Below are 111,378 nucleotides of genomic sequence, written 5' to 3'. Positions count from 1 at the left end.
GCAGGTCAGCCGATGCCGCAACGCCCCAGTCCGGCCCATCGGCTGTCCACCCAGCAGGGCCGGCTTCAACACGCGTCACCGTCGACCCACACACGGGTGCGATCAGCTCCTGCCAGGCCGCGACCGCGGGCACCTGCACGGCGCCGGCCACAGCTGGGCGCACCTGAAATGCAGCCCCCAGGCCGGCCACCCGGCGACGCGCTTCGAGCAGAACACGCACTCCGTGGACGTCCACCGACCGGCAGCCGGCGAGATCCACGACCAGCTCCCGCGGGCGAAGGTCCAGCGCCTCGCCCAGCACGCGGCCGACCTCTGCCGCAGAACTCGCGTCCAGATCACCTTGAACGACCACCTCGACGACCGGCACCTGCCACCTCGCCAGGAACGCCACCACGCCGCCTCCACTCACCGGGTCGCCCTCCGGGCCTCGGCCTCGCCGACCGACGCCCGAGTCCGGCGGCGCAAACGAGCAGGCGAGAACCCGCACCAGGCGCGCATCGCCTTGCCGGGCAACCGCCGCCCGCAACATCTCAAGCTCACCACGCCGACGACCGAAATCGGCTGCTCGACAACGCTCGCGGCCTCTTGTCACACAACTGTCATCCGAGCACCCGGAGCCTTGCGGCCAGCCCGGCCGGGCGCGCGCCAGCAGGCTCGCATCACCGACGCGAACACCGCCGCTCACCTCTCGTGCAAGGCCGACCCAACCCCGGGCGGGTACGGCCGGCGTGACGTCCGGAGCCGACCTGCTCCATGACGATCCAGTGACAATCCACCACACGAACCGCGCCGAGCAGGGCATTCACCGTCAACCGCGCTTGCTTGGCCGGCAGGTGCCCGGCACGCTCACGCGATGAGCATTCGCAGTGAGCAGTGGGTCACGCGATGGCAGGAGCGCACCGCGCCGGCACTGACGGTGCTGGCGGTCGTGTTCCTCGTCGCCTATGCCGTGCCGATCCTGTGGCCTGCGCTGCCGGTTGCGGCGGACCGGTTGTGCCGCATCACCGATTTCGGGATCTGGGCCGTTTTCGGCATCGACTACGCCGCCCGGCTGCTGCTGTCTCCGACCCGGCTGCGGTTCGTCCGCCAGAACCTGTTCGACCTGGTCGTGCTGATCCTGCCGATGATCCGGCCGTTACGGGTGCTGCGGCTGCTGGCAGCGCTGATCAACTTGAACCGGCGGGCCGAGCAGTGGACCCGCGGCAGGCTCGCCGTCTACGTCGCGGGAGCCACCACGACGGTCGTCGGCGTCGCCGCGCTGGCGATCCTCGACGCCGAACGCGCCGACCCGGCCACCAACATCGACACCTACACCGACGCGCTGTGGTGGGCGGTGGTCACCATCACCACGGTCGGCTACGGCGACCACTTCCCCGTCACCCCGACCGGGCAACTCGTCGCGCTCATCCTCATGATCAGCGGCATCGGGTTGATCGGTTTCGTCACCGGGTCGTTGGCCAGCTGGATAGTCGAACGGATCGCCGTCGCCGAGAACACCACCCGCGACGCGACCAAGGACGACATCGCGCAGGTCCTCACCGAACTCGGCCAGCTCAGACGTGAAGTGGCCCAGCTTGCCGGCCAGCTGGGCGCCAGGGTCCCGGCGCAGCCACGCCCGGACGACGGCGCTTCGGCCGCAGCGGCACCAGGCGGTGAGCCGGCGGCCTGACCGGCACTGCGCGTGGACTCTCGCCGCAGCGCTTGCGCGCAGATCGCGCCGCGAAGGCCTCGACCTCGCCGGGACGGGCCCGGGCGGATCTACCCACCTGTCTGGTCGCCGGCCTCAGGGTCGGGTTCCCAGCGCCCGCCCAGCGCGGCATGGACCTGTCCGGACAGGCGCCGTAGCCGTGCTTGTTCGGCGACGGTGTAGTGCTGCTGCCTGGCGACCGTGTCGTGGATCTGGTCGAGTTGTGCGCGTACGGCGGTATGGGTGGGCAGGTCTGTGGCGCACCAGGCGACTTCGCGGAGCAGGGCGAGCAGCCGTGCCTGGATGGCGGGCTCGGCGGCGCCGTAACGGCCAGGTTGGGCGACGACCAGCTCCAGCAGGTCGGGCAGATCAGGCTGAGCGATGATCACACGCACCCGCTCGTCCTGGTCATGGAGCAGCCGCGGGCTGGGGCGGTGGGTTGCGAGGTCGCACAGTATGGCGCTGGCGTGGGCCAGGGCGTGCACGGCAGTGGTGGGGTCGTTGATGCCAGGGGAGAGCGCCCTTACCGCGACGTCGGTGAGTTGCCGCAGGCCGAAGGAGACGTCCTGGTCGGTGGTTCGCTCGGGGCCGATGGTCAGGGCGGCGTCGAGGTTTGTCGCCAGTCGTTGGTCTGCGGCCTGGTCGGCTGCGGCGGCCGGGGCCAGCGGCCAGGCGTGCGCGAACGGGGTGGCTTGAACGAGCCAGTCGCCGACGTGACAGTCGAACCTGATGACCATCGCGGCGTCGACAGCCGCAGCCAGCAGTGCCCTGTCGTCGACGGCGGTGAGAAATCCGGTGCGCTGGGCGGTCACGGGTTTCGCGTCCGGCGACACCGCGGACGGCGGGCAGTCGCGTTGCTGGTGCTGGAGCATCCGGCGGGCGGTCGCGGCGGTGTCGTCGGCGACACGTTGCAGCAGGCGTTCGATCCGGATCTGGCCGACCACATGGGCCAGGAAACCGATCAGCGCCACGACCGAGGTGAGCCCGAGCAGGAACGCCAGCGTGACCGATAGCTGCGGGACGAAGCCCGACTGGGTCGCGGTGTCGGAACGGATCGTGCGCAGCACCATGACGGCATAGGTGAACGTGCCCAGCAGCAGGGCGAGGGTGGCCTGAACGGCCGGGTCGCGGGTGAAGGTGCGCAGCAGCCGCGGCGAGAACTGGCTGGAGGCCAGCTGCAGTGTCACGACGGTCAGGGAGAAGGTCAGCGCGGTGACGGTGATCAGCGAGCCCGCGATGACCGACAGGACGGTCCTGGCTGCCTCGGGCCCGCCCGTGAACAGGTGACCGATCAGCGCCTCAGGCAGGTACGCGGTCAGGGTGGCGTCGGCGCGCGGCAGCGCTATGCCCAGCACGACTGCTGCGATGACACCGAGAGCGGGCAGCGGCCACAGCCGTGCCCGCCATTCCTCCCAGGCTGTCTGCCACCTGCGCCGAGACGGGTTCACCCGGACCAGGCCCGCTCGGTCGGAGCACCGGTGCTGCTACCCGACGTCTTATCCTCCCTGTCGATGTTGAAGAAGATCGTCAACCAGGTGACCGTCGGGAACGGGCAGTGAATGCCCAGACCGTGGCAGACAGCGTTGCCGCCCAGGCTGAGCACATGCAATGCCGCCGTGAGCCGCAGCCGCCGGGCCGGCACACCCGCGCGGAGCAACGCGATGTTCACTCTCGACTCGTCTTCCAGGTCAAAGCGCATCTTCCCAGCCACGATGAGCGCCGACAATATAGGATAATCTACGCCAGTATCGCGACACGCGGATCTGCTGCCGTACGGCACGCCTGGCCGGTTCGCCCGGGCAGCGGACCTGACGGTTCAGCAGCAGGCCCGATGTCGCAGAGTGTGAGTACCAGCGGGATGCGCGGTGTCTCGATGATCGCGGGTTCCGGCGCCACCCCGCACGCTGGTCTCCGCCGGCCGCCGCCCGGCGATCCACTCACCTGCGGTGACGTGTCGCGCGGCGGCCAAACCCTCGCGAATTGCGCCGATGAGCCTGCCTCGCTGGGTGGCCTTCATCGACGTGGGCGTCGTGCCGCTGGCGAGGTGGAGCGGGTCGTGGCGGATTGGCAGCGGCTTGGTGCCATCGACGGTCGTGACTGGACACGTACTGCCATCATACGGTCATGCAGGACGGAGCGCGCGTTGTGCCCGAAGCGCCGGTGGGGCGACCGTGGCGGTGGTGGGGCGTGTTGCGGCTCGCAATGGTCCTGCTGTGGCTGCTCGCGGCAGCCGCCGGCTGGTGGACGGCTCCACGCAAGCAGAGCTACGAGCAGGCGAGGGCGGACGTGGCCGCTGGCCACGTGACGGCATACCAGTGGGGCGACAGTTGGGCCGCCGGCAGTCCGCGGCCGTGGTTCGGCGTCTCCGGTCTGCGGGCGTCCGGCACACTCGGTCCAGTGTTCGTGTGGCGAACTCCCGATGGCCGGGTGCACTGGACCAACACGGACTTTTTCGACCAGGTCACCACCACCGGCGCTGTCGACCCGGCGAGCTACTCCGGGCCCGGTGCCGAAGGTATTGCGCAGGATCTGCGGGCTGGCGGCCTGGAGCACCGAGCTGGCGAGATCCAGCCCCTGGGGGTCGCCGTCACCGGGATCGGCCTGGCCCTGGCAGCCGTCTTCCTGGGCGTGGTTGTCGCCGGTCCGGCTCCGGTTCTCGGCACTCGATGGTTCTGGTTCTGGCTTGTCTACACCGCACCGTACGGCCTCGGGATGCTTTTCTGGTTGTCGCGGGACCGCCCGTGGTCGCGTCCACTGGCACCGGCGGCCATGCCAGGCGATCGGGAGCGGCGCGACCGTGGGATCCTCGGCCTGTGTCTCGGCATCCTCGCGACGATCCTGATCAGCCTTCTGCTGCTGACGCTCCACGAAGCCCTCGGTGGTCGGTGGGTGCCCCTGCCTGACGCCTAGAACCAGAGGCACCGGCGCGACCGAACACTCCAGCCTCGACCGCAGGCTCCGCAAGGTGGCGCGGCGCAGCCAGCCACCGCGAATCGCTGTGGCATCCCGGACACCGAGTCAATGACGATCATGTAACTCGAGGCGTCAGCCGTGGCCGACTCGCGAACCTAGCCACACGCCCGTACCAGCCGCCCGCAGACCCAGCCGTGGATTGCACCGCGGGCTCAGGCTCAGGCAGTGACGACTGAGCGCGCCTGTTCGATCTCAGCGTGAAGGCGTATGGTCGCCTGCCTGGCTGCTTCGGCGAAGGCCGGGCCGGGCGCCGCCTCGATCACCGCGCGTGACGAGCTGATGATCATGCCGCCGAATGCTGTCGCTCCGGCGCGCACGGCGTCACCGACGCTGCCGCCCTGGCGGCCGACGCCCGCCACAAGCAACGGCAGCGTGGGCGTGATGGTGCGCACCTCGGCGATCTCTTGCGGGTAGGTGCCGCCGACCAGCAGGCCGACGTTGCCTTGGGTGTTCCAGTCGTGCTGGGCAAGCCGCGCGACCCGCTGGTAGAGCGTCTCGCCGGAGGTCTGCAGGTTCTGCAGCTCGCCGGAGCCGGGGTTGGAGGTGCGGCATAGCACGATGACGCCCTTGTCTCGGGTGTCCAGGAACGGGCGCAGCGCTTCGACGCCGAGGTAGGGCTGGACGGTCACCGCGTCGGCGCCGAAGTAGCCGAACAGCGCGTCGCGGTAGGCCTCGTTCGTCGAGGCGATGTCACCGCGCTTGGCGTCGACGATCACCGCTGTCTGCGGCGCGACGGTGTTGATGTGCGTGATGATGTTCTTGAGCGCGGCCAGACCGGGCACGCCCCAGCGTTCGTAGAACGCTATGTTCGGCTTGTACGCGCAGACCAGATCCGCGGTGGCATCGACGATCGCACAGGCGTAGGCGGTGATCGCCTGCTCGGTGTCGGGCTCGGTGACCGATGCACGGACCACGGCCATATCGGGGTCCAGGCCGACGCATGCCATGCGGCCCTGCGCCCACTGTCGGCTCAGCAGGTCGGTGAAGACCTCCTCACGCATGCCTGCTGCTCCCTTGCTCGACGTCGATTCACGCTATCAGCGCACCTCGCTGGCTCGTGCACGGCCTTACTCCAATAGGGCCGCCGCCCATGTGGCAGCGCTGGCGTCGGCCCGTGCCCGGCCGCAGCAGCCGTAAGCCCTCGTCGGGAGAACGCGGACTGTGGGGTTGTCATGGAACTGTCATGGTTTCGCCGTGTGATCGCCGACATCAGACAGCATGCTCGCCAGGGCGAGATCACACACGGTCAGACGACCGCTGCCGAGAGTTGCTAAGCGGTATCCGGTAGGTACCGTGCCCAGGGGTTCTCGGCGTCAGCCGCAGCAGAGCTGGAGGAAGGTTGACTGACCCGCTGACGGTGAGCACCGTGACCCGTCGCATCGGCACGGTCATCGCAGTCGCGGGACGCCTCGACGCCGGCACGTCCGCTCACCTCGCCCGCACCCTCGGCGACCTTCTACGCTGCCGACCTTGCCTTGCCGTCACCGTCGATCTGAGCAGGCTCGACTTCATCGGCGGCACGGGCATAGGCGTCCTTGCGCTCTACCGCGCGGCAGCAACCCGTCTGGGCGTGGTGCTGCGGATCGTCGATCCGCCGCCGCACATCCGGATCATCATCGAGGCCAGCGGCTGTGAGCTGCTGACCGCTGCGGGCAATCGGGCAGCGGGCGGGGTCGGCTCATGGCCGATGCGCTGCCGTAATCGTCGCTTAGTGGTGTCGGCCGACACGACACTGTCGAGGCAGCGCGCGGTCAGGCGCTGCTGGCGGCCGCAGCCATGACGTTGCTGTGCCTGACGCCTCCGGGCCGGACACCGGTCACGACGCACACCGACGTCGATCATGCCGTCAGCGACCTGGCCTGTCGGCGAACCGATGCGTCGCAGCGCCGCCGATCCGTGACGAGAACAGCCGTGTCGGAAGGTCGCCACAGGCCGCCTCATCGAGCAGTTGTCCCGACGTCGTGCGGGATCCTCTGTTGAGGACCGACGCGTTGCCGCCTGCGGGTGGCTCCGCAGAGTTCGACGAGCCGGGCGAGCCGTCAGCCGCATTGCTCTGGAGGAATCGTGAACGTTCGGCACACCGATGCCTTCCGGTTTCCAGTAGGTCGGCGCCGTCACCAAGATCACCGGGAAACTCACCGGTTGGTTATCCTTTTGTAAATCTGAGGGCTGCCCGACGCAGGTTCTCCAGCTCCAGCTCAGCGACTTGCTTAGGCCGTCTGCGCAGCTCGTCACGCTCCGACGGACGCAGCTCGTCCGGCTTGCCGCGACCAGCGGCTTCCTCGGCCGCGGCCGCCCACGCCCGCAGCGTTCATGATTGACGCCCAGCTCATGGGCGCAGAGGCCGGACCGGGCGGTCCGACGAGCGCACCCGGTCCACCGCCCTTCGGAACCGCTCTGGATAACCTCGACTTGCCTGCCACCAGGACGCCCTCCCCCAAGCCGCAACTGCCTGGGCCCAGGGTGTCCGACGAGGGTGGAAGGTCAGTCGTGCCCGCACTCGGGTCGGTTTGGCGACTCGCGTCAGGCTGGGGTGTCCACGCGAACGGCTTCAGCTGGTCGTCGCGTGTCAGCCGAGAAGATAGACGGTGACCAGGACGGCTGCGAGGGTGACGACGCCTGCGGTCATCAGGGCGGGGCCGTGGCCGGGTGTGGGCAGTTGGCCGGAGCGGATCGCGTGGCCGGTGGCGCGGAATCGGACGTAGCCGATCAGGCCGCCGATGCTGCCGAGGATCAGCAGCCCGACGCCGATGGCCTGCAGGGGCGGCCGGTCGTGGGCGAGTTGGGCGAGGGCGACCCCGCCCGCCATCAGCGTCAGGGCGGTGCGCAGCCAGGCCAGCAGGGTGCGTTCGTTGGCGAGCAGGAACCGCACGTCGATGTCGAGCCGCCCGGGTTCGTCATCGCGGGTTGTCATCCGGTCACCGGACGTTCATGGTCGCTGGCGGTGGTTTCGCCGCCGTTCGTGCTCGGTTCACCTTCGCCGTCGGTTGGGTCATCGCCGGTGGGTTGCACGCTGGTGACTGAGTCGGGTTGGCCGCGTCGTGCCAGCAGGAGGTATGCGACCGCGGCGGCGAAGATGAGGATGGAGGTCCAGATGTTCAGGCGCAGGCCCAGGATGCGGTTGGCGTGGTCGACGCGTAGGGCCTCGACCCAGACCCGGCCGAGGGTGTAGGCGGCGACGTACAGGGCGAACAGCCGCCCGTAGCCGAGCCGGAAGCGTTTCTCGGCCCAGATGAGCAGGAGGAACACGCCGACGCACCACAGCGACTCGTAGAGGAATGTCGGGTGGTAGGTGGCGATGTCGGGGGTGTCGGCCGGGCGGTGCGCGGGGTCGATGCGCAGCGCCCATGGCAGCGTCGTCGGTGCGCCGTAAAGTTCCTGGTTGAAGTAGTTGCCGAACCGGCCGATCGCCTGCGCGAGTACCAGGCCAGGGGCGACTGCGTCGGCGAATGCCGACAGTTTTACTCCGGCCCGTCTGCAGCCGATCCACGCGCCGAGCGCGCCGAGGGCGACCGCGCCCCAGATGCCGAGGCCGCCGTCCCAGATGTAGAGGGCCTTGATCGGTTGTTTCTCGGCGGTGAAGTACAGCTCTGGGTCGGTGATCACGTGGTAGAGACGGCCGCCGACGATTCCAAATGGCACCGCCCACAGGCTGATGTCCAGTACGTCGTCAGTCCGGCCGCCTCGGGCGGCCCAGCGTTTCTGGGTGACGAGGACCGCGACGATGATCCCGGCGATGATGCACAGGGCGTAGGCGCGGATCGGAATCGGCCCCAGGTGCCACACACCACGGGCGGGACTGGGAATGCTAGCCAAGATCATGGTTCCTCCGGGCGGGTCGGGTGCCGGTGCCACGATCTCAGCCGGGCGGCGCGCCCGCGCACCCGACCCTGGCTTCATCCGCCGCGGGGCGACGCGGTGACGGTCGAAGGACCCTGGGTAGGCGCCGGCAGCGACTGCTGCAGCCTGCTGACGAAGGTCAGCAGGACCGCGACTTCGGCGGATACGCACAAGGCCCGAAGAGCCGGTCGGCGTGGCAGCCAGGATCCTTCCGGGTCAGGCTGGCGGAGTTGTCACGACTGTCGCCTCTTCGCCGAGAGGTGGCCGTGGCCGATGGGAGCGGGCTGCGCGAAGCCCGCTCCCATCGGGTCAAGCTCGGATCAGCTTCAGCTTGACCTCGCCGGCCAGGTCCTTGCCGTCAGTCAGGATGTACTTGACGAACGCCTTAACGAACTCGGCCTTCTTCGGGTCGTCGTACTTAGGCTTGACCAGGATGAAGGTCGGCGCGGTGATCGGGTACGACGTCGCACCGGCGGCGTTCAGCGGGTTGTACGACAGGTCGTCCTTGACCTCCGCACCGGCGAGCGCGGCGGTGGCGCCCTCCAGAGTCGGCAGCGCGAACTGGCCGTCCTTGTTCTTGATAGCCGCGAAGGTCAGGCCCGAGTCCTTGGCGTCGGACAGATCGACGTAGCCGATGGCACCGTCGGCGGCCTTGATCAGCTGCGCGACACCGGTGTTCTTGGCACCAGCCTGGGTGTCGGCCGCCCAGGCCACGGAGTCGCCGCTGCCCAGCTTCCACAGGGTGGAGGCGGACGCGAGGTACTTGGTGAAGTTGCTGGTGGTGCCCGAGCCGTCCGAACGGTGCGCCACGGTGATCGGGGTGGCGGGCAGGGTCACGCCCGGGTTGTCGGTAGCGATCTCCGGCGCGCTCCACACCTTGATCTGCCGCTGGAAGATCTTGGCCAGGGTGTCGGCCGACAACTGCAGCTTGTCGACGCCCTTGAGGTTGTACGACACGGTGATCGGCGGCGCGCCCGTCGGGATGTACAGGAACGAGCCGGCAGCCAGGCCATCGGTGTCCTTGACCAGGCTGTCCAAGCCGGCGAAGTCGGTCAGGCCCTGCCCGAACTCCTTCTTGCCGGCGCCCGAGCCGATGCCGTTGTAGGTAGCCGTCAGGCCCTTGGCCTCGTCCTTGAGCTGGGTGACGACCTCCTGGTAGAAGGTGTTCGGGAAGGTGGCACCCGAACCCTTCAGCTCACCAGTGAGGGAGGCGATGCTGCCGGGGCGGCGCTGACGCCTGGGTCGGTCGTGGCGTCGTTCTTCGACGAACAACCGGCAAGAGCTAGCGCAGCGATAGCGACACCAGCAAAGACGCGCCGGGAGAGCACGTTACGGTTCACTTCAGGGGTGCCTTCCTAGTCAGGGTTGAGGCCGTCGCCGGCCGACCCCCGACACTGCATCCCCAGGTGGACGGGTGGTCGGTCCCAGGTGAAGCGGGGGTGAACAGGCAAAACGCAACCGTTGACGGCCAAATCAGCACGGTGTAGCTGGGAAGTGAACGGGCTCACACCGCGGGTCAAGGTGTCCCCGAGCGGTGTGCTCGACCTCGGCTGGCCTTCGGCGTCAAGCCATCCGGTCCGGTCGGTGAACCGGATAGCCGTAACGCTGCATCAGCGGCAGGGTCAGTGCCGTGGTGGCCAGCCGGGTCGTGGCCGGCAGCCCGTCGCGCCAGGCGTCGTCGGCGCGTACCTCAACCGTGCCAGTGCGGAAGCGGCCGGGATTGCCGGACACGGTGTGGTTGGCTGCCAGCTCGACGGTCCGATCGTCGAGAAACGGGCTCGACGCCGGCGTCACGTCGACGAACCGCAGCAGTTCGTCGACCGCGCCGCGGGGGTCGGCGGTGAAGTCCTCGTAGCGCTGCAGGCGGTAGCGCCCCGGGAACGCCAGCGAGGTCCACTCCGTCAGCCCGTTCCACGACATCCACTTCATCGCGCTGTCGTATGGGCTGTGTTCGAGCATCACGTCGGGTGCCGAGCTGTCCAGCTGCTTCTTACGGCGCCGCCACGAGTGCGCGACAGCCCTGGGGTCGCGCACCACCTGCAGCAGGTACGGCGTGATGTCGGCGGGCTGGCGCGCCACCACCGCAGCGCCCGATGGCAGTTTCGACGAGTCGATGATGAGCTCGGCACCGGTGACCTCGGCGATCGCCCGGTACAACCGGGTGAAGACGCCCACGAGATGGTGGCCCCTCCGCAGCAGGCGCGGCGCGTGCCGGGCACGAGCCGCGTCACGCTGCCATTTCTTGACGTGGCGTGGGTCGGGAATGTCATCGCCGAACGCGCACCGCAGCACGTCGCGCCACAGCGGGCAAGCTCGCACCGGCTGCCCGCATCCACAGCTACGCCCGCCGAGCAGGCCCCGCTCGAACAGGAACCACAGCTCGCCTGCGGTGAACACGCCGGGATGGGAACCGAGCACATTGTCGATGATCGTGGTGCCGCTACGTCCCCATCCGGCCAGGTAGAGCACTTTCGCCATCCGCCGAGGATGCCTCGCGAACGTCAGAATACGGCCAAGATCCCGTTTGACAATTCAGTGACAATCTCGCCTCTTCCACCCAACGTGCATGCCGCGCTACCGAGGGTCGGCTTCAGCACGGGCCAGATGCGCTGCCACCGGATCATCGCTTACGCGGCAGCGGCCCAGACTATCGACATGGTGCTGCCAGGGCGGCTGCCGTACGGCCGCGACCTGATTGGGCGTTTCGATTACTTATCGGGTAGATCGCGCCGGTTCATCCTGCGGCATTCCGCTCCAGGAGCGCGAGCCAGACAGCGGCTTTTGGACGGACTCGACCTGGTTGGAGCACCGGATATCTCCTGCGGATCGTGTCTCATTCACAAAGGCGAGGTCTGCCGGACGACACGATGCGGTCGCCGAACTCGACTGGGTGTGCGCCACCGCCGCCTTTGCCGCGTTCCTTGACGCAGGCCGGCCCGGCGTGCCCCTGTTCGTCAACATGGACCCGGGTACGCTCGGCACCTCCTGCCCACCCGACTTGTCGCCCGTAAATGAGCGCGCATTGCGGGAGTTGAACGTCGTCCTGGAGATCACCGAGCGGGTCATCGACAACCCTGCGGCCCTGCTGCGCTCGGTGGTCGCCGCCCGGCAGGCCCGTAGCCGCGTCGCGCTCGACGACGTCGGCGTCAACCCGGCCAGTATCAGCATGATGTCCGTGGTCTGCCCGGATGTGATCAAGCTCGATCGGGGTATCACCCAGTCCCGTACGCCGTCGTGGGCGCGGAACTATGTGATCAACGCGGTGCTGTCCGAAGCCCAGCTCACCGGCGCCGCTGTGCTGTGCGAGGGCATCGAGACTCCCGAGCACCTGGAAACGGCCCGCGCCATGGGTGCGACCCTCGGCCAGGGCTGGCTGTTCGGACGGCCCGGGCCGCTCCCACAGGTCGTCGACGTGTCGGCCAGGTTACTGCCCCGGGTGAAGCCCTACCCTGAAGCCGCCCGGACCCCGTTCGAGGCGGTGCGCGCCGAGGCTCGGGTATCGCGGATGACCCTGCCGATGCTCGCGTCGATGACCGGCATGCTGGAGGACGTGGCCCTGCACACCGACGCCGCTCACCTGTTGTTCGCGACGCTACCCGCGACCGCCCAGCTCGATGACGAGACCAGACTGACCTACACCCACATCGCCCAGCGCGGCGTCATCATGGCCGTGTTCGGTTCGCAGCCACTCTCGTTCTTCGGGGCCGGCGTCCAAGCCGTGCCGCTGAGCCAGGACGACCCGGTGGCGGCCGAGCGCACCGTCATCACCGTTGGCAGCTACTTCGCCGCGGCGCTCATTGCAAGCCCGGTCGAGCCAGATTGTCCGGGGGCAGTCGAGCCGCCGCTGTACTACGTTGTGCTGACGTACGACCGCAAGCTCGTCATCGAGGCGCTGCACACCCTCTTCGACCCGATGCCGCCGATGATTGCTCAATGAACTTCGCGGGGGTCGGCTGACGCGGGGACACCGATTGTCCCGAGTGGACCCCTGGCGTGAAGGCGTCCGTGGCTGCCAGTGATCATTTTGCTGCCGAAGCGGCAGTATCACAAGCGAATAGCCACGCTGCGCCACGTAGCACCCTGTCGCGCCGCGAACGGGCCGGCGCCGTGCCACCGGAGCCCACACAGCATGGCTCGACCAGGTATTATGCGATCTGGAGCCGCTGGCTGAGCAGACCCACGACCTGGATGTCTTTCGGGCGATCTGGGCGGTATCCAGGCGGCACGGACCCGGGCCGTACCTCGCCGACGAACTCGCCACCATGGCCAACGGGAAACTCGACGACGTGCAGCGTGTCTTCGATCATGACCGCCGAAGGACTCGCCACACCACCAGATTCGCCCGAGCGAGTGGCACCAGCATGCCGCCGCCAGGACAGATTGCCCCTCGTGACAGGCACACAAGCGCCAGGCCTACCTGGTTCCACAGCTGCATGGTCGTGTGCGCGGCGGCCTCGTCGATGAGGTGGACATGGCCAGCGTCGGCGTACCTGCGCAGCCCGCCGCGTCACGCTCGGGGATAGTGTGCGCGATACCACGCTCGCGCAGCGACCGTCGATTGGCCTTCGAACCGTACGCCTTGTCCGTAGTCAGGTGATCCAGCCGCTTGCGATGCCGCCCGACCCCGACAGGACGCGGAACGGCAACCGCGTCCAGTAACGCCACCAGCTCTTTCGTATCAGCGGCCTGCCCACCGGTCAACCGCCGGGCCAGCGCACGTCCCCGGCCCTCGGCCAACAGGTGCAGCTTGGTCGTCAACCCGCCACGCGAACGGCCCATCGCCTGCGCCGCACGTGATTCATCCGGGCTCAGCCCCCTTTGCGGGCACCCGCGGCATGCTGATGGGCCCGCGCCACCGTCGAGTCGACCTGAGCACGCCAGTCCAGATCCCCACGAGCCTCGGCGTCGGCCCGCAACTGCTTCTCCACCCGCGCCCACGTACCGTCGGCGTCCCAGCGCGAGAACCGGTAGTAGCAGGTCTTCCACGGCCCGTACCGGTCCGGGATCTGATGCCACTTCGCCCCGTTCTCGACACGCCACAAGATCCCGTCGATCACCTGCCGGTGATCACGCCACCGGCCACCGCGCTGCGGGGCCATCGACGGCAGCAGAGACTCCAGCCGCGCCCACTCGGCATCAGACAGGTCACCAGCCACACCCATACAACGAACCAACGACAAGATCTGCCAGATGCGCTCTAAACCGGTATCGCGGAGTGGCGGCGCCGTGCATCCTCGACGACGATGGCACGATGGTGCAGTTCGTCGGTGACGCTCTGTCGGCCTGGTTCAACGCGCCGACGCGGCAGCCCGACCACGCGGTGCGGGCGGTGCACGAGGCCACCCACATGCAGCCCGCCGTGGACGAGATCGCTGCCAGCCGCCCCGACTGGCTCAGCATCCGCATCGGGGTGAACACCGGGCCGGTGCTGGTCGGCAAGATCGGCGGCGAGCAACTGCCCGGTTCAACGCGATGGGCGACGCGGCCGACGTGGCAGCCCGATTACCAACCACGGCCGATCCCTGCCAGATCGTCACCGGCGCGGCGACCTGGCGCGCGACCCGATCATCGGTCCCGGTCCAGCCGCTCGGCGACCTCACGGTCAAGGCCGAGGGCAGTCGGTCCGGACCTACTTGGCACAGGAGGACCGGTGAAAGAGTTCTGGACCACGCACAGCGAGGCCAAGCGGGAAGGCTTCCGGCAGCAGGCCATCACCCGCAGCTGGCGACGCGGCGAGGCACTGTTCCGCGAAGCCGAAGTCGCCGTCCTCGTCAATGGCCGGGTCAAAACGTCCTGTCACAGCGTGTCCGGCGCCGAGAAACGGCTCGCGGTACGCGGACGTGGGCGCTGCTCGGCGAGTTATCAGCGGTGGATCGACAGCTGCGCTCGGCGACCGTGCAGGCGTTGGACCACGTAACCGCGCCGGTGATGCCACTGGCCGCGTTCGAGGAATATCTGCAACAACACGGTCGGGTGGCGTTCCAGCTCATGCGGCTGCTCGTGGAGCGGTTGCGGGACGCCGCCCGCAAACGGATCGAGTTCGGTGCCCAAGACAGCACCGGCCGGGTGGCTACCCGCCTGATGGAGTTGGCCGGACGGTTCGGTACGCCGATCGATGGAAGCATCCACGTCGCGATCCTGCTGTCCCAGGACGAGTTGGCCGGCTGGATCGGTCCGTCGCGGAAGGCCGTCACCAAGTCCGTGCGCGTGCTGCGTGACGGCCGGCTGGATTCGCACCAGCCGCCTGCCGGTCGTGGTGCTCAACCTGGACGCACTGCGGCGGCGGGCGGACAGCCGCGAGGCGGACTGAGCATTCGACAGGGCCGCCGAAGATCCGGGCGGCACGGCGCCGCAAAGACCGCATCCTGTGGCACGAAGCCTTCTCCGGCAGGAACCCCGCAGCTCCCGGCCGGAAGGGAAGGAAGGAATCGCGTCAGCCCACGCCCAGGCCCCCTGGGTCACGGGTGCGATCGACCGCGGAGCCCATCCTGGTGCGGGGTCAGTAGACCGGGACGTGTCTGAGGAGTGTGTGCAGTGCCGCGACGACGGTGCGGCGGTCGTAGGTGAGCACTGCGTTGTAGACGGGTTCGGAACTGTCCGGATCGGACATCTGGTCGCGATGCGCGATCAGTGCTGCGGCGAAGTAGTTGCCCAGCAGGATCACCGCACGCTCGTCGAGCAGGGGATCGTCGTGGGGTAGGGGCACTGTGGTGACGGCGGCTCCGGGAAATGTGGGCGGGTTATGGCAGAGTACGGTCACGTCTACGCCGTGCTGTTCGATGAGGGTGTAGAGCAGCCGCGCGTGGTCGTCGAGCTTCATCTCCGCGGGGATCAGCACGTACAGCAGATTGGCGGCCGAGGTGTGCTGCGCCATGTCTTCCAGCAGGTCGCTCATCGACGACATGGTCGCGCCGTTCATTGCGTAGGTCCGCAGCCGGTCGCGCACCACCTCGTACGGAGAGGCGGCGAACTTCGGATAGGGAGTCACCCTCGGCAGCGGGGTGGACGACCGCTCAACCGTGGACGGCAGGGGGCCTGGCCTACCGAACAGCCAGCCCTGGCCGAGGGTCGCGCCCATTGCCAGGGCGGTCTGCAGGTGGTCGATGGTTTCGATGCCTTCGCAGAGCACGGCGGCGCCCGTCGCCTGCGCCTCGGCCTGCACGGCGTTGATCAGGCTGGTGCGAGCCCAGGACGAGGTTCGCAGTTGGGTGACACTGCGGTCGAGTTTGATGACGTCCGGTGCCAGCACCGACACCACGTTCAGGCTCATCGGGTCGACGCCGACATCGTCGATGGCGATGCGCCCTCCCGCCTGGCGGAAGCTGGCGAGCTGCCGCAGCATCGACTCGGGCCGCCCGCCCCGGCGCTCGGTGATCTCCACCACGAGGTCCAGCTCCTGGCGACCTCGGTGGTATAGCGGGAGCAGGTCGATCGGGCACGGCGTGCCGAACGTGGCGGGATCGACGTTTACGAACAGGGGCACGTCGCGAAGTGGAGAGTCCAGGGCCGCAGCGGTCGATGTCGTCATGCATATCCAGTCCAGCGTGGCGGTGACGCCGCGTCTTTCGGCTTCTGCGAAAAGCGCGGCTGGGGACTGGTACCGGCTCTTGTCCGGGCCTCGCGCCAACGCCTCGAACCCGACGACGCGGCAGTCCACCAGCGAGACGATGGGCTGATAAACCGGGTGAATGACACGCCTAGCCAAAATGTCGTCGAATTCACCCGTCAGGTTCCGTTCCATGACACCTGCCGATGGCTTAGACGGACGCCGCCGATCAATCACACTCTAGCGCCCCAAACTCGTCGGCCGGCCCGAACGTGGCCGCCCCAATTCGGTTACCGATGGACATCGCGTAGCCGATAGCTTGGGCGGCAGTAACGCTCAGCATCGGCGACCTGCGACGGTGATCAGCGTCGACATCGGGTTCTGCTCATAGCACGCACTACATCGCTGCGTCTTGAGCTTCCCGACACTCTGAAGTGACCCCTATCGACCGGACACCTCGCGGTCTGTCAACGACTCGCAGTAGATCTTCTCCTAGGGCCGTCGCGAGTGTAGAAGCCCTCGATGTAGGAGAACACCTCCATTTCCAGTTCGTCGCGGCTGGGCCCGGCCTTCGTGTAGACCAGTTCGGTCTTCAGAGTGGCGAAGAACGTTTCGGCCAGGGCGCAGGCGCTCCTATGACTGTCAAGTAGCGACCCCGGCGGTCCTGTTGCTGCTGCGTAGCGGACGTAGCAGTGCCCAAATTTCGGGTCTACTGCCGTTCTCGTGGGTGGGACTTCATGATCGTCCGGGGAGTGGTGGGCGGAGTCCGCCGCGGCGGAGGTTGGCCATGGTGATCAGCGCCTGAGCGCTGTGGTAGCCGTAGGCTTGGCGAAAGTACGCGCAGGTGGCCGTTGTTGGCCTCGATCCGCGCGTTGGACAGGCCGGACTCGAGCATGTTGTGGATCGCGGGCAGGTGACGGCGTATGGAGCGGGCGAGTTTGACGAACGGGGCGAGTTTGGACCGGCTCGCCCAGCGCAGCCAGCCCTGCAGCAGCAGCCGGCCGGGCTCGCCCTTGACCGCAATGACCTGCCGGAATTGTTCTTGGCGAACATCGGCGTCCTCCCCGCCTAGATGAAGATGATCTGGGCACCGTCGGACTTCTCGATGAAGTCGGCGGCGCTGATGATGGCCTCGACGGGCTCGAACAGGTCGCTTTCGGCGATGTGCATCATGTCGGCTGACATCCGGCACGCCCACAGGTGACCGCCGGAGTCGACGATCTGCTGCAGGAGTTCGGGCACGCCCGGCACGCCGATCTGCGCGATCTGCTTCTTCATCTGATGGGTCGCCATCGCGGTCATGCCGGGCAGCCCGCCCAGGCCCTGCGGCAGGTGGGTGGCGGTGTTGCCGAGCATGGTGAACTTCAGCTCGTCCATCCGCGACTTCGTGATCATGTCGAAGCCCCAGAAGGTGAAGAACAGGTGGGTCTCCACGCCCTCGCCGAGCGCGGCGTTGGCGAGGATGAGCCCGGGGTAGGCCATGTCGAGGTTGCCTTTGGAGCAGATGATCGCCAGCTTGCGGCCGGCCGGGGCGGTGGAGCCGAAGTCAGGCACGGTCGCCGCGTGCGGGATGTGCTCGCCGGCGTGGATGGTGGTCATGGCTTGCCTTCCTTTACACGCAGCCGTGCGGTTTGGGCAGCCCGGCGATGTAGGCCATCTTCTTGGCCGGCTTGCCGGGGAACAGGGTGAACAGGTCCTTGATGGGGATGCCGGCGAGGGTGGAGATCCGGCGCAGGGTCGCGGTCTGGCCGAACTCGGGGTAGTCCGCGCGCAGGAACCGGATCGGTGTCCAGTGCGCGTCGGTCATGTCGATGCCGATCGCGGCGGCAAGCTGGCGGCCGAGTTGCTCGTCCCACTCGTCGTAGTCGGTGAGGAAGCCTTCGGCGTCGACGTGGACCTGGGCGGTCCCTATGGTCGTGACGGGCATGGGTTACTCCTTGCTGATGCCGGGCTGGTGTTTGCCGGCCATGGACAGGTGGGCCGGCAGCGGAAGTCGGCGGCCGGGCAGCAGCGCGTTCCAGTACAGCCAGCGGAACGCGAGCTTGCCCCAGTGGTTGGGTCTGGTCTCCTCGAGCAGCCGGAAGGGTCCGGCTGCCGGTATGGGGTAGGTGCCGGGCAGGGGTTCGGTGTCGTAGTTGAAGTCGATGAGCAGCGCCTTGCCGTCGCCGGACTCGACGAAGCAGTTGGCGTGTCCGTCAAACGCGCCGGTCATCGGCCGTCCGTCGATCAGCTGCAGGAAGTTGGCGATGAAGACCTCGGCGGAGAAGTGGGCCACCGATCCGGCTTTGGAGGTGGGGATGTCGTTGGCATCGCCGAGTACGAAGATGTCGGCGTGGCCCTTGGCCTGCAGCGTGTGTTTGTCGACTGGCACGTGGTTGAGCTCGTCGCCCAGGCCCGAGCGGGCGACGAAGTCGGCGCCCATGTTCAGCGGCACGGTCACGAGCAGGTCGAACCCGATCTCACGCTCGTCGTAGGAGACCAGCGTCTTGCGGTAGGGGTCGATCCGCTCGACCAGGAAGTCCGCCTCGACGGCGATCCTGCGGTCGTCGAGCATCGACCCGAGCAGCGCCGACGCGATCGGCTTGGTGAACGCGCCGGGCAGCGGGGTGGCGTACACCATCTCGACCCGGTCGCGAATGCCCCGGTGGCGGAAGTAGGCCTCGGCCAGGAACGCGAACTCCAGCGGCGCCACCGGGCACTTGATCGGCATGTCGACGATGTGCACCACGAACCGGCCGCCGTCGAAGTCCGCCAGAGCCTCGGCCAGGGCGGTGGCACCATCGAGGGTGTAGAAGTCGAAGATGCTCTTTCGCCACTGCGGGCCGAGCATGCCCGGGGTCTGGTCCGGGCGCGGCCGCGTACCGGTCGCGATCACCAGGTAGTCGTAGGGCCGCGCCGTGCCGTCGGCCAGGTGGACGGTATTCGCGGCGGCGTCGATCCGGTCGATCCCTTCGAGGACCAGGTCAACGCCCCTGGACAGTTGGCGGCCGCGGGGCTTGACGAGATCGTCGGGCCGGTAGGTGCCGAACGGGACGAACAGGAACCCCGGCTGGTAGGCGTGCACGTCGTCCCAGTCGACCACCGTGATCTGCCACTGCGCGGCATCCAGACGGCGGCGCAGCTTGTTGGCCACGATCGTCCCGGCCGTACCCCCACCCAGGATCACTAGTCGGCGCATCCCGGAACACCTCTCAGCTAGTCAAGGAGTGGCTCCTTCACCTTCGACGGTATGGAAGCCGGCGTTCGGTGCTCAGGGCCGTAAGTCCTGCTCGGGATGGGAAAGGTCCCGTTCGCGCACGCCCGAAGCGACTATCGACTCGCAAGCAGGCTCCGTCGGCCCAGGCGCTGTTTGCGGCCCAGGTCCTGACCGCCGACCGAAGCCTGCGTAGTCTCCGGGTTATCGGGGGAACCTCAGGATGCCAGGTGTCCTGCCTGCTGAGCAGGCTTGCTGACGGCCCGCGGCAATGAGGGCGGCGATCACTTTACGTTCAAGAGAGCCACACCACCAGGCCGCTGTCCAAATCATCACACCATCGTGGAATGCACGCTCGACGGCCGGACCTGCTGCGGGATCCACCACAGCCTGTCGCTTTCCCAAGGAGTTGCGGTCACCAGCACGGCGGCGTCCTCGGCGGCCTGCGCGCGGCGTGCGGCATTGACCCGTGTGTAGTACCGCATCAGCGTGGCCGCATCGTGCCCGAGCCGTTCGGCCACTTCATGGACCCCGTAGCCGGAGTCTAGCAAGCTCGAGGCGAGCATGTGCCGGACCTGGTGCGGCCCGATCGCGCGGACGCCCGCCGCCGTGGCGAGCTTGTTGAACCGGTCGGTGACGTTGTCGGGCCGTAGCGGCCGGTTGGTGCGGCCGGTGAACATGTACGCGCTGCGGGCGCTGTTCTGCGCGTGGGTCAGCGTCTTGAGTGTGATGGTGTCCAGCATGACGGTGCGGATGCCGTTGTCGTTTTTGGGACGCTTCTCCCGCACCACACTGCCTGGGCCTTCGACCACCCGCTGCCGTCGCACCTTCAACGTTGCCAGGTCGGTGTTGAGGTCAGTCCACTTCAGACCGCACAGCTCGCCGCGGCGTAGCCCTGACACCAGCAGCAGACGCCACAGCGGGTAGAGCCGGTCACACTGGACATGCCGCAGGAACGTCCGGGCCTCATCGAGGGTCCAGACCGGCCGCAGCTTGTCGGATAGGCGCGGCTTGCGCGTGCCCAAGCTGAGCCCGGTCTCCTCGTAGAACGCCTTCGACAAGACCAGGTCCAGGGTGCGCAGGGTCGTGCGCGAGTAGCCTTCGGCTTCCAGCGTCCGATACATCCGTTCGACTGCCCGCGCGCTCAGCCTCGATGCCCGCGACCGGCCCACGTGCGGGTAGATCAACCCGAGCAGCCATCGGTAGTTGTGAAGCGTGTTCGGTTCCAGTTCCTGTTCCCGGGCCTGCAACCAGGCGTCGCACAGCGCCCGAACTGTACCGGTCATGCGCGTCTTCGGCTGGCTGGCGTCGCGCTGGGCGCACAGCCGCCGGTACTCGGCCAGCGCGGCCTGGAAGGTCGCGAACCCCGACCGCCGTGCCTGCACCCGCGATCCGTCCCGGCCACGGCCCATCTCCAGCCGGAAGCCGAACATTCCCGTCTTCGGATCCCGCACGATCGCGTCAACTTCGTTGCCCCTCAGAACACCTGCACCTCGGCTGTTTTCGCGCTCGGCCAGGGCGGTTCCAGAGCCCTGGACAGCACAGGCCATGACGCGTCGGTCACCGAGCAGTGATCTGCCGTGCCCGCCGGTAGCGTCCGCCCTCTTCCAGCGTGATCTGGCCATCCCGCGCATCCACGTCCTTGGCGCACTGGCCTGAACCGCGTTCAAGCTGGCCTTGTCCTACTGAGGCGCGGCTGTCATCACCCCCCTCATGCGCACTGCCGGTGACCCACTACCGCTGGGTAACCGGCCTTCGGTTCCTGGCGCGGTCCCCGGCCAGACCATTACGGGCCGATCGTGCAGATCGTCACCGCGGTCGGCTATGCCGCCGTCTGAGTGGTGCGCGGCGTCTTCGCCGGCCTGGGGCCCATGGGTCAAGTTGTCCATGAGTGGTGTGCTCGACCGCGGCCGGCGGTCCTGCGCACAGCAGGGGTTCCCGAGGCGTGACTGCCACGGAGACCGAGCTGTCTCACCAGAGGCCCGGACCACACCGCCTACGCATCCTAGGAACCTCGGTCCAGGCCGGCGACACGTCTCCTCCGAGCCTGTGCGGCACCGAAGTCCTGCGGTTACGGCGTGAGCATGTGTCCCGAGCGTGTCGCCAGTGTCTACAAACGACCAACATCCTGATCACCGCCGGACCGGGCCGACGACACGTCCCGCAGGCATGATCATGAAGACTTCCGTCGCCACTCTCGATGCCCACCAGGGCATCTGAGAGTGTCGCCCAAGATGCGTCACGCCACAACCAAGATCAAAGTAGCCGCGGCCAGCTCAGACGCACCAATTTCCGTGGGCGCGGTTCGTCAAAACCGTACGCTCGTACGTGTAAAAAACCGTGTCTCGAAGAACATCAAAGCCCGTCTCCGGAACCCCGGAAACGGGCTTTACCAGGCATTACGCGACGTCGGGCTGGCCGGATTCGAACCGACGACCCCTTGACCCCCAGGGTATATATAGGGTCAGCGGTGTACTAGGCAACGTTTGCCGAGGTCACCAGAAGTATAAAGTACCCCAGTCAAGGGGTCTGTGATTGCACCATTCCAGCACCACGTTCACCCAGCTCAGAGCCCTCAGGTATTCAGCATAGCTAATTGGTACATGACAAAATAGACAATTAGAACGACGTGGGTTGACTAACTGTCGAGTCGTCAATACTCCGACACCTATGTCCCCGACTTCGCAGCTGCCCGAGTCTGCAGCGCTGTCCTAACGCGCGTTCCTCCAGGTTCAGGCCCGGCAGCCCACTACGGTGATGTCCCAGTCAAGCAGTCTGTGTTCGCAAATGCTGCGCCGCGTTTGTCGGGCGATCACTGTGCTCCAGGAGCCTCCTCGGCACGCCGCCGGAACTGGAAGCTACTTGACTCTTGGTGCCATCGGAGGTCTACCCAAGCGCCGGGCCGATGAGGACCGGCGCGGCCTGACCGCCCTGTTCTGGTCCAACGTCAACCCGTAGCGCACCTTCCGCCTGGATATGGACGCCCGGCGCGACCTGGGACCGGTTGCCGCCGTGCCCGCCCCCGCACATCTGCTGGCGCCGCCGACCGATCACGCAGACACGATGAGGGGCTTCCGGGCTTCATCGACCGGGCACCCGACCCCGAGCTAGCCTCGCAATGGTCTGATGCGGATACAGAGAAACCGTCGCCGCGTCGCAGATCTCGGTAGCCCGTGGCCATCACACGCTCGTGGAGTCCGCGGTCTCCCAGCGCAGCAGGTCGCCGCGCTGGCAGTCGAGGGCTTCGCAGAGTGCGGCGAGGGTGGTGAAGCGGACGGCCTTGGCGCGGCCGTTCTTCAGCACGGCCAGGTTGGCGAGTGTGATGCCGACGCGATCGGCGGTTCTCCACAGACATGTTCCGCTTGGCGAGCAGGACGTCGAAGTCGACGGTGATCGGCATCAGATCGCCTCGTTCAGCTCGGCCCGCAGCTGCGCCGCCTCGGCGTCGCGAGCATCGTTGGGCGGCGCTCCTGCCGCTCTGTGACCCATGGCACATGCAGTTCCTGTCAGCAATCGGGGCGCTGTCCCGCTCAACCCACGAGGAGCAAGCGAACCGATAGGAGCAAGACATGAAGCACCGCATCGTCGTCCTCGGCGCCGGCTATGCCGGGGCCTACGTGGCCGGGAACCTGGCCCGCCGGCTGTCCGGGGCGGACACCGAGATCACCGTGGTCAACGCTGAGCCGGACTTCGTCCAGCGGCTGCGGCTGCACCAGCTCGCGGCAGGCCAGGACATCGAGGCTCCGAAGCTCGCCGACGTCTTCGCGGGCACGGGGATACGGCTGCGCCTGGCCCATGTCACCGCCGTCGACCCCGAGCGCCAGGTCGTCGCCATGGCCGACGCCGACGGCGGCGGCGAACTCGGCTACGACACCCTCCTCTACACGCTCGGCAGCGCCGTCGCCGACCACGGCGTTCCCGGCGTCGCCGAGCACGCCTTCCACGTCACCAGTCGTCCGGCGGCGCTGCGCCTGCGGGAGCGCCTCGACAGCCTGGGCAGGCGGGGCGAAGGCGGGAGTGTGCTGGTCGTCGGCGACGGGTTGACCGGCATCGAGACCGCCACCGAGTTCGCCGAATCCCGGCCGGGCCTGTCGGTGACGCTGGTCGCCCGCGGCGAGCTGGGCGCCCGGCTCTCCGCCGGAGCCCGCAGCCACCTGCGCCAAGCCTGCGACCGGCTGGGCATCACCGTCCTGGAGCACGCCAGCGTCGAATCCGTCGAAGCGACGCGGGTGCTGTGCGCCGACGGCACCGTCCTGGCGTCCGACGCAACCGTGTGGACAGCCGGGTTCGCGGTCAACCCCATCGCCGCCGCCAGCGGGCTGGAGGTCACCGACAACGGCCAGATCCTCGTCGACCGCACCATGCGGTCGGTCTCGCACCCGAACGTCTACGCCGCCGGCGACAGCGTCTACACCGTCGGCGACAACGGCCGGCCGCTGCCGATGTCCTGCGCTTCGGCCGGCTACACCGGCCAGCAGGCCATGAAAGCGATCGTGGGACGCCTGACCGGCCGCAAGATCGCGAACATCAAGTTGGACTACGTGGGCAACCACATCAGCCTCGGGCGGCGCGACGGGATCCTGCAGCTGGTCGACGACGAAGGGCAGGCAAAGCCGAAGTATGTGGGCGGCCGCAAGGCCGCGCGGATCAAGGCGGGCATCCTCAATATGTCGCTGTGGACCACCTCGCATCCGACCTTCGGCCTGCCCAAGCGCAATCGCCACGTGGCCGCTGGGCAGGATGCGTTCGGCGGAGACCGTCGCGTAGCCGCGTAGGGTGGTTCGCGTGGACGGCACCGCCACTGATCGTTTCGACACCAATCGGTTCGAGGCCAGCCGGAACCGGCTGGCCTCGCTGGCGTACCGGCTGCTGGGCTCCGCCGCCGACGCAGAAGACGCCGTGCAGGATGCGTTCCTGCACTGGCAGGCCGCCGACCGGCAGCAGATCAAGGTGCCCGAAGCATGGCTGACCAAAGTCGTCACCAACCTGTGCCTGGACCGCCTCCGCTCGGCACAAACCCGCCGCGAACGCACCGTCGGCGCCTGGCTACCCGAACCGCTGCTCGACGGCGACCCGATGCTCGGCCCGGCCGACACTTTCGAACAGCGCGAATCGGTCTCCCTGGCCATGCTGACCCTCATGGAGCGCCTGTCACCCCTCGAGCGGGCCGTCTACCTCCTGCGCGAAGCGTTCTCCTACAGCCACACCGAGACCGCCGAGATCCTCGACATCACCGAGTCCGCGAGCCAGCAGCACCTTCACCGCGCCCGGCACCGCATCTCCACCGCGCGCCGCCGCGGCGGCGAAGTCGACCCGGCATCGGCCCGCAGGATCGTCGAGGAATTCCTCGCCGCTGCATCCTCGGGCCGCACCGAACGGCTGGTGGCGCTGCTCACCGACGACGCGACCGCGATCTCCGACGGCGCCGGCCTGACCGAGACGCTGCTGCAGTACAACACTGCGCAGCGCATCGCGGCCGTCGTGCGCGCCGGCTTCAAACCCACCCCCGCCAAACGGCGACTTGCCGGCGGCACGCCCGCCGTCCACTACGCGCTCGTCAACGGCGCCTCCGCCATCCTCTTCGTGGTCGGCGACCGAGTCGTCGGCGCCGTGGCGTTCGACATCACGCACGGCAAGATCGCAACCGTGCGCGGTATCGCCGCCCCCACCCGCCTCGCCCGCCTCACCGAAGCCTGGCGGCAGCACGAACCGGACACGCCGCTCATCCCCCGGTGGTGACCGACGCCGACCGCGGCCAGGCGCAGCGTCCGCGCTGCGATGAACCGCACCCGGGCTTCGGACGCCACCAGCCGCTTTGAGACCCCGCGGTCGCTGCGGACATCGAGCGCAAGACACTCACCTCGCGGATCGAAGACGACCTGGCATCCGCTTCCGGAGATCCACTGGCGATGAACAGGTCGCCGCAGCTGCCCATGTGCCGTCGCAGGACGAGGTCATCATCCACACGCCGCGGCGAGGTCTGGGAACTGGCTGGTCAAGACCGAGAATGGCCCACCCCGCAGTGTCCGCGTCCTCGACCTTGACCCGACCGGCCTGCCGAGCAACGACAGCCGGCTGCCGGCGTAGTCCCGTCAGCAGGGGCGGGTCAGCGCGCCTTCGCTGTCGGCTCGACGTGCGTCGCGTGCTCTGCCGTGTCGGCGTACAAGACGCGCGTCTCGGGATCGAGGGTGGTCTCCAGGACCCTTGGCGATTTGCGGCGGCGCTTGCGAACCGCGTACGCGCCCGCGGTCGCGGCGCCGATGGCACCCGCGACCAGCAGCATCTTTCCCATGGCCATCTCGTCGACCCCGTCCATGCGTTCCAAGGCCCCGGCCGCGGCCGGCAGCCGTTACCAGACCATGTCCGCCGAGGGGACGGCCCTGGCAGGGCCGTCCCCTCGATATGTGGCGGACCAGCGCCCCCCGGAACCGCCTAGCCCGGTGCCCTCGACGCCAAGTTATCGCAGCTACACGCCCTTCGTCCGCGGTTTCCGGCTAGCCATGTGGCCGGCGATCCGCCGCCCCTGCCCTGGGTCAGTTGCCTGTGATGACTCCGAACGTGGCGCCCTGGGGATCGGTCAGGATCGCCAGGCGGCCGCCGGGGTAGTCGGTGCGCACCAGTTCGGTGGCGCCGAGTTCGACGGCCTTGGCGGCGCTGGCGTCGCAGTCCTCGACGGCGAAGTACGGCATCCAGTACGAGGGCATGTCGGCGGCGCCCGGTGGGGTGAACATGCCGCCGACCTGGTTGCCGCCGATGGACAGCAGCGTATAGGTCTCGCCGCCGCCCATGTCGCTGTCCTGTGCGGTCAGGCCGAACACCGCGCCGTAGAACTCCTTCGCGGCCGCCACGTCCGGGGTGTACAGCTCCACCCAGCTGACGCTGCCGGGCTGCCGCATCAACTCCGCTCCTGTGTGCGCGCCGGGCTGCCAGACCGAGAAGAACGCACCGGCCGGGTCGGTGAACACGGCCATGATGCCCTGGTCCATGACCTGCATCGGGGCGATGACAGTCTTGCCGCCTCGTGCCTCGACCTCGGCGGCTGTTCCCGCAGCGTCCTGTGTGGCGAAGTAGACGGCCCAGCTGGTGCCCCGGACCGGGTCGGCCGGTCCGATCCCGGCGACCTGCTTTCCATCCTTCAACAACAGGCCGTAGCCGCCGGCCTGCGGACCGAGCTCGTCGACGCCCCACCCGAACAGCGCACTGTAGAACGCGGTCGCCGCGGCGAGATCGGTAGTGCCGAGATCAACCCAGCTCGGGGCGCCCGGCGCATGTGCCAAAGTCATAGGCCCATCCTGACCCGCCGCGCCGCCATCAGCGGACAAGCGCAGCGCGACCGGCCGCGCTGTGGCGACAAGCGGCGGGTTCAGGCACGCGATCATCAGCGACGGTCTGGTAACGGCGGCCCGACCGTCTCCGACGTGACGGCCCGCGATGACCAACTGCTCTGGCTACTGCCGGTCTGGCGCAGCATCGCCTGCATAGCGGCTGGGGTGCCGTGGGCCGCATCCGGGGATCTGCGAAACGGCAGCCGCTTGCGTCACAGCGATCAGCGCCGGCTTCCAGCACATCGTCCTCGGACTGGAGGCGCCCTACCCCGCCGACGTCGCCCAATGGGTCACCGACAAGCTCGGCACCACCTCGGCCTGCGAGGCATGGACGAATCCACCAGCCGCCGGGCACACTGGCGCGATGCCGACCGCGTACAAGAACCCTCGTAGTCAGCGTGCGGTGCGGCAGTGGTGTTCGGAAGCCTTGGCACGAGCGGACTTCGCACTCACCACCGCGACCGTGGACACGAGTGCCGGCCCGGTCCACCTCACCTCAGCCGGAACCGGTCCGCCACGGGTCGTCATGGTGCCCGGCACCGGCTCCAACGCCGCGATGGCCCTGCCCTGGCTGCAGGCGCTGTCAGCTCGGTGGGCGACCACCGTGGTGGATCTGCCCGGTCAGCCCGGGCTCAGCGACCCGCGCCGGCCCCGGCGGGCGAGGCTGGCCTGGTGCGGCCGAGTGCTGGACGAGGTCCTGGCGGCCATGGAGGTGGACGGCGTGGTAGTGGTGGGCAATTCGCTGGGCGCCGCGGTGGCCCTGGCCGCCGGTTCGCCCCGGATCGCGGCACGGGCGCTGGTCTCACCTGCCGGTTTCATCCGTCTGACGGTGGACCCGGCACTGGCGCTGGCTTCGGCGGGGTGGCTGCTGCGTCCCACCTGCGACAGCACTCGCCGCATGCTGCGGTTGTTCGTCGCCCCCCGTGAGGAACCGCCCGCCACCGAGGTGGAATGGATGGCTCTCATGGCCTCCTGCTGCCGCACCACCTTGGCGCCGCCGCCCCTGCCCGCTGAACTACTGGCCCGCCGCGCCGACCGGCCCTGCGTGGTCGGCGTCGGCGAACATGACCGGTTCCTGCCACCGCAGCGACTGGCTCCGGCGGTGCGTCGCACCATGGACCTCGACCTTCGGGTCTTGTCCGGCATGGGCCACCTGACCACCCCAGGCCACCTCGACGTTGTCGTGTCACTGGTGGCCGAAGTCGCCGGTCCGCTCGCCGGCTGAGGCGTCTGGCACGGCGAATGGCCGCTGATCAGGAGTTTGGGCAGCTCTTCGGGTGCCGATCCCGGGCATGAAGGGAGCCGCTTAGCTGTCCGGATGGGTTGTTCAAAGGTGGCCGGATCCCCGGTGGCGCCACCCTGATCGTCGGTTAGGGTGTGTACCGGCGCGCCGGGAAGTCTGGTCGGCATCGTGTTCACCGACGACCAGAACAGGATGTCCACCGATGCGCGCTGCGGACCTTCTCGTGCCCTACCCGACGGTCACTTTGTCCACCCCCGCGATCGAGGCGGCGCGGATCCTCGCCGACGCCGACTTACCCGGCCTGATCGTCGTCGACGACCGGGGCGCGCCGTTCGCGGTGCTGCCGGGCACGCAGGTGCTGCGCCTGGCGGTCCCGATCTACTGCCAGGATGATCCGGCCCTGACGTACATGGTCGACGAGGCCGCTGCCGACGTGTTCGTGCGCGAGCTCGGCGACCGCACGGTACGCGATCTGCTGCCCCCGCAGCCGCATGAGCTGCCGGTGGTGTCGCCGCAGGCGACCGCGCTGGAGATCGCCGCGTTGATGGCCCGCACCCGCAGCCCGCTGGTCGCCGTCGTCGACGGCGGCTTGCAGGGCGCCGTGACGCTGCACGGACTGCTCGACCGGGTGCTGGCGGCATGAGCCTGCAGGCCTGGCTCGCGGTCGCCGTGTTCGCGATCGCGTACGTGTTCATCGCCACCGAGTGGGTGCACCGGGTCGCCGCGGCGCTGGGCGGTGCGGTGGCGATGCTGCTGATCGGCGCGACCGACGCCGAGCACGCGTTCTTCTCCGAGCAGGCGGGCATCGACTGGAACGTCATCATGCTGCTCATCGGCATGATGCTGATCGTGGCGGTGCTGCGGCGCACCGGGCTGTTCGAGTACCTGGCGATCTGGGCGGTCAAACGCGCCCGCGGCCGCCCGTACCCGGTGATGGTCATCCTCGTGCTCATCACGGGTATCGCATCAGCGGGCCTGGACAACGTCACCACGGTCCTGCTGGTCGCGCCGGTGACCCTGTTCGTGTGCGACAAGCTCGGGCTGCCCGCGGCGCCGTTCCTGATCGCCGAAGTGATGGCGTCCAACATCGGCGGCGCGGCGACCCTGATCGGCGACCCGCCGAACATCATCATCGCGAGCCGGTCCGGGCTGACGTTCAACGACTTCCTCAACGTCATGACCCCGATCGTGGTCGTGCTGCTCGTGGTGTTCCTGGGGCTGTGCCGGTGGCTGTTCCGGTATGCGTTCCGCTACGACGGCTCCCGAATCGCGTCGGTGATGGCGATGCGCGAACGCGAGGCGATCCGCAACCCGCGCCTGCTCGCGGTCAGCCTCGCGTTCCTGGCTGTCGTGCTGGCGGCGTTCATGCTCCACTCGGTCCTGCACCTGGAACCGTCCGTGGTCGCGACCGTCGGCGGGCTCATGCTGCTGGCCGCGTCACGGCTGGACCCGGACGAGATCGCCAGGGACGTCGAGTGGCATACCCTGATCTTCTTCGCCGGGCTGTTCATCATGGTTGGCGCGCTGGTCAACACCGGCGTGATCGCGCAGCTGTCGCAGGCGGCCACGGAGGCGGTCGAGGGCAAGCTGTGGGGCGCGACCATGCTGCTGCTGTGGGCCTCGGCGGTCCTGTCGGCGATCGTCGACAACATCCCGTACGTCGCCACGATGAGCCCGATCGTCGCCGACCTGGTCAAAGCCGACGGCACCCCGCAGGGCAACGTGCTGTGGTGGGCCCTGGCCCTGGGCGCGGACCTGGGCGGCAACGCCACCGCCATCGGCGCGTCCGCGAACGTCGTCGTGCTCGGCATCGCCGAACGCGCCGGCAAGAAGATCTCGTTCTGGGAGTTCACCAAGTACGGACTGATCGTCACCGTGATCACGGTCGCGATCTGTGTGCCGTACCTGTACCTGCGGTTCTTCTGACTTCAGGAGGTGGCGCCATGGACGGCGCCGTCACCACCACCGGGCTGACCAAACGCTACGGCCAGGTCGTCGCCGTCGACGACCTGGCACTGCGGGTACGGCCCGGGGAGATCTACGCCCTGCTCGGCCTCAACGGCGCGGGCAAGACCACGACCATCCGGATGCTGCTGGGCATGGTCAAACCCACCGCCGGTGCCGTCACCGTGCTCGGCCGTCCAGTGGCCACGACCGGCCACGACCTGTGGGCCGAGGTCGGCCACCTGGTCGAAACCCCGTCGGCGTACCCCGACCTCACCGTCCGCGACAACCTGCGACTGGTCGCCCGGCTCCGGCGACTACCCGCAACCGGCCCGGTCGACGACGTCATCGACCGCCTCGGCCTGGCCCCGTACGCCGACCGGCGGGCGGGCAAGCTGTCGCTGGGCAACGCCCAACGCCTCGGCCTGGCCAAGGCGCTGCTGCACCGGCCTCGGCTGCTGATCCTCGACGAACCCGCCAACGGCCTCGACCCCGCCGGGGTCGTCGAGATCCGCGGCCTGCTGCGCGAACTCGCCGCCACCGGTACGACGATCGTGCTGTCCAGCCACCTGCTGGCCGAGGTCTCCCGGCTCGCCGACCGGATCCCGCAGTCGGCGCTGCAGTGCCACGGCCGGGAGTCTTCGCTGCGACATTCGTCGGGCTGGTCGGAGCGATGACGGTCCTCGCTTTCGCAACGTACGGATGCCCGGGCCAGTCCCGACCGACGTGGTGACGCTCGCTGTGGCACCGTCACCGCGCACTTCCTGCTCCGTCGGGGCGGTGCTCCTCGCCGCGACGCTGGCCGGCTGCCTGCGGATCGCCGTGACAGCGCCGCGGGGCCTGGCCGCTGGCCGCGTCGCGGTACACGTCGGCGCTGCCCGTGTTCCTGGCCGGGCATCGAGGGCTGCAGTGACCCGTTCTCACGGATCGTGCTCGCGCCGGAATGGCTGTTCTTCCTCCCCGGCCTCGTGGCAGGCGCGGTCGGTAGGTCGTTTCGTTCGGGAGCACAGGCCGTCGTTGGACCGCTGTCGTCGTCGTGCTGCTGACCTACGCCGCATGTTTGCCTGCGGCGCTACACAGGCACGCGAGCGGCGGCCGGCTGCTCCTCGACGGCAGTGGCGCCACCGTGGGCGTCAACCTCAGCGACGCCCTGTGGCAGTGCATCGGGCTCGTCCCCGGTCTCGGCCTGCCACTCGGGTGGTCGGCACCGGGCTCGGCGCTCGGATCACCCGCCGCGCTGTCAGCCAGTCTCAGGTGCCCGAGGCACCGTCATCTTCTAGCCGCCACATGCATGAGCTGTGGCCGGCTGTGGGCGAGGCCGAGTGTGTTGCCGGTCCGAACCTCACCGGTGAGGACCCTTTGTGGGCTCCTTTCATAGGTCGTTGCCGGCGCAGGAGAGGTTGAAGCTCTTGTTGGTCAGGGGGAAGTCGGGGACGATCGTGTCGGCGAGCGCGACGGGCAGGGCGGGCCAGTTGAAGAACGACGGGTCGACGATCTTGGCCCGGGTGATGCGGCCGTTGGGGCCGGTCTCGACGCGATGGGTGATCGCGCCGCGCCAACCTTCCACGATTCCGGTGCCGGATCGGTGACCGCCGGGCCCAGGGGTGATCGGGACCGAGTAGGTGCCGGGGCTCATGCTGGGCAGCAGGTCGGTCAGGATCGCAGTACTGATCTCGATCTCTTGGGCGCGTTGCCGGAACCGGGCCAGTACGTCGCCGCCGTACTGGACCGGTACGGTGAGGGCGGTGCCGAGGTCGCAGAACGGGTGGGCGGTGCGGGCGTCGAGGGTGAGGCCGCTGGCGCGGGCGACGTAGCCGAGGGTGCCGATGTCGGTGGCTTGCTGGCGGGTGAGTACGGCGGTGCCGGTGAAGCGTTCGCGGACCACGGCGTGGCCGAGCGCGATGTCGATGATCTCGGCGACGTCGGCGGCGATGGCTTTGATGTGCGCTGGGTCGGGCACCGACTGCAGTCGTGCCCCGCCGGGGTAGACGCCGCCGCGGAGCAGCCGGTGGCCGGTGGTGTGGGCGTTGAGGCGTAGCAGGCATTCGCGGATGCGCTGGGTGTGGGCGTGTGCGATGCCGTAGGCGACGTCGTTGCATAGGGCGCCGATGTCGGCGATGTGGTTGTGCAGGCGCTCCAGTTCGAGGAGCACGGCGCGCACCCGCTGCGCCGATGTGGGTACGCGCAGCCGCAAGGCGTCCTCCACGGCCAGGCTGTAGGCCAGCGCGTGTCCGACCGCGGTGTCGCCGCTGACACGTTCGGCCAGGCCGACGCCGCCTTCGACCGGGCGGCCTTCGAACAGCTTTTCGATGCCTTTGTGGACGTACCAGAGGCGGGCTTTCATCTTGAGGATGGTTTCGCCGACGACGGAGAACCGGAAGTGTCCTGGTTCGATGAGGCCGGCGTGGACGGGCCCGACGGGGATCTCGTAGACACCGTCGCCCTCGACGGTGAGGAACGGGAACGGCTCGGCGCCCGTGAGTGGTGGCCGGGTGGGGGCGTCGTGGCGCATCGGGTGCCAGCCGGCGGGCCAGTGCGGGTGGTGGATCAGGGGCCGGGGCATGGGGTGGTTGTCGGGTTCGATCCCGAACAGGTCGCGCATCTCGCGTTCGAACCGGCTGGCGGGAAACGACAGCGCGGCGAGGCTGGGGATGTGCGGCTCGGTGAGATCGGTCCGCAGGTGCAGTTCGACGCGCCGGTCGGGTGGTCCGGCGGTGAACAGGTAGACGACGCGGATCGCATGACCGCCGGGGTGGGTGGCGGTGTCGTGGTGTGCGGCAATCAGCGCGAGGCGGTAGTCGCCGGCGAGCAGGTGGGTGGTGTGGGCCGCGAGGTCGGACGCGCCGTTGACCTCGATCGTCGTGGTGCGTTCGTGCATGTCAACGGCCTCCGGCGATGGTGGCGGCGGTGTCCAGCAGCGGCTGTAGCGGGCCGAGGGTCAGTCCGAGCAGTGTGGCCGCGGCCAGCCCCAGGGCGAGGGGTGCCAGTTCGCGCCACCTGCCCGCCACGGCGGGTCGCGGGGAGGGCGGTGGAGGGCTGCCGAGCAGCATCGCGGTGCTGTGGCGGGCGATAGCGGCGAAGGCGATCAGGACGAGGGTGAACGCGGCCGCCACCGCCCAGCCGTGGCCGGTGGTGAACCCGGCGCGGGCGATGGCGATCTCGGAGGCGAACAGGCTGAACGGTGGCAGGCCCAGCAGCGCGATCAGGCTGATCCCGAATGTGGTGGCCGTGGCGGGGTGCCGGGCGGCAAGTCCGCGAACCGCGTCGATGTCGGAGCTCGCGGACAGGTGCATGATGTGCCCGGCGGTGCAGAACGCGACGGCTTTGGCCAGGCCGTGGCCGAGGATGTGCAGCAGCGCTGCGGCCATGGCGAGTTTCGCGCCGAACGCGGCGGCCAGGGCGATCAGGCCCATGTGTTCGATGGAGGAGTAGGCGAGCAGGCGTTTGTAGTCGCGTTGGGCGATGAGCAGTGTCGCGGCGACGGCGAGTGAGGCCAGTGCGGCGATGAGTAGCAGGGTGCGGGTGTAGGCGGGGCCGAGTACGGCGTCGGTGATGGTGCGGTAGCGCAGGATCGCGTAGAACGCCGCCGACAGCAGTACCCCTGACATGAGTGCGGACACCGGTGCGGGGGCTTGGCTGTGGGCGTCGGGCAGCCACGAGTGCATTGGTGCGAGTCCGGCTTTGGTGCCGAAGCCGAGCAGGATCAGGCCGGCGGCCAGGCGGATCAGGTCGGGGTTGAGTCCGGCGGTGTGGGTGTTCAGGTGGGTCCAGTTCAGGGCGGTGGTGCCGTGGGCTCCGGCGGTGACGGACGCGGCGTAGACGCAGACGGTGCCCAGGAACGCGATCGCGATGCCGACCGAGCACAGCACGACGTATTTCCAGGCTGCTTCCACGGAGGCTCGGGTGCGGCGGTGTCCGACGAGGAACGCGGTGACGATGGTGGTGGCTTCGACGGCGACCCACAGCAGGCCGAGGTTGTCGGCCAGCACGGCCAGGCTCATGCAGGACAGGAACAGCTGGGTGAGCACCAGGTATCGGCGTGTCGGGGCGGCACCGTCGGAGCCGGCGGTGTTCTGGTGGTCGAGGTAGGCCACGGTGGCCCAGCAGGCGATGACGGCGACGGACCCGATGACGATGAGCATCCACGCGGTCAGCGCGTCGGCGCGCATCAGGCCGAAGGCGTGGCCGGTGGCGGTGGTGTGGGCGGCGAGGGTGATGCCGCTGGCCAGGATAGCGGCAGCCGCAGCAACACCGGCCCAGGCAGCGACGCGCCAGGGCAGGATCAGAGCGAGCAGGCCTGCGAGGAGGGGTACGGCTGCTGGCAGGTGCAGGGCGAGGTCGGGGCTCATCAGTCGTGCAGCTCTCGTAGTTCGTCCAGGTCGGTGGGTCCGAAGGTGTCGTGCAGCCGGTTGGTGAGGATCTGCAGCACCAGTACGGCCAGCGCGAGGTCGGCGGACACGCCGAGTTCGACGACCAGCGGGACGCCGCCGGTGGCCAGGAACGCGACCGCGGCGATGCCGTTGTCGACCAGCAGCAAACCGATGATCTGGGAGATGGCGCGCTGGCGGGTGGCGGCGAGTAAGAACCCGATCAGCACGACCGCGAACCCGACCGGCGTCGCCCCGGCTGACGCGGACGGCGCCAGGGCGACCAGGGGTCGGGCGGCGGCGTAGGCGAGCAGGGTGAGGCCGGCGGCGGCCAGCAGCGACGCGGACACGTTGACCAGTGGCCGGGTTTCGCGGGCGTCTGGTACCCGGGCCAATACCCGGCGCAGCATCCACGGGATGATCCCGGCTTTGAGCACCCCGACGCCGACCGCAACAGCGATAGTCTCAGGGCTGCGGTGCTGCGCCGCGAGCAGGACCGCGATGGCGGTCAGCGCCAGACCCTGCACGGCCAGCAGCGTGATCAGCGCGGACACCTGGCGCAGCCACAGCACGCCCACGGCCGTGAGCAGGAACAGGCCGCAGGCCAGGTTGAGCAGCTGGCTGGACAGGTCGGCGGGCATCGTCATCCTCCTCAGGCCAGTACGTAGGAGGCGAGTACGGCCAGCAGGGCCAGGGCGAACGACCCGGCGAGCAGTTCGGGTACACGGAACAGGCGCAGTTTCGCGGCGTACACCTCACCAGCGGCGAGCAGCGCTGCCAGGGCGAGCACCTTGGCCATGAAGATTGCGGCGCTGACGGCGAGCCAGACCCATTGCGGGCTGGTGGCCACGCCCCAGGGCGCGAACAGGTTGGCCAGTAGCCCGAGCAGGATGGTCAGCCGCATGGCCGAGGCCCATTCGACCAGGGCCAGGTCACGGCCGGAGTATTCGAGGGTCATGGCCTCGTGGACCATGGTCAGTTCGAGGTGGGTGGCTGGGTTGTCGACCGGGATCCGGGCGGTCTCGGCGAGCGTGGCGATTGCCAGGGCTGCGGCGGCGAGCAGGCTGGCGGGGGTGAAAACCCGGGCCGGGTCGCTCGCTCCGGCGGCGACGATGGCACCGAGGTTGGTGGACCCGACCCGGGTGGACAGGGCGAACACGGCCAGCAGCAGGGTCGGTTCGACGAGTGCGGCGATGGTCATCTCGCGGCTGGCGCCCATGCCGCCGAACGCGGTGCCGGTGTCGAGGCCGGCCAGGGCCAGGGCAGCGGTGCCGAGTAGCAGGAGCCCGACGACGACGATCACGTCGGCTCCGGCCGCGACGCCGACGGTGGTGACGAACGGCGCGGTGGCGGCGATCAGCAGGCTGGTCGACATCAGCACGACCGGCGCCGCGATGAAGAACATTCCCGCGTCCGTCGGGCTGGTCGGTGGTTTGCGCAGCAGCTTGCGCAGGTCCCGCCAGGGCTGGGCGGCTCGACCGCCGGAGCGGCCCTCCAGGCGGGCGCGTACCGCGCGTGTCGTCCCGACAACAAGAGGGGCCAGCCACGCCAGCAGTGCAGCCTGCCCGGCGGCGACGAGCCACATGCTCACGGCAGCACCCCCGCGATCAGGACCACGACCAGGGCGGTGAGCATGTAGGCCAGGTAGCGGTGCATCACCCCGGGAGCGAGGCGGCGTGCCGCCAGCCCGAGCCGGTCGAGCGCGTGGATGACGGGACGGTAGAGGCGGTTTTCGATCCGGTCGGGGATGCGCTGGCGGTAGCGGATCGCCTCGACGTGGTAGGCCGACTCCTCGTGATGCGTGACGTCGACATCGCGTTCGGGGGCGAGGGTGTCGTCGAAGACCCGCTGTAGCGGCTCGGCGAATGACGTGGCGGTGTACTCCATGCGGGCGGTCAGCGGCCCATCGCCGCAGTCCCACGCGATCGCCCGCCGGCGGGGCCGCCCGAACCGCCGCGACAGCAGCGCGACCGCCGCGCTCACCACGACGACGCCAACAGCCAGCGACAGCGGCCACAGCACGGCGGAAGTGTCCGACAGCCGCAGCGCCACAAGGTCAGCGGCGACCGGTGGCGCCTGCAGTCCCAGGTTCGCGGCGACCCGCGACATCGCCGGGATCGTCATTGCCGGCACGACGGCGAGCAGGAAGCAGACGGCGGCGGCCAGGCCCATCGCGATGATCATGCTCGGCGGGGATTCTTTCGCATCGGCGGCGCCGGCGCTGCGCGGCCGGGCCAGCAACCCGGTCCCGACGGCCTTGACGTAGGCGGCTACGCCAACGCCGGCGGTCAGCGCGACCACGGCGACGCCGACCGGTGCGGCGACGGCCAGCTCGGTCCCCGAGGTCGGGCTCTGGTGCAGCAGAGCCTGCAGCAACAGCCACTCGGACACGAACCCGTTGCCGGGCGGCAACGCCGTCGCGGCCAGCGCCCCGGCCGCGACCAGCGCGGTCGTGGCGGGCATCGGTCGCGACAGGCCCCCGAGAGAGTCCAGATCACGGGTGCCGGTCGCCTTGACGACCGAGCCGGCGCCCAGGAACAGCAGCGTCTTGAACCCGGCATGGTTGAGGGTGTGCAGCAGCGCGGCGGCCAGCGCTAGCGCGGCGACCGCGGGCTGGCCGGAGGCGGCCAGGGTGCCGGCCAGCCCGGTGCCGAGCAGGATCAGGCCGATGTTCTCGCTCGTGGAGAACGCCAGCAGGCGTTTGAGGTCGCTGGCGACGACGGCCTGCATGATGCCGTACAGCGCCGACACCGCGCCGAGCGCGGCGACGATCAGCCACCACCAGCGCTCTCCCCCGCCCAGCAGGTCGAACCCGACCCGCAGCAGCCCGTACACGCCGAGTTTGACCATGGCGGCGCTCATCAGCGCCGACACGTGGCTGGGCGCCTCGGCGTGCGCGCGGGGCAGCCACGGATGCAGCGGCACCGCACCCGCCTTCGACGCGAACCCCGCCAGGCACAACAGGAACACACCGGCCTGCACCGTGCCCGGCAGTGAGGGTGCCAGCTGCCGGATCGTCGCGAAGTCCTGACCGGATACCCCGGCCAGCCACAGCAGGCCGATCAGGATGCTCACAAACCCGGCCTGGGTCATCGCCGCGTACCAGACACTCGCGGCGCGTACCGCAGCGTGTTGGCGGTGCTCGCTCATCACCAGGATCAGCGACGTGACCGCCATCAGCTCCCACACCAGCAGGAACGTCGACACGCTCGCCGCGACCGGCACCAGCAGCATCGCGGCCGTGAACAGCGGCAGGACGAACATCGCGCCCCGCGAGCTCGGCCCGTGCCCGCCCGATCCGGCGTAGCCGATGGTGTACACCCCGACAGCCGCGCTCACCCCACCGACGAGGAGCATGAACCAGCCTGACAGCGCATCCGCGTCCAGGCGGACCCCGGCCAGAGGCAGCAGCCACGGCAGGTCAAGGCGCCAGGCGGTGCCGCAGGCGGCGGCGACGCCCGCCACCGCACCAGCAGCTCCGCCGATCGACAGCAGCGTTCCGACGATCCGCGCCCGCCATCGTGCCGGCGTGAGCAGTCCGGCGGTCGCCGCACAACTGCCCGCGGCCAACGCGATCCCGAGCGCAGCGCCGACGGGGTTCACCGGCCGGTCAACCCGCGTAGCGCCGCCACGATCGCGGCCGGTTCCGGTGGGCAGCCCGGCACGTGCACGTCGACCGGCACGACATCGGCGACCGGCCCGGCCACGCCGTGCCCGCCGGCGAACATGCCGCAGTCGCGGGCGCAGTCCCCGACCGCGACGACCAGCCGCGGTTCGGGCATCGCCTCGTATGTCTTGCGCAGCGGCCCCGCCATGTTGACCGTCACCGGCCCGGTCACCGTCAGCACATCGGCGTGGCGGGGAGAGGCGACCAGGCGTGCCCCGTGCCGTTCAGCGTCGTACACCGGCGAGAAGGCCTGCCCGATCTCGATCTCACAGCCATTGCACGACCCGGCGTCGACATGCCGCACCTGCACCGACCCGCCCAGACCAGCCGCGGCCGGCAACTGCTCGTCGGCCGCGACAGCGGGCTCAGCCACCCGACCGGTCTTGAGGATCTTCCTCGACAGACCCACTACCGCCACCTCGGATCGCAGCCGGTATGAACCGTTTGGATAAGGGCGGGGCGTGCCGGCCGGGCACGAGAGATAGGAAGCCCGGCAGGCAACCCCGCCCCGACTTGGGCGCGCGGCGGCTGATGCGCTGCGGCGGCTAGCGCCGTGCGGGCTGAGTGGCGCGCAGATCGTCGAGCAGCTCGACCTGGCTGGCCAGAACCTCGGTAAGGATCTTGCGGGCGACGGTGAGCAGCTCGGCCACATGCGGGCTGACCAGTGAGTAATAGACCGTCGAGCCCTCCTTGCGGGTCACGACCAGGTTCATCTTGCGCAGTACCGCCAGCTGCTGCGACAGGTGCGCCGCTTCCAGTCCGACCTCGGGCAGCATCTCCCCGACCGAGTGCTCCCGCTCGGACAGCAGTTCCAGGACCCGGATACGGGCGGGGTGCGCCAGGGCTTTGAAGAATTCCGCCTTGGCCTGATACAGCGGCTTGCTCACCGGTCCACCCCCTTGGTTGCTCGAAACCGTACCCGGCGCCCTCCATGATCCGCTTTCGGGCCGCGTGGACAGCGCGCACTGTGATGTTGTCGCACCACCTGCCAACTGTACATGACCTCACAAGTTGCTAAAGTTAGCAAACGGTTGAGGGTCGGCGGAAGAGACACACGACCCTCGCGCAGAAAGGCACGTGATCGATGACTGTGGCAACGACGCCCGGCCTGTCCCCCGCCCCGACGACCCATCGGCGGCTACTGGCGTGGGTGGCCGAGGTGGCCGCGCTGACTACCCCGGCGCAGGTGGTGTGGTGCGACGGCTCCGACGAGGAATGGCAGCGCCTGACCGGCCAGCTCGTCGACGCCGGCACCCTGGTACGGCTCAACGAGGACAAGAAGCCGAACTCGTTCTGGGCCCGCACCGATCCCTCAGACGTGGCCCGGGTCGAGGAGCGGACCTTCATCTGCTCGGTCGACCCCGACGACGCCGGCCCGACCAACAACTGGATGGCCCCGGCCGAGATGAGGCAGCTCCTGAGCGGCCTGTACCGCGGCTGCATGGCCGGGCGCGCCATGTACGTCATCCCGTTCTGCATGGGACCCCTGGACTCCGAGGACCCGAAGTTCGGTGTGGAGATCACCGACTCGGCGTATGTCGCCGCGAGCATGAAGATCATGACCCGAATGGGCACCCCCGTGCTGGACGTCATGGGCGAGGACGCCGACTTCGTGCCCGCGCTGCATTCGGTCGGCGCCCCCCTCGCCGCGGGCCAGGCCGATGTGATGTGGCCGTGTAACGACACCAAGTACATCGCACACTTCCCCGACACCCGTGAGATCTGGTCGTACGGCTCCGGTTACGGCGGCAACTCGCTGCTGGGCAAGAAGTGTTACAGCCTGCGCATCGCCTCGGTGATGGCACGCGATGAGGGCTGGCTGGCCGAGCACATGCTCATCCTGAAGCTGACCTCGCCGCAGCAGAAGGTGCACTACGTCGCGGCGGCGTTCCCGTCGGCGTGCGGCAAGACGAACCTGGCCATGCTGGAGCCGACGATCCCGGGTTGGAAGGTCGAGACCCTCGGCGACGACATCGCCTGGATGCGTTTCGGTGAAGACGGGCGGCTGTACGCGGTCAACCCGGAGTACGGGTTCTTCGGTGTCGCGCCGGGCACCGACTACACCACCAACCCCAACGCCATGCGGACCCTGGCCCGGGGCAACTCGCTGTTCACCAACGTCGCGCTGACCGACAACGGCGACGTGTGGTGGGAAGGCATGGGCACCCCGCCGCAGCATCTGACCGACTGGCACGGCAACGACTGGACCCCCGACTCGGACAAGCCCTCCAGCCACCCGAACTCGCGGTTCTGCACCCCGATCAGCCAGTGCCCGATCCTGGCACCGGAATATGACGACCCGCGTGGCGTGCCGATCTCGGCGATCCTGTTCGGCGGCCGCCGCAAGACCACCATCCCCCTGGTCGCGCAGTCCCGCGACTGGAACCACGGCGTGTTCATGGGCGCGACCCTGTCCTCGGAGACCACCGCCGCCGCGGTCGGCCAGGTCGGCGTCGTGCGCCGCGACCCGATGGCGATGCTGCCGTTCATCGGCTACCACGCCGGCGACTACCTCAACCACTGGACCAACATCGGCAAGAACGCCACCGACGCGGACAAGCTGCCGAAGATCTTCCAGGTGAACTGGTTCCGCCGTGGCGACGACGGCCGGTTCCTGTGGCCCGGATACGGCGAGAACTCCCGCGTCCTCAAGTGGGTCGTCGAGCGCCTCGAAGGCACCGCCGACGCCGTCGACACCCCTGTCGGCCTCGTCCCGTACCCGGCCGCGATCGACACCGACGGCCTGGACGTCACCGACGGCGACCTGACCGCGGCATTGCACGTCGACCCGGCCGAGTGGGCAGCGGAGATCCCGCAGATCGACGAATGGTTCACGAAATTCGGCGACAAGCTGCCCGCGCAGCTGCGCACCGAACTGGACACGCTGCAGACCCGGCTCCACGCCGCATAGCAGCACCCCTGGGCCGGCGTGGCCCGCCGTACTCGCCTTCCCTCGAGCGGCGGGCCACGCCACCCCACCACCACAGCCGCGTCCAGGAGCACCAGTGACCGTCACCCGCACCGAGCTGGCCAACCACATCGAGGCCGCCTTCGCCGCCGGCCCCGCCACCCGCGACCGCCTCCTGGCGTACGCGGCCGGCAGCCACGCGCGGCCCGAGGTCATCGAGGTCCTCAAGACCCTGCCCGAAGGCGTCTACCCGACCGTGCGCGACCTGTGGCATGAACTGGGGCACCTCCCGGTCGGAGACTGACCAGCCGCAGCTGGACCGGCTCGGGCACCCGGCCGGACTCGGTCCGCCCACGACTGCAGAACGGCAACATGGCAAGGAGGGATCTTGGCAGCGACACCGCCACCGTCCGCCCACCAGGGCCTACGCTTCGACCTGCGTACCCATGGTGTGGTCGAACCCGCGCACGCCGAGCAAGCCCGTCACGCGATCACCGCCGTCGTCACCGCCCACCACGAGGCCACCGGACCGGTTCGGCTGCGGATCTCCGGCGGCCACGTCGCGGGAGGGACCACACTGGTACAGGTCAACCTGCGCGTGCGCGACGAACCCGCCCGTATACAGATCACCGGACCCATCCCCCAAGCTGCCATCGACGCAGCCGCCGACCGCCTCGAACACCAGATCCGCCGCCTCAACCTGGGCATGGACCTGACAGCAGCGCCCGACCCGGTCCGCAGACTGCTCGACATACCCGGTCACGCCCCCATCGCCCGCCTGAAAACCGTCCGGCTCCACGCCACCACCCCCGCCCACGCCGCCGCGCACCTCACCGCCATGGACTACGAGGCGCACCTGTTCACCGACACCGACACCGACGAGGACGCCGTCGTCTACCGCGCCGGACCCGCCGGGCTGCGCCTGGCCCGCCAGCACAGCAAGCGCCCGCCGTCGACACCCATCACGCATCCCCTGACGGTCAACTCGCGGCAGACTCCGACGCTTAACACGACCGACGCAGCCCATCGGCTCGCCGACGCGTGGCTGCCGTTCATCTTCTACACCGACCGCGACACCGGCCGCGGCAACCTGCTCTACCGCCGCTACGACAGCAACCTCGGCCTGATCAGCCCACTGCTTCCCAACCCCCAGGACCCGCCGAACCCCAAACAGTAGCCCGACAGTCCGGGCGACACTGCAGGTCCACGGCACCACCATCTACGAGAAGACCCCGGCCGATTCGGCCGGGGTCTTCTCGTTTCAGTGCTGGTTCGACATGTGCGTGGAGGCGAGGACAACATTACTTCGCCTCGTCACTGGGCGTGCTGACCGATGACGGCGTGTCACGCGGAGATTGCTCGCCGGGTAGCATGTCGCCGCGCGATGTCCTGACGAATGCCCAGACGAGCAACGGTAGCCCGATGGCCGGAATCAGGCACATGAAGCCGACGTACCACAGGTACCACTTGCCGAGCACGAAATACAATGACAAGGCTCCACCCTCCATGGGGGCGGTTGCCGCGCGAGGCGGATCGAGACGTCAGCGAACGTGTTCTCTCGCCGTCATCAGTGGGTTCGGCGGTTAACCAACCATCCGGCAGGCACGCCAGCACTAACGCAAGAGAACCCCCGTCGATGGTCGGCGATGGTCCTCTGCGCGTCGGGAGTGGGCACTCCTGACAGACGCGTTCTCATACTAATCGGCCCCGTCGTCGAAGATGTCGAATCGCGTGATGCGTCGTGAGTAAAGTTCGACTGTCGGCGGCTCGCTCGGCCCCGGCGACCATTCAGACCCCCACCGAGAGTCCAACGACCGACCCATATCGGGCCGCCGGCTGCACCGGCGGACTTCATGTATCAGGTTCTGAACGGGTGGCCTGCCAAGAAGGGACGGCCCCACCGAGAGCCGCCCCCTCAACTATGTGGTGAGCCGGTCGCGGCGCTCGCAACTCCGGGCCCGGTACCCGCCGCAACGTTAGTGCAAAGAGGAAGGCGCGCCGCTCGCGAGTCGCGGGGTGTCGGCCGACGGGCGAAGGGGCGTCGGTTCCGAGGTGGCAGTCCTCGTTCGTACGCGAGATGTCCCGGGCCGTCCGCGACATGCCGAGCCCAGACACGACACACGTCTACTTGCCGGTCGGATACTTGGTCATCATGGCAGCAACACCGTATCCGACACCGATGGCCTCAGCAGGTGGAAACCCCACCGTTCGAGCGGCAGGCACTGGTGGGACTCCGCTCGCGGCCGCTGATGCGCACGCCAGCCCCGGTCACCTACTTGGGCGTCCCGTGGCCCGCCGCAGCCTGCTTGCGGCGGCACTGCCGCTTGCCGTTGCCACCACAACCGATGTCGCGACGCCGCAAGGACTCGTTGACGGCTCCACACAAGAGATTCACCGGACGCTGCAACGTCTGCTGGACGGCAACCGCCGGTTCGTCGCCGGGAAGTCCGTCCACCCCCATCAGCGATCGGCCCGCCAACAGATGCTCGCCGACGGCCAGCACCCGTTCGTGATCACCGTCGCGTGCGCGGACTCGCGAGCCACGCCGGAGATCGTGTTCGACCAGGGACTGGGCGACGTGTTCGACAACCGGGTCGCGGGCAACATCGTCGACGACGTCGTCCTCGCCGGCATCGAGTACGCGCTGGCTCACATGGCCCCGCCGCTGCTGATGATGCTCGGCCACGAACGGTGCGGTGCCGTCACCGCGGCCATCGACGCCGTGCGCACCGCTGCCATGCCCGCGGGGCACATGGTCTCGATCGTGGCCCGGCTAAGGCCGGTCGCCGAGGCGGCGCTACACCGGCCAGGCGACCCGGTCGCCAACGCCGTACGCGCCAACATTCGCGCCCAACTCGACCACGTGCTGCGCCGCAGCAGCCTCGTCGCCGAGCTGGCGAACTCGGGCCAGGTCCAGCTCGTCGGCGCCCTCTACGACCTGGATACCGGACGAGTCACTGTGCTGTGACTACGGGCACGGCCGGGCTCACACAGCTTGGAGTGATCCTGCCGTCCGTGCGTAGCTGTGACACCGCGCCAGGCAGTGTCCTCGGCGAGAACCGCACAGCCAACAGAACATCCTGTAAAGGCGGATTCGCGCCCGATCCACAAGCGGCTCGTAAACGTATTGGCGGTGATGGCAGACACCGGGCATGATCACCGACGTGCCTGCCGAGATCTCCTTCGCCGAGAAGCCGACGCTCACTGGCGACCTCGTGACCCTGCGTCCGCTTCGCGCGACCGACGCGCCGGCGCTGGCTGCGTCGACGCTCGATCCGGACGTGGATCGACTGACCGGCACCCACACGACGTTCAGTCTCGATGTGCTGGAACGCTGGTATGCCTCCCGGGCCGAACACGACGATCGGCTGGATCTGGCGATCGTCGAACAGGCCACCGGCGAGACCACCGGCGAGGTGGTGCTGTCGGATCTTGACGCGCGTAACCGGTCCTGCTCGTTTCGTATCGCCTTGTTCGGCGGCCGGTTCTTCGGCCGAGGGTTGGGCACGGAGGCCAGCAGGATGGTGTTGGACTATGCCTTCGGCACTGTCGGCGTGCACAGGATCGGGTTGGAGGTCTTCGCGTTCAATCCGCGAGCGCGCCGCGTCTACGAGAAGGTCGGCTTCGTGCTCGAGGGGACCAAGCGGGATGCGTTGTGCTGGGACGGCGATTGGGTCGACGCACACATCATGTCCGTGTTGGCCGAGGGGTGGGCGGCGCATCGGGGTCGGCCGCGATCGGTGACGACGCGCGCCCTGCCGGTGTAGGCGGGCCATCGTTCTGGCTGTCCCGCGGCACAGGCGGCGGGTTCCATAGGGGCACCGGCGCGCCTTTCGTGCAGGCGTCCAGGGTTGATGTCCGCGTCCTCCCTGCTCGGCCGAGCAGGCAGGACGTGGTGATGTCGGGCTTGCGGGCTCAGCCGCCGATGGGCATGTCGGCGAGGTGGCGCCACAGGTCGCGCACGGTGGCGAAGGTCTGGTCAGGTAGTTGCTGCACAGCGACCACGACCTGCGGGCGGGCGTTGCTGGCCGCTGCGGCGGCCAGCAGGTCTGCCTTCGTGACGGCGCCGGTGGCGAAGGCGAACTCGATGTGGTCGACGAGTTCGGAACGGGTGACGGTGTCCATGTGCTGTCCTGTCTTACGGCAGTGGCTGTGGGTAGCACCCGGTGTCGCACCGCCGCGGAGATGTGGGGCAGCGGCGCGACACCGGGTCGATCACACCGCGTAGAGCGCGGTTCTCAGTAGGTCCAGCTCCGTCACAGGGTGGTGGGTAGCTCGTCGCCGAACTTCGTGAACCATCCGGCGACCTGCGGGATCTCCCCCAGCCCAATCGGCAGGATCGAGGCGCAGCGCGGTAGCTTGGTCGCCGTCGGTCAGGTCGATGCGCGGGCGCTTCCCGCACACCCCATTCGTTTGCTAATTTTAGCAACTTGTGAGGTCCGAAGATGACGGCGTGGGGCGTGGCAGTGACATGGTTCACACGCGCTGCACGGACAAGGGCGGTCAACGCCGTGGGTGAGACCGAATTGCGCGGCGCCGACGAGGACTCCGTCCAGGCGAACCGGGTCGCGGTCGTGACCGGCACCGCGTTGAGCCCCGAGCGCGCCGATTTGCCGACGGCACGACGGCGGGCCGACACGCAAGCCGGCGCACTCGCTCGCCTCGCGGGCATCGACGCAGAGCCCGTGAGCGTGGACACCGACAACGTGGAGGCGTTTGTCACGGCGGTGACCTCGCTGGCGCCCGGGTTCGCAGCGCTCAGCCTGGAAGGTCATAACGCCGCCGAGTGCTTCGAGGCTCAGCGACTACTGCAGCAGCGCCTGGGCATGCCTGTGGTGCAGGGCGACGCCCTCGGCCTTGCGGTTGCCGTGCTGGCGGGGCTCAACAACGCAGTTCGGGTCGCGGGAAAGGACCTGCCCACTGCTCGAGTGGTGATCGCCGGCGTGAGTCCCGGCGCAGCGGCGACAGCACGGCTACTGGTCGCGGCCGGGGTCGACGATGTCGTGATCTGCGGCCGCGGCGGCGCCCTGCACCCCGACGATGCCGCCGTGCTGCCGCCGTATCTGACGCGGCTGATCGGATGGACCAACCCACGCCGCGTGCGCGGGCGGCTGCCCGACCTGCTCGTCGGCGCTGACGCGCTCATCGACCTGGCGCCCACCACGGCGCTGACAGCACCCATGGTCACCGCGATGCGACCATCGCCGGTGGTGTTCGCCCTGACCGACGGGCAACCCGTCCTCAGCGAGGTCGCCGAGGCCGCGGCAGTGGTCGTCACCAGGCAGGGTCCCGGCGCTGTCGATGCCGCCCTGGCGCTGCCCGGCCTGCTACGCGGTGCGTTGAACGCCTGCTCCAGCGAGGTGAGCCTGCCGATGCAACTGGCCGCCGCCGACGCCTTGTCCGGTCTTGCCGTCCATGTTTCGACCTCACGGCTGTTACCCGAGGTGGGCGACGAGCGTGTGGTCGCGAGCGTGGCAGCGGCGGTGACCGCGACCGCCACATACGAACGGCGCGCCGCCGCACCCGCACGGCACGCGTTTCCGCAGGAAGGCACCCGGAGATGAGTGGACCCCGGTATCCGGCCAAGCGGCGGCCTCCATCGCAGAGCGCCACAGTGCGGCCCCCACGGTTATGCGGCCCGCGGATGGTGTTCTTGACCGGGGGTCGCCGCGCTGCTTTCGGGCTACGTAGCGTTTTGAGGCAACATCGCAACACCGGAGGTGATCAGGTGGGCGTCGGCGCTGCATTGCGGCAAGCGGCATGGACCGCCTACGTGGACCTGGTCTACGGCCTGCTGCGCACCATCCAGGAGGGCGAGTGGTACGAGGGCGAACTCGGCTGGGAATGGTCGGTGCTGATCGAGCACCTGCACGACGACGCCCTCGGCGACAGACGCGCAGGGATGCTCGCGCTGCTCGACCAGGCCCTGGCCGTGCGGCGCGACACGCCCGTCGACAGGCATGTGCTGATCGGATACCTCTACGAGATAGCTGACGAACTGCGGCAACTCGCCGCGCAGCGCGCCGTCGACGGCTTTTAGCCCCAATGCCGGGAAGATAAGCGTTGCGGCAGGTCACGCGTGGGCTTGGCGGACGACGGCAATGACGTATTCGACGGCCATGGATATGGGCTGGACGGCGTGCTTCTTCGATGGGTAGGGGCTCTGCGATCGTTTGACCACACGCGGACTGACGCGGTCGCGGCGTTCGTGTTGGTCTTCGAGGATGTCGGCGACGGCGCGAACCCAGTACCGGGCGGGCTGGGGCCTGCTCGGACACCGCGCCAAAGACCGCGTCGATGACGGCGTGGGTGCCGCACTCGATCAGCGTCAGCAGTCGGACCTTCGGGAATGCGCCCCGCCCTAGGGAGTTGATCGAACCGATGAACGCCTGCGCGTTGGCCGGGCAGTCGGGCACGTCCAGGATGGTGGCGACCCAGGACACCAGCCGCAGCCCGCCGAGGAACGCCACGGCGCATCGGGTGCGGCCTGCGGGCCGCGCAGCCGGGCGAACAGACCCTGCAGAGGGTCGACCGGCTGCTTCAAAGCGAACGGGTGTGCCCCAGGGATCAGCATGGGCCCGCGCGATAGGGGCAGCGGTGGCTTACGTCTCGGTTCAGCACGACTCGTTGCGCCGGACCCCCTATTCTTGGCACGACCTCTCGTCGAAGGACCCCCATGAGCCAGAAGGCCCCGAGATCCCTTGTCCGCGCGCTGACCGTCCTCCTCATCCTGTCGTTCGCGACGTCGATGTACCTCGAGCAGCGCCACCTTCAATGGCTTCAGGCCCATCCGATCTCGGTCAACCTGATGTCCGGAGTTGTCGGGTTCTCAGCGACGATTCTCGTGGTGGCGCTGGTATTCAACTGGTTCGCCGAGCGTGAAAGGGTTGCCTCCCTGGTGAAGGAGGCTGTCGATGGGCTGAGACGGGAGATTGAACCTCACAGTACAACCATCGATCATGGAGCTATGTCTCTGGATGGCCAGCCTCATACGGCGACGCCTATCGACAGTTCAGCCGCCGACCGCCCAGGCCCGTATGGGCCTCCTCCCGACATATCGGGTGCACAAGCAGCAGGCCAGACGGCTGCAAACATCGTCCGGCACTTTGCGAGTGTTCACGGAATCAATTCGAGGCGAATCGATTCCGCAATCGAGGAATTCGAGAGCTCGCTGTACGGCCTTATAGCGGCGTATCCGGCGAGGCCCGCCCTGGTCGGCATCATCCGCGAACTCGACCAGCTCATGCGACTTCTGGCAACCGAGTACCGCTCGGTCGTCGCATCACGACCTCAGGATCCGCTGCGAGATCACAATTCTTGAGAGTGTCGCTTAGGACCAATGCGTCGCCGCTGGACGAGTCAGTTTTCGAACTCCCAGCCGGGCAGAAACTGCAGGTGCCGGTCTGACGAGGACTGTACGGCCGGGGGGTGCTGCGGCGTGTCGCGGCTGCGGGCGGAGTCGGGCGGATTCACCCCGCTGCGCCGGACGGTCGCGGCCGGTCTTCGCCACCTTGCGACCGCGTTGGTGTCGAGCGGGACAGGATGAACAGCCGTCGGGCCAGCGCCCGCGTCAGCACCATCGACCCGGTGCGGTCGCCTGCGACGAACATCGCGTCGGCCCGTGCCGCGACCGCGACCAGCCGCAGTCCGTCCTCTCCCCACAACCCGGCGTGCACGTGGAGATGGGCACCCAGTGCGGCGAACTCGGCAGTCACCTGCTCGTCGGGGGTCGACACGTCGCGCAGGGCCGGTGCCAGCCCGGCGATGACCGCCAGGTAGCCGTGCCACGCCGCCCGCCGCAGTGCAGTCACCGGCTGCTCACACTGCTTCCAGCGCAGGCCTCGCAACGTCGGTCATCACTCCGGTGCGGTGCAGGTGCGTACGAGCGGCGGCGATCGCCTCGGCGGTGTGCTCGAAAAGCCTGTGCTGCCGACGCATCCGGTCCAGGACGCCGATGGACTGCAGTGTCTTGTCATGGCCTGGCCGTATGCCGGACAGATAGACAGTGATGCCGCGGTGCTCGAGCCGTTCGATCGCGTCGCGTAGCACGGTGGCGCCGGTGCCGTCGATGGCCGACACCCGCGACATGCGCAGGATGATCACCCGGACGTCGGCGACCTCGGTCAGTTCCAGCAGGAAGCGGTGCGCGGCGGCGAAGAACAGCGGCCCGTCGAATCGGTAGGCGACGATGTGCTCGGCCAGCAGCGCCGCCTCCTCGGCATGGTGGTCGGACACGTCCAACGGGACCTGTTCGAGGGTCGCCGCGCGGGCGATCTTGCGTACGGCGAGGAATGCGGCCAGGACCAGGCCGATGCCGACCGCGGCGATCAGGTCCAGGGCGAGTGTCGCGGCGGCGGTCAGGACCATGAGGACGGCGTCGGAGCGGGTGGAGCGGGCCAGGGCGAGCAGCGAGCCGACCTCGACCATGCGGATCGCGGTAGCCAGGAGCACCCCGGCCAGAGCGGCGAGCGGGATGTGGGCGACCAGCGGCGCGGCCGCGAGCATGACGACGGCCAGAACGAGTGCGTGGGTCAGCGCGGCGAGTCGGGATCCGGCGCCAGTGCGGACGTTGACGGCGGTGCGGGCGATCGCCGCGGTCGCGGGCACGCCGCCGAACAGTGGTGTGACGAGGTTGGCCACGCCCTGGCCGAACAGTTCCCGGTCGGGGTCGTGGCGCTGCCCGACGGTCATGCCGTCGGCGACGGTGGCCGACAGCAGGCTCTCCAGCGCCGCCAGGGCGGCCACGGCCAGGGCGGAGGTGACCAGCATCGGCACGGCGGCCGGGTCGAGGAAGCCCAGTGACGGTGCGGGCAGGGTGGCGGGCAGAGCGCCGATGCGGGCCACGTCCAGGTCCGCGGTCGCGGTCACGATGGTGGCGGCGGCGACGGCCAGCAGTGAGAACGGGATGCCAGGCTTCCAGCGGGCCCCCGCCAGCATCACGACGGCGACGCCGGCAGCCAGCGCGAGTGCGGTCCATTGCGGGTGGTGGACGAAGTCGACGACGGCTTGCCAGGCGACGGCGGTGACCTTTTCCCCGTGTGGGGTCGGCACGCCGAGTGCGGCTGGGACCTGCTGAAGGAAGATGACTGCGGCGATGCCGACGGTGAAGCCCTCGACCACGGGGGCGGGTACGTAGCGCACGAACCGGCCCGCGCGGGCCAGCGCCAGCGCGATGAGGACGATGCCTGCCATCAGGCCGACGGTGAGCACTCCGCCGGGGCCGAACTGGTGCACGATCGGCACGAGCACCACGGTCATCGCGCCGGTCGGGCCGGACACCTGCAGGTTCGATCCGCCGAACACGGCCGCCAAGGCCCCGGCGACGATCGCGGTGGCCAGCCCTGCCGCGGCGCCGAGGCCGGAGGCGACACCGAAGCCCAGCGCGAGCGGCAACGCCACGACCGCCACCGTGAGCCCGGCAACGAGGTCGCGGCGCGGTTGGCGGCGCATCGACGCCCAGTCCTGCCTCGACGGCAGAAAGCCGACCAGACCGGACAGGCGCGCCCGCAAGGATGCCTTGATCACGGCCATGCTCATCGCGCCATCGCTGCGGTTTCGTCGGCGTCGCGCAGTTCGTCGAGCAGTTGGGCCTGGCCGGCGAGCATGTCGGTCAGGAACCGGCGGGCCGCGCGCATCAGGTCGGCCACGTCCGGGCCGGCGAGGGCGTACAACACTGCCGCGCCGTCGCGGTAGGAGACGACGATCCCGGCCCGGCGCAGCACTGCCAGCTGCTGCGACAGGCTCGACGCCTCGATCTCCACCGCTTCGAGGAGGTCGCGTACCGCCATCGGCCCGTCGCCGAGCAGTTCGAGGACCCTGATGCGTACCGGATGTCCGAGGGTACGGAAGAACTCCGCCTTGCTCTGGTACAGCGGAACCACCACGACACCCATCCACATCACTACTGAACCGACTCAGCAATTGAACACCTCTTCAATTACTTCATGCAGCGAACCGGCGGGGAATGTGACTGACCTCACCGGATGCAATGGCCAGCGAGACGCGGCGTCACCGCCGTGCGCCGTCGGGTGGAAGGTCAGCGGCGAAGCGCCTCGACGGCTGCTGCCGGCATCTCGAGGACGACGGTGTGCGACGACTCGATACGCGACACGATCGCCTCCCGCGGTCCGCGCCGCCACTGCGGGCTGGCGTAGAACGTCGTCTCCTGCTCGTCGCGGATCTCGCGCGCGGGAAACGCCCGGATCAGGTACGCCGTCTCGGCACCGTCCTCATCGACCAGCGACGGCCCGCAGTCCAGCACCGCGATGCCGAACTTCTGCAGCAGCGGAACCGACTGTGTGCGCATGACCCGCACGAACTCGTCGCGCTCGCCGGGCTTGATCTGGTAGGTGCGAATCTCGACTATCACGCCGGGCATCATCGCCCCGGCCACCGACAACGGTGCGCCCGACCCGCCGGCGGCAGATCCCACGTCCCGGTCGCCGTCGACGAACCACATTCCGGGTGGAGTGCGGCCGCCAGGTCCAGGCAGCGCGACGGAATGCGATGCCCGCCGCCGCGTATGCCTGCCCACAAACCCAGTCCGCAGGCGCGAGGCGCGATCGCCACTTGCTAAAGTTGTAAAGTACTAATCCGTGCAGTCGTGGGGGTTCAGGTGCCGGTACGCGAGCAACGCAGCCCAACGCCCCGCAGACACATCCACCGGGTTGCGGCCCGCGCGCATCGGGACATGCCGGTGGTCACCGCGACCGGCGACCTCGACGAACACGCTGCGCGGGTGCTGCTCGATTCGGCCGCCCGCCTCACCAGCGGCGGGCCGGTCCTCATCCGAGCCGATGCCCTCACCGGCTGGACCGAGGCCGGCGTCACCGCCCTGGCGGATCCCGGACAACTGGGCCAGCTGCGCCCCGCGCTCATCGCCCCGCCTGCCCACCTGCTCGCGTCGTCGCCCGCCGCCGCCCAGCTCGACATGTACCCCTCGGCGGACACCGCCGCGGCCGTGCTGTCACGCCCACCGGGCGCACTTCCACTGCCTCCCGCCGGCGCGGACGCACCGGCACGTTGGGCCCACCGGATGTTCACCGCCGAACCCTCATCGGTGTTCACGGCCCGGCATTGGATCCGCGACCTACTCAGCGACTGGGGCTGCCGCCCCGCCGCCGACTCCACGCTGGTCGCATTCAGCGAACTCGCCTCCGGCGTCCTCGCCCACGATGGTGCCGACCTTCCCACCAGCGCCTACCTGTGGCGCGACCACGACGCCCAGCGCATGCTGACGGTCAGCGTGTTAGACGCCAACCCCGACCTCGGCACCCACCGCAGCGGTCTACGCCTGGTGGCCACACTCGCCGACCACCTCGGGTGCTACCGGCAGACCACCACACCCGCCGGCAAGATCCTCTGGTTCACGATGCGGCTTCCGACACCGCCCAGCTGCGTATCCACGGAGCCGACACAGGTGACCGGCGGCCGCTCATGCTGAAGCGGCGCACCGCCCGACCCGTACTGATCACCGATGCCGCAGAGAGCCCGGAACAGGAACTTCGCCGCCGGGAGCGGCGCTACGTGGCGATGATGCTGATCCGCGCCGGATGCCTCGTGCTGGCCAGCGTGCTCGCCATGGCACAAGTGCCACTGCTGTCGCTATGGCTGCCACTGTGCGGCCTGGGCATGGTGCTGCTGCCCTGGCTCGCGGTCACTATGGCCAACGACGGCCCGCCCAAGGCCGAACACCGCTGGCGCCGCCGTGCCGCAGTGGTCATTCCGAGCAACGCCCTCGCCGACCGGCCCGGCGGCGCCACCATCGACGCTGACATGACCGCCTGATCGAACGCTGCGATCAGGGCAGCCGGCTGGCAGCCCGGCAGAACCACGCACACCGACGCCGTTGTCAATGTGCGTGGCGTCTTGGGGCCGCCGATGTGACCGCGGCTGCTTGACAAGATCGCCCAGCACCAGTGCCGCTGTCGGCACGAGCTCCGCCCGGCCGGTCTCGCCCGGACCAAGCTCCGCTGCCAGTGGTCGCTGGTGTTGTTACTTGCTAATCTTAACAAATGGTGAGGTCATATCGGGTCGATGGATGGCTGGCGTACGAGCCAGCCCCCCACCCACACCGCGGGAGCGGCACCGAGACGGCAGGCGCTCCGCTCGACGCGCCCGCGCAGCCCGGCACACTCCCGGCCAGCCCCTGCCGGCCCACCACCCCTGACAAGGGCGGGCACACTGCGGAAGTCCAATCTCTCGTATCCGCAGAGTGCCCGCCCTCATCCCCAACGCAGTAGACGGCCCACAGCCGACATCCAGGCTGGCCGACGGAAAACCCTTAGCCTTCAAGATCGCCGTAGAGCATCGCCTGCTGGACTGCACGCACGCCACCGCGCTCCGGCCGGTAATACGCTGAAGGCATGCCGATCGCCGATAGGGCACGGCAATGGCATGCAGCCCGCGAACACGGCGATCATGAAACCGCCGAGCGCCTAGCGAAATGGATCGACCTACGCCTCGATGAACGCCGCGCGATCCGTTGACCCGCGCCTCCGGCGGCCTCGTGGCGCTGTTAAGCCACCGGCCGGAACTGGTGATCACGGTCCCAGGACGAGGTTACGGGCTCTCGCCACGCCAAGGAGATGCGCAGACGGCCTCAGTCCCACCAGACCGTGAGCAGAAGATTCCGAACGACGCCAAGCGCCCGCTGGACAAGCCACGGTCGGCGGAGTGCCTGACCGGATCGCGGCAGTCGCTTCACGCACAGCTTCGACGGACGGCTATCCCAGGCGCTGTCAGGCCTTTCGGACCACGCTGGACTTGAGCTGCATGGCACCGATGCCGTCGACCTTGCACTCGATGTCGTGATCGCCCACGCCAGGCACGAGGCGGATGTTGCGCACCTTGGTTCCGGCCTTGATACCCGTGGCGCTGCCCTTGACCTTCAGACTCTTGATCACCGTAACCGTGTCGCCGTCGGCGAGCACGTTGCCGACCGCGTCGCGGATCACGCCATCGCCTGCATCATCTGCGGACGCCGCGGGCGCGGGTGCCCACTCGTGAGCACACTCCGGACAGACCAGCAGCGTACCCACCTCATAGGTGTATTCACTGGAGCACTTGGGGCACGGCGGCAACGTCTCTTCCACCAGCCGATTCTAATCGGGCCTGCGGTGACCAGGAACTACACCCCGATTGGGGGCCAGATCCGCACGCGCCATCCAAGATCGACTATTCGGGCGGTCGGCCGGCGGATCACCGCTCGGCGAGGGTTGTTTTACACGCCAGGAGACACGGACAGCCCATGACAGCGGCCGCACCGACTCGGTTGACCCCCCGTGGCCCGATAAGCGGGCAGCGCGCTCCGCCGAACCGGACGCTCGCCTGCCGGCCGGCCGGAGCCCTGTGATGATCTAGTGATCGCCACAGGCCCCCCCACATCGACCGGTGGCGGTGCGACCTGACTCTGGCCGGCTCAGCCCAACGCCGGCATGAGGGCGGCCAGCGTCCGCTGTGATACGCCCTCCACGGTTCCGGCAGCGTCGATCTCGGTCAGGATGCCGCGGGCACGGTAGTGGCCGGCAAGGGGCGCGGTCTGGGTCCTGTACACCTGCAGCCGGTGGGCGATCGTGGCCGGTTCGTCGTCGGGCCGCTGGTACAGCTCGCCGCCGCACGTGCCGCAGCGGCCGCGCGGCGGTGGGCGGTGGTCGAGGTGCCACACCGCCGCGCACGCGTGGCAGGTGCGCCGCCCGGACATCCGCTGGGTGACCTCGGCGCTGTCGACCTGGAACTCCAGCACGGCGTCCAGCGACCGGCCGCTTGCGGTGAGCATCTCGTCCAGGAGGTGGGCCTGCGTGATCGTGCGCGGGAAACCGTCGAGGATGAACCCGGGCCGGGTGTCGGCGTCGGCGAGCCTGGCGGTCACCATGCCGACGGTCACCTCATCCGGGACGAGGGTCCCGGCGTCGAGGTGGGACTTCGCCAGCAACCCCAGCGGCGTGCCGGTGGTGACATGCTTGCGGAAGAGGTCCCCGGTCGAGATCTTCGGTACGCCGAGACCGGCCGCCAGCAGGTCGGCCTGGGTTCCTTTGCCCGCACCGGGCGGGCCGAGTAGTACGAGCTTCACACACTCACCTCGACTGCGTTCGCGGCTCCGATCCCAGCGATTTTTGACGCTGTCAGGCTCAGCGGCAATGAGCAGGATCACGCGATCGACATAGTCACTTGCTAAGCAGCCTACATTGCGACTTGCTAAGGTCGGCAAGTTGCTCGGGACAGAATGCCTGCGGCCCGAGCAGCACCGACCCAAGCCGCGGTCGGCCGTGACCACCTCATGGTTGGGCACGGCAGCCAGGTCGTCACACGCACCGCCAACGGCGCCGGCGTGTGTGGCCCCGCCCTACCTGGACCAGTCGGCTGGCATCGTCAGGCACAACACCGATCCCTTGCATGGAGATCATGGCCAAGCCCGTCCGCCGACCCGCCCCGATCATCGAACAGGTCGAGTCGGGCACCGCCGAACTCGTCCCCGACCCGCACCGCCCCGGTGCCTGGACGCTGTTCGTCGACGACGCGGCTCAGTCCTACGTCCACCTGCCGAATCCGACCCATCTGGAGTTCGGCTACGTACGCCGCATCGCCTCGATCATCGACACAGCCGCCCCCGCCGCAACCCCACTACGAGTCCTGCACCTGGGAGCCGGCGCGCTCACCCTGCCCCGCTACGTCGCCGCCACCCGGCCAGACTCGTCGCAGCTGGTGATCGAATACGACCGCAAACTACTCGCGCTGGTGCGCCGGGCCCTACCGCTTCCCGACGGCGACCTGAAAGTACGCGTCGCCGACGCCACCACCGCGACGGCAGCCCTCGGCACCGGCGAATTCGACCTGGTGATCGCCGACGTCTACCAGGGCGACCAGACGCCGGCCGCCGTCACCACTGCCGGCTTCGCCGCCGATGTGGCCCGTGTCCTACAGCCGGGCGGGCTCTACGCAGCCAACATCCTCGACACGCCCCCGTTCACGACCACCCGGCTCCAGGCCGCCATCGCCCGCACCGCGTTCGCCGACGTCTGCCTGATCGGCGACGCCGACATGGACCGCCACGGCGGGCAGCGCAACGTCATCCTCGCCGCGGCAACCACCCCAGGCAGGCTGCCCCTGGCAGGCCTAGCCCGCGGCCTGAACCGCCCTCCCCGAGGCCGCCTCCTGCACGGTCCCGACCTGGACCGATCCATCGGCGCCGTCCAGGCTCGCGCCACTCACCCGTGACCGCATCCCCCAATGTCGCGCGTCGCGCGAGTACCGGCTGCAGTGGGCCTGCCGACTTTTCGTCCCGTATGGACCGATGGCGGGTTCGAGGCGGTCAGCGCAATGACGTCGGCCATGACCATGGGATTCGCGACCCCAAGGGCTCGTCAAGCCGCAGATGCTTCGCCATCTCCGACACCGGACGTATCGATCCGATCGCGGGCAGCCGACGGGTGTTGGGGATCCGGCCCACTCCAGCTCGCAAGAACGTCGCCGAGGAACTCTGCTCCCGCAGCCGTCAGCCGCACCGTCAACGCCCGCTGCCCTGCCACGGGCTCGACGAGCCCATCGGCCAGGAGCAGGTACACGACGCTACGCACGGCCTCCAGACGCACGCCCTTGTCCTGCGGCAGGGCCTGCTGCAGCGTCCGAACCGTCCACGACTGCTGTACATCACTCGTCAGCACCGTGTACACCACGGCCCTGGCCGCGCTGCGTACGGTCAGCACGGGTGAGGACACGTACCTGACCACACAACACTCCCGACACTCAGCCCGCTGCGCACCGCCAGTCGTACCGGCTGCTGGTGCGCGAGTCACACCGTAGCCGTCCACTCGGTCGCGGGCCAAGGTCCTTTCAGGCGGGTACCCGGTTTCGGCCTGCACGTTTCGCGCTGTACAGCGCGTCGTCCACCAGCTTCGTCAGCTCCCTGGGCGATTGGCCGTGCTCGGGATACGAAACGACGGCCGCCGTCGCCATATGGGCCGCGCTGGCAGTTCCTGCCGTCGCGCCGCGGCCGCGCGCCCGCCAGACCCTCGCCGACCTCGTCCGGAGGCTGACCGATGCGTCGTTCCTTCGCCCGACCTCCGCGCTGGCCGCTGCCACCGCTGCGCTGTCGGTCTGCGGCGGGTTCCTGCCCGCGTCGGTTGCCGCGGCCGGGCTGGGTCCCGTGGCGACCGGCGCGGCCGTTTCCGTCCTGGCCCTGTGCGCCGCGCTGACGCAGCCGCGAGCCGGCCGGGCACTGGACAACGGAAAGATCACCACTGCTACCGGAATCCTTGCCGGAATGGCGATCACCCTCGGCGGACTCGCCGCAGCGATGATCCCCGGCCTGGTCGGGATGCTGGCCGCGGTGGTCGGGATCGGTGTCGGAACCGGCATCATCACGCCCGTCGCGTTCACCGCGCTCGCCGCCGCGACACCCGCCGAGCGTCTCGGCCAGACCATGGGCGCCGCCGAGCTCGGCCGAGAACTCGGTGACGCCGGCGGGCCCCTGCTCGTCGGCGCCGTCGCCACCGCCGCAACCCTGACTACCGGATACGGCGCGCTCGCCGCCGTCGTGCTCGGCGCGGCTCTGATCGGCTGGGCAGGGCACGGACGCAGTACCCGATGATCTCCGACGTGCCGTGGGTGGGCGGACCGGTTGACCTTCGCCGGGCTGTGCTGCACTGCGAATGCAGCGCAAAGGCGATTGGCCCGAGGCCTGCGTGCTACCGGTGGTGACGGGACTTGATGTCCTTGGCCAGATCTGCCAGCTGGCCCGATAGCCGCCCGAGTTCGGTGCCGAGGTCCCTGCCCCTCTGGTTCAGGCGCGCAAGGTCGTCATCGAGGCTGTTCTCCCACGCCGTGCTGTCATCGTGCTGTTGGTGTGTCTCGTCCTGCGTGCTCTGTACTGCAGCGGCCCCGTCCATGGTGCTACTCCTTCCGCTGGCGCGCCGCCTACCCCGGGTTGCCGGACGTAAACCTCTCTCGCGATTTTCTGCGAGCCTGGGTGGCGGCGTTCGTCGTAGGTACGGTGGCCTCACCGCCGGAATGGACGGCAAAGTGGCGGACGGGTCCGCACTCGTTACGCCACAGAGCCCGACCGCCGGCTCCTTCGACCGTCGCTGGTGGCACCCTCACCAGTGTTGGAACATCGGTCCGACCACCAGCGACGCGCAGCCCCCTGAGACGCACGGGTCGAGCCGATCACATGCGTAGTTGTCGAGCAGCCCAGGCGAAGAAGCCGCACCCGTCGACCCGTCACCGATGGCGTCGGCTGCAGCGCGCAGGTAACCGTCGTAGTAGGCAATGCGCCGCGGGTCGCGTACGGCGCCGTCGGGGTCGACGGTGGCGCGGCAGGAGGCCCCGTTCTCGGTGATGTAGCTGGGATGTCGCCGCAGTCGTTACGGACCACCGGAGGTATGTACATCTATCCGGGGGCACCGGCCGCGCATGAACGCCGCGCCGGTTCGTGGAACCGACCGGGCCGGCCGCGGGTACCAGTGGCGATGCCGCGCCACGTAGTACCTCCGGTCGTGGCTTTGGCCGTGGTCGGCCGGGCAGCACCGTTTCCCTCCGGGTCGATGAACTGTCGCTTGGTGGGGATGTCGCCGTCGCGCAAGCGCCGGGTCGTCGGGTTCAGGGCGCGGGCGGCATCGTGATGGTGGCTGTCGCCCCGGCGCTGGGCCGGCCGTCGAGGGTGAAGGTGCCGCCGTGGGCGTGGACGATCTCACGTACCAGGGCCAGGCCGAGGCCGAACCGGCGTCCCCGGCCGGCGTGCGTCTGCGGACCGCGGGCGAAGCGTTCGGTGAGCGCGGCGGTGGCCGCGGGGTCCAGGCCATCGCCGTCGTCGACGACGGCGAGGTTGACGCGGCCGTCGGCGGTGCGAACTCGCAGTGTCACTGATCCGCCGGTGTGCGTGTGGTTCAGGGCGTTGTCGACCAGTGCGTTGAGGGCTCTGCGCAGCGCGACGGGTATCCCGGCGACAAGGACCGGGTCGGGCGGCGCTTCGATGGTCAGGTCGACGCCTGCCTGGCCGGCCGTCGGGGCGAACGACTCGGCGACCGAGCGCGCCAGTGCGGTGATGTCGACGCGCTCGCGGTCGCCGGGGCGGTGCTGCAGTTCGGCGGACAGGAGCAGGTCGTCGATGATGTCGGACAGCATCCGGGAGTCGTCGACCAGCCGGCGCAGGTCCTCGCGGGTTCGCGGGTCGAGGTCGGTGCGGCGGGCCAGCATCTGGGCCCGGGTGTGCAGGATCGTCAGCGGTGTGCGCAGTTCGTGGCTGGCGTCGGCCACGAACCGGCGTTGCAGCGCCAATGCCGATCCCAGCGGGCGCACGGCTTGGGTGCCGATGAGCCAGCCGACCCCTGCCGCGGCGGCTACGCCGAGGAGTCCGGCAATGCTGAGCGAGGTGATCAGTCGTCGCGTCTCGTAGGCCCGGTAGCGGCTGTCCAGTGCGGCGACGACCCGCCGGCCGTCATGGTCGGCTACGAACAGCTGGTAGTGCGGCCGGTAGTCGGAGTCGGTTCGGGCGTCGACCGGCGGTGTCGCCTCGCTGAGGCCGGCCGGCAGCGCGGCCAGGTCCAGGGAGCGCAGGCCCTCGGGCACGCCGGCGCTCGTCGCGACAGTCCCGTCAGGCTGCCTGATGAGCAGGGCGACACCCGGTGGCGGGCTGGTGGCGTCCTGGGCGGTCTGCGCCGCCGCCCGGACGATGCGTTCGCCGTCGACACGCTGCTCCCGTACGGTCAGGAACAGCACGAGGGCCGCCACGGCGATCACGACGATCGCGACCGCTGCGGCGGTCTGCGCGGCGATGACCAGCGCGGCGCGGCGTACCAGCCGCTGGTCGTCGGGGCGGGCGGCGCTCATGCGCTGCCCATCCGGTACCCGAGGCCGTGCACGGTCCGCACGATCCCGGGGCCGAGCTTGCGACGCAGGTAGTAGACGTAGGTGTCGACGGCGCCGGGACTGTCGGCGTCTTCGAAGACCCGGGCGAGCAGCTCCTCACGGGTGAACACCCGGGCAGGGTGGGCCGCGAGGACCTGCAGCAGGCCGGCCTCCCGGCCCGACAGCTCGACCGCCGTCTGCGCGTCGCCGCGCACGGTCCTGGTGGGGAGGTCCAGGTGGCGGCGGCCCAGGCTGAGCGTGGTGGCGGCGCCGGCATGCCGGCGTACCAGGGCCCTGACCCGGGCCAGGAGCTCGTCGACCTCGAACGGTTTCACCAGGTAGTCCTCTGCACCGGCGTCGAGTCCCTCGACCCGGTCGGCGACCGTGCCCAGCGCGGTCAGGATCATTATCGGAGTGCTGATCCCCCGGACGCGCAGGCGGCCGACCAGGTCCAGGCCCTCGATCGCGGGCAGCCCACGATCGATGATCATCACCGCGTAGCTGCGCGTCAGCGCCGCGTGCAGGCCGCTGTGACCGTCCCGGGCGACGTCCACGGCATAGCCCGCATCGTCGAAAAGTTCGGCCAGCAGCGCCGACAGCTGGCCGTCGTCCTCGACCAGCAGCAGCGCCGGCCGCTGCCGGTCGCCGTCGGCGCGTTGCTCGCTCACCTGCCGATAGTGGCACGCACGTTCTCAGAAGGCTCTGAGAAAGGCGGCTCATGCTGGCCGGGAACAGGTCTCACCCAGGAGGTCGATGTGACGGTCACCGTGACGGCACCCCAGCGGAGCCGGCGCCCGGTGCGCGGTTCCCGGCGGGCGAGCCGCTGGTGGGCGGATGCCGCCGGCTCCGCCGCGGCGGGCAGCGTGATCATCGTGCTCGCGCTGTGGGTGGCCGGTCAGGGTGTGCAGAACCTTGAGGGCGCCGACGGCGGGCTGGCCTCGCTGGGCCGCCTGACGGGCCTGCTCGCCGCGGATCTGATGCTGCTGCAGGTGCTGCTGATGGCGCGGATCCCGTGGGTGGAGCGCGCCTACGGGCAGGACGCGCTGGCGCGGCGGCACCGCTGGTTCGGGTTCGCGTCCTTCTGGCTGATGGCAGCGCACATCGTCCTGGTCACGCTCGGGTACGAGGCGACCGCGCCCATGGGGCTGCTGCGGCAAGTGTGGAGCCTGGTGTGGACCTACCCGGGCATGCTGCTGGCCACGGCCGCGACCGCGCTGCTGTTCGCCGTGGTGCTCACCTCGATCCGGGCCGCCCGCCGCCGGCTGCGCTACGAGTCCTGGCACCTCATCCACCTGTATGCCTACCTCGGCGTGGGCCTGGCCCTGCCGCATCAGCTCTGGACCGGCGCGGACTTCATCGCCACCCCGTGGGCCCGCACCTACTGGTGGACGCTCTACCTCACCGCGCTGGGCAGCGTGCTGATGTTCCGGCTCGGCCTGCCGGCCTGGCGCTCGGCCCGCCACCGCCTGGTCGTCGAGCAGGTGCTCCCCGAGGCCCCCGGCGTCGTGTCGGTCCACCTAAGCGGCCGGCGCCTGCATCAACTGCCGGTCCGGGCCGGGCAGTTCTTCCTGTGGCGGTTCCTCGACGGGCCGGGCTGGTCGCGCGCGCACCCGTACTCGCTGTCCGCCCCACCGGCCGGCGACCGGTTGCGCATCACGGTGAAGGACCTCGGCGACGGCAGCGCCCGGCTTGCCGCGCTGCGCCCGGGGATCCGGGTCGTCATCGAAGGCCCCTACGGCGCCATGACCGCACCGGCCGCGCAGCCCAGGCCGGTGGTGATGTTCGCGGCGGGCATCGGCATCACCGCGATCCGCGCCCTGATCGAAGACCCTGACATCGCCTGCCGTCCGGTCACGCTGCTGTACCGCACCCGCGGCGGGCACGAGCCGGTGTTCGCCCGGGAGTTGGCCGCGATCGCCGCCCGCCAGCCGCTGCGCGTGGTCTACCTGCACGGGCCGCGCCCACCCCGGGCCTCCTTCCTGCCTGCGCATCTGGCCGGGCGCTCCGATGCCGCAGCGCTGCGGCGCCTGGTCCCCGATGTGCGGGACTGCGACGCGTTCATCTGCGGGCCCGTGCCCTGGATGCGCGCCGCCCGCGCCGCCCTGCTCGGTGCCGGCACCCCTCGCGACCGTATCCACGCCGAGGAGTTCGCCTGGTGAACCATCCGTCCGCAACCGACCTGAGGATCTGACCATGCGCCGCATCACCATGGCGATCATGACCACGATCGCCGCACTCGTCCTGCTGTTCAGCTACCGGACCAGCACCTCAGGGCCGGCGACCGGCTCGGCGACAGTGGCCGGCGCCGCACCCGCTGGTGTCGTCGACGACCCGCAGGCAGACCCGACGCCGACACCGGCGGCCACCGGCGCACCGAAGAACGCCACCGTCAACGGCCCGGCGGTGCAGACCCGCTGGGGACCCGTCCAGGTACAGGTGAAGATCACCGGCGGCCGGATCGCCGACGTGGTGACCCTGATCCAGCCCGATGCGAACAACCGCGACGTCGAGATCAACTCACGTGCCCTGCCGATCCTGCGCACGCAGGTCATCGACGCCCAGAGCGCGCACATCGACGGTGTCAGCGGCGCCACCGTCACCTCCGACGGATACGTCGAGTCCCTGCAGGCCGCCCTCGACACCGCCGGATTCCCGTCATGAGCGCCGCCGCCCCCCGCCGCGGCCTGCGCAGAGTCGAGCAGGTAATGGGAACCGCGGTGAGCCTGCAGCTCGCCGACGACCGGCCCGAAACGCACCTGCGCGAACTCGCCGACGACGTCTTCACCTGGCTGCGCACGGTCGACGAGCGGTTCAGCACCTACAAACCCGCCAGCGAAGTCAACCGCCTGCAACGCGGCGACCTCTCCCCCACGGACGCCTCCACGGACATGCGACACGTGCTCGCCACATGCGAACGGCTACGCGAGGCCACCAGCGGATACTTCGACGCCTACGCCACCGGCCGCCTGGACCCGTCCGGCTACGTCAAGGGCTGGTCGGTCCAGGTCGCCGCAGACCTGCTCGCCGCCGCCGGCACAGCCAACTTCTGCCTCAACGCCGGCGGCGACATCTGCGTGCGCGGCCACGCCGCACCCGGCCGGCCGTGGCGCATCGGCATCCGCCACCCCGAACACGCAGACAAGCTCTGCGAGATCCTGTCCGTCACCGACACCGCGATCGCGACCTCGGGCACCTACGAACGCGGCGGCCACGTCATCGACCCGTACACCGGCCGCGCCGCCGCGGATCTGGTGTCGGTGACAGTGCTCGGACCGGACCTCGCCACCGCCGACGCCTACGCCACCGCCGCCCTGGCGATGGGATCACGCGGAATCAGCTGGCTCGCCGAGGACACCGGGTACGCCTACAACATCGTCACCGCTACCGGGCACGTCCACCGGTCACACGACCTTCCGGCTGCACAGCGGTTCGAGCCGGATACCCGGTGAGCCGTACCCGGCCGGCGCACGACGCCCCCGCTCGCGCCGCAACCGGGAGCGACGAAAGCCGACCGCGTACTGCGCCCGAAACTCCTCACGTAGGCGAAAGCCGCTGCTGGCAGGGTCGCCGATCGCAGCGAGGCTTGGCCCGATCCGCTAGGAATCCGGGGTGTACGTGGCACCTTCGACAGGTACTCCACGCACGGAAATGATCATCTCAGAGTCCGACAAGAAGTGCGATGACACCATCGCGTCGAGTAACTGACGACGAGCGATCACGGTTCAGGCAGGAGTCCGTGCTCCGGGTTCTCGGTCGGGGCACCGTGGTCTTTCTCCTGATCACGGGGTTCGCGCTCGATCAGCACGCCCTGTTCGAACTGAGCCGCCGCACGGCGCTGGCCGCCTGCGGGACGCGCAGACCACCTACGCCGCCGCCCTCGACGGGCAGAGAGCGCAGGTGCGCCAAAGCGATCCAACCGAGGCGGCCAACCTCACCGTTGTAGCGGCGAAGATCCGCGCTCCAACCCTCAGGGAGAGGTAGGCCACTTCGTAATCTCCTGCAGCGAGACGAGCGCTAGCTAGTCACGGATTCCGTAGCCCAACGTGCCCTTCCTGATCTGGCGCGTCAGTAGTACTCGTGCAGGGTTGGCCGCAGACCCGGTCCCGGCCGGTGCGCTTGGCTTGGTACAGCGCGCGATCGGCGCGTTCCAGCAGGTGGTCGCGGGTCTGCGCGTGCTGCGGGTAGGAGACGACGCCGATGCTCGCGGTCACCAGCAGGGTGGTGCCGGCATGCACGACCGGGCACCGCGCGATCACCATCCGGAGCCGTTCGGCGACAGCCGTCGCGTCAAGCTGGTCGCTGCCCGGCAGCAGCACCCCGAACTCCTCACCGCCGAGCCGGGCCACCACGTCCACCGCCCTCAGCTCCCCCACCAGCAGGTCCGCGACGGTACGCAGGGCCTGGTCGCCGGCCGGATGGCCGTGCTGGTCGTTGACCGCCTTGAAGTGGTTCGAAGTCCAGCCTCAGCAGCGCCATCGGCGCCCCGGCCCGGCCTGCGTGCGCCAGCGCCTCGCCCATCCGGCTCTCGAAGGCGCGCCGGTTGAGCAGGCCGGTCAATGGGTCACGTGCCGCCAGTTCGGTCAGCGCCGCCTTCTGCGCGGCGATCTGGGCGGCCATGTCGTTGAAGGCGGTGGCCAGCTCCCCCAGCTCGCCACGCGAGCCGATCACGGCCCGCGCGCTGGCGTCCCCGGATGCCAGCAGGTCCGCGGCGACGGTGAGCCGCCGCAGGTCCCGGACCAGTCCGCGGGCCAGCACGTAACCCAGAGCAAGCGCGGCCGCCATACCGGTCACGCTCGCGGTCACGATGATCTGCCGCGTCTTGTCACCCGCCGCGAACAGTTGCCGGTAGAGCGGGGTGTACTCCAGCAGCACCGCGCCGACGATCTTGTCTTGCGCGGCCCGCATGGGCACCACCACCAGCTCGATGCCCTGCGGCGAGTCGGCACTGGACTCGCGGAAGGCGCGCGGATGCCCGTCGCGCATGGTCGCGGCGACCTCGCCCCCGTCGTCCCCGGTGAACAGCCGCCCCTGGTTAGGGTGGTGTGCGGGGTGATCGCGGCCCGCAGGTCACGCGGATCCACCAGTCCGTCACGGGCGACCGGTAGGACGGTCACGTCGACGCCGTGCAGGCGGTGCAGGGCGTGGCAGGTGGCCAGCACGGCGGGATGCTCGGTGGCCTGGGTGATGACATGTCGCCGGTGGCCGGGGTGGGCCAGGACGGTGCCGCGGATGGCGAGGTTGTCGGACTCCGACCCGGAGCCGGTGAACACGATCCCGGCCGGGTCGGCGCCGATCAGCGCGGCCACCTGGCCTCGGGCGGTGGCCAGTGCATCGGCGGGTGCGGTGGCGTAGTGGTGGTCGCTGGCCGGGTTTCCGAACCGGGTGTCCAGGTAGGGCTGCATCGACGCCACCACGGCCGGGTCGACCGGTGTGGTGGCGTTGTAGTCCAGGTAGATCGGCTCGCCGATCAGCGCAGGATGGCTGTTCACTCTCATCACCCTTGCACCGGTGCCGGTCGTGGCATGCGTTGGCCGCGCGGGTGTGTCTCGTACATGCGCACGGCGACGACGAGACCGGAGGCGGCGGTGATGGCCGCGATGATCCAGATCGCGGGCTGTAGGCCGAACAGGTCGGCGGTGATCCCGGCCAGGATCGCGCCGACGGCGTAGCCGAGGTCTCGCCACAGCCGGTAGACGCCGACGGCGCGGGCCCGCCAGGCGGGGTGGGCGACATCGCCGATCACGGCGAGCAGCGTCGGGTAGACCAGGGCGGTTCCGGCGCCCATGAGGACGGCGGCGACGGCCCACGGGGTGAAGCCGGTGGCGGCTGCGACGACGGCGATACCGGCGGCCTGTAGCAGCATGCCGGCGGCGATGAGCCATTTGCGGCCCCAGTGGTCCGACAGCCAGCCGGTGAGCGTCTGCCCGAGGCCCCACACGGCCGGGTACAGTGCGACGAGGACACCGATGCGGGCGACACCGATGCCTGAGGTGGCGAACAGGATCGGGTAGAGGCCCCAGGCGAGTCCGTCGTTGAGGTTGTTGACCAGCCCGGCCTGGCTGGCGGCCGACAGGGCCTTCTCTTTGAAGCTGGTGAGGGTGAAGATCTGCCGCCCGGTCAGCTCATCGTGGTCGCCGGTGTTGCGCGGGGTGTGGTTGGCGGCTTCGTGTCTGGCGTGGCCGCGGGTTTCGCGTACGAAGACGGTGGACAGGCCCAGGCCGAGGGCGGCGAAGGCGATGCCGAGGTAGAACGGGACCGGCCGCAGGCCGTGTTCGGCGGCGAGCCAGCCGGTCGCCAGGGCGGTGGCGGCCAGGGCGAGGTATCCGGCGGCTTCGTTGAGGCCCATCGCCAGGCCGCGGCGGGCCGGGCCGACGAGGTCGATTTTCATGACGATGGTGGTGGACCAGGTGAGGCCCTGGTTGATGCCGAGCAGGATGTTGGCGGCGATGACCCAGCCCCAGGACGGCGCCCAGATCAGCAGCAGCGGGACCGGCAGGCCGATGAGCCATCCTGCGACCAGCACGGGTTTGCGTCCGTAGCGGTCGGACAGGGTTCCGGCGGCGAGGTTGGTCAGGGCTTTGGTGACGCCGAACGCGACGATGAAGGTCAGCGACGCGGTGAACGCGCCGATCGCGAACACCTGGTCGGCGAGCAGCGGCAGGACGGTGCGTTCCTGGCCGATCATGGCGCCGACCAGTGCGTTGACCGCGACCAGGAGGCTGAACTGGGCGAGGTTGGCGCGCAGCCCGAGTTTGATCGCGGGCGGGTGTGCGGCGGTGGTGGTCATGCGCCCTCTTCCAGGGGGTGGCCGGTGGCTTGGGCCCAGTCGTGGGCGCCACCGTCGAGGACGGAGACGTCGGTGTGGCCTTGTCGTTGCAGCAGGGTCGCGGCGGTCATGGCGCGTTCGCCGTGTCCGCACATGACGGTCACTGGTCCCGCGCCTACCGTGCGAGCCTGCGCAGTCAGCAGGCCTAGTTCGATGTGGCGTGCGTGCGGCAGGTGCCCGGCGGCGTACTCGCTGTCTTGCCGGATGTCCAGGACGCTGCCGCGTACCTGGGCGGGCGCGGTCAGGGCGGTGGTCGCGGTCGCCTGCCCTGCGGCGGTCCAGGCGGTCATGGCGCCGGCGAGTTCGCCGACGATGCGGGTGTAGCCGATGTTGAGGGCGGGCCACAGGATGTCGGCGGCCGGCTGGTCGGGGTTGCGGACGATGACGATCGGGGTCTGCGGGTCGATGACCCAGCCGAGCCAGGTCGCGAACACCGGCCGCAGCGCGATCGAGACCGCGCCTGGGATGTGTCCGGCGGCGACATCGGCCACCGGGCGTACGTCGACAACCGCTGCACCGTCGGCGACGAGTCGGCGTACCTGGTCGACGGTCAGGCTCGCCAGCACCGGTTCGCCGGACACGACGGGTGGGCCTTGCCGGTTGGCCTCGCACAGCCGGGCGAAGTAGGCCGGGTAGGAGCCGAGACCGGCGGTCAGCAGGCGGACGAACGTGTCGGCGTCGGGGGCGGCCAGCAGCGGGTTCGTGGCCTTCTCCAGCACGATGGTGGAGGTGCGGGCGGCTCCCGGTGGGGCGGAGCAGAACGAACCCGCGCCGTGGGTCGGCCAGACCGCGGTCGCATCCGGCAGCGCGGCAAGCCGGCGCAGCGAGGCGTACTGCGCATGCGCCAGCTCCAGGGTTCGCTCCTGGCCGAGAAGGTCGGTGCGGGCTGCCGCGCCGACGATCAGCGACCCGCCGGTGAACACCCCGACGGGTGCGCTGCCGTCGTGGACCAGGAACGACAGGTGCTCATCGGTGTGCCCGGGCGTGGACAGTGCTCGCAGGGTCAGCCCGCCGACGTCGACCTCGTCGTCGTCGTGCAGACCGCGGTGGTCGAAGGCGCGCATCCCGGCGGCCGACGCCAGGATCGTCGCACCGTCGTCGGCGGCCAGCTGCACCGCGCCGGACAGGAAGTCGGCATGCAGGTGCGTGTCGGCCGCATACGCGATGCGCAGGCCGCGCCGGGCCGCAGCCCGGTGCAGGGCACGCAGGTCCCTAGGTGGGTCGACCGCCAAGCCACGGCCGTCGCCGAGGTCCAACAGGTAGGAGCTGTTGCCCAGACCTTCGTCCACCAGCGCCGTCAGCTGGTCTTCGCTCATGCCCATCTCGGCTCCTCGGTCCCGGCGACCCGCACGTCTGATACTATTCCATGGAAGTTTGGAGGACGGTGGGTATGGGTGACGCAGTTCGCAAGGCGGCGCTGTTCGAGCAGCTCGCCCGAGTGGGCAAGGCCCTGGCGTCGGGCAAGCGCCTGGAGCTGCTGGATCTGCTCGCGCAGTCCGAGCGGCCGGTCGACGCCCTGGCCACCGCCGCGGGATTGAACCTGACCACCGCGTCGGCGCACCTGCAGACCCTCAAGCAGGCCGGTCTGGTCGCCACCCGCCGCGAAGGCACGAAGATCTTCTACCGGCTCGCCGGTGACGACGTCGCCGACCTGTTCGTGCGGGCACGCGAGGTCGCCGCCGCACACCTGCCCGACGTGACCGCCGCCCGCGACGCCTACCTCGGCGGCCAGCAGATGGAGTCGATCGGCCGCGACGAGCTGCTGCGCCGGGTCGCCGCCGGGCAGGTCACGGTCCTGGACGTTCGACCGGCTGGCGAGTACGCCGTCGGGCATCTGCCCGGGGCGGTCAACATCCCCGTCGACGAGCTGCCCGCCCGCATGAGCGAACTGCCGGCCGACATCGAGGTGGTCGCCTACTGCCGCGGGCCGTACTGCGTGTTCGCCCACGACGCCGTACGACTGCTCGTACAACACGGCCGCCGGGCGGCCCGCCTCGAAGACGGCGTCATCGAGTGGCGGCTGGCCGGACAACCCGTTGCCGTCTGAAACGGGCCGCGCGATCGAGACCGGGCGACTGGTGCTGGACGCTCGCGGGCTGGCGTGCGTCCAGGTGCTGCTGCTGACACGCGCCCGCATCGTCGACTTGCCGCCCGAGTCGGCGGTGACCGTGGCGACAGACGATCCAGCCGCACCGCTGGATCTACCGGCCTGGTGCCACCTCACCGGCCACCGCTACCTCGGGCCCGTGCAGTCGGATCTGGGGCAGGCGTATCGCATCGAGCTCGCCGCGGGCGCGGCGGTAGTGGACCGCAGACGGCCGTGGGCTGTCCAGCCGTAACGTGCCACCTTGCCCACGCCCCTCGTTGCGGCTGAGGTGGCACGTTCTCGTTCGGGGTAAGGCGATCACGCCGGGACGGTACCTGGCAGGTCCCCTGGTGCCGGGTTTACCGCGTGGCGTTGCGCCGAGCACCTTCTAGCAAACCGATGAGCAGGGGCTGCTCAACCTCGATGCCCTCCGACACGCGTGCCGCGGTGTGGACCACCAGCCACGAGTCCACCAGCTGCAGCGGCCTGCCTGAACCGCCGCCGTACGTGCGCGCGTACCCGCGGGCGAACACCGCACGCCCCGCCGCCATCAGCCCACGAGATATCAGGGGTGTGCCGGGCAGTGGGTCGGCCCACCGCAGCAGCAACAGCGTTCGCGCATGGTCGGCTTCGGGTACGCCGCGTGTCGCGTTCGCCCAGTCGATGACGCTGATCCGGTCGGCAGCGACCAGTACGTTGCCGGGGTGGTAGTCGCCGTGGCACAGGCGGTCGCCGGAAGGTAGCCCGTCGAGGATCCGCATCGCGAAGTCCCGCAGCTGCGGCGGCAGGTCGGCGTCTTCGACGCGGGCGGCGAGGACCTGGCGCAGGTCGGGCAGATCTGCTGGCGCGCGGACGCCGTGGACGGCGAGGTGCGCGGCGGCCAGCGCGCGGGCCAGGGCGAGCACGCGCCACGGCCGGCGTTGCAGCAGCGCCAGCATGTCCGACCCGGCGAGGCGCTCCAGCACCAAGCCTGGCCGCCCATCCCAGTTCACGACCTCGATCAGCCGCGGGGCGACGCCGTGACCGTCGAGGTTGGCCAGTGCCGTCGACTCTGCAAGGTGCCCGAGGTAGCCGGGACGGTAGAGCTTGACGACCGCGCGGTCACCCCACGCGTACACCTCTGCCTCGCGTCCTTCTCCCAGCTTGGCCCCGATCATGCCGGCGCCTGCGGCATCGGCCAGGTGCGTCACGCGGAGACCGGCTTACGTGCGAAGACGCGTTCGACCGTGCCGGCCTTGAGTCGCTCGACTTCGACGATGTCGAACCCGGCCGCCCGCACGAGGGGTAGCTGGCGGCGGGTGAAGTGCTCGCCTGCGGCGCGGATGGTGAGCCGTTCCAGGAGCCACTGTGCGGCGTGGATCGGCGGCCAGGTGCTGGCGATGTGGTCGAGCAGCAGCAGGCGCCCGCCCGGGACGAGGACGCGGTTCATCTCACCGATCGCCGCGGCCGGGTCGGGGATCGTGCACAGCGACAGCGCGCAGACGACGGTGTCGAACGCGTTGTCGTCGAACGGCAGGGCTTCGGCGTCGCCGGTGTGCAGGTCGACGTCGCGGCGGAGGTCGGCGGCACGCTGCCTGGCGATGGCCAGCATCGCCGGGCTCAGCTCGATCCCCGTCACGGTCACGTCTGCCGGGTAGTGCGCCAGGTTGAGGCCGGTGCCGATCGCGACTTCCAGGACCCGGCCGTGGGCGCGGGAGCCGAGCCATTCCCGGCCCCCACCGAACTGGATCTTCTCGAAGAACGCGATCTGCTTGTCGTAGCTGGGTGCGGTCTTCTCCCAGACGCGTAGGACTTTGGCGGTCTGGTCCGGTGCTGTGCTCACGATGTCCTCCAGCCGATGAAGGTGATGTCAGGCGGTGGGTGGCAGGCAGTCGAAGCCGGTGTTGGCCGCGGCGGCGGTGATGACTCCGGCGATGACGTGGCGGACCCGGTCAGCGGCCAGATCCGGGTCGGGCTGCCCGGCGTCGAGCCAGGCGATGATCGCCTCGATCGCCGCGGTCGGGGCCAGCTGTGCCGCCCACCGCGCCCACGCCGCATCGACGACGACCTTCGAGATCTGCAGGTGTGCGGCCTCGGTGATGTCGGCCCGGAACTGCTCCGCGAGGGCCTTGAACTCCGATTCCCGGGCTGCGTGCACGAACAGCAGCCGGAATCCGGCCGGTTCGGCGATCGCAGCCTTGAGCAGCCCGTCGATGCTGGCGTCGGTGAACCCGCCCACCGGCTCGGCCACATGGTCGCTCAGCACGGCACAGAACCGGTCCAGAACCGCCTGGTACAGGTCGGTCTTGGAGTCGAAATGCCGGTAGAGGATCACCCGGGTCACGCCGGCCTCGGCGGCGATGTCGTCCAGGCCGGTGGCGGTGAACCCGTTGCGGGCGAACGCCTCCGTCGCCGCCGCGAGGATCTGCTCGCGGCGCTGCGCCCGCGGCAGCCGCCGCACGGGCTCGGACTTGTCCCCCGCCATGACCGCCCTCTCACCTTTGTTGACTCCGGAGTGTACTTATGCCTATGTTTATTTTCAAGTAAACAATAGTCGCGATGGAAGGCTTGATCACCACCGTGGACGGGGTGGTGAAGCAGTTCCGCGGCGGGGCCCTTGGACGGGCTGAGCCTGGCCATGCCGCGCGGCGTCGTCTACGGGCTCCTCGGACCCAACGGCGCCGGCAAGACAACCTTGATCCACATCCCGGCCACCCTCTGCGTCCCGATTCCGGCACCGTCTGCGTCGCCGGGTTCGAAGCGGCACGAGACCGGCGGGCGGTTCGTGAGCGCTCGGCCTGGCCGGGCAGCAACTTGCTCAGTTCGCGCTGGGCCAGCGGGCCAGCTCGCGTGGGCACGCTGGCCGCAGGCGAACGTCAGCGCTGCGGCAGACGAACTCGTTCCTGCGCAGGCCTCACCGCCGGCCTGGACGCCGAGCTCGCCGCGCCGAGACACCGCGCCTGATAGCCCGCGTTCAGTGCGTGCGCGGGGCGTACATGATGACGGCGACGCCGATCAGGCAGATCGCGGCGCCGATGATGTCGTAACGGTCGGGCCGGAACTTGTCCACGACCATTCCCCATGCCAGGGAGCCGGCGACGAACACCCCGCCGTAGGCGGCCAGGATCCGACCGAAGTGCACGTCCGGCTGGAACGTGGCCACGAACCCGTACGCGCCCAGCGCGATGAATCCGGCGGCGATCCACCACAGGCCGCGGTGCTCGCGCCAGCCCTGCCAGACCAGCCACGCCCCGCCGATCTCCAATAGCGCGGCAAGGGCGAACAGCAGGACAGAGCGGGCGACGAGCATGCGCCAGAGCCTAACCGTGCTCAGGAAGGCTGCGAGCAGGAGCAGGTGCCGCCGGCGCAGCCGCTGGCGTGGGCGGTGCGCCGCCGGGTCGACCACCACCATGCCAGTGCGGTGGCCGCAGCGAGCGCGACCGCGATGCCGGGCATGATCTGCCCGAGTGCTGCCCAGCCGGCGCCGCCGAGGATGCCCGCGGCCAGCAGCAGTGGGATGGCGCAGCATAGGGCGCAGGCAAGGCCCATGAGTCCGCCGAGTCCGCTGGGAAGTATCCGGCGCAGTCTGTTGGTCATTTGGTGTCTCCGTGGTGGAGGGCGGCGAGGGGGATGGGGCAGCAGTCGGTGGTGGCGCAGGTGGTCAGGTCGTCGCAGCCGGCGTCGAGGGCGGTGCGCAGGCTGGCGGCGATGGTCTGCAGGTCGGCGATCTTCGTCTCGATCTCGACGAGTTTGTTCGCGGCGCGGCGTTGCAGGCTGGTGTCGGGTCGGCGGCCGTGGCGGTGGGTGCCCAGGTCGACGAGTTCGGCGACCTCGTCGAGGGTGAACCCGAGCCGCTGCGCGGTCTTGATCACCCGTAGCAGGGTCAGGGCCTCGGCCGGGTACAGCCGGTGCCCGCCTGGTGTGCGGGCCGGTTCGGCGAGCAGGCCGCGGCGTTCGTAGTAGCGCAGCGTCTGCAGGTTCACCCCGGCTGCGTGGGCCAGTTCCCCGCTGCGAAGACCTGTGTTCACCGGTGCCCGCGCAGGGCGTCGGCGCTGCGGCTGACGGTCGAGGTCACCCGGGCCCGGGTCGGCGTCATCGCCTCCGAGTACTACAACGGCGGCCGCACCCAGGAGATCAACTCGCTGCTGTCCACGGGGTCACCCGCAAAGTTCGCCCAGCAGTTGTCGATTCTGACCCAACTGGCCCACGCCAAGCAGCAGGAGATCGCCAAGACGACCGAGGTGAAGGCCGAGTTCGACGAGCAGAAGGCCGCTCTCGACCAGATCATCGCCGACCAGGCGAAGAAGGACGCCGACATGGCGGCCAAGAAGAAGACCATCGAGGCCGACATGGAGCGGCTTGCCGCCCTGCGACTCAAGGCCTACGGCAGCGGCGGCCCCGGCGGCTCGCTGAAGATCGGCAACCTGTGCCCGGTGCCCGCACTCGGCACGCAGGACAACACGTCCAGCAAGGGCAACACCGCGGCGCTTGCCGCGTGCATGCAGATCAGCAAGACGTACGTGTTCGGGTCCAACGGCCCGAATACCTTCGACTGCTCAGGCCTGACCCAGTGGGCGTGGGCGAAAGCCGGCGTGGAGCTGACCCACTACACCAAGGCCCAGTGGACCGAGGGCAAGCGGGTGAGCACCCCCATCGTCGGCGACCTGGTCTTCTTCTACCCCAACGACGGCCTGCACCACATGGGCATGTACGTCGGGAAGGTCAACGGCAGGCGGGTCATGGTTCATGCACCGCACACCGGCGACGTCGTGCGCATGCAGTACATCGACGTCATGCCGCTGGCCGGATACGTACGCCCGAGCTGACGGTAACCGCTGCGTGCGGTCATCGGTCTGGTTCAAGCAGCGGCGATCCTGGCCACCGGTCTGGGCAACCGACCGGTTGCCGGGCTTGATCACCGCAATCGTCGCCTGGTCCTTGACCGCACTCCCACCCAGTGATCAAGAATGTCGGTTTGTGTCGACGAACCCGTCCCGGTGCCTGGTACGCATCAGGTTGGAACACGCTGGTGCAACGGGTATTTACGCCGGGTCGGGCACCAGGGGCGTGCTCGATGGGCCTGGGCTCGCCGCAGATGGCGACTCGGCAGGCCTCGGCGACGGGGACGGCGACGGGCTGGCCGCAGCGGTCGGCGAGCTGCTCGCCGAGGGCGAGGAACTAGCCGACGGCCGCGGCGATGTGGTCTGCGTCGGCCCCGGGCCGCTGGTCTGTGTCGGGGCGGGCTGGTTGGGGGCCGGCAGCGCGTCCACCACCCGGGTGGCGAAGTCGACAGAGCTCAGGTTGACAGTCGAGATCCTTACGACATCGCCGGTAGTGCGTGCCTGTACCACACGGCCGTCGCCCATGTACATGGCGACATGGTGGATGGTGCGCCAATCGGCCGGATCGGTGGCGTAGAAGAGCAGGTCACCCGGCAGCAGTGCGCTCTTGCTGACCGTCTTGTGCCGGGTCCCGTAGTACTGGTCCTTGGCGACTCGGTTGAGCCTGACGCCGGACGAAAGGTACGACGCCAGCATCAAGCCGGAGCAGTCATAGGTGCTAGGGCCCTCGTCGCCCCAGCGGTAGGGCTTGCCGCGCTGGCTGAGCGCGAACATGACAGCCTGGCGCGCCTTTGTGTGCGCGACCAGTCCGGCGTTGCTCTTCCCGGCGTCGTATCCCCCGAGGTTCTGCTGCTCGAGCTCGCGCAGGCGGTCGGCTTCGGACTGGAGCTCGGCGAGGCGCCGCTTCAGCTCCAGGAAGGCGACCTCCTTGCGCTTGAACTCTGTCTCCACCGCCATCACCGCCGAGGAGGACTGCTGCTCGGCGGTGATGGCGGCGGTGAGCACCGTGTAGGCCTGGCGCTCTTCCTGTTGGGCGCGCGCGAGGTCGTTGAGCACGGCCTCGGTCTCCGGCGTCGCCTCAGTCCGCGGGATGAGCTGTTCCAGTTCGTTGAGCGAGTCGCCCAGCCGCGGCGGGGCCTTGACCGCGGCCTGGTAGGCGGCGACCGCTGCGGCCTCGGCTGCGTTCTTGGCCTCGCGCAGGGTGTCGGCGGTGGCCCGCCAGGCGTAGTCGGCCATGGCCTTGGCCACGAGGGCGTTGGTGTACGTCTGGTAAAGCTCGCTGCGGCGCGCGCCGAGCACGGACAGTTCCAGCTCGGCGGCGGTGTACTGGGCCATCAGCACGGCCTGGGCGGTCGTCGGCTGGGTGCGGGGCTGGCTCAGCGAGCCGAACGGCAGGGCCGGCAGACCGTCGGGCTGCGGGCGAGCGCCCGCGTCCGGGATCGACGTGATGTTCGAACCGACGGGCGCCTCGGCGCCGGCAGGCACGGCGACGCCGCCTGCGATGAGCGCGCTCAGAACAGCGCTGCCCAGCGCGACCTGGCTCTGCCGTCGAGTCTGTCCACTTCGGTGCTTGGACATCAGTGGCCCGCCCTCCCCTGGTTGGTCCCACGATGTTCCTACCGGAAGTGGGGATCTGTGTCGACCTTTTCGCGCTGGTGCTAACAAGCTGTACAACAGCTGTGAGGGCACCTCCGGTTGATGCCGCGACGGCATCGCAGGCGTCCAGTTGTTGGCGTCGTCGGTGGTCAAGTCCTCATGGCCTGTGCACGGCATCAGCCGCTGCCGCCGCGCGCCGTGCCGCCGCGTTTGGTGGCGAGAACGCATTTGCTTACGATCTTGTGCGCAATAGTTGAAGTCGCGCGATGAGCCACTCCGGCCGTTTCACCAGGTGATGGTGCGGTCAGAGACCAGGGCTGCGACGGCGTTGACGGTCTGCGGGAGGAGTTCGCGTCGTCCGGTGAAGCGCTGCAGGACCCGCCACCACTTCAGTTCGGCGATGGCGTGCTCGACGGCGATCCGACGGCTGGACTGCTGCTTGCGCTTGTGCTCGTAGGCGATCACGTAGGGTTCCCAGGCTCCTGGACGTAGCTTCAACGGCGGTGCCTCGACCTGGCCGGGATGCTTCTTGGCCAGGCCCTGGTATCCGGAGTCCACAAGGATCCTCACCTGTGGGTACGCCTCCAGCAGCGCGTCGATGCCTTCGACGCGGACCGCGGTGTGGTCGTGGACCCGGCCGGGGCGGTGAGTGCCGCACCACAGGGTCGCGCCGGTCTCGTCGCTGATCACCGTGCTTTTGATCGTGTTTTGGCGGGCCTTGCCTGACACGAACGCCTTGCGTCCGCCCCGGCCCGCCCGCGGTCGGCGGACCCTGATCTCGGTCGCGTCCATCCGTAGCGTCACGCCCTCGGCCGCGGCGTAGGCGAACACGTCGGCCAGGGTCCGCAGTCGCACTCCGGACGGGGTCGCGAATCCCCGCCCGGCCAGTAGCGGCCGGACCTGCCCGATCGCCCGGGTCACGGTGGACCGGTCCACGCCGAACGCCACGGCGAGGGCGTCATGCGACAAGCCGGTGCGCAGGTGCGCGAGGGTGATCACCGCCCGGTCAGCCAGCGTCAGCGCGAACCGCCGGCCCGCGCCTGCCGCACGCTGACGGTGGCCACCGCGCCGGGCGTACAGCCGGCCCTCCCGGCCGGCGACCCACGCTGGGCCTACCTCGGCCAGAACCAGACGCAGATGATGCCGGGAGATACCCGTGAACACCGGATGGCTGAAAACTCGGCGGGCCTAGCGACGCGACATCCAAAGAGGATCTGCGACCGGATCAGGAGCCGCCACCGTCAGCTATTGAGCACAAGATCGTTAGCTCAGGCCCGCAGCGACGTCACCATCAGCGGATCTGGCAGGGCGCTGCATCAGCGCCCTGCAGGGCGCAGGCGGGCTGACGGCGATCGCCGCCGTCAACCCGCCTGTATCGCGGTCGCACACGCCGCGCTGCGCCCCGGCCTTCCGGCCTGCTTCAGGCGGCAGCCGCCGCGGTGGCAGGTGTACGCGCGGGTTGCGGGGCCGGCGGGGTGTGCCGGCGCAGCAGCAGCGCGTTGAAGGTGACGATGATCGTGGAGGCGCTCATCAACAGGGCCGCCCACTGCGGCTGCAGCAGGATCCCCAGACTCGTGTAGAAAACTCCGGCGGCGACCGGAATGGCGAGCAGGTTGTAGATCGCGGCCCAGAACAGGTTCTGCTTGATCTTCTTGCGGACGGCGCGGGCGATGCTCAGGGCGTAGGCGACGTCGGCGGGGTTGTCACGGATCAGCACGACGTCAGCGGTCTCCACGGCCACGTCGGTGCCGGCGCCGATCGCTATGCCGATGTCGGCCTGCGCCAGGGCGGGGGCGTCGTTGACGCCGTCGCCGACCATCGCGACCTTCGCGCCGGCCTGCTGCAGCTTGGTGATGTGGCCGGCTTTGTCTGCGGGCAGTACTTCGGCGATGACGGTGTCGATGCCCAACTGCCGGGCCACCGCCTCGGCGGTGGAGCGCTGGTCACCGGTCAGCATCACCGTGCGTACCCCTGCGGCGTGCAGCGCTGCGATCGCGGCCTTGGCGGAGTCGCGGATCGGGTCGGCGACCGCGACGACGCCCAGCGCACGGCCGTCGGCCGCCACGTACATGGCGGTCTTGCCGTCGGCGGCCAACCCCAGCGCGGCATCGGCCAGCCCGCTGATGTCGACGTTGTCGCGCTGCATGAGCCGGGCGTTGCCGATGAGGACCTTGCGGCCCTCGACGGTGGCCTGGACGCCGTGGCCGGGGACCGAGTCGAAAGCCTCGGGCGGGTTGACGGTGATGCCGCGCTGGCGGGCGGCGTCGACGATCGCCGCGGCGAGGGGGTGCTGGGACGGCTGGTCGGCACCGGCAGCCAGGCGCAGCAGTTCTTCCTCGGTGACGCCCTCGGCGGGTACGAGGTCGGTGACGGTGGGTTTGCCGGCGGTCAGGGTGCCGGTCTTGTCGAACACGACCGTGTCGATACCGGCGGTCATTTCTAGGGCGGTGGCGTTCTTGAACAGCACCCCGCCGCGCGCGCCCTGCCCGACGCCGACGGTGATCGCGGTCGGGGTGGCCAACGCGAGGGCGTCGGGGCAGGCGATGACGATCGCCGACACCGCGGCGGTCAGCGCGAACCCGACGCCGTGTGCGCCCCACAGCATCCACGCCGCGAAGGTCAGCGCGCCCGCGGCGAGGGCGACGTAGACGAGGTGCTTGCCGGCGGTGTCGGCCAGCCGCTGCGCGGGGGCCTTGGATGCTTGGGCGTTGCGGACCATCTGCACGATGCGGGCCAGTGCGGTGTCGGCGCCTACCGCGGTGGCGGTGAACGTGAACGCGCCGGTGGTGTTGATGGTGCCGCCGACCACCGGGTCACCGGGCCGCTTGACGACCGGCACCGGCTCCCCGGTGATCATCGACTCGTCGACGTAGGACTCCCCGTCGGCGACGGTGCCGTCAACGGGAATCTTCGCGCCCGGCTTCACCACGATCACATCACCGGTGACCACCTGGTCCAGGGGGATCTCGGTGTCCTGGCCGTCGCGGCGCACGATCGCCGTAGGCGGTGCCAGTTGCAGTAGCGCCTCCACGGCGCGGCCGGTCGCGAAGCGTGAACGCATCTCCAGCCAGTGCCCGAGCAGGCTCAGCGTGGTCAGCATCGCGGCGGCTTCGAAGAACACCTCGTGCCCGCCGAGCAGGGTCGAGGCGACGGAGTACAGGTAGGCCACCAGGATCCCGACGGCGATCAAGGTCATCATGGTGACCTCGCCGTGACGCAGCGAGCGGGCCGCCGAGGAGATGAACGGCCAGCCGCCCCACCACACGACGGGGGTGGCCAGGATCAGCCCGAACCAGCCCATGGACAGTCCGAACGGCGGCTGCGACGGGAAACCGAACACCTCCCCGATCGGGGAGAACAACACGATCGGGACAGTGAGGACCGCGCTGATGACGAAGCGGCGCAGCATCGAGGCGACCATGTCCGCGCCGTGTCCGGCGTGCTCGTCATGGCCTGCGTGCTCGTCGTGGCCGGCCGGGTGGGCCTGGTCAGCGGCAGGCGGGTGCTGCATCGTCGCCGTTGCCGAGTGGTGGGCGTGGCCGCTGGCCGGGTCGTCGGCCGGCCGGCCGGCGGCCGAGGTGTGGCTGGGGTGGTGGGCGTGGGCGTGCGGCTCGTCGGGATGGCCGGCGGCCGGGTGCCCAGGCTGGCAGCACGAGGCCGGGCAGTCGGTGCATTCGCAGTCGTAGCCGCGTCCGCGCAGCATCACCTGGATGGAGACGGCGTCGGTTCGGGCCGGGTCGTAGCCGATGTGCAGGACAGAGCGGGTGCGGTCGGCCACCGCGGTCGTGATGCCGGGCTGTGCAGTGAGGAACCGTTCGACGGCGGCCAGTTCGGTGGCGCAGAAGCAGAAGTCCAATGCGATCTCGGCGACATGGGCACCCTGTGCGCTGTCGTGGGTTTGGTGGTCTTGGCCGGCGTGTTCGTGTCTCATCGCGGTTCCCCAGTCCCGTCTTTGCTAGATCCACTTCCGAAGATACCCCGTGGGGGTAAGTCGGGCGCGGGATTTGATCAATATTTGGCAGGCTCGCTGGTTGCGTTTGTCAACCCCGTGGCGGGCAGCGCGGTGTCGCCGGCTGCCCGCCGCCGGCGAGCGGTCAGGCTCGTGCGTGGACCGCGTCGGCTTCCTGCTCAGCGGTCTTCTGTTCTGTTGTGGCCTGCTTGGAGGTGGGCGATGGTGTGCGCAGGGTGATGGCGGCCAGCACGGCGGCCGCGGCCGCGATGACGGCGGCGCCGCTGAACGCGGCGGAGAATCCGCCGGTCAGTGCCTCGGGGTCGCCGAGTGCGGTGGCGCCATGGGAGGCGGCCAGGGCGGTCATCGCGGCCAGGCCGAGTGCCGAGCCCACCTGGTAGCTGGTGTTGACCAGGCCGGAGGCCAGGCCGCCGTCGGCCGGGGGTGCGGCGGAGATCGCCGTGCCCAGCGACGGGATGAACGCCAGGGCGATGCCGGTCGCGGCGACCAGCGAGGCTGGAAGGACGTCGGCGGTGAAGCTGCCATCGGCGCGGACTAGGGCCAGCCAGCCGATGCCTGCGGCCAGGATCGCCAGCCCGGTGACGGTGGCGGCCTTCGGGCCGAACCGGGCGATGACCCGCGGCGCGAGGGTGATCATGGCGGCCATGATGAGCAGGGTCATCGGCAGCAGCGCCGCACCTGCGGGCAGGGCGCTGTAGCCGAGGACCTGCTGCAGGTAGAGGTTGAGGAAGAACCACATCGGGATCCAGGCCGCGCCCAGCAGCGCCTGGGCGAGGTTGGCCGCAGTGAGATTCGGTGCCCTTAGCAGCGACAGGCGCAGCAGCGGCACCCGCCGCACCCCCTGGATGATCACGAAGGTGGCCAGAAGAGCGGTCGCGGCGCCAAGCACGGCCCAGGTGTAGGGCGAGGTCCAGCCGCGTTCGGGCGCGGCAACGATGCCGTACACCAGTGCGGCCAGGCCCGCCGTCACGGTCAGCGCGCCGGCCCAGTCGACGCTGCCGCGAGCCCGGGTACCTGCCGGCATCAGCGCCGGGGCGGCGATGACGGCGGCGACGGCGACCGGGATGTTGAGGTAGAAGATCCACGGCCAGGACAGGTACTGGGTGATCAGGCCGCCTAGGAACACCCCGGCGGTGCCGCCTGCCGGGGCGGCCGCGCCGTACAGAGCCAGGGCACGCGTCAGCTCGCGCGGGTTGGCACCGAACAGCATCATTAGCAGTGTCAGCGACGACGGTGCGATCAGCGCGGCGCCAGCGCCCTGCACCCCGCGGGCGGTCAGTTCGGTGGTTACGTCTCCGGCGGCGCCGGCGGCTGCGGAGCCGGCGAGCAGGATCAGCCAGCCCGTGATGAACATGCGCCGGGCGCCGAACAGGTCGGACAGGCGCCCGCCGAGCAGCAGCAGGCCGCCGAAGGCGATGACGTAGGCGTTGAACACCCAGGACAGGTTCTGCTGGGTGAAGCCGAGCTGGTCCTGAATGTGGGGCAGGGCGACGCCGATTATCGACGTGTCCATGATGACCATGAACTGCGCGGCGGCGATAAGCGCCAGGGCCCACCAGCGCCGCGGTTGCGTTGACATGACTTCGGGTCCCTTCAGGGTGCCGGCCGTGTGGGGCCGGCGTGTTCTAGGGGTGTGCGGTGTAGCCGGCGGCGGCGACGGCCGCGGTGATGTCGGCCTGGGTCGCGGTGCCGGCGACGGTGAGCGTGGCGGTGGCCAGATCGACCGTGGCGTCGGTGACGCCGGGCACGGCGCGGGCGGCGGCGGTGACGCGGGCGGCGCACGAGCCGCAGGTCATGCCCTCGACCGTGAAGACATTGCCGGCGGCCTGGGTCGTGGTGCCCGCGGTATTGCAGGCGTTGTCGCTGCTGCAGCAACCCATGACGAAACTCCTCTCAGATACCCATACCCGGTGGGGGTATCGGTCTTCGGCGAACGTAGCATACCCCCGGGGGGTTTCGCTATAGTGGTGTCATGACGACGCAGCCGCACACCCCGACCCAGGCGACCACCGCCGCCCCGACCCGCGGCTACACCGCGACAAAGGACCAGCTACTCACCCGTATCCGCCGCATCGAGGGACAGGTGCGCGGCATCGAGAAGATGGTCGAGGACGACCGCTACTGCATCGACGTCCTGACCCAGATCTCGGCGATCCAGGCCGCGCTGGACAAGGTCGGATTGGGTCTGCTGGACGGGCACGCCCGCCACTGCATGCACGAGGGCGCCGAGCAGGGCCGTTCGGATCAGATGGCCACCGAGATGATGGCCGCGGTCGGGCGGCTGATGAAGCGCGGCTGAACGCGCCACCGCGTCGTCGAGGCGGGCGCCGGGTGCTGACCGGCGCCCGCCGCGTGCTGCTACTTGAGCCGGTCCTTGATCTGCTGCAGCATGGCGATCTCGGCCGTCTGATCCTTCTCGATCTTCGCCGCGAGCTCCTTGGCCGCCGGGTCGGAGCCCTCGGCCTGCTCGGTCTTGGCCATGGTGACCGCGCCCTGGTGGTGGGCGATCATCATGGCGACGAACTCGCGGTCGAACGCCGCACCCGACATGGCCTCCAGGGCGGCCATCTGCTCGTCGGTCATCATGCCGGGCATGGCGGCCATGTTGCCCATGTCGTGGCCGGGCATGGCAGTGGGCTGGCCCCACGCGGTCAGCCAGCCGGTCATGAGCTCGATCTCCGGACCCTGGGCGGTCTTGATCTGCGTGGCGAGCTGGGCCACCTGCGGGTCGACGGCCCGGGTCGCGGCCAGTTCGGCCATCCGTACTGCCTGCTGGTGGTGCGGGATCATGCCCTGGGCGAACGTGATGTCGGCGTCGTTGTGGGTCGAGCCGGCAGACACCGACGGCGCCGGGGCGCCGGTGTGCCCGCTGGTGCCGTGCTGCCCGGAAGAGGAGCAGCCGGCCAGGGCGAGTACGGCGGTGGCGAGCGCGGCCAGGCCGAGGCGGCCGAGGTGGGTCTTTACGGACATGGTGAAGCCTTTCATCGGGGTCTTTCGGACATGGCGAACCTGCGGCCCGCAGGGGGCCGCCGGTCTGGTCCTATGTCCGTGACACCGACAGTTGCGCCAGACGTACGCGCAGCGGTACCGGCGGTGGGCCTCGAGACAGGCCGTGTCCGCCGCGGCGGGGCCGCGGTCGGTCGAGGCGATGCCGGGCCTGTCTGCGCAGCCATATGACCGCCAGTACGAGCGCGACCAGTGCCGACAGCACGGCGAGGCAGATACTGAACGCCTGCCACGGGTCGTGGTCGCCGCAGCCGTCGCAGGTGCGGTGGTCGGCAGTGGGCATCGCCGCGGTGTGGCCGTCGACTGCCGCGGCGGCGGCCGGCGGGTGGAGCTTTGCGGCGTGGTGGTTCTGGTGGTGGGCGCCGTGGCCGAAGGTGTGCATGAAAGCGAGCCCGAGTACCACTGCGATCAGCAGGGCTCGGGGCACCGCCTGGCGCACGCCTGTCACCACACCTCCACCGTAGGCATCGGGCTGCCCGCCTGGGGCTGAACAAGTGTGCGGGCAGGGTCGCACGGCCGTTTCGATGATACCCACCGGGGGTAATCTGGTGGAGCGATCGTCGGGAGGTGGCCACGTTCGCCACTGGCGCCGGTGCTGGATCCATCCCACCCGAGGTGGTGCTAGGCACGGCACTGACCAGGTTCGTGAAGGAGTGCGTACGCTGCGCCGGGGCGTGTACCGCGTGCGCGGATGCGTGCCTGTCCGAGCAGTTGGCGGTCGATCTAGTCGACTGTATCGGCCTGAACTTCCACTGCGCCGATGTGTGCGAGGCCACAAAACGGATGCTGTCGCGGCGGATGGGTGTCGACCCCCACCTGACGCGAGCACGGCTGGAAGTTTGCGCGCTGCGTGTGCAAGGTGTGCCGCCGAGTGGGAGCGGCACGCTGGCGCGCACGGCCAGTGCCTGGTCTGCGCGCACGCCTGCCGCGCACGCGAGCAGGCCTGCCGGCAGCTGCTGGCGGCGCTGGGCTGACCCGGTCGCAGGCACGCCTGCCCGCTGGTCGGAGTTCGGTCGGGAGTATGCGTGCCCGGTTGCAGACCTGCTGTCTGGGTTAGCGCGCGCTGTGACCGGGACCATCCCCACACCCTTAACAAACCCCTGGGGGGTATGCTACGGTCACCATATCTGATACCCCGAGGGGGTATCACGGTCGAAGGAGTTTCGTGATGGAGACCGTCTACACCGTCAAGGGCATGACCTGCGGCCACTGCGTCAACTCGGTCAGCACCGAGATCGGCAAGATCGACGGTGTGACCGGGGTACAGGTCGACCTCGCATCCGGCACCGTGACGGTGACCAGCACCGGGGCGCTGGCGAACGCAGCTGTCGCGGCCGCGGTCGACGAGGCGGGCTACGAGCTGACGGGAGCACAGTCATGAACACTCCGCTCAAGCTCGGGCTGTTCGGCCTGAGCCTGGCCGCGGTGTTCGCAGTGGCGTTCGGGGCCGGCAACCTGGCCGGCCCCGCGCCCGCAGCCGACACCCGACCGCATGAGCCGTCTGGTCATGGCGCACACGCCGAACCGACCGCATCCGCGCCGGGCGCGCAGGTACCCGGCGGTCTGCAGGTCGCGCAGGACGGCTACCGGCTTCATCCGCTCACCGCGACCCTGACCACGCAGGCAGCCCAGCCGCTACGTTTCAAGATCGTGGGCCCGGACGGGGCCGCCGTCACGGACTACACCCCGACCCACGACAAGGACCTGCACCTGATCGTCGTGCGCCGCGACCTGTCCGGCTTCCAGCACGTGCACCCGGCGCTTGGCGCCGACGGCGTGTGGTCGATACCGCTGCAGGTCCCGGCCGCAGGCCAATACCGGCTGTTCGCCGACTTCCAGCCCGCCGGCCGCGACAAGCCGCTGACCCTGGGCGCCGACCTGCCCGCAGCGGGCAACTACCAGCCACTGCCACTGCCGGTCCCGGCACGCACCGCCGCCGTCGACGGCTACACCGTCACCCTCGACGACGACCTGGTCCCGGGCACCTCGTCGAAGCTGACCCTGTCCGTCGCCAAGGACGGCGTACCGGTTACCGACCTGCAGCCCTACCTGGCCGCCTATGGCCACCTCGTCGCGCTGCGCGACGGCGACCTGGCCTACCTGCATGTTCACCCCGACGGCTCCCCCGGCGACGGACGCACCCCGGCCGGGCCGCAGATCGTCTTCTACGCCGAGGTCCCCTCGGCCGGGGCCTACCGGCTGTTCCTGGACTTCCAGCACAACGGCGTCGTGCGCACCGCGGCGTTCACCGCGGTCGCGGGGCCCGCCTCCGCAGCGTCCGCGCCCACACCAGCGCCGAGCGCTCCCGCGCCAACGCCAAGCGCCACGCACGCACACGAAGGAGGGCACTGATGAGCACCGACAGCAAGCCGCTCGCCTACGCCACCCAGCAGATCGAGCTCGCCATCGGCGGCATGACCTGCGCCTCGTGCGCCGCGCGGATCGAGAAGAAACTCAACCGCCTCGACGGGGTCACCGCGACCGTCAACTACGCGACCGAGAAGGCGTCGGTGACTTTCGACGACACCGTCACCACCGACCAGCTCATCGCCACGGTCGAGGCCACCGGCTACACCGCCGCGCTGCCCGTCGCCGAGCCGGACGCCGACGCCGAACCGGTCGACGAACTCGCCGGACTGCGCCGGCGACTGTGGACGTCTGTCGTGCTCGCGGTGCCGGTGGTGGTCCTGGCCATGGTGCCTGCGTGGCAGTTCACGAACTGGCAATGGCTGTCGCTGACCCTGGCCGCGCCGGTCGTGGTCTACGGCGGGGCGCCGTTTCACCGGGCGGCCTGGACGAACCTGCGCCACGGCGCGGCCACCATGGACACCCTGATCTCGGTCGGCACCCTGGCCGCGTTCGGGTGGTCGCTGTGGGCGCTGTTCTTCGGCACGGCCGGCATCGCCGGTATGACGCACCCGTTCAGCTTGTCGATCAGCCGGACGGACGGGGCGGGCAACATCTATCTCGAGGTCGCCGCTGCGGTGACCGTGTTCATCCTCGCCGGGCGCTACTTCGAGGCTCGGTCCAAGCGCCGGGCCGGCGCGGCCCTGCGGGCACTGCTGGAGCTGGGCGCCAAAGACGTCACGGTGCTGCGCGATGGCCGCGAGCAGCGCATTCCGGTCGCTCAGCTGGCCGTCGGGGATGTGTTCGTGGTCCGGCCCGGCGATAAGATCGCCACGGACGGCACCGTCACCGACGGTGCCTCCGCGGTGGACGCCTCGATGCTCACCGGAGAGTCCGTGCCGGTAGAGGTCGGCCCCGGCGATGCCGTGGTCGGCGCGACCGTCAACGTCGGCGGCCGCCTGGTCGTGCAGGCCACCCGCGTCGGCGCGGACACGCAGCTGGCGCAGATGGCCCGGCTGGTCGAGCAGGCCCAGACCGGTAAGGCCGCCGTCCAGCGGCTCGCGGACCGGATCTCGGCCGTGTTCGTCCCGATCGTCATCGCTCTCGCGGTGGCCACACTGGGGTACTGGCTCGGCACCGGCGACGGCGTCGCGGCCGCGTTCACCGCCGCCGTCGCCGTACTGATCATCGCGTGCCCGTGCGCCCTGGGCCTGGCCACGCCGACCGCGCTGCTGGTCGGCACCGGCCGCGGCGCCCAGCTGGGCATCCTCATCAAAGGCCCCGAGGTCCTCGAGTCCACGCGTCGGGTCGACACCGTGGTCCTCGACAAGACCGGCACCGTCACCACCGGCCGCATGACCCTGGTCGACGTCTTCACCGCCGAAGGCACCAGCCGCGAGCAGGCGCTGCGCCTGGCGGGCGCCGCCGAGGCAGCCTCGGAGCACCCGATCGCCCAGGCGATCGCCGCCGCGGCCGCGCAGGCCGGGCCGCTGCCGCAGGTGAGCGGGTTCGCTAACACGCAGGGCTTGGGCGTCACCGGCACCGTCGACGACGTCGCTGTAGTCGTCGGGCGGGCGGCGCTGCTGGCCGAGCACGGCCTGCAGATCCCGGCCGAGCTCGACCGGGCACGTCAGGCCGCCGAGACCGCGGGGCGCACTGCGGTGCTGGCCGGCTGGGACGGCGCCGCGCGGGCGGTGTTCGCCGTCGCCGACGTCGTCAAGCCCACCAGCGCAGCCGCGGTGGCAGGGCTGCGCGCCCTGGGGCTGACGCCGGTGCTGTTGACCGGCGACAACACCACGGTCGCGAAGGCGATCGGCGCGGAGGTCGGCATCGACCAGGTGATCGCCGAGGTGCTGCCCCAAGACAAGGTCGACGTCGTCAAGCGGCTGCAGCAGCAGGGCAAGGTCGTGGCGATGGTCGGCGACGGCGTCAACGACGCCGCCGCCCTCGCACAGGCCGACCTCGGCCTGGCCATGGGCACCGGCACCGACGCCGCGATCGAGGCCGCCGACCTCACCCTGGTCCGCGGCGACCTGATGGCCGCAGTCGACGCGATCCGGCTGTCGCGGCGCACCCTTGCCACGATCAAGACGAACCTGTTCTGGGCGTTCGCCTACAACGTCGCCGCACTGCCGCTGGCCGCCCTGGGGCTGCTCAACCCGATGATCGCCGGGGCGGCGATGGCGCTGTCGTCGGTGTTCGTCGTATCGAACAGTCTGCGGCTGCGCGGATTCAAGACCGTCACCGCACGTCCCTGACCGCGCCAGCGCCGGTGGCGCCGTCCGAGTCCGGGCGGCGCCACCGGCGCACCATCGTGTGAAAGGCAGCATCCCCCGTGCCCTCCCCTACCACCGCGGCAAGCACCTGCCGGGTCGTGCTGTGCCGCGGCTGCTGCTGCGGCACCACCGGCAAACATCCCGACACCGACCACCAACTGCAGGCCGACCAGTTGCGCCACGCCCCGGGTATCGACCTGATGGTCACCGGCTGCCTGGGCAACTGCGAACGCAGCAACACCGTCGTGGTGCTGCCCAGCCCTGCCGGCCGTGCCGCGGGCGGCCGAGTCACTTGGCTCGGGCGAATCCTCGACGCCACACTGACACAGTCCGTCGCCGACTGGATCGCCGCAGGCGGCCCCGGACTTGCCGAACCGCCGGACCGGCTGGCCCCACACGTCCAGGCACCGGGGCGGCGCATCGCCGCCGCGCCCGCCCCGGCCGATGCACGCTGATCCCACCCAGGCGCAGCGGCAGCCCACGGCCCCGAGCACCCCGTATCCTGTGGCCATGCAGCACAGCGCGACACGACCGGCGGGCAAGCCGCTGCGTGTCGTGCTCGTCGCGCTGCTTCTGGCAGGGCTCGGGCTGTGGCAGTCCTGGCAGTGCACCGACGACATGGCCCCGCTGATGATCCCCGCCGCGATGGCAGCCGGCTCCGGCCACCCGCCCGGCGCCGGCCACGGTGACCAGCCGTCCGACGACGGCGGTCACGGCAGCCTGGCGGCGGTGTGCATGAGCGTGCTGGCGGCGGTCGCCGCGGCGCTGCTGCTGTTGGCCGAGCCGTCTCGGTTGCGTGCGCTGCTGCGCCGGGCCGGTCAGGTTCAGGTGCATCCCGTCGGGCCGCTGCCACGGGCGGCGACCCTCGCCCAGTTGTGCATCCTGCGCACGTAGGAGAAACCCGCCCCGATCCATCCACTGATGTGGATGACTTCGTTGTTGCTGGTTTCCTTCCTCCTGCGAAAGGTTCCTTCCCACCGTGTCGACAAGTCTTTTCTCCGTGCTCCTGCTCGGCCTGCTCGCCGGCGGCGTGTCCTGCGCCGCGGTGCAGGGCGGCCTGCTGGCCGGCCTGGTCTCCCGCCAGCGCCAACCCGTCACTCCCGGCACCGGCACCCGCCGCGCACTGCCCGTTCCGGCAGCTCGCGTCGGTGACGACCTCGCCCCCGTCGGCGGGTTCCTGGCCGGCAAGCTCGCCTCCCACGCTCTGCTGGGCGCCCTGCTCGGCGCACTGGGCACGGCGGTGCAGCTCGGCATGCACCTGCGCGCCATGGTCCAGATCGGCGCCGGGCTGCTCATCATCGCCATGGGCCTCGGACAGCTGGGCGTCAAGGCGTTCCGTGGCCTGACCTTCACTCCCCCAGCCTCTTGGACAAGGCTGGTACGCGGCCGTGCCCGCTCCCAGTCCGCCCTCGCGCCGGCGGTACTCGGCGTGGGCAGCGTCCTCATCCCGTGCGGGGTGACGCTGTCGGTCATGGCCCTGGCGGTCGCGTCCGGGTCACCGTGGCAAGGTGCGCTGATCATGGCCGTGTTCGTGATCGGGACCGCGCCGCTGTTCACCGTGCTGGGCTTCGCCGCCGCCCGTGCCCGCCGCGCCGTCGGCGCCTGGGCAAAGCGCCTGGCCGTCGCAACCGGGGTGCTGATCCTGGCCCTGGGCGCCTACACCCTCAACGGCGGCCTCGAACTGTCCGGCTCCCCCGTCGCCGCCAGCCAGATCACCTACGCCCTCGGCCTGACCGGCGACGCCCCCGCGGAGGTCACCGGCCCCCGGGTCAGCGTCGAGGCCGGCCACCAGACGGTGATCGTCAGCGCGGTCACCGGCGCCTACACCCCCGCCAACCTCGACGTGGCCGCCGGGCTGCCCACCACGCTGATCGTGCGCTCAGACAAGGCGCAAGGCTGCGTGCGGTCGTTCGTCATCCCCAGCCTCAACATCGAGAAGATCCTTCCCGTCAACGGCGACACCCGCATCGACCTGGGCGTGCTGCAACCCGGACGGCTGGGCTACTCCTGCGGCATGGGCATGTACACCGGCCGCCTGACCGTCACGCAGAAAGCGACGTCATGACCACCTTCACTTTCGCCGTCACCGGGATGCACTGCGCCAGCTGCGGCCTGCTCATCGACGAAACCCTCGAAGAGGAGGTCCCCGGCGTGCGCCGCGCCGAGACCAGCGTGCGCAAGAGCCGCACGGTCGTGACCGCCGACAACGACCTCGACCCAGCCGTCATCGCCGCCGCGATCACCGCCGCCGGTTATCCCGCGACCCTGACGGCCACCGCCTGACCCATCCGGCGGCGCCACCGCCGAATGTCCTGAAACGGCCGGCATCCCACCTGCCGGTGGCGGCCCAGCGGCCGTCACCGGCACAGCCACGCCAGCCGGAACGCCGAACCCGCCGACCTTCGAACCGTCACCAGTTGCCGCAAAGCGCCATTAGCACGCTCCTATCCGGCTTAATGTGGTCGAGGTTGCTGGACACGCATGGAGGGGGTCGACATGAGCTCTGCCGTCCGCACGATGGCGGTCACTGCCGCGGTGCTGCTGGGCGCCAGTGCGCTGTCCGGCTGCGGCGCCACCACGCAGACCACGCCGTCCACGCATGTTCCGGTGGCCGTGCAGCCGAGCCCGACGCAGCAGTTCAACGACACCGACGTCCAGTTCGCCCAGCAGATGATCGTCCACCACCAGCAGGCGCTGATGATGGCCCAGATGGCCGCCGACAAAGCCGCCGACGCCGACGTCAAGCAGCTCGCCGTCGAGATCGGGCAGGAGCAGTCGCCCGAGATCGAGCAGATGAGCACGTGGCTCGCGCAGTGGGGCAAGCCGGTGCCGTCGATGGGGCCGGGTATGACGATGCCGTCCATGCCGCCGATGGGCCCCGGGGCGATGCCGTCGATGGGCCCGATGCCGGACATGGGCCAGATGCAGAACATGACCGGCGAGCAGTTCGACCAGATGTTCCTGCAGATGATGATCGCCCATCACGAAGGCGCGGTCGCAATGGCCAAAGCCGAGATCGCAAGCGGCGCGAACCCGGCCGCCAAACAGCTGGCGGAGAAGATCCAGTCCAGCCAGAGCGCCCAGATCGAGCAGATGCGCCAGATGCTGGGCGCCATGCCGAGCCCCACGAGCTGACACGCCGCCACCCGCGCGGGCTCGCCCGCGCCGCGGCCGACGCCTGTTGGCGCACCAGTCCACTTCAGGCCCACCGGGCAGGGCATGACAAGCCATCGCCCGTGCGACATAGTGGTGACGGTGCATGGCGGCGGCGGGCGGGAACGGTGTAATGCGCGGGTTCGGTGACCTGGAAGCCGTGATCATGGACATCATGTGGCGGCGCGATACCCCCGCCACCGTCCGGCAGGTCCAGCAGCAACTCGCCTCAGCCCGGCCGGTGGCTTACACGACCGTCATGACGGTCATGGACAATCTGTTCCAGAAAGGTTTCCTGCAGCGGCAGATGAGCGGCCGGGCCTGGTCGTACAAGCCGTCGGCCAGCCGCGAGCAGTACACCGCGCAGCTGATGCGCGACGCACTGGAGGCGGCAGGCGACCAGAGCGCCGCGCTGGCGCATTTCGTGGCGTCGATGAGCGAGTCGCAGTCGCAGATGCTGCGCTGGCTGCTGCGCCGACGGGCGCCGGGTGGGCGCTGATGCACCCCGACGAGTGCCTGCTGCTGTACGGCCTGGCGGTCAGCCTGCTGGCCCCGGCCCTGCTGGCCCGGCTGGGCGTGCTGGCACCGCGGCTGGGCGTCGCGGCATGGCTGATCGCACTGGTCACCGTCGTGGTCGGGTGGGCCACGGCAGCAGCGGTGGCGACGCAGCACGCCCACGCACCACTGACGCGTGCGATCGCGTGGCTGGCGCTGGGCGTGTTCTGCGCCCGCCTGCTGTGGGCGGTGTGCGCGACCGCGTGGCGGGCGGCCGCCCGCCGTGCCCGGCATCGCGACGGTCTGGTCCTGCTCGGACGCGCCGACGCCCGGCTGGGCGCGGTCGTGGTCGAGTCCGGTGAGGCGATGGTGTACTGCCTGCCCGGCCGCCGATCGATGATCGTGGTGACCAGCGCCGCGCAGCAGACCTTGTCCGGCGAGCAGCTGCGTGCCGCGCTGGCCCACGAACGTGCCCACGTCGCCGGGCGCCACCATCTGGCCATGGCGCTGGCGTTTGGGCTGTCGCGGGCGGTGCCGTGGCTGCCGCTGTTCGCCCTCGCCGGACGCCATGTGGGCCTACTGCTGGAGATGAGCGCCGACGATGACGCCGCCCGCCGGCACGGCCGCGGTGCGGTCGCCGGTGCGCTCGCCGCGCTCAGCCTGTCCCCGGCGCCCGCGTCGGCGCTCAGTGCCGCCGGCGGGCCCGTGCAGCTGCGCGCGTCGCGGCTGACCGGCCCTGTCGCCGGCTGGCGTCGCCGCACCGGAGGGGTGACCCTGGCCGCGCTCGGCGGGCTGCTCATCGCGGGTCCGTTTATGGCGGCCGTGTCCCCATGGTGTATGCACCTGTGGCTCTGACCGTCGGCCCGGCTCCACTGACGGCAGCGACTGTCTACTAGCGTCCCTAGTTGGCTGCTGCCCCCGCCGGTGCCAGCGATTAGCTGATCGGCATGCGTAGTGCTCGCCTTAGACGCTCCGATCTTGCCTGGGCGCAAGTGCTGCCACGCCTTGTAGGCCACTTGTATCTACGATCTAGCTTAGTAGTCGTAACCATATCGTTACCCATCCATCTTGATGGACATCGATAGCTCTGGAATTCTCAGCGCAACCTCGTACACCCCGATGCGTTGGGAGTCCTTCCATGCGCCTACGGCTTCTTGCCGCGGCCACCGCCGCCGCTCTGGCCACCATTGCCCTGCCCGCCAGCTCCGCCCAGGCCAGCCACGCCTGGGGCAGCTACCACTGGGCCCGCACCGCCAACCCTTTCACGCTCAAGCTCGACAACAACGTCACCTCGGCGTGGACGTCCTACCTCAACGAGGCGTCCGCCGACTGGACGACGTCGACGGTGCTCAACACCACCGTCGTCAACGGCTCGTTCGGGTCCAAGACCAGCTGCACCCCGACCACCGGGCACGTGGAGGTCTGCAACGCCAGCTACGGCTCCACCGGCTGGCTGGGCATCGCGTCGATCTCGATCACGACCGGCAACCACATCAGCAGCGCCTTCGTGAAGGTCAACGACACGTACTTCGTGCAGGCCCAGTACAACACCCCGGCCTACCGGCGCCTGGTGATGTGCCAGGAGGTCGGGCACACGTTCGGGCTGGGCCACCAGGACGAGAACCAGACCAACCCGAACCTGGGCAGCTGCATGGACTACAGCCGCGACCCCGACGGCCCGCCCAGCAACGAGCATCCCAACAGCCACGACTACTCGCAGCTGGTGTCGATCTACAGCCACCTCGACACCTTCAACACCCCCACCGCCGCTCCCGCGGCCGGCAACTCCGCCGCCTGGGGCCGGCTCGTCGAGGGCAGGCACGGCCAGGGCGTGAGCGCTTACGTGCGCGAGTCCGGGCGCGGCAACTACACGGTGACCCACGTGTTCTGGGCCAGCTGATCCTTGCTCCTCCCCCACCGGGCCGTTCGCGCCACCGCGCGGGCGGCCCGGCTCCGCCTCCGGCGGGCGCCACAGCGGGTAGGGGTTGCCCGCGGCCGCGCCCACCCACGCGCATCGGGTGCCCGCCGGACCACCGCGCACCATCGGCCGCCGCGTCGGCACCCGGCTCCTAAGCCCGATAGTGGAGCGGTGCGGTAACACTGCCGGGCGTGGCGGACATGTCAGCGCGGAAGCTGCCGCCGGCAGCCGGTTCAAGGGGGTGGACATGCAGCCAGCCGGGCCACCGGCCGTGCAGGCGACGGGCACGCACGCATGGTTCGACGTCGTGTGGACCGACAACTACGAGGCGATCCTCGGCTACGCGCTGCGCCGCACCGACACCCCCGATGACGCCGCCGACATCGCCGCCGAGACGTTCCTGACCGCCTGGCGCCGCGCCGCCGACGCCCCCGACGGCGAGCAGGCGCGGCTGTGGCTGTTCGGCATCGCCCGGCGGGTGCTGGCCAACCAGCAGCGCGGCCGCCGACGCTTCGAACGCCTCACCCACCGCCTACGCGACCATGCCCCCCGCCCCGCGCACATCCCGGAGCACGGCGACGGGCCTGCCGGCGTGCGTGAGGCGTTTGCGCGGCTGCGCCCGGCTGACCGGGACCTGCTCACCCTCGTCGCCGTCGAGCACCTGACCACCGCACAGGTTGCCGTCGTGTGCGGATGCAGCCACGTCAGCGCCCGCGTGCGGCTGCACCGCGCCCGGGCCCGTTTCGCCCGCGAACTGGCCGCCTACGGCATCACGGTGTAACAGTCGCCCCGCTGGCGGACATGCCAACACGACCCCGGCCCGGCGCACAGGGCAAGACAAGGAGGCACGGCGATGAACGACCGGCTCGATGACCTCGTCCGGCAGGCTCAGACCCTCGACCCAGCCCGCGCCGCCGCGCTGGGCGACCCGCAGCTACGCCAGCGACTCCTTCAGGAGATCACCACCATGGACACCTCACCACAGCCCGCCGCACCGCCAGCGCGCCGCACCTGGCGGCTCGTTGCGGTCACCGCCGCGACGCTGGCCGCCGCGGCTGCCGCGTTCGTGCTCATCGGCCTGCCCGGCCAGGGCCAGTCCCCACCGGCCGCCGCGACGTCCACCCCTGCCTCGGCCACGCCTGCGCCGCAGGGCGACGTGTTCGGCGGCAGCGCCAGCTGCGTCGAGACATACAGCCCGCAGGCCCTGCGGCAGCGGGCGTTCGCGTTCGACGGGACTGTGCTGGCCATCGGCCAGACCGATCCCACCAAGGTCGAAACCTCCCCCGAGGTGCCGGTCACCTTCCAGGTGCACCGCTGGTACCGCGGCGGCCAAGGCGAGCAGGTGACCGTTGCGATGATGCCTCCGGGCGCGATCACCAGCGCCGGCGACGCCGGCTACGGCATCGGCTCGCGGCTGCTCGTCTCAGGTGAGCCCCGTTTCGGCGGCCGACCGCTCGACGACCCGATCGCCTGGTCGTGCGGATTCACCCGCTGGCACACCGCCACCGACGCGCAGACATGGCAGCAGACATTCGCCTGAACCCTGCCTTACCGAAATGCCGCGGGTGGCAGGCAAGGCATGCCCGCCACCCGCGGCGTTCGTGTTCTAGGCGGTGGTGTCGTAGCTGTACCAGGCCGAGGCGTCGAGGACCTGCGCCGGGGTCAGCGGCTCGCCGAGCAGCGTCACCATCGTGTCGTTGACCCCCTGCCCGCTGGGCGGCTGCTCATCGCCGTCGCCGGGCAGGTAGACCCTGCCGCTGCGCGTCAGCCACGCCTCCCACAGCCGGTCGACGTTGCAGTGGTTGAGGTAGAACAGCGGATCGTTGGGCGAGCTGCCCGGACCCATGTCGCCGCCGACCCACACGTGCACCCGGTTGTGCATCTGCGGGCTGCCCGCCTGCCCGATCCGGCGCGGGTCGATCCAGCCCTCCACCCGGTTACGGAACCCGTCGGAGCTCACGTCCCACGGAACGCTGTCGTAGCCCAGGCCGTCCTCCAGCGCCCACTTGGCGTCTTCGGCGCTGGGAAGACCGGGCACGTCGGCGTCGGTGCCGGCGTTGCGCTGCAGCGGCCGGGGCTCGACCGACCACAGCTGGGTGCCGTAGCCGACCAGCCGCACCCGCATCGCGCCAAGCGGGCCAGCCACGACGTCACCGCGGGCGTCGCCGAGCGCCGCCTCGCCCCACAGCGAGCTGGTGTGCTGCTGGTCGGTGGGCAGTCCGCCGTCGAGCGTCCAGTCCCAGTACGGCAGGCCCGCCTCGGTGTCGCCGGTGACCCGCTGGATCTGCTGCTCCAGCCGCAGCAGGTACATGCGGTGCCAGGGCAGGAAGATCGGGCCGCCGTGCGCCAGGTTGCGCATCGGCCGCGCCGGGGTGCTGACCATCTGCATGGCCAGGAAGTGCCACAGCACGAACAGGTCCCAGGTCGTCAGCTGCTGATCCACCCCGTACAGGCGAAAGCCCGGGACCGACGGGGACAGCAGCTGGTTGAGTTGTGAGGTGGTGTAGCCGGACTGCTCGGCATTGAGCGCGACCACGCCCTCCAGGAACCGCTGCCGAGCGGTGTCGGAGGTCTGGATGTTGACGCGGACGGCGGTCACCGGTGCCCCTCCCCGTGGTCGTGGCCGTGATCGTGATCGTGGGAACCCTGCGGCTGCGTCGGCGGTGTCGGTGCTGGTGTGGGGGTCTGCGCAGCCGGCGCGGGCGCGGGCTGGTCGGCGTGCTGGTGCTCGCCGTGCTCGTGGCCGTCGGCGTGCTGGTGGCCGGGGTCGTCGACGCAGCAGGTGGTGCCGTCGGCGCAGTGCTCGCCGTGCTCGCCTACCAGGCAGCCGAGCTGGTCGACCGCGGGCGGCTCGGTGCCGAAGTAGTCCAGGACCCGCTTGCACATGTCGATCGCCGACGGCAGCGCGTACTGCGGCAGGCCGTGGTAGTGCACCGCCCCGTTGTCGAGCACCTCCAGGCCGCCTTCGAGGGGCTTGCCGTCGATCGTGATCTTGTATGTCGTCTCGATGCGGATCTCGCGACCGCGGTGCGTCGCGGTGCGTACCCCCGTCGAGACCCCGTCCGTACCGTGCGCGTGGCCGTGCCCGGCCGTGGCCGGGTCCGGCAGGCCGTAGCCGCCGGCCCGCAGTGCGGCCATGAAATCGGACGGCGCGCCGTCGTCCTTGACGAAACTCAATGTTCCTCCACCATCTGCATGCGATGCGCCGACGCACCGTGGCGCCGGCAGCGCACAGCACTGTGGCACCGCCGCATGCGGCGGGCAACGCCGCGGCGGCATTCCGACAGACGAGAAGTCGGCCAGACTCGCCATGCGGTGGGGCGCCGCGCGACAGCTGCCCCCAGGCCCGGTACGGCTTGCAGGAGATGCCGGCTGTTGCATGTGCCGGGAATCTCCGGGGTGGACGTAAATCATCTGGACGTGTTCGGGCTCGTCCCGGGCGGAGCCGTGCAGTGGCCGCCCCGCACAGGTGCATAGGAACGGCCCATAGGGGGTATAGGCCCCACGGCAACGAGACGGGAGACTGCGATGACCAACGTAACCATGCCCATGCTCGAGACGTACCCGCTGGAGATCAACCTCGACCGGCGCCAGCTCGCGGCCGCGATCGATTCGCTGATCGCGTGCGGCGAGGCCTGTACCGCGTGCGCCGACGCCTGCCTGAGCGAGCCGATGATCGCCGAGCTGGCCAAGTGCATCCGGACCAACCTCGACTGCGCCGACATCTGCCAGGCCACCGCCCGGGTGCTGTCGCGGCACACAGGCTACGACGCCAACATCAGCCGCACGCTGCTGGAGGCCTGCATCATGGCCTGCCGGACCTGCGCCGACGAGTGCCAGCTCCACGCCGACATGCATGAGCACTGCCGCATCTGCGCGCAGGCCTGCCGTGACTGCCAGGCCGCCTGCGAGCAGCTGCTGGCCGCGATGCGCTGACACCATCCAGCTCACCCGCTGGCCGGCTATCAGGCGGTGACGGGGATCTGCACGTGCGTGCAAAGGCCGCCGTCAGGTGATGTGTGGGGGTGAACCCACCCGCCGTGGGTGTTGGCGACCGCACGACGGACAGGCCACGCCCATCGCCGCGACCCTGGGGCGCCCGGGGCGGGGAGCCTGTCGGTCGAGGCCAGCCTGTGTAGTTCGAACAGCGCCCTGCAACTCGCCGGAGGCCACCGCCGGACCGCCGATTCCACGGTGTCACGGCGTGAAGCGGCAGGCGGTCGCCGGCCGTGACAGCGGGGCTCACAGGGCCAGTAGCCGTTCGGCGTTCGCGTGCGCGATCTTGCCTCTATCCGCCGAGCTGAGCTGTGCCGTGTTGAGAAGCGCCCGAGCCGGCGGTATCGGAGTGCTGACTTCCGGCAGGTCCAGCGAGTCCATGGCTGCCGCGGTGATCAGAGCCGAGTCGACGACGATCATCAGTCATCGTGGGTGTCGGCGCGCGGTCGAGCCGTGCCGAGGATGTGGGCGAACTGCGGCATACCCGAGGCAGGGCTGAACCCGAATCGCTCACAGGTGTCGATGGTGAACCCGTTGGCGGCGATCACGGTCGCGGTGTCGTGGTTGGGTCGGCAGCCGCCGGCCAGCCGCGACCACAGCGGCGCGACCCTGTCCTGCAGCCAGGCCAGCGCCGGTTTGTCGGAGCGGACGTGCTCGTAGAAGCGCAGCTGCCCGCCGGGGCGCAGCACACGGCGGATCTCCGCCAGCGCGTGTCCCGGGTCGGGCACGGTGCACAACACCAGCGAGGTCACGGCTGCGTCGAATGCCGCGTCGGCGGCGGGCAGGGCGTCGGCGTGCCCGGCGACGACGTCGACCGCTACCGGCGCGTGGCGTGCCGCCCGCCGCGCATGTTCGCGTAGCGTGTCGTCCGGTTCGACGGCCAGGACACCGGTCACCCCGGCCGGGTAATACGCGAAGTTGAGTCCGTTGCCGGCCCCTACCTCGATCACAAATCCGGTGAGTCCGGCCAGTAGACGGGTACGGTGCGCGGCGGCGCCGTGGGCTTCGGCCCGGGTGCTGATGCGTGCGTAGAACCGCGCGAATCTCGGGTGCTGCAGGCTGCGCAGGCTCTCGGTCACCGGTGGCTCAGCCCTGTCGCTGCGCGCCGGCCGCCGCTGCCTCGGGGCCTGTTGTGGCCGCCAGCGGTGCGAACTCTTCCCGAGCCGTGGCCCTGCACTGACCACTGGATGTGAGAAAGGCTGACAGGCTCACGCCGGCACGCCCCCATCTGCCGGCACGACTGCGCGCATTCGCGGCATGCCTTGCATATTTGGCCATCAGCGAGTCATCGCCGAAGCGCTCGCAGTCGATCGCGCACCGCTCGCACACGTCGGCGCAGACCGCGCAGACCGCCGCGTGGAACTCGCTGCCACGCGCCATGAAATCGGCCGCCGTGCGGCAGATGTCGGCGCAGTCGGTCAGCAGTCGGATGTGCGCGGCCTCGACATGGTTACCGCCCGCCTGCAGGCCGTGGGTGATCGTTTCTTCGCAGATGCGGTGGCATTCCAGCGCATAGGTGACGGCCTGCTGCATGTCTACACCGTGGCTCTGCTTGCCAGGCATGATCGGCTCCCTCGCCGCGACGAACCCCAGCTCACGGTAAGGGAGCGGCCCCATGGTGGGAGGGCTGTTGGGCGGATTTGTGCCGACCTTGGCGCGCGACTCGGCCGGTCGGCCGGCGACCGTCAGCTACCACCAGGGTGGGGTTCGTGTACCGACCTCGCGCCATGCCGGGTGAGCCATTCGGCGAGTTCATGGGCGTCGCTGCGCCGGGCGGCGTCCAGGGATGTGAACTGGTCGTAGCCGATCCAGTTGAGGTCGGCGCCGAGGTCGAGCAGGTACGCGGCGGTGGCCCGCTGCCCGCCGTGGCGGGCCAGCCAGAACGCGCTGGTGATCTCCTCGGCCGGCGGAGGCGGGTCGGCCGTGCACAGGGCGTGGACGAGGTCGGTGAGACCGAGACCGGCGGCCTGCCACAGCTTGGGTTGCGCCCCGCGTTCGACGAGTCGGCGGGCAGTGTTCCACTGCCCGAACGCGACCGCGTCAGCCAGGGGTGTGCTGTTGCCGATGACGCCGCCGTCGGCTTCGCTGTCGGCTCCGGCGTCCAAAAGCGCGTCGAGGACAGCGACGTCGTCGCTGCTGGCCGCCCAATGCAGCGGTGTCTCGGCGTGGCCGCCAACGAAGCGCGCATTGACGTCGGCACCGGCCTGTACGAGGGCCGCCACGGTGTCGGCTCCATTGGGGAAATGGCCCGGCCAGTCGGTGGCCACGTGCAGCAGCGTGCGGGTATTGCCGTGCGGCCGGTCGCCACCCAGCCTGACGGTCGCCAGGTGCAGGTGCTCGGCCAGCAGGCGGCGCAGCCGGTCGACCTCGCCCTCGTGGACTGCCTGCACGGCGGCGGCCGCGAGCGGGTCGCCGGTGTCGATGACCTGCGTCATGGCATGGTCTCCTCAGTGGATCGATCGCGTCGCGGTGCCGGCGAAGCCGCACGGGCTCTCGCCCCGATGCCCGCACGGTATCGGCGAAGCGCCCACCAGATCAGCGGCACGCCCACGACGGCCGGCGCCAGCCAGTTGGCAAGGTGCGGCAGCCGGTCCCACAGTGGCAGCTGGCTGCCATTGTCGACATAGAAACCGGTCAGCAGCACGATGTAGGAGCCGCCCATCGCGATCGCGTGGCGGCGCGGCCAGCCGGGCCGCCGCGAGCGCCGTGCCCGCCACCCGTACCAGCCCAGACTCGCCGCGGTCAGCGCGATCGCGGACAAGAGCGCATCCTCCCGGGGGCGGATCGCCGTCATCGCCGTCGCCGTGACGAACACGACCGCATGGCCGGCCAGATAAACCGTCCCGGCGCGGGGATGACGGCCTGGGCGCTTGCGGGCAGCCGCGGCGAGCGCTCCGGCGATCACCGCGACGAACCCGGCGGCGACGTGCACGGCCAAGGCGGCGTCGAAGAACGCGCCTTAGTCGGGGATGTGCAGACCAAGGATCTCGCGGGTGACCATCGGTTGCCCTTCGTCTACGTGGTCGGCGACCTGGCAGGGGCTCAGGCGGAGATGGTGACGGAGCCGGCGGTGCCGTCGACGGTGACGATTTGCCCGTCGCGCAGCCGCATAGTGGCCTCGCCGGTGCCCACGACGGCGGGGATGCCGTATTCGCGGGCGACGAGCGAGGCGTGCGCGGCCAGGGTGCCGCCGTCGGTGACCACGGCCGCGGCCCGGGCGAACAGCGGCGTCCACGCTGGCGACGTGGCGCGGGCGACGAGGACCTCGCCTTGGGTGAACGCGGCGAAGTCGGCGGGGCCGTGCACGATGCGCACCGGTCCGGTGGCCCGCCCGGCAGAGGCGGGATGCCCGGCGATGGCGTCGGGGCCGGGCTCGCTGCTGCGGGCTGCGCGGACCGCGTTGTCGATCAGGTCGCCGATCAGGCGAGGTGCGCGGCCCAGCGTGACCGGCGCGGCCAACCGGCGGCGCTGCTCCCAGGTCGCCTGCCGCGCGCTGGCTGGCGCGGCGAGGTGGGCCGGGGCGGCGGCGATGGCGGCGGCGACTTCATCGCGTGCGCAGAAGTGCACGTCCTGCGGATTCTCAAAGACGTTGCGGTCGGCCAGGTGCTGGCCGATCCGGGCGGCGCAGGCGCGCAGGACCGGCCAGCCGACCGTGAAGTCACGGGCCTGCTCCTCCCGGATGACCGCATAGCGTTGCGCCACCCGCAGCAGCGCGTCGAAGGCGGCCAGCAGCCGCGGCCGGTCCGCCAGCACACCCCGGCAGGTCGCCTCGGCGGCGGCCCGCTCGTCCGCCAGTTCCTGATGCCGTGTGCCGACCGCGGCTTGGTCGGCGCCGATCGGGGGAAGCTCGGCGGCGATGGGGTGGTACCAGTCGAGGCTTTGCACCTCGTGCCCGGTCGGGGCCGCGGGTTCGGTCCCGGGCAGGCCGCGTAGCAGCACCTGCACCCCGCCGACCGGATCGAGCACGCCGGCAAGATGTTTGCGGCAGAACCGGCCCAGGCGGGCCTCCATCTTCCAGGCCGAGCCGCCGACGATCGCCAGCAGCCACATGTAGGTTCCGGCTTCCCGCGCGATCGCCGCAGCGACCTGCGCCAGCCGGGCCGGGGCGGCGGTGTCCACTTCGGCCTGCGCGGCGGCGACCAACGCCCGGTAGCAGGGCAGCTGCACGTCACGCCAGTACCGGTGCAGGCCCGACAAGACCTTGCGGTCGGCAGCGGCCGGGTCGCGGCCGACCTGGATCAGCGCGTAGAACAAGGTCTTCATCGCCCGGACGCGTCCGCGGACGATGACCGTGGCCAGCAGCCGCGGTGACGGGACCGGGGTGGCGGTGTAGTACCAGTCATTGACCAGCGCCCACCGAAACGGCACCCGCACCCCGATGGTGGTGTGCATGCCGTCGAGGTAGCCGCCCTCGATCTCGGGCAGCAGCCATGTCCCGAACAGCGGTGTCACGGCCTCGGGCAGCCACTCGCCGAGGCGGAAGTTGCGCATCCACAACCCCGGCCCCGGCGGATCCCACGACACCGCGTCCGGCAGGGCCGTCATCGGCCGGGCCTGCAGCAGCCACAACCTTTCGGCTCCGTCGATCGCCCATTCGATGTCCTGCGGGCGCCCGTAGTGTGCCGCCACCCGCTCGGCGAGGTCGGCGACCTCGGCAGCCTGGCCGGGGTTCAGGACACCGGCGGGATCGGACGCGACGCGAGTACGCACCGCACGCCCAGACACGACCGCCCATTCCTCACCGGTCTGCTCGCCGGAGACCAGAGACTCGCCGAGACCTGCCACCGCCGTGACGACCACCTGGTCACGGGCACCGGTTACCGGGTGAGCGGTGAACGCCACCCCGGCGGACGCGGCGTCGACCATCGACTGCACCAGCACCGCCATCGCGACCTCACCGTCCGGCTGCGCGCGGCGATCGTGATAGGCGCGGACCCGGTCGCTGCCGGCGGCGGCGAAGCACCGCCGCACTGCGTCGGCGAGCCCGTCGGAGGCCACGTTGAGGAATGTCTCGTACAAGCCCGCGTACGAGGCGTCGGGCAGATCCTCTGCCGCGCCCGATGAACGCACCGCGAACCGGCCGCCGCCGCATCGCCCGGCCGCGTCCGCCAGCGCCACGTCCAGATCTGCGGCGCTGAGCGCCTCGACCGTCACCACGAACCCGGGCGGCACCGCCAACCCGGCGGCAGCGAGTTCGGCGAGCACGGTGGCCTTCCCACCGACCCGGTCTCGCGCTGAGGCCGCGTCGGCCAGGTCGATCAGCCACGATCGCGAGTCCGCCACGACAGCACCTCCATATGTAGCGACGCAAACTATGGGTATTGCTACACTGGAGCCGCCCACAACGCAACCCTCGACCGGCAAGGAGAACCCGGCGGTGCTGCCGATGCGCCCGGAACTACTCAAAGGCCACCTCGAGGCCATCCTGCTGGCCGTACTCGAAGACCAACCCCGGCACGGCTACGCGATCATCGAAGCGCTGCGCGAAGGCAGCGGCGGCACCCTTGACCTGCCCACCGGCACCGTCTACCCCGCACTGCACCGCCTGGAGCGCACGGGCCTGATCCGCAGCGACTGGGAGACCGTGGGCGGACGTCGGCGGCGCGCCTACCAGCTCACTCCGTCCGGTCATCAGGCGCTGACCGACCAGCGCGCCGTATGGGAGCAGTTCTCCGCCGCCGTCACCACCCTGCTGACCCGACGGCCATGGCCAACAGCCGCATGAGCAGCGCGCCCACCGCTGACGGCAACCAGGTGTTCGACCGCTACCTGGCGGAACTCGCCGCCCGGCTACATGGCCCTCGCCGTGTGCGCGCCCGCATCCTCAGCGAGATCCACGACAGCCTCGTCGATGCCCTCGACGCCCGAACTGACAACGGCGCCCCACTCGAGACCGCCGCCGCGGCCGCCGTCAGCGAGTTCGGCGACCCGGCAACCGTCGCCCACTCGTTCGCCGGGGAACTTGCCACCGTATCGGCACGCCACACCATCGCTGCATTCATCCTCACCGGACCACTGGTCGGCATCTGGTGGCTGCTCCTGCTACGCCCCCACCCCTGGCAAGCAGGCGCACTCGCGCTACTGGCCGCCATCCCCGCCGTGCCTCTCATCGCCATCGCCATCGCCACGGCGGCCGCGACCTTCGCCCGCACCGGGAAACTGACTCGCTGGCTGCCCGAAACGACTCCGCGAAACGCCCTCACCGCTGCCATCGCTGTCGCCGCGCTGTGCATGGCCGGCGACCTCACTGTTCTCAGCGTCCTCGCCGGAAAGATCCTGACAGGCAGCGCCGTCAACACCGGCCTTGCCATCATCGGGGCCTCAGCGAGCACGCTGCGTGCCGCCGTCGCCGCCACGGTTCTTGTGCGATGCCTCCGCAGCCGTCGGCAGCTGTAGTGCCTCAACGTCGCGCATCCCGCCCACACCTGATCGGTGAAACGGCGCGGCCCGCAGACCCCACCTGTTGCCCGGGCAACAGGCCTGCACCGGCATGCGACCTACCGCAGCTGCATGGCGCCGCCGCGCGGTCCCTGCCAAGTTCGCCGATCGAGGACAGCCCGGGTCCCAGACAGTGGTGTGCCGCACCGCGTGTAGGGCCGTCCTAGGACTCTAACCTGAGTCGCGTGGCGTACGGCCGAGCTGAAGGCCTTTAGAACCTCGGGTTCGACGACGAGCGAAGTTAAGGAGTCCACCGACGGGGCGCTCGATTTCGAGGCGAGGTAGCCAGAGCGCACAGGAAGACGCGTATGTCCCAGCCTGCCAGAACACATTTGCTATCCGCGTGCCCACGTGGGAATCGACGATAACTTGACGTTCAATCAAGTGATCAATGAGGGGAACTTCGCCTTTGCGGCGGTCGGCCTGACCAGGCCCGCGTGTCCAAGCGGGGACTTGAACCCCCACCGGCCGCACCGGTGCGGAGACCGGTGTTCATGTGCCGAATCTAGCGTAACATCCGACCCTCGAGCAACACGAACCCCAACGCCTCCCCACCTGGGTGAACTTGCCCCTCGACCGGGCCAGCGCATCGAGGGTGTCCAAGCAGACGCTTGCGGCCAACCGCCGGAGGAGACGGTCGTTCACCCTTCTCGCACGCGTGCGAACCCGTGTCAGAGACCTCACATAGCTACGCAGGCGCTCACTCGTCGTGTTGGAGCAAGCCGACAGTACGAAGGCCGGTCACCGTGGCAGGGTCCACCCGATGCGGCGTTGCCACGCACAATGGTGCGGTGACCCACGTGTTCATCCTCGGTGCCGGGTTCTCCAAGGCTGTCGGGAACGCCATGCCCACGCTCGTTGAACTCCGCGAGGACGTGCTTGAAAGGCTCGACAGCGCGCCCGACCTGGAGCCTTTCGGCAACGATCTCGAGCAGTGGTTGTCGTACCTGGGCGCCGATCAGCCGTGGCTGACCGACGCCGACAACCTGCGCAACAGGGCGCTGTTCTCCGACGTCGCGCAGATCATCCACGACGTGGTCGCCGAGAAGGAGACCGCTGTTCGGGAGAAGGAGCCGGTCGAATGGCTGGCTCCGCTGGCGAGCAGGTGGGCAGCCGATCAGGCCACGATCATCACGTTCAACTACGACCTGCTGGTCGAACGTGCCCTGATGGCACAGCATGCCGTTTCGACCCTAGCCGATCTTTACGCGATCCCTCTGAGCACACGCTGGCCGGCGGGTACGAGCGCGTTCGTCAGCGCCGGACCGCCGCTTGGACCCGTGCCGCGGCTGATGAAGCTGCACGGTTCGCTTAACTGGCGCTACAGCGGCATCAACGCCCCGATCACCGATGAGCTCTACCTGGCTGACAGCCAGGCCTCCTGGCAGCTTCCCGGCGAGACCGCCGTTGCCACCTCCTTGCGCGACGAGATGCTGTTCAGTCACAAGGTGCCCCTAATCGTTCCCCCGACCGGGTCGAAGAGCTCCTGGTACGCCAACCAGGCCCTACGCACCCAGTGGATCATGGCGGCCAAGGCCATCTGGAACGCGGAGTCGCTGACCGTGATCGGCTACTCGTTCCCGCCCACCGACCTGCTCGTCCGCCACATGGTGGGGCAGCACTGGACACCGGGCCGGCCAGCCGTCGTCGTGGACTACAGCCCACGTCCCGTGGAAGCCGTCCAGCAGCTGCTGCGCCAACCGGCCGTCGAGCAGTACACCACCGCCGACAACGCCGTGGCCGACTTCGTCAAGGCCTACTGCAGCTAAGTCCGGGTGAACGTGGATCACGGCCACGGGCCGCGCCCACCTGTGCGTAAGCCGCCCGCGCGCCACCGAATCCGTCGGCACGTGTGGCCTGCGACTTGTCAATCCGGTTGGACGTAGCCTCCAAGATCCTTGACCGTCCCCATCTTGTCGACGACGAGGCGCTGCACGTGCAGAACGCCCGATCTGGGAAGAGTGACAAGCGATCCGGTCGTCGCGTGCAGTCGCCCGTCGTCGCTGGGGTGCCATCGCAGGTGTCCGAGTTCACCGGCGTCGCCGTAGACCACCCATCGGCCGTCGACGTGTCTGATCCTCAGCCTGTCTCCGATCCGCACATCGGTGATCCATGCCGCTGGCGTCGGCTTGGCCGCCAGTCCGTGAACCGGTGGTGTTCCTGCGGCATACATTTCCTCGGCCAAGGGTCCGGCGACACCGATCAGGCGATCGCCGTTGGCTCGACGCGAAAGCTCCGGGTATTCGGCATGTGGGCTGGACACCGTTTCTCCCTTCAGACGGATCAGTCACCGGCGGGCCAGCCTGTCGGATCGCAGCGGCCGGTGCGGCGGCATGGGCGGCAGTGAGGCTCATCATCCCGGTCAGCCATAAGGCCACGAGGTAGGTGCCCCGGCCAGGCCGACACCCCACCATCAAAAGAAAACGTCTGAGCTCGCTGCCGGTGCGCCCGCCGCGAAGAGCTTGGATCGTCACCGCGGCCGCCGCCGCCGCGCCGCGGCCACGGGGACCAGGCCGAGCAGGATCCAGAGTTCTGCGGCGGCCTAGAGGCGTGGCAGCTCGTGGGTTTTCGTTGGTATCTTCTGTCGCCTACGGCTCGTGTTTGCGGAACTTCTCAACGACCACACCTCTTTCAGCTTCGGTCATCCGCCCGGTGGCCACAGCTTCGTCGAGAAGGTCCAGGACCTGCTGATGGTCGGCGATCTGCTGTTCATCGACCTGCGGGAGGAGGTTTCGCGCCCATGGCGGGTCAGCCAGCAGGTGATCGCTGCCGCCCAGGCGTGCCCACATGAGCAGACCGAGTACCGCGGCGCACCACAGGCACGTCTATGGAACGGCATTCCCTCCGGCAAGGCCGACAGCGGGCTCTGGTATCGGCGACCACGCACTGGCCATACCTATGTGACCTGCCGAGATATCGTCGCAGTCGGATCGCTGTATACCCCGAACTGGTCGCTGACCGTGGCATAGAACGAGTGCTGGCCCGCGGCGATCCCGTAGAACTGCTTCGACGAGTGCGTGCCGCACTGTGCGGTGAAGGCTTCGCTGCCGTCGATGAAGAAGTGGCAGGTCACCGGGTCCCGTCCCGCCTGCCAGCCGACGTCGAAGGCGACGCCGACGTGACCGCCGCCGTAGATGACGACGACGAGATTGGTCGCTGACGGCTTCGGCTGGGACGGCGGCGGCGGGGGCGCTTCGGCAGGAACCTCGCGCACCAACGCCGGCGATCTATCGCTGGACAGTCCGGATCGATCCGTGACTACCACCCAGAAGGTGTGACTGCCGGCGGACAGGCCCGTGAACTGCCGCGACGAGGTAGTCCCGCACTGTGCCGCATACACCTCGGCACCGTCGATGAAGAAGTGACACGTGACCGGGTCGCGTCCGGCCTGCCAGGCCACCTTGAACGACACCGACACGTGCCCCGGTCCCTGCACCGTTGCGGCGAAGCCGCTGATGACCGGCTTGGACACCTGGGGCAGTGGTGCCACCGGCGACGGGTTGACCGGGGGCAACGGTGACTTCAACGGCGTCGGCGAAGGCAGCGGCACCTGGCTGGATTTGATCAGATCAACGCATCCGAGCACCACTCCGACGATCGGTGTACGTTTCGCGGCAAGGCCGATGGCGTTGCCGAGCAGCTTCTGCCAGCTGTGTTCGTCGGCGACCGCCATGGTGAGGTCGACCACGTCGGAGTCGAACGAAGCTCCCACGACCGCGGCTGCGCAGTCGTTCATCGCCTTTTCGAAATTCGGGCCGACGCACGGGTGCTGGATACCGCCATAGGAGCAGATCGTCCGGGAGAGGTCCTTGCGGCCGACGTCGAAAGACCCCTTGTGCACCTTGGGGTTTACATTTGTGAGCTCGTCACGACACTTCAGCTCCCATGACAGGGCCGTCGTGTCTTTTCCTTCCGGGATCTTGACCTGGACCTGGTATCCGCCGAAAAGCGGCTGTCTGTAGTAAGGGCGTTCGTTTGGCCCTCGCACGTTCACCGGAAATTGCACCGTCTCCGAGAGATCACCTGCCTTGATATGGAGACTGGCGGGGCTGCCGCCTTTTCCGTCGAGCGAGGCGACGGCCGAGCAGGAGACCGACCCTTGGACGTTGACCGTCACTTCCGGTTTCGGCTTGGGACTCCACGGCCAGGACCGGGCACTGGCGGCGCTGCCGACCACGACCGCGATCACCAGCGCGCCAGATGCTATCGCCATTCCCGTGTAGAAACTCGGACGGTCGATCTTCATAAATCCTCATCGGGTCCGCGTGCGTCTCCGCGAGGAGACACGACTCGAGCGTCAGCACCTGATTGGGCAGGGCATTGACGAAACTGTAGGCCGCCCACAGACTCCGAAGCATCGATACCCGGCGGATTTGACCGATCATCCCCGCACCGCCATCCGATCGAGTACATGTCCCGCCCGCAAGCGACGCCTGCGGCATTTCTACCGAGTAGGGAAGAGCCGCAATGGCTCGCAAGGCGCACCGGTTCGTGCTTTGAAGACGACAAGCAGCGGATCGGATGCGTGACATCGGTGTCGCTGACCGCCTGTGGTGCACCTTTGTCGCTGACCGCCTGTGGTGCACCTTTGTCGCTGACCGCCTGTGGTGCACCTTTGAGGTCGGCTCAGCCCGCCATCACCGGACGTGGGAGACAACACGCCGGGTCAGCCCGGCACCGCCGCTGATCTAATCCCCGCCCGCGTGGGGCGACCTGGAACACGTCGCACGGCAAACCCATACTGTCGCCATGTCCACGGGCCCGCAAGGCGCTGCTCACGAACTCTTCGATCTCGCATGGCGTCACGTTGACACAGCCCATGTCGCTCGGGCGGAACTTGCAGACTGCTGGCGGGCGTTCCGGGCCGGTAAAGGATTCTCAAGCAGCGTGGCCGTCGAGGCAGATGGCCGCCACGGCCGCATCGTTGTCCAGGCGAACTGGCCACCGGCGTTGCTGCGACAGGCCGACGAAGCGGCAGCCCGTTTCGGCGCCAGTGTCCGGGCGGCGTTCGACGCAGCGGTCCTGGCCGCCGCGGACTGCGTGTCCGGGGTCGTCGCCAAACCTGACCCTGCGGTGCACCGGATGCCCTTGTGCGCCGACGCCGCCCGGTTCGCCGTGGCCGCCCGCGCGCTGATCGGGCTGCGCCCCGATCAGTTGGAGGTCCTCAAACAGTTCCAACCGTTCTACGTCCTGCCCGAGGCAGCCGGGCCCCTGACCCTGCACCTGGGACACGTGATGGCGCAGCTGGCGGCCATGACCGACCCGACCCGGGCCAGGACACGGCGGCGCGTCGCCGTATGGGCGCATTCGGCCGATCCTGACGTGGAGGTCGACCCGCCCCGGCAGGTGCTCACCATGGATGTCGAAGATGACGGCGTTCTGGAGCGCAAGAGAACGATCGCGACGTTCGAACTGTCCGCCCCCGGCCGAACCCGGCCATCGGCCAACCCGAACATCGCCTTCGACCTGATCATCAACGATGAGCCGTGGCCGCTCGACATGGATGATCACTTCGGGAGCCGTTCGGCGATCGCCGTCGCCGCGGCGTCGGAGTTCATCAGGAGCCTTCAGCGAAGTGCCGCCCCACGCCCGCCGCTACGCCTGCGCCAACGGCCGCAGCCGACCCCCGCAGCGCATCGCACGGATCCCACGTGGCTTCCTCTCGACCTGACGCACGCCCCGGATGCCAGGGAAGCGTTTGACGCACCGGACGTGGCGTTGGCGACACACACCGACGACTCCGGCAACCTGACCATCCTCATCAAGGCCAAAGACGGCCTCTTCGGCCGTCCCATCGCGCCAGCGTTGGCGCTCGACCCACACATGCCGCAGGGCCTGGCCGCCGAGGAAGCCACTCTGGACGCCGCGAGCACCTGGGGGCTGCCCGATTTCGTCTTCAACCCACAGCAGACGGAAAAAGGGTCGGGTCTGCGCGAACTCGGTGACGGAACGATCATCACCGGAAGCAGGGCAGTCGCCCTGCAAGTCAAGTCACGTGACCGCGTCACCGACAACCCGGTCAGGGAACGCAGCTGGATGGCGAAGAAGGCGATCGAAGGAGCCCGGCAGGCAGCCGGCTCGGTGCGCACGCTGTCCACGCAACCGATGGCACTGACCAACGGCCGGGGCAGGACGGTCGTCTGCGACGGCAACGCCGTCTCGTGGGTCGGTGTGGTGGTGCTCGACCACTCAGACCCGCCCGAGGGCGTGCTCCCCGACCTGCCTGCGACACGACTGCCGACCGTCGCCGTCCTGCGACGAGACTGGGACTTCCTCTTCGACCACCTCAGGTCGGTGTCAGCTGTCGTCGACTACTTTCATCGCGTCGCCCACGAAGCAGGTCAAGCCCTCGGCACTGAAGCTGTCCGCTACTTCGAACTCGCGGACGCCGACGAGCAGGCAGCCGAGCAGGGGCCCCGACCATGGGCGCAAACATTCGGCGCCAAACAGGTGTCACACCCCCTGCTACCCAAGAGGCCGGTCTCCAGCACTGACGACACCGGGCACGCCGTCTTCCGGATCATCCTCGAAGACATAGCCGAAGGACCGTTCGACCACGATGAAGCAGACCGGCTGCGATTGCTCGGCCTGCTCGACCGCCTCGCCGTCACAGAACGCGCCGAGCTGGGCCGCCTGCTCCTCGACTCCCTTGAGGAGGTCGCAGCAGCCGACGTAGGTACGCGCTGGCGCTTTCGCAGAGTGATCCAAGACGAGGCCCGACTGCAGCTGGCGTTCGGGGTATGCACCCACTTCACCGAGACCCACAGGATCGCCTTCTCGAACTGGGCCATGCTGCGCCACACTGACTTCGTGGATACGCGGGTCGGACCGGACGCAGACGCAGTCTGGACGGTGGCCGTGCTCCTCACACCCCGGTTCGATGGCGCCCGCCCATGGGACACCAGCATGAACGCCATGCAAGGTGACCTCGGACTGACAGCAGACGACCTCACCGCGATACGGGCGCAATGGAAAAGTTGACGCAGCTACACCAGGATGGCCCGACTCGGCACCTCCTTCGCCGTGAAAGCCCGGCTACGGGGCAGTTCTTCCGCCCCGGCACCAACGACCCGCCGGCGCGGTGACGGCCTGGTTGTACCGGCCCTCGCATCCGCCGATGCCACCACATACGCCAGCCAGCAGAGCGCCTACATCCACGCCACACCTAAACCGGCCTTACCATTACGGATCACCTTCGCCTCACACCAGTGGTAGTTCAACCACTCGGGAGAGGGCTGGAGGCGCCACCACCGCCGACAACGCCGTGGCGGACTTCGTCAAGGCCCACTGCAGCTAGTCCGGCCATGAGGTAGATCATGGCTGCGTCGTGGATGCCGTGGCTAGCTGGGATTCATGCCTTGGAGTTCGGCGGCGGCCTCTTGGGCGGTGATGTCGCCGGCGGCGACGCGGATGGCGATGGGTAGGCGGTGTACGAAGCCTCGGGGTGTGCGGGTGTTGGCGGTGGCCTGGTGTGGCGTTATGCCGGCGTCGCGGAGGGCCGCGGCAACGTAGGGCTGGATGCGTGGATGGTGTGCCAGCCAGTCCTTGACCTCCTGCGGGTTGAACCAGAAGCGTGCCCATTCATGCGCTTGGGCCTCTGCTCGCGCGACCAGAATTCGACGAGGCGTCGGTCGCCGTAATGTGTAGGCGGTGTCTGCCCGATCGGCGATCTCCAGCGGCGGTAGGAAGATCTGCGCGAGGTCGGACACGGGTTGGTTCGAGGCTGAGCGGTCGTGCTGGCGGCTGTTCGATGGTCTTGGAGGTCGAGGTGACCCGAGGGGTCGCCGTGTCCCGTAGACCGGTTGGGTGGCATTGGCGGCGCGCGACTGCCACTCGGCGCTCGGGGTGAGGCTGCTGGCGACATCGGTTACGGGAAGTCCTAGGTTCTTGGCTTGCGCCAGCAACGTTGAGCTGTCGGCCCGTAGCTGCCGGGCGAGGTCTTCAAGGCGCACTCCGCGTCCTCTCTACGAGCTCCGCTGATTCTAGTACTGGCGTACGACGAGAGGTGCCTGGCGTGGCGGTATAGGGTCCGGTGAGGCTGATGGAGGCCGTCTGTTCTGGGCATGGTTAGCCGAAGGCGAGTGCCGTGCCTTGCGGCGCGCGTGTCCGGCGTACCCGGAGGGCGACGCGAGCATTGCCGGCGTCCGCGCCGCCCTGATGGTCGTCAGCTCACGCCGAAGAATCTCGCTGCCTGTTCCCGGATCCGTGCTAGGCGCTTGGAGATGGGGCTGTGGTTGCGGTAGCCCATGATCTCGGCGATTTCGGTCAGTTTGGTTACGCCGCTGGTGAGCAGTACGACGACTTGGCGTTCGCGTTCGTCGAGTATCGCGAGGAAGTCGCCGGTTACCAGGTTGCCGACGATTTCTGTCTCTGGGCTCTGCACTGGTATGACGTCGGTCAGTTCGACGAACCGGACTTTGACCTTCAGGCGCTTGTGGTAGAGCTTGCGTTCGAAGTCCTCGCGGGCGAACGTCCAACGGTCGGAGAAGTCCTCCTCGACACGGTTGGACCGTACGGCGTCGAGGATGTCGCGCAGGCGTCCGTGGTGATCGGCCGCCTCGATGGTTCGTTGCACCATGAGGTTGGCTTCGCCCTGTCCGCACCACACGTCGCCACCAGTGCGAGGGTTGGCTCTCACACCGTGCCGGAAGACCGATCCGTCAGCCAGGTGCGGCCGCCGTGTCTTGACCCCGTTGTCGACCTCCGGCCTGTCACGCATCTCCTGCTGGATCGCGTCGGTGACGGCCGGCACCCAGAAATCGAGGTTGTGGGCGAGTAGCCGGATCGGGTTGAGGTTCCCCCGATAACCCGGAGACTTTCGATCATGGTCTGATAGACCCTGACCAGGAGGTTTTCGTGCCCGCCCCTCGCAAGTACCCGGACGAGCTGCGCCAGCGCGCTGTGCGGCTCTACCGG

The 111,378-nt window shown here is 69.5% G+C and carries 118 protein-coding genes and 6 pseudogenes (1 of these 124 only partly in view); 55 read left to right on the top strand and 69 right to left on the bottom strand.

The features are described from left to right. Positions 1–394, bottom strand: partial view of an STAS domain-containing protein gene (locus tag HAV39_RS31185; protein WP_191842747.1) — the 5' portion only. Its footprint begins 59 nt before the window's first position; the window shows 394 of its 453 coding nt (coding positions 1–394); the start codon lies at positions 392–394; its stop codon lies off the left edge, out of view. A 459-nt stretch (positions 395–853) separates the two neighbouring features. On the opposite strand from HAV39_RS31185, the gene HAV39_RS31180 reads away from it, so the two are divergent. Beyond that, positions 854–1,669 (top strand): potassium channel family protein, encoded by an 816-nt coding sequence (locus HAV39_RS31180; RefSeq protein WP_191842746.1) that lies wholly within the window; start codon positions 854–856, stop codon positions 1,667–1,669. A gap of 89 nt (positions 1,670–1,758) precedes the next feature. Here HAV39_RS31180 and HAV39_RS31175 read toward each other — a convergent pair whose 3' ends face one another. Beyond that, positions 1,759–3,135 carry a DUF2254 domain-containing protein gene (locus tag HAV39_RS31175; RefSeq protein WP_191842745.1) on the bottom strand — a complete coding sequence of 459 codons (1,377 nt, stop codon included), beginning with the start codon at positions 3,133–3,135 and terminating at the stop codon, positions 1,759–1,761. Continuing rightward, the gene (locus HAV39_RS31170; RefSeq protein ID WP_191842744.1) at positions 3,132–3,413 is read right to left on the bottom strand and encodes a hypothetical protein; all 282 of its coding nucleotides are present in this window, start codon (positions 3,411–3,413) and stop codon (positions 3,132–3,134) included. The genes HAV39_RS31175 and HAV39_RS31170 overlap by 4 nt, the downstream gene beginning before the upstream one ends. A 398-nt stretch (positions 3,414–3,811) precedes the next feature. On the opposite strand from HAV39_RS31170, the gene HAV39_RS31165 reads away from it, so the two are divergent. Next, complete coding sequence (locus HAV39_RS31165; protein WP_191842743.1) at positions 3,812–4,597, top strand: hypothetical protein; 786 nt, start codon at positions 3,812–3,814, stop codon at positions 4,595–4,597. A gap of 221 nt (positions 4,598–4,818) precedes the next feature. On the opposite strand, the gene pyrF is transcribed toward HAV39_RS31165, so the two are convergent. Beyond that, entirely contained in the window at positions 4,819–5,661 is an 843-nt protein-coding gene (gene pyrF, locus HAV39_RS31160; RefSeq protein WP_191842742.1) for an orotidine-5'-phosphate decarboxylase, read from the bottom strand. 365 nt (positions 5,662–6,026) lie between these two features. On the opposite strand from pyrF, the gene HAV39_RS31155 reads away from it, so the two are divergent. Next, positions 6,027–6,440 (top strand): STAS domain-containing protein, encoded by a 414-nt coding sequence (locus tag HAV39_RS31155; RefSeq protein WP_191842741.1) that lies wholly within the window; start codon positions 6,027–6,029, stop codon positions 6,438–6,440. Positions 6,441–7,229: 789 nt separating this feature from the next. Here HAV39_RS31155 and HAV39_RS31150 read toward each other — a convergent pair. The 4 genes from HAV39_RS31150 to HAV39_RS31135 all read right to left on the bottom strand — a co-directional run bounded on the left by HAV39_RS31150 (position 7,230) and on the right by HAV39_RS31135 (position 10,978). Then, positions 7,230–7,574 carry a YidH family protein gene (locus tag HAV39_RS31150; RefSeq protein WP_191842740.1) on the bottom strand — a complete coding sequence of 115 codons (345 nt, stop codon included), beginning with the start codon at positions 7,572–7,574 and terminating at the stop codon, positions 7,230–7,232. Further along, positions 7,571–8,515 carry a prolipoprotein diacylglyceryl transferase gene (lgt, locus tag HAV39_RS31145; RefSeq protein WP_239120965.1) on the bottom strand — a complete coding sequence of 315 codons (945 nt, stop codon included), beginning with the start codon at positions 8,513–8,515 and terminating at the stop codon, positions 7,571–7,573. Before lgt ends, HAV39_RS31150 begins: the two co-directional genes overlap by 4 nt. A gap of 294 nt (positions 8,516–8,809) precedes the next feature. Further along, positions 8,810–9,772, bottom strand: coding sequence for a phosphate ABC transporter substrate-binding protein PstS (gene pstS, locus HAV39_RS31140; RefSeq protein ID WP_239120964.1), 963 nt, complete (start codon positions 9,770–9,772; stop codon positions 8,810–8,812). A gap of 291 nt (positions 9,773–10,063) precedes the next feature. Then, positions 10,064–10,978, bottom strand: a complete 915-nt coding sequence (locus HAV39_RS31135) for a sulfotransferase domain-containing protein (RefSeq protein WP_191842739.1) — start codon at positions 10,976–10,978, stop codon at positions 10,064–10,066. Between the two features lie 217 nt (positions 10,979–11,195). Between HAV39_RS31135 and HAV39_RS31130 the strand changes: the two genes are divergently transcribed. Then, positions 11,196–12,437: an EAL domain-containing protein gene (locus tag HAV39_RS31130; protein ID WP_308440915.1), complete on the top strand. Its 1,242-nt coding sequence runs from the start codon at positions 11,196–11,198 to the stop codon at positions 12,435–12,437. A 476-nt stretch (positions 12,438–12,913) separates the two neighbouring features. Here the strand turns inward: HAV39_RS31130 and HAV39_RS43710 are convergent, their stop codons facing one another. Beyond that, positions 12,914–13,279 (bottom strand): transposase, encoded by a 366-nt coding sequence (locus HAV39_RS43710; protein ID WP_373311951.1) that lies wholly within the window; start codon positions 13,277–13,279, stop codon positions 12,914–12,916. Between the two features lie 29 nt (positions 13,280–13,308). Continuing rightward, on the bottom strand, positions 13,309–13,662 hold the full coding sequence (locus HAV39_RS31120; RefSeq protein WP_191842736.1) for an IS5 family transposase: 354 nt from the start codon (positions 13,660–13,662) through the stop codon (positions 13,309–13,311). 35 nt (positions 13,663–13,697) lie between these two features. On the opposite strand from HAV39_RS31120, the pseudogene HAV39_RS31115 reads away from it, so the two are divergent. Beyond that, positions 13,698–14,154: pseudogene (locus HAV39_RS31115) on the top strand (adenylate/guanylate cyclase domain-containing protein); the annotation flags it as partial. Continuing rightward, positions 14,151–14,810: pseudogene (locus tag HAV39_RS31110) on the top strand (Crp/Fnr family transcriptional regulator). The pseudogenes HAV39_RS31115 and HAV39_RS31110, both read left to right, overlap by 4 nt. Positions 14,811–14,999: 189 nt before the next feature. Here HAV39_RS31110 and HAV39_RS31105 read toward each other — a convergent pair. The 8 genes and pseudogenes from HAV39_RS31105 to HAV39_RS43695 form a co-directional block, all read right to left on the bottom strand. Continuing rightward, positions 15,000–16,241, bottom strand: coding sequence for an EAL domain-containing protein (locus HAV39_RS31105; RefSeq protein ID WP_191842735.1), 1,242 nt, complete (start codon positions 16,239–16,241; stop codon positions 15,000–15,002). A gap of 272 nt (positions 16,242–16,513) precedes the next feature. After that, positions 16,514–16,666 carry an IS3 family transposase gene (locus tag HAV39_RS43705; protein WP_191842792.1) on the bottom strand — a complete coding sequence of 51 codons (153 nt, stop codon included), beginning with the start codon at positions 16,664–16,666 and terminating at the stop codon, positions 16,514–16,516. Positions 16,667–16,755: 89 nt separating this feature from the next. Further along, positions 16,756–17,079: pseudogene (locus HAV39_RS43700) on the bottom strand (transposase); the annotation flags it as partial. 35 nt (positions 17,080–17,114) lie between these two features. Beyond that, positions 17,115–17,645, bottom strand: a complete 531-nt coding sequence (locus tag HAV39_RS31095; protein WP_191842734.1) for a DsrE/DsrF/DrsH-like family protein — start codon at positions 17,643–17,645, stop codon at positions 17,115–17,117. A gap of 13 nt (positions 17,646–17,658) precedes the next feature. Further along, the gene (locus HAV39_RS31090; protein WP_191842733.1) at positions 17,659–17,973 is read right to left on the bottom strand and encodes a TusE/DsrC/DsvC family sulfur relay protein; all 315 of its coding nucleotides are present in this window, start codon (positions 17,971–17,973) and stop codon (positions 17,659–17,661) included. Between the two features lie 3 nt (positions 17,974–17,976). Then, positions 17,977–19,224, bottom strand: a complete 1,248-nt coding sequence (sqr, locus tag HAV39_RS31085; RefSeq protein WP_191842732.1) for a type III sulfide quinone reductase, selenoprotein subtype — start codon at positions 19,222–19,224, stop codon at positions 17,977–17,979. 347 nt (positions 19,225–19,571) lie between these two features. Further along, entirely contained in the window at positions 19,572–20,864 is a 1,293-nt protein-coding gene (locus HAV39_RS31080; protein WP_239121049.1) for a tyrosine-type recombinase/integrase, read from the bottom strand. 1,555 nt (positions 20,865–22,419) lie between these two features. Continuing rightward, on the bottom strand, positions 22,420–22,542 hold the full coding sequence (locus HAV39_RS43695; protein WP_425321553.1) for a helix-turn-helix domain-containing protein: 123 nt from the start codon (positions 22,540–22,542) through the stop codon (positions 22,420–22,422). Positions 22,543–22,808: 266 nt separating this feature from the next. On the opposite strand from HAV39_RS43695, the gene HAV39_RS31070 reads away from it, so the two are divergent. Next, positions 22,809–24,014 carry an NAD(P)/FAD-dependent oxidoreductase gene (locus HAV39_RS31070; RefSeq protein ID WP_191842731.1) on the top strand — a complete coding sequence of 402 codons (1,206 nt, stop codon included), beginning with the start codon at positions 22,809–22,811 and terminating at the stop codon, positions 24,012–24,014. Positions 24,015–24,024: 10 nt separating this feature from the next. Continuing rightward, complete coding sequence (locus HAV39_RS31065; protein ID WP_191842730.1) at positions 24,025–24,978, top strand: sigma-70 family RNA polymerase sigma factor; 954 nt, start codon at positions 24,025–24,027, stop codon at positions 24,976–24,978. A 367-nt stretch (positions 24,979–25,345) separates the two neighbouring features. Here the strand turns inward: HAV39_RS31065 and HAV39_RS31060 are convergent, their stop codons facing one another. Continuing rightward, a complete protein-coding gene (locus tag HAV39_RS31060; protein WP_191842729.1) occupies positions 25,346–25,555 on the bottom strand; it encodes a hypothetical protein in 210 nt (69 codons plus the stop codon). Positions 25,556–25,772: 217 nt separating this feature from the next. Continuing rightward, positions 25,773–26,522: a VOC family protein gene (locus HAV39_RS31055; protein WP_191842728.1), complete on the bottom strand. Its 750-nt coding sequence runs from the start codon at positions 26,520–26,522 to the stop codon at positions 25,773–25,775. A 505-nt stretch (positions 26,523–27,027) separates the two neighbouring features. Here HAV39_RS31055 and HAV39_RS31050 point away from each other — a divergent pair. The 4 genes from HAV39_RS31050 to HAV39_RS31035 all read left to right on the top strand — a co-directional run bounded on the left by HAV39_RS31050 (position 27,028) and on the right by HAV39_RS31035 (position 30,428). After that, positions 27,028–27,789 carry an alpha/beta fold hydrolase gene (locus tag HAV39_RS31050; protein ID WP_191842727.1) on the top strand — a complete coding sequence of 254 codons (762 nt, stop codon included), beginning with the start codon at positions 27,028–27,030 and terminating at the stop codon, positions 27,787–27,789. Positions 27,790–28,009: 220 nt separating this feature from the next. Beyond that, positions 28,010–28,450 carry a CBS domain-containing protein gene (locus HAV39_RS31045; RefSeq protein ID WP_191842726.1) on the top strand — a complete coding sequence of 147 codons (441 nt, stop codon included), beginning with the start codon at positions 28,010–28,012 and terminating at the stop codon, positions 28,448–28,450. After that, the gene (locus HAV39_RS31040) at positions 28,447–29,733 is read left to right on the top strand and encodes an ArsB/NhaD family transporter (RefSeq protein ID WP_191842725.1); all 1,287 of its coding nucleotides are present in this window, start codon (positions 28,447–28,449) and stop codon (positions 29,731–29,733) included. Before HAV39_RS31045 ends, HAV39_RS31040 begins: the two co-directional genes overlap by 4 nt. A 17-nt stretch (positions 29,734–29,750) precedes the next feature. Next, positions 29,751–30,428 carry an ABC transporter ATP-binding protein gene (locus tag HAV39_RS31035; protein ID WP_191842724.1) on the top strand — a complete coding sequence of 226 codons (678 nt, stop codon included), beginning with the start codon at positions 29,751–29,753 and terminating at the stop codon, positions 30,426–30,428. 695 nt (positions 30,429–31,123) lie between these two features. Here the strand turns inward: HAV39_RS31035 and HAV39_RS31030 are convergent. From HAV39_RS31030 to HAV39_RS31000, 7 genes are all read right to left on the bottom strand, one after another. Further along, positions 31,124–32,629 carry a hydrogenase large subunit gene (locus tag HAV39_RS31030; protein WP_191842723.1) on the bottom strand — a complete coding sequence of 502 codons (1,506 nt, stop codon included), beginning with the start codon at positions 32,627–32,629 and terminating at the stop codon, positions 31,124–31,126. A 1-nt stretch (position 32,630) separates the two neighbouring features. Then, a complete protein-coding gene (locus HAV39_RS31025) occupies positions 32,631–34,100 on the bottom strand; it encodes a proton-conducting transporter transmembrane domain-containing protein (protein WP_191842722.1) in 1,470 nt (489 codons plus the stop codon). Continuing rightward, a complete protein-coding gene (locus tag HAV39_RS31020) occupies positions 34,100–34,759 on the bottom strand; it encodes a hypothetical protein (protein WP_191842721.1) in 660 nt (219 codons plus the stop codon). Before HAV39_RS31020 ends, HAV39_RS31025 begins: the two co-directional genes overlap by 1 nt. 11 nt (positions 34,760–34,770) lie before the next feature. Beyond that, positions 34,771–35,703 carry a respiratory chain complex I subunit 1 family protein gene (locus HAV39_RS31015; protein ID WP_191842790.1) on the bottom strand — a complete coding sequence of 311 codons (933 nt, stop codon included), beginning with the start codon at positions 35,701–35,703 and terminating at the stop codon, positions 34,771–34,773. A gap of 2 nt (positions 35,704–35,705) precedes the next feature. Further along, entirely contained in the window at positions 35,706–37,721 is a 2,016-nt protein-coding gene (locus HAV39_RS31010) for a proton-conducting transporter transmembrane domain-containing protein (RefSeq protein WP_191842720.1), read from the bottom strand. Beyond that, positions 37,718–38,194 (bottom strand): NADH-quinone oxidoreductase subunit B family protein, encoded by a 477-nt coding sequence (locus HAV39_RS31005; protein ID WP_191842719.1) that lies wholly within the window; start codon positions 38,192–38,194, stop codon positions 37,718–37,720. Before HAV39_RS31005 ends, HAV39_RS31010 begins: the two co-directional genes overlap by 4 nt. Positions 38,195–38,330: 136 nt before the next feature. Further along, positions 38,331–38,672 carry an ArsR/SmtB family transcription factor gene (locus tag HAV39_RS31000; protein WP_191842718.1) on the bottom strand — a complete coding sequence of 114 codons (342 nt, stop codon included), beginning with the start codon at positions 38,670–38,672 and terminating at the stop codon, positions 38,331–38,333. A 197-nt stretch (positions 38,673–38,869) separates the two neighbouring features. On the opposite strand from HAV39_RS31000, the gene HAV39_RS30995 reads away from it, so the two are divergent. The 3 genes from HAV39_RS30995 (at position 38,870) to HAV39_RS30985 (ending at position 41,870) form a co-directional block, all read left to right on the top strand. Beyond that, the gene (locus HAV39_RS30995) at positions 38,870–40,696 is read left to right on the top strand and encodes a phosphoenolpyruvate carboxykinase (GTP) (protein WP_191842717.1); all 1,827 of its coding nucleotides are present in this window, start codon (positions 38,870–38,872) and stop codon (positions 40,694–40,696) included. Positions 40,697–40,790: 94 nt separating this feature from the next. Beyond that, positions 40,791–40,997 carry a DUF2795 domain-containing protein gene (locus HAV39_RS30990; RefSeq protein ID WP_191842716.1) on the top strand — a complete coding sequence of 69 codons (207 nt, stop codon included), beginning with the start codon at positions 40,791–40,793 and terminating at the stop codon, positions 40,995–40,997. Between the two features lie 84 nt (positions 40,998–41,081). Then, entirely contained in the window at positions 41,082–41,870 is a 789-nt protein-coding gene (locus HAV39_RS30985; protein ID WP_191842715.1) for an HPF/RaiA family ribosome-associated protein, read from the top strand. A 124-nt stretch (positions 41,871–41,994) separates the two neighbouring features. Here HAV39_RS30985 and HAV39_RS30980 read toward each other — a convergent pair whose 3' ends face one another. Then, positions 41,995–42,180 (bottom strand): hypothetical protein, encoded by a 186-nt coding sequence (locus HAV39_RS30980; RefSeq protein WP_191842714.1) that lies wholly within the window; start codon positions 42,178–42,180, stop codon positions 41,995–41,997. A gap of 800 nt (positions 42,181–42,980) precedes the next feature. Between HAV39_RS30980 and HAV39_RS30975 the strand changes: the two genes are divergently transcribed. Further along, positions 42,981–43,661 carry a carbonic anhydrase gene (locus HAV39_RS30975; RefSeq protein WP_239121085.1) on the top strand — a complete coding sequence of 227 codons (681 nt, stop codon included), beginning with the start codon at positions 42,981–42,983 and terminating at the stop codon, positions 43,659–43,661. A 184-nt stretch (positions 43,662–43,845) separates the two neighbouring features. Then, positions 43,846–44,460, top strand: a complete 615-nt coding sequence (locus HAV39_RS30970; protein WP_191842713.1) for a GNAT family N-acetyltransferase — start codon at positions 43,846–43,848, stop codon at positions 44,458–44,460. Between the two features lie 148 nt (positions 44,461–44,608). Here HAV39_RS30970 and HAV39_RS30965 read toward each other — a convergent pair whose 3' ends face one another. After that, a complete protein-coding gene (locus HAV39_RS30965; RefSeq protein ID WP_191842712.1) occupies positions 44,609–44,818 on the bottom strand; it encodes a DUF2795 domain-containing protein in 210 nt (69 codons plus the stop codon). A 386-nt stretch (positions 44,819–45,204) separates the two neighbouring features. Between HAV39_RS30965 and HAV39_RS30960 the strand changes: the two genes are divergently transcribed. From HAV39_RS30960 to HAV39_RS30950, 3 genes are all read left to right on the top strand, one after another. After that, positions 45,205–46,257: an NADP-dependent malic enzyme gene (locus tag HAV39_RS30960; RefSeq protein ID WP_191842711.1), complete on the top strand. Its 1,053-nt coding sequence runs from the start codon at positions 45,205–45,207 to the stop codon at positions 46,255–46,257. Positions 46,258–46,421: 164 nt separating this feature from the next. Beyond that, on the top strand, positions 46,422–46,733 hold the full coding sequence (locus tag HAV39_RS30955) for a hypothetical protein (protein WP_191842710.1): 312 nt from the start codon (positions 46,422–46,424) through the stop codon (positions 46,731–46,733). 636 nt (positions 46,734–47,369) lie between these two features. Then, a complete protein-coding gene (locus HAV39_RS30950) occupies positions 47,370–48,014 on the top strand; it encodes a hypothetical protein (protein WP_191842709.1) in 645 nt (214 codons plus the stop codon). A 148-nt stretch (positions 48,015–48,162) separates the two neighbouring features. Here the strand turns inward: HAV39_RS30950 and HAV39_RS30945 are convergent, their stop codons facing one another. From HAV39_RS30945 to HAV39_RS30930, 4 genes are all read right to left on the bottom strand, one after another. After that, positions 48,163–48,504, bottom strand: a complete 342-nt coding sequence (locus HAV39_RS30945) for a hypothetical protein (protein WP_191842708.1) — start codon at positions 48,502–48,504, stop codon at positions 48,163–48,165. A gap of 7 nt (positions 48,505–48,511) precedes the next feature. Further along, positions 48,512–50,224: a SulP family inorganic anion transporter gene (locus HAV39_RS30940; RefSeq protein ID WP_425321554.1), complete on the bottom strand. Its 1,713-nt coding sequence runs from the start codon at positions 50,222–50,224 to the stop codon at positions 48,512–48,514. 2 nt (positions 50,225–50,226) lie between these two features. Continuing rightward, the gene (locus HAV39_RS30935) at positions 50,227–50,577 is read right to left on the bottom strand and encodes an ArsR/SmtB family transcription factor (RefSeq protein ID WP_191842706.1); all 351 of its coding nucleotides are present in this window, start codon (positions 50,575–50,577) and stop codon (positions 50,227–50,229) included. A 152-nt stretch (positions 50,578–50,729) separates the two neighbouring features. Next, positions 50,730–51,062 (bottom strand): NIPSNAP family protein, encoded by a 333-nt coding sequence (locus HAV39_RS30930; RefSeq protein WP_191842705.1) that lies wholly within the window; start codon positions 51,060–51,062, stop codon positions 50,730–50,732. A gap of 321 nt (positions 51,063–51,383) precedes the next feature. Between HAV39_RS30930 and HAV39_RS30925 the strand changes: the two genes are divergently transcribed. The 3 genes from HAV39_RS30925 to HAV39_RS43405 all read left to right on the top strand — a co-directional run bounded on the left by HAV39_RS30925 (position 51,384) and on the right by HAV39_RS43405 (position 53,181). Further along, a complete protein-coding gene (locus HAV39_RS30925) occupies positions 51,384–52,136 on the top strand; it encodes an ATP-binding protein (RefSeq protein WP_191842704.1) in 753 nt (250 codons plus the stop codon). Continuing rightward, positions 52,130–52,480, top strand: a complete 351-nt coding sequence (locus tag HAV39_RS30920; protein ID WP_239120889.1) for a DUF3099 domain-containing protein — start codon at positions 52,130–52,132, stop codon at positions 52,478–52,480. The genes HAV39_RS30925 and HAV39_RS30920 overlap by 7 nt, the downstream gene beginning before the upstream one ends. A 578-nt stretch (positions 52,481–53,058) precedes the next feature. Beyond that, positions 53,059–53,181, top strand: a complete 123-nt coding sequence (locus HAV39_RS43405) for a hypothetical protein (RefSeq protein ID WP_275413971.1) — start codon at positions 53,059–53,061, stop codon at positions 53,179–53,181. 252 nt (positions 53,182–53,433) lie between these two features. On the opposite strand, the gene HAV39_RS30915 is transcribed toward HAV39_RS43405, so the two are convergent. Together HAV39_RS30915 and HAV39_RS30910 are read right to left on the bottom strand one after the other, a co-directional pair. Continuing rightward, positions 53,434–53,787, bottom strand: a complete 354-nt coding sequence (locus HAV39_RS30915) for a zinc ribbon domain-containing protein YjdM (RefSeq protein WP_191842703.1) — start codon at positions 53,785–53,787, stop codon at positions 53,434–53,436. A gap of 326 nt (positions 53,788–54,113) precedes the next feature. Further along, positions 54,114–54,764, bottom strand: a complete 651-nt coding sequence (locus HAV39_RS30910) for an adenylate kinase (protein ID WP_191842702.1) — start codon at positions 54,762–54,764, stop codon at positions 54,114–54,116. A 332-nt stretch (positions 54,765–55,096) separates the two neighbouring features. Here HAV39_RS30910 and HAV39_RS30905 point away from each other — a divergent pair, with 332 nt between their 5' ends. Then, positions 55,097–55,909: a spermidine synthase gene (locus HAV39_RS30905; protein ID WP_203736605.1), complete on the top strand. Its 813-nt coding sequence runs from the start codon at positions 55,097–55,099 to the stop codon at positions 55,907–55,909. A 146-nt stretch (positions 55,910–56,055) separates the two neighbouring features. On the opposite strand, the gene HAV39_RS30900 is transcribed toward HAV39_RS30905, so the two are convergent. After that, on the bottom strand, positions 56,056–56,409 hold the full coding sequence (locus HAV39_RS30900; protein WP_191842700.1) for a hypothetical protein: 354 nt from the start codon (positions 56,407–56,409) through the stop codon (positions 56,056–56,058). A 65-nt stretch (positions 56,410–56,474) separates the two neighbouring features. On the opposite strand from HAV39_RS30900, the gene HAV39_RS30895 reads away from it, so the two are divergent. Beyond that, positions 56,475–57,281 (top strand): MFS transporter, encoded by an 807-nt coding sequence (locus tag HAV39_RS30895; RefSeq protein WP_203736607.1) that lies wholly within the window; start codon positions 56,475–56,477, stop codon positions 57,279–57,281. Between the two features lie 97 nt (positions 57,282–57,378). On the opposite strand, the gene HAV39_RS30890 is transcribed toward HAV39_RS30895, so the two are convergent. The 4 genes from HAV39_RS30890 to HAV39_RS30875 all read right to left on the bottom strand — a co-directional run bounded on the left by HAV39_RS30890 (position 57,379) and on the right by HAV39_RS30875 (position 60,204). Next, the gene (locus HAV39_RS30890; RefSeq protein WP_191842699.1) at positions 57,379–57,579 is read right to left on the bottom strand and encodes a hypothetical protein; all 201 of its coding nucleotides are present in this window, start codon (positions 57,577–57,579) and stop codon (positions 57,379–57,381) included. A gap of 207 nt (positions 57,580–57,786) precedes the next feature. Beyond that, on the bottom strand, positions 57,787–58,050 hold the full coding sequence (locus HAV39_RS30885; RefSeq protein ID WP_191842787.1) for a family 1 glycosylhydrolase: 264 nt from the start codon (positions 58,048–58,050) through the stop codon (positions 57,787–57,789). 238 nt (positions 58,051–58,288) lie between these two features. Then, on the bottom strand, positions 58,289–59,518 hold the full coding sequence (locus HAV39_RS30880; protein WP_191842698.1) for a sensor histidine kinase: 1,230 nt from the start codon (positions 59,516–59,518) through the stop codon (positions 58,289–58,291). Further along, positions 59,515–60,204: a response regulator transcription factor gene (locus HAV39_RS30875; protein ID WP_191842697.1), complete on the bottom strand. Its 690-nt coding sequence runs from the start codon at positions 60,202–60,204 to the stop codon at positions 59,515–59,517. The genes HAV39_RS30880 and HAV39_RS30875 overlap by 4 nt, the downstream gene beginning before the upstream one ends. An 87-nt stretch (positions 60,205–60,291) precedes the next feature. On the opposite strand from HAV39_RS30875, the gene HAV39_RS30870 reads away from it, so the two are divergent. From HAV39_RS30870 to HAV39_RS30860, 3 genes are read left to right on the top strand one after another with little or no spacing between them, the layout of a single operon-like run. Further along, a complete protein-coding gene (locus tag HAV39_RS30870; protein WP_239120890.1) occupies positions 60,292–61,695 on the top strand; it encodes a ferredoxin reductase family protein in 1,404 nt (467 codons plus the stop codon). Positions 61,696–61,729: 34 nt separating this feature from the next. Continuing rightward, positions 61,730–62,197 (top strand): FMN-binding protein, encoded by a 468-nt coding sequence (locus tag HAV39_RS30865; protein WP_191842696.1) that lies wholly within the window; start codon positions 61,730–61,732, stop codon positions 62,195–62,197. Then, the gene (locus HAV39_RS30860; protein WP_239120891.1) at positions 62,194–62,985 is read left to right on the top strand and encodes an FAD:protein FMN transferase; all 792 of its coding nucleotides are present in this window, start codon (positions 62,194–62,196) and stop codon (positions 62,983–62,985) included. The genes HAV39_RS30865 and HAV39_RS30860 overlap by 4 nt, the downstream gene beginning before the upstream one ends. A 573-nt stretch (positions 62,986–63,558) precedes the next feature. On the opposite strand, the gene HAV39_RS43400 is transcribed toward HAV39_RS30860, so the two are convergent. The 5 genes and pseudogenes from HAV39_RS43400 to HAV39_RS30835 form a co-directional block, all read right to left on the bottom strand. Continuing rightward, positions 63,559–63,933 carry a GGDEF domain-containing protein gene (locus HAV39_RS43400; protein ID WP_239120896.1) on the bottom strand — a complete coding sequence of 125 codons (375 nt, stop codon included), beginning with the start codon at positions 63,931–63,933 and terminating at the stop codon, positions 63,559–63,561. After that, the gene (locus tag HAV39_RS43395; RefSeq protein WP_239120892.1) at positions 63,863–64,519 is read right to left on the bottom strand and encodes a GGDEF domain-containing protein; all 657 of its coding nucleotides are present in this window, start codon (positions 64,517–64,519) and stop codon (positions 63,863–63,865) included. The genes HAV39_RS43400 and HAV39_RS43395 overlap by 71 nt, the downstream gene beginning before the upstream one ends. Positions 64,520–64,629: 110 nt before the next feature. Next, a pseudogene (locus HAV39_RS43690) lies at positions 64,630–64,938 on the bottom strand (aminotransferase class V-fold PLP-dependent enzyme); the annotation flags it as partial. A 92-nt stretch (positions 64,939–65,030) separates the two neighbouring features. Beyond that, positions 65,031–66,323, bottom strand: coding sequence for an MFS transporter (locus tag HAV39_RS30840; protein ID WP_191842692.1), 1,293 nt, complete (start codon positions 66,321–66,323; stop codon positions 65,031–65,033). Next, positions 66,320–67,678 (bottom strand): MBL fold metallo-hydrolase, encoded by a 1,359-nt coding sequence (locus HAV39_RS30835; protein WP_203736609.1) that lies wholly within the window; start codon positions 67,676–67,678, stop codon positions 66,320–66,322. Before HAV39_RS30835 ends, HAV39_RS30840 begins: the two co-directional genes overlap by 4 nt. 74 nt (positions 67,679–67,752) lie before the next feature. On the opposite strand from HAV39_RS30835, the gene HAV39_RS30830 reads away from it, so the two are divergent. Together HAV39_RS30830 and HAV39_RS30825 are read left to right on the top strand one after the other, a co-directional pair. Beyond that, positions 67,753–68,409 carry an ArsR/SmtB family transcription factor gene (locus HAV39_RS30830; RefSeq protein ID WP_191842690.1) on the top strand — a complete coding sequence of 219 codons (657 nt, stop codon included), beginning with the start codon at positions 67,753–67,755 and terminating at the stop codon, positions 68,407–68,409. Beyond that, positions 68,399–68,701 carry a sulfurtransferase TusA family protein gene (locus HAV39_RS30825; RefSeq protein WP_191842689.1) on the top strand — a complete coding sequence of 101 codons (303 nt, stop codon included), beginning with the start codon at positions 68,399–68,401 and terminating at the stop codon, positions 68,699–68,701. Before HAV39_RS30830 ends, HAV39_RS30825 begins: the two co-directional genes overlap by 11 nt. A gap of 106 nt (positions 68,702–68,807) precedes the next feature. On the opposite strand, the gene HAV39_RS30820 is transcribed toward HAV39_RS30825, so the two are convergent. From HAV39_RS30820 to HAV39_RS30810, 3 genes are read right to left on the bottom strand one after another with little or no spacing between them, the layout of a single operon-like run. Beyond that, positions 68,808–69,605: a phosphotransferase family protein gene (locus HAV39_RS30820; RefSeq protein WP_191842688.1), complete on the bottom strand. Its 798-nt coding sequence runs from the start codon at positions 69,603–69,605 to the stop codon at positions 68,808–68,810. A gap of 29 nt (positions 69,606–69,634) precedes the next feature. Continuing rightward, positions 69,635–70,270 carry a class I SAM-dependent methyltransferase gene (locus HAV39_RS30815; RefSeq protein ID WP_191842687.1) on the bottom strand — a complete coding sequence of 212 codons (636 nt, stop codon included), beginning with the start codon at positions 70,268–70,270 and terminating at the stop codon, positions 69,635–69,637. Between the two features lie 27 nt (positions 70,271–70,297). Continuing rightward, on the bottom strand, positions 70,298–70,912 hold the full coding sequence (locus HAV39_RS30810) for a TetR/AcrR family transcriptional regulator (RefSeq protein ID WP_191842686.1): 615 nt from the start codon (positions 70,910–70,912) through the stop codon (positions 70,298–70,300). 132 nt (positions 70,913–71,044) lie between these two features. On the opposite strand from HAV39_RS30810, the pseudogene HAV39_RS43540 reads away from it, so the two are divergent. Then, positions 71,045–71,122 (top strand): annotated as a pseudogene (locus tag HAV39_RS43540) (ATP-binding cassette domain-containing protein); the annotation flags it as partial. Positions 71,123–71,401: 279 nt separating this feature from the next. Here HAV39_RS43540 and HAV39_RS30800 read toward each other — a convergent pair. From HAV39_RS30800 to HAV39_RS30790, 3 genes are read right to left on the bottom strand one after another with little or no spacing between them, the layout of a single operon-like run. Next, complete coding sequence (locus HAV39_RS30800) at positions 71,402–71,737, bottom strand: YnfA family protein (RefSeq protein WP_191842685.1); 336 nt, start codon at positions 71,735–71,737, stop codon at positions 71,402–71,404. Between the two features lie 20 nt (positions 71,738–71,757). Then, positions 71,758–72,024, bottom strand: coding sequence for a hypothetical protein (locus tag HAV39_RS30795; RefSeq protein ID WP_191842684.1), 267 nt, complete (start codon positions 72,022–72,024; stop codon positions 71,758–71,760). Beyond that, complete coding sequence (locus tag HAV39_RS30790) at positions 72,021–72,410, bottom strand: MerR family DNA-binding protein (protein WP_239120893.1); 390 nt, start codon at positions 72,408–72,410, stop codon at positions 72,021–72,023. Before HAV39_RS30790 ends, HAV39_RS30795 begins: the two co-directional genes overlap by 4 nt. Positions 72,411–72,419: 9 nt before the next feature. Between HAV39_RS30790 and HAV39_RS30785 the strand changes: the two genes are divergently transcribed. After that, the gene (locus tag HAV39_RS30785; RefSeq protein ID WP_191842682.1) at positions 72,420–73,253 is read left to right on the top strand and encodes a C40 family peptidase; all 834 of its coding nucleotides are present in this window, start codon (positions 72,420–72,422) and stop codon (positions 73,251–73,253) included. A gap of 216 nt (positions 73,254–73,469) precedes the next feature. Here the strand turns inward: HAV39_RS30785 and HAV39_RS30780 are convergent, their stop codons facing one another. The 5 genes from HAV39_RS30780 to HAV39_RS30760 all read right to left on the bottom strand — a co-directional run bounded on the left by HAV39_RS30780 (position 73,470) and on the right by HAV39_RS30760 (position 80,714). After that, on the bottom strand, positions 73,470–74,846 hold the full coding sequence (locus tag HAV39_RS30780; RefSeq protein WP_191842681.1) for a C40 family peptidase: 1,377 nt from the start codon (positions 74,844–74,846) through the stop codon (positions 73,470–73,472). 303 nt (positions 74,847–75,149) lie between these two features. Further along, positions 75,150–76,028: a transposase family protein gene (locus HAV39_RS30775; RefSeq protein WP_203736610.1), complete on the bottom strand. Its 879-nt coding sequence runs from the start codon at positions 76,026–76,028 to the stop codon at positions 75,150–75,152. Between the two features lie 256 nt (positions 76,029–76,284). Next, complete coding sequence (locus HAV39_RS30770) at positions 76,285–78,795, bottom strand: copper-translocating P-type ATPase (RefSeq protein ID WP_191842680.1); 2,511 nt, start codon at positions 78,793–78,795, stop codon at positions 76,285–76,287. A gap of 163 nt (positions 78,796–78,958) precedes the next feature. Continuing rightward, positions 78,959–80,413: an MFS transporter gene (locus HAV39_RS30765; protein WP_191842679.1), complete on the bottom strand. Its 1,455-nt coding sequence runs from the start codon at positions 80,411–80,413 to the stop codon at positions 78,959–78,961. Positions 80,414–80,459: 46 nt separating this feature from the next. Then, positions 80,460–80,714 (bottom strand): cation transporter, encoded by a 255-nt coding sequence (locus HAV39_RS30760; protein ID WP_191842678.1) that lies wholly within the window; start codon positions 80,712–80,714, stop codon positions 80,460–80,462. A gap of 92 nt (positions 80,715–80,806) precedes the next feature. Between HAV39_RS30760 and HAV39_RS30755 the strand changes: the two genes are divergently transcribed. Then, on the top strand, positions 80,807–81,133 hold the full coding sequence (locus tag HAV39_RS30755) for a metal-sensitive transcriptional regulator (protein ID WP_191842677.1): 327 nt from the start codon (positions 80,807–80,809) through the stop codon (positions 81,131–81,133). Between the two features lie 59 nt (positions 81,134–81,192). On the opposite strand, the gene HAV39_RS30750 is transcribed toward HAV39_RS30755, so the two are convergent. After that, positions 81,193–81,804 carry a DUF305 domain-containing protein gene (locus HAV39_RS30750; protein WP_191842676.1) on the bottom strand — a complete coding sequence of 204 codons (612 nt, stop codon included), beginning with the start codon at positions 81,802–81,804 and terminating at the stop codon, positions 81,193–81,195. Positions 81,805–81,946: 142 nt separating this feature from the next. On the opposite strand from HAV39_RS30750, the gene HAV39_RS42945 reads away from it, so the two are divergent. The 16 genes and pseudogenes from HAV39_RS42945 to HAV39_RS30680 all read left to right on the top strand — a co-directional run bounded on the left by HAV39_RS42945 (position 81,947) and on the right by HAV39_RS30680 (position 93,568). Further along, positions 81,947–82,330: a hypothetical protein gene (locus tag HAV39_RS42945; RefSeq protein ID WP_191842675.1), complete on the top strand. Its 384-nt coding sequence runs from the start codon at positions 81,947–81,949 to the stop codon at positions 82,328–82,330. 77 nt (positions 82,331–82,407) lie between these two features. Then, positions 82,408–82,674: pseudogene (locus HAV39_RS43785) on the top strand (four-helix bundle copper-binding protein); the annotation flags it as partial. Next, a complete protein-coding gene (locus HAV39_RS43780; RefSeq protein ID WP_483398705.1) occupies positions 82,605–82,814 on the top strand; it encodes a four-helix bundle copper-binding protein in 210 nt (69 codons plus the stop codon). The pseudogene HAV39_RS43785 and the gene HAV39_RS43780, both read left to right, overlap by 70 nt. Positions 82,815–83,008: 194 nt before the next feature. Then, on the top strand, positions 83,009–83,221 hold the full coding sequence (locus HAV39_RS30740) for a heavy-metal-associated domain-containing protein (RefSeq protein WP_191842674.1): 213 nt from the start codon (positions 83,009–83,011) through the stop codon (positions 83,219–83,221). Continuing rightward, entirely contained in the window at positions 83,218–84,192 is a 975-nt protein-coding gene (locus HAV39_RS30735) for a hypothetical protein (RefSeq protein ID WP_191842673.1), read from the top strand. The genes HAV39_RS30740 and HAV39_RS30735 overlap by 4 nt, the downstream gene beginning before the upstream one ends. Beyond that, complete coding sequence (locus tag HAV39_RS30730) at positions 84,192–86,444, top strand: heavy metal translocating P-type ATPase (RefSeq protein WP_191842672.1); 2,253 nt, start codon at positions 84,192–84,194, stop codon at positions 86,442–86,444. The genes HAV39_RS30735 and HAV39_RS30730 overlap by 1 nt, the downstream gene beginning before the upstream one ends. A 77-nt stretch (positions 86,445–86,521) precedes the next feature. Beyond that, positions 86,522–86,917, top strand: coding sequence for a (2Fe-2S) ferredoxin domain-containing protein (locus HAV39_RS30725; RefSeq protein WP_191842671.1), 396 nt, complete (start codon positions 86,522–86,524; stop codon positions 86,915–86,917). Between the two features lie 55 nt (positions 86,918–86,972). Beyond that, a complete protein-coding gene (locus tag HAV39_RS30720) occupies positions 86,973–87,356 on the top strand; it encodes a hypothetical protein (protein ID WP_191842670.1) in 384 nt (127 codons plus the stop codon). A gap of 85 nt (positions 87,357–87,441) precedes the next feature. Then, positions 87,442–88,527 carry a sulfite exporter TauE/SafE family protein gene (locus HAV39_RS30715; protein WP_191842669.1) on the top strand — a complete coding sequence of 362 codons (1,086 nt, stop codon included), beginning with the start codon at positions 87,442–87,444 and terminating at the stop codon, positions 88,525–88,527. Then, on the top strand, positions 88,524–88,745 hold the full coding sequence (locus HAV39_RS30710) for a cation transporter (protein WP_191842668.1): 222 nt from the start codon (positions 88,524–88,526) through the stop codon (positions 88,743–88,745). Before HAV39_RS30715 ends, HAV39_RS30710 begins: the two co-directional genes overlap by 4 nt. A gap of 213 nt (positions 88,746–88,958) precedes the next feature. Next, positions 88,959–89,597 (top strand): DUF305 domain-containing protein, encoded by a 639-nt coding sequence (locus HAV39_RS30705; RefSeq protein WP_191842667.1) that lies wholly within the window; start codon positions 88,959–88,961, stop codon positions 89,595–89,597. 124 nt (positions 89,598–89,721) lie between these two features. Continuing rightward, positions 89,722–90,114, top strand: coding sequence for a BlaI/MecI/CopY family transcriptional regulator (locus HAV39_RS30700; RefSeq protein WP_239120894.1), 393 nt, complete (start codon positions 89,722–89,724; stop codon positions 90,112–90,114). Continuing rightward, complete coding sequence (locus HAV39_RS30695) at positions 90,114–90,965, top strand: M56 family metallopeptidase (protein WP_191842666.1); 852 nt, start codon at positions 90,114–90,116, stop codon at positions 90,963–90,965. Before HAV39_RS30700 ends, HAV39_RS30695 begins: the two co-directional genes overlap by 1 nt. A 283-nt stretch (positions 90,966–91,248) precedes the next feature. Continuing rightward, positions 91,249–92,010 carry a zinc metalloprotease gene (locus HAV39_RS30690; protein WP_191842665.1) on the top strand — a complete coding sequence of 254 codons (762 nt, stop codon included), beginning with the start codon at positions 91,249–91,251 and terminating at the stop codon, positions 92,008–92,010. 265 nt (positions 92,011–92,275) lie between these two features. Beyond that, complete coding sequence (locus HAV39_RS30685; protein WP_191842664.1) at positions 92,276–92,809, top strand: RNA polymerase sigma factor; 534 nt, start codon at positions 92,276–92,278, stop codon at positions 92,807–92,809. A gap of 72 nt (positions 92,810–92,881) precedes the next feature. Continuing rightward, a complete protein-coding gene (locus HAV39_RS30680; protein ID WP_191842663.1) occupies positions 92,882–93,568 on the top strand; it encodes a hypothetical protein in 687 nt (228 codons plus the stop codon). Between the two features lie 66 nt (positions 93,569–93,634). On the opposite strand, the gene HAV39_RS30675 is transcribed toward HAV39_RS30680, so the two are convergent. Together HAV39_RS30675 and HAV39_RS30670 are read right to left on the bottom strand one after the other, a co-directional pair. Continuing rightward, the gene (locus HAV39_RS30675) at positions 93,635–94,627 is read right to left on the bottom strand and encodes a tyrosinase family protein (RefSeq protein ID WP_191842662.1); all 993 of its coding nucleotides are present in this window, start codon (positions 94,625–94,627) and stop codon (positions 93,635–93,637) included. Next, positions 94,624–95,205, bottom strand: a complete 582-nt coding sequence (locus HAV39_RS30670) for a hypothetical protein (protein ID WP_191842661.1) — start codon at positions 95,203–95,205, stop codon at positions 94,624–94,626. Before HAV39_RS30670 ends, HAV39_RS30675 begins: the two co-directional genes overlap by 4 nt. 351 nt (positions 95,206–95,556) lie before the next feature. On the opposite strand from HAV39_RS30670, the gene HAV39_RS30665 reads away from it, so the two are divergent. Beyond that, complete coding sequence (locus tag HAV39_RS30665) at positions 95,557–95,964, top strand: four-helix bundle copper-binding protein (RefSeq protein WP_191842660.1); 408 nt, start codon at positions 95,557–95,559, stop codon at positions 95,962–95,964. Positions 95,965–96,270: 306 nt separating this feature from the next. On the opposite strand, the gene HAV39_RS30660 is transcribed toward HAV39_RS30665, so the two are convergent. The 6 genes from HAV39_RS30660 to HAV39_RS30635 all read right to left on the bottom strand — a co-directional run bounded on the left by HAV39_RS30660 (position 96,271) and on the right by HAV39_RS30635 (position 101,307). Then, the gene (locus HAV39_RS30660) at positions 96,271–96,444 is read right to left on the bottom strand and encodes a hypothetical protein (protein WP_191842659.1); all 174 of its coding nucleotides are present in this window, start codon (positions 96,442–96,444) and stop codon (positions 96,271–96,273) included. Then, positions 96,444–97,103 (bottom strand): class I SAM-dependent methyltransferase, encoded by a 660-nt coding sequence (locus tag HAV39_RS30655; RefSeq protein ID WP_191842658.1) that lies wholly within the window; start codon positions 97,101–97,103, stop codon positions 96,444–96,446. The genes HAV39_RS30660 and HAV39_RS30655 overlap by 1 nt, the downstream gene beginning before the upstream one ends. Positions 97,104–97,110: 7 nt before the next feature. Continuing rightward, positions 97,111–97,587 (bottom strand): four-helix bundle copper-binding protein, encoded by a 477-nt coding sequence (locus HAV39_RS30650; protein ID WP_203736611.1) that lies wholly within the window; start codon positions 97,585–97,587, stop codon positions 97,111–97,113. A 122-nt stretch (positions 97,588–97,709) separates the two neighbouring features. Continuing rightward, positions 97,710–98,459, bottom strand: a complete 750-nt coding sequence (locus HAV39_RS30645) for an ankyrin repeat domain-containing protein (protein WP_191842657.1) — start codon at positions 98,457–98,459, stop codon at positions 97,710–97,712. Then, positions 98,456–98,962, bottom strand: a complete 507-nt coding sequence (locus HAV39_RS30640) for a DUF2306 domain-containing protein (protein ID WP_191842656.1) — start codon at positions 98,960–98,962, stop codon at positions 98,456–98,458. The genes HAV39_RS30645 and HAV39_RS30640 overlap by 4 nt, the downstream gene beginning before the upstream one ends. Before the next feature lie 104 nt (positions 98,963–99,066). Continuing rightward, positions 99,067–101,307 carry a PEP/pyruvate-binding domain-containing protein gene (locus tag HAV39_RS30635; RefSeq protein ID WP_191842655.1) on the bottom strand — a complete coding sequence of 747 codons (2,241 nt, stop codon included), beginning with the start codon at positions 101,305–101,307 and terminating at the stop codon, positions 99,067–99,069. A 31-nt stretch (positions 101,308–101,338) separates the two neighbouring features. On the opposite strand from HAV39_RS30635, the gene HAV39_RS30630 reads away from it, so the two are divergent. From HAV39_RS30630 to HAV39_RS30620, 3 genes are all read left to right on the top strand, one after another. Further along, a complete protein-coding gene (locus HAV39_RS30630) occupies positions 101,339–101,749 on the top strand; it encodes a PadR family transcriptional regulator (RefSeq protein WP_425321552.1) in 411 nt (136 codons plus the stop codon). Further along, on the top strand, positions 101,731–102,420 hold the full coding sequence (locus HAV39_RS30625) for a permease prefix domain 1-containing protein (RefSeq protein ID WP_191842654.1): 690 nt from the start codon (positions 101,731–101,733) through the stop codon (positions 102,418–102,420). The genes HAV39_RS30630 and HAV39_RS30625 overlap by 19 nt, the downstream gene beginning before the upstream one ends. Before the next feature lie 833 nt (positions 102,421–103,253). Beyond that, positions 103,254–104,231: an SIR2 family protein gene (locus tag HAV39_RS30620; RefSeq protein ID WP_191842653.1), complete on the top strand. Its 978-nt coding sequence runs from the start codon at positions 103,254–103,256 to the stop codon at positions 104,229–104,231. 98 nt (positions 104,232–104,329) lie between these two features. Here HAV39_RS30620 and HAV39_RS30615 read toward each other — a convergent pair whose 3' ends face one another. Further along, entirely contained in the window at positions 104,330–104,725 is a 396-nt protein-coding gene (locus tag HAV39_RS30615) for a hypothetical protein (protein ID WP_191842652.1), read from the bottom strand. Between the two features lie 334 nt (positions 104,726–105,059). Here HAV39_RS30615 and HAV39_RS30610 point away from each other — a divergent pair, with 334 nt between their 5' ends. Next, a complete protein-coding gene (locus tag HAV39_RS30610; protein WP_191842651.1) occupies positions 105,060–105,431 on the top strand; it encodes a hypothetical protein in 372 nt (123 codons plus the stop codon). On the opposite strand, the gene HAV39_RS30605 is transcribed toward HAV39_RS30610, so the two are convergent. After that, positions 105,359–106,708, bottom strand: a complete 1,350-nt coding sequence (locus HAV39_RS30605) for a hypothetical protein (protein ID WP_191842650.1) — start codon at positions 106,706–106,708, stop codon at positions 105,359–105,361. The two genes, HAV39_RS30610 and HAV39_RS30605, sit on opposite strands and share 73 nt — an antisense overlap. A gap of 641 nt (positions 106,709–107,349) precedes the next feature. Here HAV39_RS30605 and HAV39_RS30600 point away from each other — a divergent pair. After that, positions 107,350–109,443, top strand: coding sequence for a hypothetical protein (locus HAV39_RS30600; protein WP_191842649.1), 2,094 nt, complete (start codon positions 107,350–107,352; stop codon positions 109,441–109,443). A 359-nt stretch (positions 109,444–109,802) separates the two neighbouring features. Here the strand turns inward: HAV39_RS30600 and HAV39_RS30595 are convergent, their stop codons facing one another. Beyond that, positions 109,803–110,171 (bottom strand): hypothetical protein, encoded by a 369-nt coding sequence (locus tag HAV39_RS30595; protein WP_191842648.1) that lies wholly within the window; start codon positions 110,169–110,171, stop codon positions 109,803–109,805. 455 nt (positions 110,172–110,626) lie between these two features. Then, the gene (locus HAV39_RS30590) at positions 110,627–111,214 is read right to left on the bottom strand and encodes a hypothetical protein (RefSeq protein ID WP_191842647.1); all 588 of its coding nucleotides are present in this window, start codon (positions 111,212–111,214) and stop codon (positions 110,627–110,629) included. Between the last annotated feature and the right edge of the window lie 164 nt (positions 111,215–111,378).

The organism is Catellatospora chokoriensis, assembly GCF_011297315.1.
Lineage (GTDB): Bacteria > Actinomycetota > Actinomycetes > Mycobacteriales > Micromonosporaceae > Catellatospora > Catellatospora citrea.
Note: the sequence above shows the minus strand (reverse complement) of the source record. Positions and strands in the feature narration are given on the sequence as shown.

Excerpts from the sequence above, each read along its gene's own strand:
- HAV39_RS31180 (WP_191842746.1), top strand. The coding sequence starts at position 854 with ATGAGCATTCGCAGTGAGCAGTGGGTCACGCGATGGCAGGAGCGCACC.
- HAV39_RS31165 (WP_191842743.1), top strand. The coding sequence starts at position 3,812 with ATGCAGGACGGAGCGCGCGTTGTGCCCGAAGCGCCGGTGGGGCGACCG.
- pyrF (WP_191842742.1), bottom strand. The coding sequence starts at position 5,661 with ATGCGTGAGGAGGTCTTCACCGACCTGCTGAGCCGACAGTGGGCGCAG.
- HAV39_RS31150 (WP_191842740.1), bottom strand. The coding sequence starts at position 7,574 with ATGACAACCCGCGATGACGAACCCGGGCGGCTCGACATCGACGTGCGG.
- HAV39_RS31135 (WP_191842739.1), bottom strand. The coding sequence starts at position 10,978 with ATGGCGAAAGTGCTCTACCTGGCCGGATGGGGACGTAGCGGCACCACG.
- HAV39_RS43710 (WP_373311951.1), bottom strand. The coding sequence starts at position 13,279 with ATGGGCCGTTCGCGTGGCGGGTTGACGACCAAGCTGCACCTGTTGGCC.
- HAV39_RS31120 (WP_191842736.1), bottom strand. The coding sequence starts at position 13,662 with ATGGGTGTGGCTGGTGACCTGTCTGATGCCGAGTGGGCGCGGCTGGAG.
- HAV39_RS31105 (WP_191842735.1), bottom strand. The coding sequence starts at position 16,241 with ATGGAACGGAACCTGACGGGTGAATTCGACGACATTTTGGCTAGGCGT.
- HAV39_RS31095 (WP_191842734.1), bottom strand. The coding sequence starts at position 17,645 with ATGACCACCATCCACGCCGGCGAGCACATCCCGCACGCGGCGACCGTG.
- HAV39_RS31090 (WP_191842733.1), bottom strand. The coding sequence starts at position 17,973 with ATGCCCGTCACGACCATAGGGACCGCCCAGGTCCACGTCGACGCCGAA.
- sqr (WP_191842732.1), bottom strand. The coding sequence starts at position 19,224 with ATGCGCCGACTAGTGATCCTGGGTGGGGGTACGGCCGGGACGATCGTG.
- HAV39_RS31080 (WP_239121049.1), bottom strand. The coding sequence starts at position 20,864 with ATGGCCAGATCACGCTGGAAGAGGGCGGACGCTACCGGCGGGCACGGC.
- HAV39_RS31070 (WP_191842731.1), top strand. The coding sequence starts at position 22,809 with ATGAAGCACCGCATCGTCGTCCTCGGCGCCGGCTATGCCGGGGCCTAC.
- HAV39_RS31060 (WP_191842729.1), bottom strand. The coding sequence starts at position 25,555 with ATGGACGGGGTCGACGAGATGGCCATGGGAAAGATGCTGCTGGTCGCG.
- HAV39_RS31055 (WP_191842728.1), bottom strand. The coding sequence starts at position 26,522 with ATGACTTTGGCACATGCGCCGGGCGCCCCGAGCTGGGTTGATCTCGGC.
- HAV39_RS31045 (WP_191842726.1), top strand. The coding sequence starts at position 28,010 with ATGCGCGCTGCGGACCTTCTCGTGCCCTACCCGACGGTCACTTTGTCC.
- HAV39_RS31040 (WP_191842725.1), top strand. The coding sequence starts at position 28,447 with ATGAGCCTGCAGGCCTGGCTCGCGGTCGCCGTGTTCGCGATCGCGTAC.
- HAV39_RS31035 (WP_191842724.1), top strand. The coding sequence starts at position 29,751 with ATGGACGGCGCCGTCACCACCACCGGGCTGACCAAACGCTACGGCCAG.
- HAV39_RS31030 (WP_191842723.1), bottom strand. The coding sequence starts at position 32,629 with ATGCACGAACGCACCACGACGATCGAGGTCAACGGCGCGTCCGACCTC.
- HAV39_RS31025 (WP_191842722.1), bottom strand. The coding sequence starts at position 34,100 with ATGAGCCCCGACCTCGCCCTGCACCTGCCAGCAGCCGTACCCCTCCTC.
- HAV39_RS31020 (WP_191842721.1), bottom strand. The coding sequence starts at position 34,759 with ATGCCCGCCGACCTGTCCAGCCAGCTGCTCAACCTGGCCTGCGGCCTG.
- HAV39_RS31015 (WP_191842790.1), bottom strand. The coding sequence starts at position 35,703 with ATGTGGCTCGTCGCCGCCGGGCAGGCTGCACTGCTGGCGTGGCTGGCC.
- HAV39_RS30995 (WP_191842717.1), top strand. The coding sequence starts at position 38,870 with ATGACTGTGGCAACGACGCCCGGCCTGTCCCCCGCCCCGACGACCCAT.
- HAV39_RS30970 (WP_191842713.1), top strand. The coding sequence starts at position 43,846 with ATGATCACCGACGTGCCTGCCGAGATCTCCTTCGCCGAGAAGCCGACG.
- HAV39_RS30965 (WP_191842712.1), bottom strand. The coding sequence starts at position 44,818 with ATGGACACCGTCACCCGTTCCGAACTCGTCGACCACATCGAGTTCGCC.
- HAV39_RS30950 (WP_191842709.1), top strand. The coding sequence starts at position 47,370 with ATGAGCCAGAAGGCCCCGAGATCCCTTGTCCGCGCGCTGACCGTCCTC.
- HAV39_RS30940 (WP_425321554.1), bottom strand. The coding sequence starts at position 50,224 with ATGGCCGTGATCAAGGCATCCTTGCGGGCGCGCCTGTCCGGTCTGGTC.
- HAV39_RS30925 (WP_191842704.1), top strand. The coding sequence starts at position 51,384 with ATGCCGGTGGTCACCGCGACCGGCGACCTCGACGAACACGCTGCGCGG.
- HAV39_RS30920 (WP_239120889.1), top strand. The coding sequence starts at position 52,130 with ATGCTGAAGCGGCGCACCGCCCGACCCGTACTGATCACCGATGCCGCA.
- HAV39_RS43405 (WP_275413971.1), top strand. The coding sequence starts at position 53,059 with ATGCCGATCGCCGATAGGGCACGGCAATGGCATGCAGCCCGCGAACAC.
- HAV39_RS30905 (WP_203736605.1), top strand. The coding sequence starts at position 55,097 with ATGGCCAAGCCCGTCCGCCGACCCGCCCCGATCATCGAACAGGTCGAG.
- HAV39_RS30890 (WP_191842699.1), bottom strand. The coding sequence starts at position 57,579 with ATGGACGGGGCCGCTGCAGTACAGAGCACGCAGGACGAGACACACCAA.
- HAV39_RS30880 (WP_191842698.1), bottom strand. The coding sequence starts at position 59,518 with ATGAGCGCCGCCCGCCCCGACGACCAGCGGCTGGTACGCCGCGCCGCG.
- HAV39_RS30865 (WP_191842696.1), top strand. The coding sequence starts at position 61,730 with ATGCGCCGCATCACCATGGCGATCATGACCACGATCGCCGCACTCGTC.
- HAV39_RS30860 (WP_239120891.1), top strand. The coding sequence starts at position 62,194 with ATGAGCGCCGCCGCCCCCCGCCGCGGCCTGCGCAGAGTCGAGCAGGTA.
- HAV39_RS43395 (WP_239120892.1), bottom strand. The coding sequence starts at position 64,519 with ATGCGCGACGGGCATCCGCGCGCCTTCCGCGAGTCCAGTGCCGACTCG.
- HAV39_RS30840 (WP_191842692.1), bottom strand. The coding sequence starts at position 66,323 with ATGACCACCACCGCCGCACACCCGCCCGCGATCAAACTCGGGCTGCGC.
- HAV39_RS30835 (WP_203736609.1), bottom strand. The coding sequence starts at position 67,678 with ATGAGCGAAGACCAGCTGACGGCGCTGGTGGACGAAGGTCTGGGCAAC.
- HAV39_RS30830 (WP_191842690.1), top strand. The coding sequence starts at position 67,753 with ATGGGTGACGCAGTTCGCAAGGCGGCGCTGTTCGAGCAGCTCGCCCGA.
- HAV39_RS30820 (WP_191842688.1), bottom strand. The coding sequence starts at position 69,605 with ATGATCGGGGCCAAGCTGGGAGAAGGACGCGAGGCAGAGGTGTACGCG.
- HAV39_RS30810 (WP_191842686.1), bottom strand. The coding sequence starts at position 70,912 with ATGGCGGGGGACAAGTCCGAGCCCGTGCGGCGGCTGCCGCGGGCGCAG.
- HAV39_RS30800 (WP_191842685.1), bottom strand. The coding sequence starts at position 71,737 with ATGCTCGTCGCCCGCTCTGTCCTGCTGTTCGCCCTTGCCGCGCTATTG.
- HAV39_RS30795 (WP_191842684.1), bottom strand. The coding sequence starts at position 72,024 with ATGACCAACAGACTGCGCCGGATACTTCCCAGCGGACTCGGCGGACTC.
- HAV39_RS30780 (WP_191842681.1), bottom strand. The coding sequence starts at position 74,846 with ATGTCCAAGCACCGAAGTGGACAGACTCGACGGCAGAGCCAGGTCGCG.
- HAV39_RS30770 (WP_191842680.1), bottom strand. The coding sequence starts at position 78,795 with ATGAGACACGAACACGCCGGCCAAGACCACCAAACCCACGACAGCGCA.
- HAV39_RS30765 (WP_191842679.1), bottom strand. The coding sequence starts at position 80,413 with ATGTCAACGCAACCGCGGCGCTGGTGGGCCCTGGCGCTTATCGCCGCC.
- HAV39_RS30760 (WP_191842678.1), bottom strand. The coding sequence starts at position 80,714 with ATGGGTTGCTGCAGCAGCGACAACGCCTGCAATACCGCGGGCACCACG.
- HAV39_RS30755 (WP_191842677.1), top strand. The coding sequence starts at position 80,807 with ATGACGACGCAGCCGCACACCCCGACCCAGGCGACCACCGCCGCCCCG.
- HAV39_RS30750 (WP_191842676.1), bottom strand. The coding sequence starts at position 81,804 with ATGTCCGTAAAGACCCACCTCGGCCGCCTCGGCCTGGCCGCGCTCGCC.
- HAV39_RS30740 (WP_191842674.1), top strand. The coding sequence starts at position 83,009 with ATGGAGACCGTCTACACCGTCAAGGGCATGACCTGCGGCCACTGCGTC.
- HAV39_RS30735 (WP_191842673.1), top strand. The coding sequence starts at position 83,218 with ATGAACACTCCGCTCAAGCTCGGGCTGTTCGGCCTGAGCCTGGCCGCG.
- HAV39_RS30730 (WP_191842672.1), top strand. The coding sequence starts at position 84,192 with ATGAGCACCGACAGCAAGCCGCTCGCCTACGCCACCCAGCAGATCGAG.
- HAV39_RS30720 (WP_191842670.1), top strand. The coding sequence starts at position 86,973 with ATGCAGCACAGCGCGACACGACCGGCGGGCAAGCCGCTGCGTGTCGTG.
- HAV39_RS30710 (WP_191842668.1), top strand. The coding sequence starts at position 88,524 with ATGACCACCTTCACTTTCGCCGTCACCGGGATGCACTGCGCCAGCTGC.
- HAV39_RS30705 (WP_191842667.1), top strand. The coding sequence starts at position 88,959 with ATGAGCTCTGCCGTCCGCACGATGGCGGTCACTGCCGCGGTGCTGCTG.
- HAV39_RS30700 (WP_239120894.1), top strand. The coding sequence starts at position 89,722 with ATGGCGGCGGCGGGCGGGAACGGTGTAATGCGCGGGTTCGGTGACCTG.
- HAV39_RS30695 (WP_191842666.1), top strand. The coding sequence starts at position 90,114 with ATGCACCCCGACGAGTGCCTGCTGCTGTACGGCCTGGCGGTCAGCCTG.
- HAV39_RS30690 (WP_191842665.1), top strand. The coding sequence starts at position 91,249 with ATGCGCCTACGGCTTCTTGCCGCGGCCACCGCCGCCGCTCTGGCCACC.
- HAV39_RS30685 (WP_191842664.1), top strand. The coding sequence starts at position 92,276 with ATGCAGCCAGCCGGGCCACCGGCCGTGCAGGCGACGGGCACGCACGCA.
- HAV39_RS30680 (WP_191842663.1), top strand. The coding sequence starts at position 92,882 with ATGAACGACCGGCTCGATGACCTCGTCCGGCAGGCTCAGACCCTCGAC.
- HAV39_RS30665 (WP_191842660.1), top strand. The coding sequence starts at position 95,557 with ATGACCAACGTAACCATGCCCATGCTCGAGACGTACCCGCTGGAGATC.
- HAV39_RS30660 (WP_191842659.1), bottom strand. The coding sequence starts at position 96,444 with ATGATCGTCGTCGACTCGGCTCTGATCACCGCGGCAGCCATGGACTCG.
- HAV39_RS30650 (WP_203736611.1), bottom strand. The coding sequence starts at position 97,587 with ATGCCTGGCAAGCAGAGCCACGGTGTAGACATGCAGCAGGCCGTCACC.
- HAV39_RS30645 (WP_191842657.1), bottom strand. The coding sequence starts at position 98,459 with ATGACGCAGGTCATCGACACCGGCGACCCGCTCGCGGCCGCCGCCGTG.
- HAV39_RS30630 (WP_425321552.1), top strand. The coding sequence starts at position 101,339 with ATGGGTATTGCTACACTGGAGCCGCCCACAACGCAACCCTCGACCGGC.
- HAV39_RS30625 (WP_191842654.1), top strand. The coding sequence starts at position 101,731 with ATGGCCAACAGCCGCATGAGCAGCGCGCCCACCGCTGACGGCAACCAG.
- HAV39_RS30605 (WP_191842650.1), bottom strand. The coding sequence starts at position 106,708 with ATGAAGATCGACCGTCCGAGTTTCTACACGGGAATGGCGATAGCATCT.